We start from the raw sequence: 115,343 nt of genomic DNA, 5'->3' as shown, positions 1-115,343 counted from the left end.
AATTAATGCAGTGAATGAGTCATCTACATAAATAATTGCGCAATTATATTCTTCTGTAGTAGAAGGGAGATAATAAAACCTTTCGTTTATTTTCTTAATGCGATCAAGGCTACATGTATGATTGATTAAAGCGCTTTCCAAAAATTTTTGTATAGTCGGAAATGAAAATTCCATAATGTCCTCCTGTTATGTATAAAAATTTTGACAGTGATAAAAAAATAATACACCTATTTACTATAAATTTAAAATATTTTTACAAATAAAAATATTATTTATAAAAATTGTATATGTACAGAATTGGCACGTCAATTGCATAAAAAGAAAGTGAGAGGGCTAGGAAAGGAGGAGTATATTGTGAGGCACTGCGACGTTTTAATTATAGGTGGTGGAATAATAGGGTGTTCTATCGCTTATTACACTTCAAAATACGGAAGAGACGTAACAATCATTGAAAAAGGGGAATTTGTCAGCGGGACGTCTTCACGGTGTGATGGGAATATTTTGGCCATTGATAAAGACCCAGGATTTGATAGTCAAATGTCTTTAGTAAGTCAAAAATTAGTAACTGATTTAAGTGAAGAATTAGAGCATTCATTTGAATATAGGGCACCAGGAAGTATTCTCGTATGTGAGTCAGACGAAGAGATGGAAGCTGCGCAGCAATGGGTAAATCGGCAAAAAGAAGCTGGATTACCGTTTCGAATGCTTGATAGGCAAGATATAAGGGAAGAGTCGCCTTTTTTTGCTGAGGATTTATTAGGCGGTTTAGAATGTGCGACGGATTCAACTGTGAATCCATATCTCCTTGCTTTCTCGCTTCTGTCAGAGGCACAAAAGTTTGGCGCAAAAGCTTTTAAGCAGACGGAAGTAAAGAGTATGGAAATAGAGACGGATGGTTCATTTGTTGTAGAAACTACGAATGGAACTTTTACAGCACAACAAGTTGTAAATGCAGCCGGTGTGTGGGCTCCTAAGATTGGTCAGATGTTAAATATAAATATACCAATTGAACCGAGAAAAGGGCATATTATTGTAGCTTCAAGGCAACAACACGTAGGATGCCGTAAAGTAATGGAATTCGGTTATTTAATTTCTAAATTTGGCGGAAAACGAAAAGTAGATGCTTTAACTGAAAAATACGGGGTTGCGCTCGTATTTGAGCCTACTGAAAGTCAAAATTTCTTAATTGGTAGTAGTCGTGAATTTGTAGGATTTCATACGAGGATAAATAATGAAGTCATTAAATGTATCGCAAATAGAGCAATTCGCTTTTATCCGAAAATGGCAGATATGATGGTAATTCGTTCTTACGCTGGTTTACGTCCGTGGACAGAAGATCATTTACCGATTATTTCACGAGTGGAACATATTCCGAATTATTTCATTGCCGCTGGACATGAAGGTGATGGGATTAGTCTTGCAGCAGTTACTGGAAAAGTAATTGAAGAGTTATTAAATGAAAAAGAGACAATTATTCCTATTGAACCACTTCGTTTGAGTCGTTTTACAGAAAGGGTGTTAAACAGATGAGGTCACAAAGAGTCTTTACGACGATTGATACACACACAGGTGGGAATCCAACGAGGACATTAATTAGTGGACTTCCAAAGTTGATTGGAGAGACGATGGCAGAGAAGATGTTACATATGAAAAAGGAGTATGATTGGATTCGAAAATTGTTAATGAATGAACCGCGTGGTCATGATGTAATGTCAGGAGCATTATTAACAGACCCGTGTCATCCTGAGGCTGATATAGGTGTTATATACATAGAGACAGGTGGATATTTACCGATGTGTGGTCACGATACAATCGGTGTATGTACAGCGTTAGTTGAATCAGGTTTAATTCCGGTAGTTGAACCGATTACTTCTTTAAAACTAGATACACCGGCTGGCTTAGTTGAAGTAGATATTGCTGTTCAAGATGGAAAAGCAAAAGAAGTATCTTTCTGTAACATACCAGCTTTTTTATTGAAAAATATTACTGTACAAGTGAAAGACATTGGGACTATAGAGGCTGATATTGCGTATGGAGGGAATTTTTATGCCATTATTGATGCGAAATCAGTAGATCTAGAATTAGTACCAGAAAATGCATCTACAATCATCGATAAGGCGATTCATATAAGAAACACAATTAATGAGAAGTTTGAAATCACTCATCCAGAGTATTCGTTTATAAGAGGATTAACACATGTTGAATTTTATACAGATCCTACTCATGAATGTGCGCATGTGAAAAATACAGTTGTTGTACCACCAGGCGGAATAGATCGATCTCCATGCGGTACAGGAACATCTGCGAAGCTAGCTGTATTATACGCTCAGAAAGAAATCGAAATTGGTGAAGAGTTCATTCATGAGAGTATCGTTGGTTCTTTATTTAAAGGATATGTCATGAATACGACACATGTTGAAAATATTGAAGCTGTCATAACGAAAATTACGGGATCAGCTTGGCTTATGGGTATGCATAGATTTTTTTACAATGAAATGGATCCACTTAAAGAAGGATTTTTGCTAATTCCGCCGATGGAACATGAAACGGAGGATATAAAATGAACATTCAAAAAATGTATACAGCAGTAGACGTACATGTAAATGGCGAGGCATTTCGTGTAATGAAAGACGTACCGTGCAAATACTACTACAGTTTGGAGCAATTAAATGAACAATTTTCAGGTGAATTAGCAGAAGAGATGAAGCTTTTATTAAATGAACCACGTGGTTTTATCGGTTTGAATGGGTGTATTGTCGTTCCATCTATCCATAATGAAGTGGATGCAGCTGTATTATTTTTTAATCATGAAGGTTCGATTCCGCTTCATTATGGGGGCATTGTTGCGGTAATAACGATGTTACTCGAAAGTGGGTATTTAAAAAAGAGAGAGTCCAATCAATACAAAATTGAAACGTTATCTGGAATATTTTTAGTTCATGCGTATGTAGAGAATGATGAAGTTATATCTGTTTCGTTTGAAAGCAAACTTTGCTATTTGATTGAGGAAAATTTACAGGTTGGTAATGTAAGTTATTCTCTCATACAAGCAGATAAAGTATATGCAGTTGTAGAAAAAGGTGCGTATTCGCCAGAAATTCGTGTTGAAAACATTTCTGAATTGAAAAGATGGGGAGAAGCTACACTGCAGGCTATACAAAAACAGTCGCTAATAAAAAGGCTTATTTTAGTAGATCCTTCGCAAAAAGAAAAGAACCATATAAAGTCGATTACATTTCATGAAGATAACTTTATCGTACGTTCGCCAGGTTTTGTTTCTACTATCGTTTCCTATGTTCATGCATTATTTAAAAATGATTATATGGCGGATAAACCTTTTAAAAATGAAAGTATATTTAATAGTTTTATAACTGTGGAAAAAGTGAAGAAGGAGGAACTAGGATACATTTTCCGTTTTGAAAGTAGAGGATTTATTACAGGGATGCAGACGTTTCTATTAGACCCTACGGATCCGTTTCCGGCAGGATTCTTATTAAAATAAAATGTGATAGGGAGAGATAAATATGCAAAAAATTAAAGGGGCATTTCCAGTATTAATAACACCGATGGATGAATTTCAGGAAATTAATTGGGATGGGGTAAAACAAAATGTAAATTACTTTATCGAACAAAAGGTTGCAGGTATTATCATTAATGGAAGTACAGGAGAGTTTGTAAGTTTATCAAAAGAAGAGCGATTTAAAATGGTAGAAACTGTGTTGAAAGAAATTGATGGCCGTATTCCAGTCATTGTTGGAACTGCAGCAGAGACCACAAAAGAAACAATTGAATATACGAAACATGCAGAAGCGCACGGAGCGGATTGTGCATTAATTATAAACTCTTACTATTGTAAACCGAAGGAAGAGGAGATTTATTTTCATTTTAAAGAAATCTCAAACTCTGTAAATATACCAATTATGCTATACAATAACCCATTTACTTCTGGTGTCGATATGAGTACAGAGCTAATGCTCCGTATTGGAAAAGAGTGTGAAAATGTTACACATATTAAAGAATCTAGCGGAGATATTCGAAAAGCAAGAGATTTAGTAAGACAAAGTGAAGGGGCTTTCCAAGTCTTCTGTGGTTCTGAAGATTTAGTTATGGAATCATATTTAGTTGGTGCCTCGGGATGGGTTTCAGTAGCAGGAAATATCGTTCCCGGTCTCGTTACAAAAATGTATGAGCATTTTCAAAATGGTGAATTAGAAAAGGCGTGGGAAATAAACGATGCTATTTTACCACTTTGCGAGTTTCTTGAAGGATCAGGGAAATATGTTCAAATCGTTAAACGTTCTATGGAATTACATGGGCAAGCCGGAGGACCTTCTCGCTATCCAAGACTAGGGTTAACTGCTGACGAAGATCAAAAGCTTCAAATGATTTTATCAAATATTGCAGCTCATGCAGCTGTTTAAATAAGGAGGAGAACATAATGTTAAAGACAAATATTGAGCTGAAACCAAAAGTGGAAGCGTTCTTAAATGAAGAAATTAAAATGTTTATTAATGGCGAATTTGTTTCTGCTATTGGCGGAAAGACGTTTGAAACGTATAATCCGGCTACAGAAGATGTTCTAGCTGTCGTATGTGAAGCGCAAGAAGAGGATATTGATGCTGCAGTAAAAGCGGCAAGATCTGCATTTGAATCTGGTCCGTGGGCAGAAATGACTACTGCTGAAAGAGCGCATCTTATTTATAAATTAGCAGATTTAATTGAAGAACATAGAGAAGAATTAGCGCAACTAGAAGCTTTAGATAATGGAAAGCCATATCAAGTAGCACTTGATGATGATATTTCAGCGACTGTAGAAAATTATCGTTATTACGCAGGATGGGCTACAAAAATTATTGGGCAAACCATACCAATTTCAAAAGATTACTTAAATTACACGAGACATGAACCTGTGGGTGTTGTAGGTCAGATTATTCCGTGGAATTTTCCGCTCGTTATGTCTTCTTGGAAAATGGGAGCTGCACTGGCGACAGGTTGTACGATCGTATTAAAGCCAGCAGAGCAAACGCCTTTATCTTTACTGTATACAGCGAAACTCTTTAAAGAGGCTGGATTTCCAAACGGTGTTGTAAACTTTGTACCAGGATTTGGTCCTGAAGCAGGGACGGCAATTGTAAATCACCATGACATTGATAAAGTTGCTTTTACAGGATCTACTGTTACTGGAAAGTATATTATGCGTCAGTCTGCAGAAATGATTAAGCATGTAACGTTAGAGCTTGGCGGAAAATCACCAAATATCATTTTAGAAGATGCGGACTTGGAAGAAGCAATTAATGGTGCATTCCAAGGTATTATGTATAATCACGGTCAAAATTGTAGCGCAGGATCACGTGTGTTTGTTCATCGTAAACATTATGAAACTGTAGTAGATGCACTTGTGAAAATGGCGAACAACGTAAAACTTGGAGCAGGTATGGATAAAGAAACGGAAATGGGTCCACTCGTATCTAAGAAACAACAAGAGCGTGTGTTACATTACATTGAGCAAGGGAAGAAAGAAGGTGCTACAGTTGCGGCTGGTGGTGAACGTGCGCTTGAAAAAGGTTATTTCGTTAAGCCAACTGTATTCACAGGCGTTACAGACGATATGACAATCGTTAAGGAAGAAATATTTGGACCAGTTGTTGTTGTACTTCCATTTGATTCGACAGAAGAAGTAATTGAACGAGCGAACAACTCATCCTATGGCCTTGCTGCGGGTGTATGGACGCAAAATATCAAAACGGGTCATCAAGTGGCAAATAAATTAAAAGCAGGAACAGTATGGATTAATGATTATAACTTAGAAAATGCAGCTGTACCATTTGGTGGATACAAACAATCTGGTATTGGTCGCGAGTTAGGTTCATATGCGCTTGATAATTATACAGAAGTGAAAAGTGTTTGGGTAAATATAAAATAATAGGACGTTTTACTGAAAATAATTGAGGGATGAAATAATGAAAGATGCGGACAACTAGAAAGTTTGATAATAGTTGTCCGTTTTTTATATACAAAATTGCTTTTCCAAAGAATGATAAGGGGGATTTGGATGGAGAATTTAGTAGAATGGTTAGTAGGGCAAGTGTGGAGTATCGGTTTAGTTGTTTTTGCATTAGGGGCAGGCGTATATTTCACGATTGCAACACGCTTTTTGCAAATTCGTTATTTTAAAGAGATGATTAAACTATTATTTGAAGGAAAGAGTTCAGAGACAGGAATATCATCTTTTCAGGCATTTTGTTTAGCCTTATCGGGAAGAGTTGGAATTGGTAATATTGCAGGGGTAGCGACAGCTATCGCTTTCGGCGGGCCTGGAGCTGTATTTTGGATGTGGGTCATGGCTTTGTTAGGGGCAGCGAGTGCGTTTGTAGAATCAACATTATCTCAAGTATACAAAAGTAAAGTAGGGAATGAATATCGCGGCGGTACTCCATATTTTATTGAGAAAGGTTTAAAAATGAAATGGTTTGCAGTCATTGTAGCGGTAGTTGTAACACTTTCGTATGGCGTGTTATTACCAGGTATTCAATCTAGTAGTATCGCAGTTGGATTCGAAAACTCTAATGGTATTAGCAAATATATAACTGGTATATTTTTAGTCGTGTTACTAGCAGCAATTATTTTTGGTGGTGTAAAGAGAATTGCCGGTGTTTCTCAAATGCTTGTGCCATTTATGGCAATTGGTTATGTAATTGTTACATGTATCATATTAATTGCGAATGTAACGGAGATTCCAAGTATGTTTGCTTTAATTTTCTCTAGTGCATTTGGTGTAAATGAAATGTTTGGTGGAATTGTTGGTGCAGCTATTGCATGGGGCGTAAAACGCGCTGTATTTTCAAACGTTGCTGGTGTCGGAGAAGCGACGTATAGTTCGGCGGCTGCTGAAGTATCGCATCCTGCAAAACAAGGATTAGTTCAAGCATTTTCCGTATATATCGATACAATTGTCGTATGTACAGCGACAGCTCTTATGATTTTAATAACAGGTATGTATAATGTTATACCTGAAGGGAAAACCGCTATTGTACAAAATATAGGAAATGTGGAAGCTGGTCCAATTTATACACAACAAGCAGTTGAAACTGTGATAACAGGGTTTGGTCCAATATTTATTTCAATTGCGATTTTCTTTTTTGCATTTACAACGTTACTCGCTTATTACTATATCGCTGAAACGACACTTACTTATTTAGATCGTCAACTGAAGTATGGCTGGTTAAAACCAGTTTTAAAATTTGGATTTTTAATTATGGTTTACATCGGTAGTGTTGAATCAGCGTCGCTTTTATGGAATCTTGGAGATTTAGGAATTGGTAGTATGGCATGGTTAAACTTAATCGCAATCTTACTTTTAAGTAAAACCGCATTAATAGTGTTAAAAGATTATGAAACGCAGAAAAAAGAAGGGAAAGATCCAGTATTTAATCCTAAAAATGTGGGGATTGAAGGATTAACATTTTGGGAAGAAAGAAGTAAAGAGGTTGAAAGAAAACGTTCTAGAGAAAAAGTTATTGTAGATGATAATTTAAAATTATAACTTAAATTAACTGAAAATTCTTAATTCTAAAGAAGGTATATTGCCTCCATTTCATCACATACTACAATAAGTATGGATAATATGACTGGAGGGAATAAGATGGAACATGAGCAACATAGTTCGATAAATGATATTCTACATCATTATAAAGAAGGTATAGGTAGTTTTACAAATCAAATTCCTGAAATCGCTGAGACATATAATGCGTTCACGCAAGCTTGTTTTCAAGAGGGTGCTTTAACAAAAAGAGAAAAGCAACTTATTGCATTAGGAATTAGTTTAGCAACGCAAGATGAGTATTGTACAATTTATCATACAAAAGGTTGTCTTGATCAAGGATGTTCGGATAAAGAGATTCTGGAAGCATGTGGTGTTTCAGCAGCATTTGCTGGCGGAGCTGCGATGAGTCAAGCGGTAACTTTAGTGCAAGAGTGTTTAACAGAACTGAAAAATCAAAAGCATTGAATAAAAAAACGTTTTAAACTTTATGTTTAAAACGTTTTTTATGTGAAATTAAATTTGAGTATAAAAATTATCTAGGATGGGTTCAATTTATGGTTATACAATAATGGGAGAATTTTAAATTTAGTAGGAATGAGAAATAACAACTATTTAATCTTAAGGTTTTGTAAAAAGCTTCAATTGCTTCATATAGTCAATGGCTTTTGTTTTATTTTTCTGTTTAGAAACATAATGTGCCTCATTAAAATCTCTATAGTAACTGTTAACTACTTCTTCAGAAAGAGCACCGTCAGAGATAGCTCTTTTAACCGCGCAGTTTGGTTCATTTGTATGTGAACAGTTAGAAAATTTACATCTCATAGAAATCTCTTTTATATCTTCATATCCAAAATCAAAATTCATCTCAAGGTTTATCAAGTCAAATCCTATTTTACTAATAAGAAATCCCTCCACTTTTGAAAGAGTTTTTTAGAAACATACATACAAATTTTATCGTTTTCAATTTGTATGCAATTTAATATTCTATATCTTCATAAATAGATTTTTCTACATCAGGAAGAACTGTGTATATACTCTTACCGATTAAAGATTCTAATTCTTTCTTAATCGCATAAAACCCTTTCCAATGTAAAGATGTATGAGATGTTGTACCATGACGCAAACCAACAGAAATTAATCTTCTTTCCAGCGTAGTAAAGCCATCCGCATCAGCAAGAGCGTCACAAAGAGTAATTACTTTATTGTATAAATCGTAGTTACAATGTTCATTTAATATTTCAACTAACCGGCTTCTCATATGGTCAGGAACGAGACTCCACTCCGCTGCGATATTTATATGTTCATTTTTGCATGGGAATGAGTGTGTCACACAAATAACAGCGTTTCCTGTATACCCTAAATCATTCATATACATATAACCATCATAGGAATGAATAACCGATTTGGTAAAACCTTTGTATCTTCCGATATCATGCAAAAGGGCAGCATTATATGCTATGTCAGCATCTAGCTTGTACCCTTTTTTTATAAGTTCTATAATTATGTTTTCAGTTGCATGAGCAACATGTAGTGAATGTTCAAACCAAGGGCCCGGGTTTTGTTCATATGCCCATTCGAGTAATTCTTTTGCGTACGTTCTATCTAATATATATTTCATATCGTTATCCTTTCACAAAAAATCATATCTTTCTATAAATTCATCTTATTATTTCATTATTCCTTCTTTAAAAATTGTTACAATGAAACAAAAGGGGGAAAAGTAATGCGAAATTTAGTAATTGAAGAAATTAAGCAACTAGAAAATGATATGGAAGAACTTTCGAAACTTTTAAAAATGGTTGTAAATGATGGGGCATCAATTGGTTTTTTGCCTCCACTGGAACAAAAAGACGCAACAAAGTATTGGCGAACAGTATTAGCGCCAGAAGTGATATTGTATGTGGCTAAAATAAACAACGAAGTAGCAGGGAGTATTCAATTACAATTAGTTACTAAGCCTAACGGAATTCATAGAGCCGAGATTTGCAAATTAATGACTCATCCAAACTTTAGACGTAACGGTATTGGACGATCGCTTATGCAAAAAGCAGAGGAACGAGCAAAGCAAGAAAACAGGTCTCTTTTAGTATTAGATACTAGAGAAGGAGATCCTTCCAATAAATTGTATAAATCACTAGACTACCAAGAAGTTGGAACAATACCAGGGTATGCAATTTCTCCGAATGGAAAGTTAGATGCTACGGTTATTTATTATAAAAACATTTAAGGTATAATCAAACGGGGAGAGTGCTTAATTATTAGTAAGTGAATAATAAACGACTATTTTTAACACAGTCTATATTTTTCTGGCGGTGTTAAAATAGTTAATTATAATCTAATTAACGCACTAAATGAATTTGAGAAAGTTTTTAGAGGGTTCTTTTAGTAATGATTCTCGTCTTATAATAAATGTAGAGAAGATGACTAGCCAACTATAGTTATTTTCGCTTTATTATCGGAAGGGGATGAAAGTATGAAAAAGAATAGTTTACAAAAGATGAAGAAAGTTATTTTAAGTGGTGGAGTATTACTTACGGGATTATTAACATTTGGATTTTCAGAAAAGGCTTCAGCTCATGGATATGTAGAATCACCAGCGAGCCGATCTTATTTATGTAAGCAAGGGGTAAATGTAAATTGTGGACCGATTCAATATGAACCACAAAGCGTAGAAGGGATAGGTGGATTTCCGCAACTAGGACCTTCTGATGGACAAATTGCAGGGGCTGGTCATTTTCCCGCTTTAGATGTTCAAACTGTAGATAGGTGGAAGAAAGTTACGTTAAATGGCGGGACGAATACATTCAAGTGGAAACTAACGGCTCCTCATAGTACAAAAGAGTGGAAATATTATATTACGAAAAAAGGTTGGAATCCAAATAAACCTTTAACGCGATCAGATTTAGATTTAGTGCCATTCTATGTGAAAAATGACGGTGGAGCTAGACCAGGGACAACAGTAACGCACGAAGCAAATGTACCAACTGACCGTAGTGGATACCATCTTATTTTAGCTGTTTGGGAAATTGCAGACACTGGAAATGCGTTTTATCAAGTTATAGATGTAAACCTTTTGAATAATGGCTTATCCTCAAATTTCGCTTTTAACAATGTAGTGCAAGCTCCTACACTATTTTAATTGAAACATACATTTCGATCATCTAATTCATTTTAGATGATTTTTTTTATGAAAATGATGAAAAATATAGAAGAAAGTGCAATTATTTATAAAAAAATATGCTTTAAATATTGTCATATTTGCTTCTTTAAGATATCCTTTTCATGAAGAGGTGGAAAACATGGAAAAAGTACTAGTTTTCGGGCATAAAAACCCAGATACAGATGCAATTTGTTCTGCAATTGCTTATGCAGAATTGAAAAAAGAATTAGGAATGAATGCTGAGCCTGTACGTTTAGGCGAAATCAGCGGTGAAACTCAATTTGCGTTAGACTATTTTAAAGTAGAAGGACCGCGTTTTGTTGAGACAGTAGCAAGCGAAGTGGACAACGTTATTTTAGTTGACCATAACGAGCGTCAACAAAGTGCTAACGATATCGAATCAGTTCGTGTGTTAGAAGTTATTGACCATCACCGTATTGCTAACTTTGAAACAAGCGATCCTATATACTATCGTTGTGAGCCAGTTGGCTGTACAGCTACAATCTTAAACAAAATGTACAAAGAAAATGGCGTAACAATTCGTAAAGAAGTTGCAGGTTTAATGTTATCTGCAATCATTTCAGATTCTTTACTATTCAAATCTCCAACTTGCACAGAACAAGACGTAGCAGCTGCTCGTGAATTAGCGCAAATCGCTGGTGTAGATGCAGATAACTACGGCTTAGAAATGTTAAAAGCTGGTGCTGACTTAAGCGGAAAAACAATGGAGCAATTAATCTCTCTTGACGCTAAAGAATTCCAAATGGGTAATGCGAAAGTTGAAATCGCACAAGTAAACGCTGTTGATACAAACGACGTTCTTGTACACCAAGCGGAACTTGAAAAAGTAATCTCTGCAGTAGTAGAAGAAAAAGGTTTAGACCTATTCTTATTCGTTGTAACTGATATCTTAACTAATGATTCTGTCGGTCTTGCGATCGGTAAAGCAGCAAACGTTGTTGAGAAAGCATACAACGTATCACTAGAAAACAACACAGCTACTTTAAAAGGTGTTGTATCTCGTAAAAAACAAATCGTACCAGTATTAACAGAAGCATTCCAAGCTTAATCGTATTGCGTACAGATGAACAGTAAGGACAAGTAGTCAGATTGGCTACTTGTCCTTTTTTATCTCTAAAAAACAGAAAATTAAAAACGGGAGGATTGTGTATGTTTAATGATTTGGAGAGTAAATTACAGTCACTTTTAGAACGAAATATTACGTCGGTTTCAGAATTAGAGAGCTGGCTCTCGGAGGAGCTACGTTTAAACGCTGAAATACAGAAGTTGCGTTTGACTTTTTAGAAGAAAGGATATAAAGTACTGCAAGGGTCATTCTAAATTTGATTAACGAATTAAAATAAGGATAGCGTTAGCTATCCTTATAATCGTTTATTCGTAAGATTTTTTCTTGTTTATATAAAATGTAATTATGGCAGTAATGAAGAAAATAGGTATCGCATACACTTGCCCAACAAATAACTTCCAGCCGACATAATTATAGCCTTCAGATGCTGGGATGATAACGGAAATAACGCAAACAATAAAATAGACTAATAGTGCAGGGATAATATTTTTCATTTTTATGGACCTCCTTCCTAATTTAATTAATAAATTATAATATTGCAATTTAGTTATAATAATTTGAAGAAAAAAATGCAAAAATTTTTATGGTATTATAATATTTGCAATGAGAGTGATCCATAGTACATATATGGTAAAATGTGTAATTTAAACTTTTCAGAATTATTATATAGTATTTTGAGAGAAAAATGTACAAAATAACGAATTTTATTTACCAAAGTAAAGGGAGTAGAAATATATATGAAAAGGATATGTATAATTCCATGTGGAAAAAAGAAAATTTGGGATAAACATTCAGACTACGGACCGATGGAAGCAAAAGATGTGTATATTAGTCCGTTCGGAAAAGCATGTCAGGCGTACGCAACTATGTTTTTCGAAAACTGGGTTATATTATCGGCGAAACATGGATTTTTAAGACCAAATGATATTGTATTAGAAAACTATGATCTTGCATTTGATTCAAAAAGTGATGAGGTAATAAATATAGAGCAATTACAAAAACAGATGGTAGATAAAAGTTTATTACAGTTTGACGAAATCGTCTTACTAGCAGGGAAGAAGCATAAAAAAGTAGTGACAAAGTTATATCCAGAAGAAATGATTACATATCCGCTAGAGGGGTGTAAAGGGATTGGATATATGTTGCAGAGGTTGAAAGAAGCTGTGAAGGAAGGGGAGGAAATATAGGTGTAGTTTCAGTGATTTTAAACTCTATTTATTTAGGGAGCTGAAAAGTAAAATAGAGTTTTTAGGCATCGCCGAAAGGGTGATGTTTTTTTTGTTCGTGTCGTCATTCATGTAAAAGTAATTTAGAGAATAAATCATTCGATTTATGAAGCGATAGCTTTTTTATATCGAGAACAAATTGCTTCACTTCTAGAAAATGTAGGACATATGGGTACAGTTAAGATTGTAAGTGGGAATAGCAATAAGACAAGTTTTGAATAGGATATTAAGAAAGGAGATGTTGATAAATAATGGCCAGATATAGTTTGCACGGAGGACACAATAGTATTGTTCAAGGTGCTAATTTTGGGAATCGGAAAGAACACGTTTTAGATAGGCAAGTTAAAGATGCTGTGGCGACTAAGTTAAGATCCCTAGGACACACGGTTTATGACGATACGGACGAGGTAGGGGCAACTCAATCACAAAATTTAAATAATATCATTCGGAATAGCAATTCCCATGCTGTGGATTTAGTTATTTCTTTTCATCTTAATGCAAGTGATGGAAATGGACAGGGTGTTGAGGTTTTGTATTATGATCAGAAAGATTTGGCGGCTAAAATCTCAGCTCAACTAGCAAAAGATATTGGATGGCGTGATCGAGGTGCGAAACAGCGTACAGATTTAGCGGTATTAAATGGGACGAAAGCACCTGCTATTCTTATAGAATTAGGATTTATTGACAATGAATCTGATATGGCAAAATGGAATGTTGATAAAATCGCTAATTCTGTTGTATTTGCTCTTACAGGACAAACTGGAGGAGGTGCAGCGGATTTGCTCAAAGTAAAAACTGGTGGTGTAGCATTTAGTAATTTACAAGCTTTGGCTCAAGCTATGGTTGATGCGGGTATTGATGGACAAATTGTCGTTCAAAAAGATGGCATTGGTTATGCTATAACGAATGGCTATCCGTCCGGGAATATCGATAAATTTACAGCTTGGTTAGATGCACGTAAATGGTACTATGAGTACGTGAGATAAAACGAAAATTGGTTTGATTAAAAACTAAAAATTGTCTTATTTTTAGTTAACAAGTATATTAAGTAACTATAAAAATATGGACAATGTATATGTAAATTAGTACACAAAACCACCTGTCAGAAAGGTGGTTTTATTTATCAAGCTATTTGCGGGAAGTAAAATTCTCACCTCAAAATTCGGATGAAGCTAAGAAATTAAGTGGGAATTTCACTGCTCGTAGCCTCCTACTAATTATAGTTTCACTTTATATAGTTTAGAGCTTTGTAAATCTTTACTTGTTAAACCTGTAATAATATTTTGTTTTCTCAATACATAAGCCGAATTTTAAATTATTACCCAATAATATACTACCTCTCATACTATTTATTAGTTGATAATAGCAAAAAAACAAGCTTTGAATATAATAATGAAAAAGGAGATGTTAAATAATGGGTTATATTGTGGATATTTCGAAATGGAATGGCGACATTAACTGGGATATCGCAGCACCACAATTGGATTTCGTAATTGCACGTGTGCAAGATGGTTCAAACTATGTAGATCCTTTATATAAAAATTATGTACAAGCAATGAAAGCACGGAATATTCCGTTTGGTAATTATGCGTTCTGTCGTTTCGTTTCAGTAGAGGATGCACGGATAGAAGCAAGAGACTTTTGGAACCGTGGTGATAAAAATGCAACAGTTTGGGTAGCTGACGTAGAAGTAAGAACAATGAACGATATGAGAGCGGGTGCACAAGCTTTTATTGATGAATTACGCAGATTAGGAGCTAAGAAGGCTGGTTTATATATTGCTCATCATATGTATGCTCCATTTGGAATGGCAAATTTCAATTCTGATTTTGTATGGATTCCTCGTTATGGTGGTAACAAACCGGCGTATTCATGTGATATTTGGCAATACACAGAAACAGGGAATGTGGCTGGTATCGGCAAGTGTGATTTAAATAAGCTGATTGGAAATAAGCCGTTAGCTTGGTTTACAAATCCAATTGTTGAGCCGATAAAAAAACAAGAAGGGGTTGGAATTATAGTGAATAAATATAACAAAGTAGTTACTTATGAATTTGGTATAAATTTAGTTCCTGACATGATTCAAATGATGGATAAGCTTGGATATACTTCTAAAATAATATCTCGTGGAGATAACCAAGGGCTTGTGTATTTCGAAACAGATTATCGTCAAGGGAACGAACTGGACAAAGCAACTGCTTGGTTAGATACGAAAGGAATTAAATATTTTTATACAAAAGAGTAGTTTGCTAAATAAAAAGCCGTCATGTGACGGTTTTTTATTTTTATGTAATCTTTTAACTCTACTTATAATATGGAGAAAATAGACTAATAAACAAGCCTTTGTATACTTTTAAACATAGAATATGATGAATTCTATTAAGGAGGAAGCAAATTCATGGGGAATACTTGTCATTGTGGGCATTCCCGAAATTGTAATACATTTTGGGATAATTTAATGTTTGGGAGATGTAGATGTAAACGCAATGATTTTCACGAATGTTGTTGCAAAGAGAAACCGAAATGTGAGTGTGAAAAATGTCATTGTAAAACAAAACCGAAATGCCATTGTATTCATGAAGAGGAAGGGTATTAATAATAAAAAAGAGTACGATACGTACTCTTTTTTTGGGTGATTATATTCCATCTTGAACAGATTTCTTTACAATTACCCATGTGTCTTTCTTTTTAACCGTTATAGCTACATTAGTTCCATTAGATTCCTTATAAAAGATATATCCATTGTTTGAGTTTACATATGTTACTGGTTCGCCTATGCAATCTCGCGAGCAGGATTTGTTGACCAGTTCAATTAGGGATAGTTCACTTGGATCGGTTTTGCTTGCTTCTATAACAGCATCAAGGCTTGTTTTTCGATAACCTTGCAAGTTTATATGAAAAAGCTGCTCTATTTCTCCTGTAATGCTAGTGTTCATTACTTCTACTGAATTCTTTTTTTCTTGAAGAAAGCCGTTTTCATAAAGTAATTTTGTATAGCCAATCCATGCTATTAACACTAGCATGAAAAACATACCTGTCATTTTAAGTATTCGAAGTCGTTTGCTTATAATTGTTTCTGAGTATTTCATTGACTCTAATCCTCCAATGTTTTTAATTTAAAATATGCTTGGATACATACTTTTAGAAGAGGATGAAAGTTAATGAGTTTTCAATAAAAAAGAAAACATCCAGAGTTAGATGCTTTCTTTTTTTTGTATTTTTGGCTATCTGTTCGTTACTTGTTTCATAAGTGGTCTTATTTCTTTAACTGGTGGTTTCTTATCATAGGCATCAACGTAAGAAAAGTAGTAGTTTAAGTTTCTTAGAAGACCTTTTCCTATTTTTGCACTTAAGAAAGGAAATACTTGTCCGGTATAATCATCGAGAGATTTACAGTAATATTTTTCATCTAAATATATACTGTATTTACATGTTAGTTCTACTAAAGGATTCCCTTCATCATCAAATACTTCTTTAGAATCAATAATATCTATTAGTGCAAATTTTTCATTTAAGTAAACTTTCTTTTTTTTCTCGTGTTTATTTGTAAGTATAAAAACGAGACCAATTGCGTTAATCAAACTATTTCCTCCTATAAAAAACGGATATTAATAAAATATATCGATATAAGCTAAATGTAAAGAGGAGAGGTGAAATATCATAGAGAGAAAACTAAATAAGCCGATTTATGTTTGGAAATCGACTTATTTTTATCAAGTATTACTTAGTAGTAATACCTACTCTGATTAAAGTTTCACTTTATTGAAATACTTGCGGGAATTGTTTTACGATTGCGTTTGTTATCATGTCGGCCATTTCCAATGCTTCTTTTTCAATTTTATCGTAAAGTTTTACTCCTGCTTCATAATCTTTATTTAGGAAGGCAAGTGCTTCTGCTTTCGTTAGTGCTAAATGTTCATAAAACATTTTTCTAAATTCTTCTTTATCTATATATGGGTTGATACTGTTAAGAAATTCAATAATTTCATCACCATTAGCGTACCATTTTTTCTCTATAGCGGCCGCTGCATTTTGATTACCAGCTTTTGCGGCTTTAACAAGATCCGCTGCAATTACTAAGTGATCTTTAATTAATGCACTATATTTTTTCACTGCATCCTCACCGTAAAATGGTTCAAGTGATAGTCCCATATGTGTTGCGTTTTGTAGAAGTCGTCCAACAGTAACGTTAACATCTGGTAAATTAAAGACTATACTTATAATAGCCAATCTCGTCCAAGCGACGTGTTGTTCCCATAAAGAACGCATATACCCTTTTAAAAAATTCTCATTTTTACTAATTCGGTAGTTCCGTACGGATAAATCATAGTTTACATAAGGGTTATGGTAGGGGGAGTAATACGATTGCCAATAAGAATACATAAATAGTAACACTCCTTTGAACATGTATAACTCAAAGTATGATGAAGATTTATTTTTAGTTACGTGTCCTAGATTATTTTTAGGGAATTTGAAATGGAGAAATTAGGTGAATGATGTTGTGGTATATACGAATAAATTGAATATAAAGTAAAAGAGGGTCTGCAAGGGAAGTTGCAGACCCTCAAAAGGGTATTGCCGAGATGTCGGACTCGACTACGTAATGTTATCATAAAATTCTTTTGAAAAAACCTGGTAAATGTGTCCAAATGAAATTAGGACCTTCATACAGTCAAAGGGACCTGCTTCCCGCGGCAGGCCCCAATAACTAGATAATGTCGATGAGCAAAAAACTCATCTGGAGTACTTTTATAGTAACAAGTAAAATGTCTTTTGTGTATTGAGAAAGAAAAATTGCATAATTATATGTGAACAATTTAACTCCCAACAATTCATGATAATCATGAATTGTTGGGAGTTAAATATGGTTATAAAATGGAGAAAAGACTTGGAAGTGAGATCGAGGTACACAGAAGTATGTAATCATGAAAAAGACCTGCTAATATAAGCAGGTCAACTTAAGGGGTTTATCCAACAGATTATTATATATGGTAACAACTGAATTGGAGTAAGTCTATACATTTAATATTGAGAAAAATTTTGTGAATGATATATTTTTTGCGCATATATTAACGTCTAAAAAGTTGAGAAAGAAAATTAAAAAGCTTTTTATAAGAGAATAATGGCTGATACTTATAGTATGATTCATATTTCCACGCATCATTATTAGAGAATTGGAGTTTTTGTGTTTTCGTTTTCGCCGTGATGGAACTCATATTACGATGCTTCATATAGTAACCTCCTGAATTTATATGTATACGATTAGTAGTATTCAAGAAAGGGAAATAAAATGAACGTTTAAATTGAAACTCTCTCTTCTTGTGTACTGGATTTATATTATAAATGTTGTAAAACATATAAAATAATGATGCTAGTTAGTATTAAATAGGTGGAGAAACATAGAATAATGAAAAAACAATAAGCATCTAATCATCCCTTTCAAGTCGCATAAGTGATTGATATAATAGAAGTAGATGAAAGATAAAGAAAAGCAGGTGACTCTTTTTTGTTTACTAAAGCACAAGAACTTTTAGCGTCCTACTTTGGTTATTCTTCGTTTCGAAGAGGACAAGATGAAACAATTAAAAACGTATTAGATGGGAAAGATACGGTTTGTATTATGCCAACGGGTGGCGGTAAGTCGATTTGTTATCAAATTCCGGCATTAGTATTTGAAGGAACGACGTTGGTTATATCACCTTTAATATCACTTATGAAGGATCAAGTAGATACATTGGTACAGAATGGCATTTCAGCTACATATATTAATAGTTCTATTTCTATTGCTGAAGCAAATCAGCGAATTCAATTAGCGAAACAAGGACATTACAAATTACTTTATGTCGCGCCTGAGCGTCTTGATTCGATGGAGTTTGTTGACCAACTTATCGATATGAAAATCCCTATGATTGCGATTGATGAAGCACACTGTATTTCACAGTGGGGACATGATTTCCGTCCAAGTTATTTACATATACATCGCATATTAGATTATCTTCCAGAAAAGCCGCTTGTATTAGCATTAACAGCAACAGCAACACCGCAAGTACGTGATGATATTTGTAATACACTTGAAATTAATCAAGAAAATACAATTATGACAACGTTTGAGCGTGAGAACTTATCGTTTTCTGTTATTAAAGGGCAAGATCGAAATGCATATTTGGCGGATTATATTCGTCAAAATCAAAAGGAATCTGGGATTATATATGCAGCTACTAGAAAAGTAGTCGATCAGTTATATGAAGATTTAATGAAGGCAGGAGTTTCTGTATCAAAATATCACGCTGGTATGAGTGATATTGATCGAAATGAGCAACAAGAACTCTTTTTACGAGATGAAGTAAGTGTAATGGTAGCAACATCTGCATTCGGGATGGGTATTGATAAATCGAATATTCGTTACGTAATTCATTATCAGCTTCCAAAAAATATGGAAAGTTACTATCAAGAAGCAGGACGTGCTGGTCGTGACGGATTAGATAGTACATGTATATTGTTATATTCTTCTCAAGATGTACAAGTACAGCGTTTTTTAATTGATCAATCAACTGGAGAATCACGTTTTTCAAATGAACTTGAAAAATTGCAAAATATGACCGATTACTGTCATACAGAACAATGTTTACAATCATTCATTTTGCAATACTTTGGAGAAGAACCGAAAGAAGATTGTGGACGCTGTGGTAATTGTACAGACAATCGCGAGAGCATCGATGTGACAAGGGAATCACAAATGGTTTTATCATGCATGATTAGAACGAACCAACGCTTTGGAAAGCAAATGATAGCGCAAGTATTAACTGGGTCGAAGAATAAGAAAGTTATTGAATTTAATTTTCATACTTTACCAACGTATGGGCTTTTATCGAACCGTAGTGTAAAAGAGGTCAGTGAGTTTATCGAGTTTTTAATTTCAGACGAGTTAATTGCAGTTGAACATGGCACTTATCCGACGTTAAAAGTAACTGAAAAAGGGAAAGAAGTATTACTTGGTAAAGAGAATGTTTTACGAAAAGAACGAGTAGAGACAAGACAAATTGTTCAAGACCATCCTTTATTTGAAGTGCTTCGTGAAGTACGTAAAGAAATTGCACAAGGAGAAGGTGTACCTCCGTTCGTTATTTTCTCTGACCAAACATTAAAAGATATGTGTGTGAAAATGCCGCAAAGTGATTCCGAATTGTTGACGGTAAAAGGTATCGGAGAACACAAACTTGTGAAATATGGTTCGCACTTCTTACAAGCAGTTCAGCATTTTATTGAGGAAAATCCAAATTATGCTGAAACAATTAAGACAGAAGTAGTTTCAGAGCGTAAAAAGTCAGGAAAAGCGTCCGCAAATTCTCATTTAGAAACGTATGAAATGTATAAACAAGGTATTGATTTGAATGAGATTGCAAAAGAACGTAACTTATCAAGACAAACAATCGAAAACCATTTAATTCGCTGCTATGAGGATGGAATGGAAGTAGATTGGCAAAGCTTTGTTCCAGCAGAGTATGAGTCTCTTATTGAAACTGCCGTTCAAAATGCAGATGGTGGTCTGAAATCTATTAAAGAACAGCTTCCGAATGAAGTGAGTTACTTTATGATTCGTGCTTATTTACAAATAAGAAAGTAGAGGCATATAAAGGGGATAAGAATTTATGTATCATGTTTTCGTTTATGGCACGTTAAGAAGAGGACAAACGAATGCTCATTATATGCTAGGTGCAACATGCATCGCAGACAGAGCTTGGACATATGGCAAATTATTTGATACGAACGAAGGATATCCGGCCATGACTTATTCGATTGAAGAACAGGTGTATGGAGAAGTTTATGTAGTAAATGATGAGATATTGTGTAAGTTAGATGAACTAGAAGAATATAGAGGCAATGCGGAGACTGATTTATATGATCGAATCACGCAAACAGTATATGTTGCTGATGGGGAAATTGAGGCATATGTGTATATCGCTCAGGATAAAAAGATGTTAAAGAAAGTGATAGACTCTGGTGACTGGCTTATGTATCAAAAAATATAATAAGGTAGTTTTAAAAATTGGAAAGCAGATAATGACGAATTCATTATCTGCTTTTTATTGTGTGAATAATTGTCGTTCTCTTTTTATTCTTATAGTTCTTAGTACGGTTCCAATTCCGAGAAATAAAACAGTAGCAGCGACCCCGCTAGTAGGATTTAACCAAAAATCACTACTGTTTGTAAGAGTAATAATCCCTGTTATTGTAACTAAAACAGTAGGAACAGCATCCTCGATCGCATGCATGATAACACATGGCCAGACGGATTTTGTAAGTCTATATATTTCAACATACATAATTGACCAACAAACCATAAGGATACAGCCAGATAGAAGCATATTTAATCTTGAGATAGATTCAAAATATTCATTTGAAGAGCCTCCTTTACTTTTATTTATCCTACTATTTATGGGCAGTAAAACGCCCATTGATTAAAGTCTTTAATTTTTACAATGTTTTTTAATAGATAAATTAAATAGGAGACAAATAGAAAGAAGTATCTTTTACATGCATCACTATACTATATGTGTATGTGTGTGATTTAGATGTTGCATATTCTTTTTAAATTAGAAAGATGAAAAGTAAGTTTTTTCGGAAAATTCAAATGGAAACTATTGACTTTATGATTGGATTTTTAATACAATGATACTTCGACTGAAAAATTAGAACGGACAGGAGGGAATCGTCGAAATGAGCAACATATTTGAAGATGAGTTACAAAAAATGAAGGATACTTTACATACGATGGATGAGCAATTGGATAGGCTTGAAAAAATCCCGGTTTATTATGGAGAAGATTTTAAAGAGCAAATTCTTGAAAGTATGAGGGAGTCTAATAGACAAAACTTACGTATTGGTGTGCAAGAGCCGTACTTTGGAAGGTTAGATTTTCAGGAAGATGGAAAAGAAGAAGTTATGCCGATTTATATCGGAAAAGTAGGGGTTTCGGATATGGACACGATGAAGCCAATCATTATTGATTGGCGAGCGCCTGTCGCAAGTATGTTTTATTCATTTACCGGTGGAGAAGAATTAGCATTTTATCAATCACCAGATGGGTTAGTAGAAGGTGATGTGTATTTAAAACGAAACATTTCCATTCGAAAAAGAGAACTTGAACGTGTTGTTGATACATATGTAAAAGGAAATGAAGATGTATCACATGCCGATGATTTTCTTCTATATCGATTAGGTGAGAATAAAGATAATAAGCTAAAGGATATTGTTTCAACGATTCAATCGGAACAAAATGATATTATTCGAGCGGAAAGAAATTTACCATTACTTATTCAAGGGGTTGCAGGGAGTGGAAAGACAACAATTGCTTTACATCGCCTTGCTTTTTTAATTTATGAATATCGTGAACAACTAGAAGCAGAAAGAATGATCGTATTTGCACCGAATAGTCTGTTTTTAGACTATATTTCGAGTGTACTTCCTGAATTAGGTGTAGGGAATATTAGTCAAACAACGTTTCCAGATTGGGCATTACGTACGTTAGATGATTCAGTGAAACTAAAGCAGACAGAAAAAAAATTGAAAGAAGCATTTTCAATTAATCGTGATGAAAAGAAGGTAATGCTAGGTAAATTAAAGGGTACGTTGGAATTTAAGACGTTTATTGAAGAGAGAATGATCCAATTTGAAAATGAGTTAGTTCCGACAAAAGATTTTGAGGCGTGGGATAGAGCGATTATTCCAGTAGAAGATATTAAAAAATGGATGCAAGTTGAATATAAACATTATTCTTTACAGAAAAGAAGAGAACGATTAGTAGGACGAATGAAGCGCTGGATTGAAATTGAACTTAAAAAATTCGGGGAAACAAACGAGAAAAAATTACTTAAAAAAGAAGCGACTAAGAGACTGAACGCATATATGAAGTTTTGGCCGAAAATGAGTGCTCTTTCACTGTATAGTTCAATAGTAAAAAGTAAAGAAATACTTGAGGTATTACCTGAAGAACTTGTTAAAGAAACAGAAAAGAGTTGTCGTAAAAAAGAAGTGTGTGTAGAAGATTTACCAGCTTTAATATACATACATCATCGTATAACAGGGATCGAAATCGGGCAGAAGTTTCATCACGTTGTTATTGATGAAGCGCAAGATTTTTCGCCTTTCCAAGTTTATGTATTAAAAGAAATTACATTAGGTAATTCTTTCACTATATTAGGTGATTTATCGCAAGCGATTTATGATTACCAAGGAATTGAAGATTGGAATGCTTTTAAGGAAGTATTCCAAGAAACCGGTTATTATGAATTGACAAGAAGTTATCGTTCTACAAAAGAAATTATTGAATTTGCAAATGAAATAATTAAAAATGCAGAAATCCCAGTAGGACTCGCAACACCAGTCTTCCGCAGTGGAGAAGATGTGAAAGTAATTCATGCAGAAAATCAATTTACTGAAATTGTGAAGACGGTAAAACATTTGCAAAATGCAGATGTGAAAACAATTGCGGTAATCGGAAGAACAGAAGATGAATGCCGTGGTATATATGTGAAATTAACAAATGCAGGATTAACGGTAAACGTAATTGAAGCAAACCAAAGTAAATATGAAGGTGGTATATCAGTAGTACCTGTCTATTTAGCGAAAGGTTTAGAATTTGATGCGGTGCTTTTAATTGATGTGGATGAAGAACATTACAAAAACACAAAACATGATGCAAAGTTACTATATGTCGGATGTACGAGATCACTTCATGACTTATGGATTTTCCATAGTGGGGAAGCGTCACCTTTAATTAAAGGATTAAAATAAAGTAAAACTATAATTAGTGGGGAGTTTTACTGCAAGCTAATGTGGGATAAATATAAAAAGAGGATTTTCTAGTACTGTATGAAGATCCTCTTTTTTATATTGAAATAGTAGACGAATTAATGACTTGAGCTGTTGTTTAAATGATATACGATGCTTTTTTCTAATTCCTTAGTTTGTTCTTTTTCCCATATACGAACAGCATCTACTGGAATTTGGGTATGTTTTAACCAATCTAGAATAAGGTGTAGTTGTTCTTGTATTTGCCCAATGTTTTGCTCCTTTATGTTCTTATTCTGAATTCTATCAATTAATTGCAGCATATAGGGAAGTTTTTCTATACATTCGCTTAAATTTCCGCAATAATCTGAAGGGAATTCATGTGTACCAAATTCTAAAGTATTGATGTAATTAGAAACTAGGTATATCATGGCTTCTTGTTCGGTATCACCACCTAATTCAATCGCTTTTCGAAGGGATTTTTCTAAATCGTCTTCTTTATTGCTAGAGTCCATATAAATTCCTATCCATCTAAAAGGTCTTGAATCAAATGGGGTGTTTTCTGTCCATCTATATAGAATGTCAATTAGAAAACTATTTAGTGAGAAAGTTAAGATCCCATCTTTTTCGTTTAATGCATCTAAAATAGTAAACAGCGAAATGGCAAACTCTTCTTGATCTTTGGATTCCCATTTCTTTGCATCTGTAATAAATGTCTCTAAATGTTTAAAAGCTAATTTTCGAAGTCCCGCTTCGCGATGCTGACAGTAACAAATAAAATCATGCCAATGCTCAGTTGTATTCATATGTATAATAATAGTTTGTAATGCAGTGAGAGGTTTATCCATTATAAGTCCCCAATCTATTAAGCACGTGTTGAAAATTTAGTGTTATTATATCATTACATAAATTAAAGTGGGAAGAATTTAAGGTGGATTTTATTGGTCACGGGATCCAATCGATTGGTAATGTAGCGGTTCTAACAGGACTCATTATTGACTTTGAAGATGAAACGTAAAAAAGTTATTATATTTATCTGAATATTAAGGGGATACAAGGATTTTATTTATTTAATTTTTAGAAAAAATAGACTATAACATTAATAAATGGTATGATTTTCTTGTTATTGGAATTAAAAAGAAAATATTTGAAGAAAAAGGATAGGGTTGGTTTTAATGGGGGATTCTGATCACAAAGAAACAAAGGCAATATTAAAGTTATGGTTTATTTATATACCACTTGCATTTGGAGAGTTTGTCTTTTCGAATATCATAGATTATTTAAAAAAATAAAGATTTTGCATTTGAAAAACAATTAACCTAATTTAATTGTTTTTTTTCTCTAATAAACCAAACAAAAATAAAGATTTTGAACAAGATGAAGTTTATGAAGGAAATAACGTTGATTAGGTGCTGAAAACGGTGTGAAATCAACAGTGCCTAAAGAATAAAACAGGAATCATTCAACCATGATAATTTTCCGTTTTATTAGCTTCCTATAGTGAGATGTTATGTTCACATCATATGTATACGATAGTTGTCACTTAATATAGCATTACTGCAACTTCAAAATTAGTAGTTAAGGTTGCTATCTTTTAGAGTGTTATATATATAACTTAGCTAAAAAAGTACAAATCATATAATTTGCGCTTTTCATTATCCGTTTTTCGGTAAAAAATATAGTTTTTGTCACATTAATACTGTACGATACATAGTATAAAACACATACTGTATGACATATAGTAATGGAAATGAGGTGAGTAAATGGATACTTTATTAAACTCGTTAATTACTGAGTTAAGAAGAGGGACATTAACGTTAGCCGTTTTAAGTCAATTAAGAACGCCGCAGTACGGATATTCACTTGTCCAGTTATTGGAGCAATCAGGGATTACAATTGATCAAAGTACTTTATATCCGCTACTTCGCCGATTAGAAAAACAGGAATTAGTGACGAGTAGTTGGGATAAAACGGAGAGTAGACCTCGTAAGTATTATGTTTTAAGTGATTATGGATTAGAAATATTTTTGCAGTTGAAAAAAGAATGGATAAAGGATTCGAAAGAACTTTATAACTTATTAAAGGAGGAAGAGAATGAATTTAATTGATCTCTATATCCAAGAGGTTGCGAAGAGATTACCTGAAAAAAATCGTGAAGATATTACACTTGAACTAAGGTCAACTATAGAGGATATGTTACCTGAAGATTATAGTGAGGAGGATGTAAAGAGCGTTCTCAAAAAATTGGGGAGTCCGGTTTCATTGGCTAATGGTTATTTGGATAGACCGATGCATTTAATTGGACCACGTTATTTTGATGTATATACAACGTTGTTAAAAATGATTATACCAATCGCAGCTGTCATTGCACTCATATCAATGGTTGCAGAAAATTTTATAGGCTATAGTGGTGATCAAGCGGTATTAAATGTTATTTTGCAATTGATAGGTAAAGGCATTGGGGAAATTTTTGAAGTGGGCCTCCATGTATTTTTCTGGTTGACACTTGTGTTTGTTATTTTAGAAAGAACAGATAAAGACAAAGGTATCGAGCCGTTGACGACAAGTTTAAAAAAATGGACACCAGATGATTTGAAAAACATCTCGTATATCCTAAAGAAAAAAGCAATCTCGAAGTTTGAAGTTTTTGCAGGTTTAATGTGGACAGCAGTTTGGGCTACACTTTACTTTTATGCGAATCATCTTGTTGGCGTATATAACGGTACGGCAAATGGACTGAAGTTTGTTTCGCCAACTTTTAATCAAGATGTTTTATTGCAGTACTGGCCAATCGTTATAATTATGATCGTTTTTGAAATATGTATATCCCTTTATAAATTGGTGCAGGGACAATGGACTCAAAGATTGGCGATTGGGAATGCTATTCTTCAAATAGCTGGGACGATAGTATTCATTGTAATTGTAGTAAATCCACATGTATTTAACGCAGGGTTTATTACGTATTTGGCAAATGCATTTACTATTTCCCCAGAGGGATTTAAAACGTGGCTCATTGGGGGAGGAATTTTCTTCTACACATTATCTGCTGCAATAAATATATTTGATGGTTTCCGAAAAGCTAGTATTCGTATGTAGATAAAAATCGGAAATTTCGATAAAATAAAACTATTAAAAAGATAGTGAAATAAGATGAACATGATGAAAGGAAGAAAACAATGATAAGGGAAGCAACGAAAAGAGATTTAGCATACATTTTAGATATTTATAACGATGCGATACTTTATACAACAGCTGTATATGCGTATAAACCTGTAACCCTTGAAAATAGAATAGATTGGTATGAACAAAAAAAGGCTGAAGGGTATCCAATTTTCGTATGTGAATTAGATAATAAAGTAGTAGGATTTGCGACATTCGGCCCATTTAGAGCGTGGCCTGCTTATAAATATTCAGTTGAACATTCTGTGTATGTAGATAAGGCATATAGAAAAAATGGCATTTGGTCTTCATTAATGAAAGAATTAATCAAAATTGCAAAGGAAAGAGAGTATATGACCTTAATTGCTGGAATTGATGCAGAGAATGAGAAAAGTATTGCCTTGCATCAAAAATATGGATTTGTTCATGCAGGAACAATAAAACAAGCTGGTTATAAGTTTAATAAATGGCTAGATTTAGCTTTTTATCAGCTGGAACTTAACGGTCCTGAAAATCCTATAGAAGAATAAATATTTTTCGGTAGCAAGAAAAAATTCATGCTACCTTTTTCTTATTTAAATAGCTGATATGGGCTGCCGAAAAGTTTTTTTATATTCGATATTGAATTTATTGGTATAATAGGAATGTTTAACGAATTTCCGCTTCTTTATGTGATGGGGGGAAAAGATTTACCGAATCGACGTGAAAATAAAGAGGTAGATGAAGCTTTTGCAGCAGTTTTAAAGTACATATACAAAGAATATAGTGAAAGCATGCTAGGAGTGAGCGATTGAAAAGAAACTTAAAGACTTCAACAATCATTATTTTAATTTTAACGATTATTGCTCTTGAAGTTGGAATCGCACTATATGATCACAATTTGTCATTAGATACAATTTACTTTGCAGCGATCCTTATTTGTATTGTATTGCTTTTTGGCACACGTGTTTCTGAAGAGAAAGAAAGTACATCGAAACGAGGACGAAGAAAAATAGCTGTTATATTTTGGCCATCTATTTTATTGTCTATCGCTTGTTTTGCAGTTATAAGTTACATAAGGGTAGGCTATGTCTCTGTACCAGGGATAATTGGCTTTTCATGCTTTGTTACATATGGTGGATTCGTTTTGATTAGTATTTTAAAGGGGAAAAACAAAATGTAGCTTACTAAGTTGAAAGGAAGCAATGTATATGAAACATATAGAGAACGGTACACGTATTGAAGGAGAATACATTAAAAATAAAGTTATTCAATATAATATGTCCATCTTAACAGATGAAGTAAAACAGCCGATGGAAGAAGTAAGCCTCGTAGTAAAAAATGAAGAAGGAAAAATATTTGGTGGTGTAACAGGTACGATGTATTTTTATCATCTTCATATCGACTTTTTATGGGTTGATAAATCAGTTCGTCATGACGGTTATGGTAGCCAACTTTTACATAAAATTGAAGAAATTGCGAAGGAAAAAGAGTGCAGATTAATATTGCTAGATTCATTTAGTTTTCAAGCGCCAGAATTTTATAAAAAGCACGGTTACAGGGAGTATGGTGTCGTTGAAGATCATCCGAAAGGTCATAGTCAGCACTTTTTTGAAAAGAGATTATAATAGTATTATGTATACTGGTTGATGGGAGAAAGCATATGTACACGTATAAATTGCAACAAGAACAACCAATCTGTGCAGAAAAAATAAAGAAGCTTTATGATTCTGTCGGTTGGTGGCCAGAAAGAAAAGAAGTCGATATTGAAAAAATGTTAAAGAATAGTATAGGCATTGGAGTATGGGAAGAAAATGAATTAGTTGGATTTGCTAGAGTCGTTTCTGATGGTGTTTTTCGAGCATACATTGAAGATGTTGTCGTACATGAGAGTGTAAGAAATAAAGGTATTGGAGAGAAAATGCTTACAATATTACTTCGAGAAATATCTCATATTGATATTGTTAGTCTATTTTGCGGTGAGAAGCTAATAAAGTTTTACGGTGAGCAGCAATTTCAAGCAACGAAGCAAATTGTGATGCATCGTAATCAAACAGGGAAAGAATAAGAGGTGCCAATTAAAATGAATGCAACAAGAGCGTACTGTTTATCGAAAAGAAAAGCGACAGAAGATTCTCCAGATGGCTGGAGTGCAACATGTATGAGGCTTAATAATAAAATATTTGCGATAGTAAATCATGAAGAAGGTGAAAAGGCTGCGATTACATTGAAGTGTGATCCAGAAGTCGCATTAAGAATAAGAGAAGATTATCCAGAAACAATTATTCCAGGGTATCATATGAATAAAAAACATTGGAATACCGTTTATATTCATAAGGGTATAGAGCAGGAGCAAATTAATAAAATGATTGATTGGTCGTATGATTTAGTACTACAATCATTTTCAAAGAAAAAGCAGCAGGAGTTAATGGATTAATATGTATTAGGAGTGTGTGTAATGAAAGATTCGATTAAAGATACGTATGATAAATTAGCGAGTACATATAAAGAAAATCTAGATTTCGCAAATCCATATAACAGTTATTATGAAAGACCGGCGATGATGGAGCTTATTCCAAAGGAACTAGAAGGAAAAAAGATATTAGATGCTGGATGTGCAGCTGGATGGTATACTTCTCAATTCATAGGAAGAGGAGCAAATGTTACAGCAATTGATGTAAGTCCTGAAATGGTAAAAGCAGCAAAAGAAAATATAGGAGAAGAAGCGACGTTCCTTTGTCATGATCTGCAAGAAACATTGCCATTTGAAGATAATACGTATGATGTGATTGTAAGTTCATTAACTCTTCATTATATAGAAAATTGGAATCAAGTATTTCAAGAATTTCGTCGTGTATTGAAGCCAGGTGGAGAACTTATTTATTCTATTCATCATCCTTTTATGGATTTCACAAAGTTTCCATGTGAAAATTATTTTGAAAAACAGTTATTAATAGATACTTGGGTTAAACCGAATATTACTATTGAAGTCAAGTTTTTTAGAAGATCATTACAAGACATACTAAATGAAACTACAAATTATTTTGTATTAGAAGAGATAGTGGAACCGAAGGCAATTGAAAAAATGAAAGAAGTAAGCGAAAAATCATATCATTATTTAAATATGAATCCACATTTTCTTATCATAAAAGCAATCAATAAATAGCTAGTAAAATAACTTTGTTTTACTAGCTATTTACAGTTTTACATTACATATTAGGAGACTTTAAAATGAATACGAAACGAAATAGAGTAGTATATGCACTATTTACTATAGTTGTTATTATTTTAGGTCTTAGCTCAAGAAAGTTTGCTTTTGCACTACCACATCTATTAAATGATTATTTAGGTGATGCATTATGGGCATTAATGATTTTCACTGGCTTTGGATTTTTGTTTCCTAAAACAGAGACGAAGAAGTTGGCTTTTACTAGTTTAATGTTTTGCTACGGGATTGAAGCGAGCCAATTGTATCATGCGGAATGGATAGATAGCATTCGTGCAACGACTTTGGGCGGACTCGTGTTGGGATACGGTTTTTTGTGGAGTGATGTAGTGGCTTATACAATTGGTGTTGGAGTGGGAATACTGTGTGAGGTTATTTTTCGGAAGAAATAAGAATTGTAAAAGGGGTATTTGTAAATGGAACAAGCAATGGAAATTGCAAAGCTTTGGTTTCGAAATGAACATGTCACAGCTACTGTAATGCAACCAAAAGTAGCGAAGGTTTTATGCAAGAATAAAGAGTACATTTTAAAGAGAACGGGATCGATAAAGCAACTTCTAGTTGAATTCGATGTTTTGAAGCAACTGTATGAAAAGGGAATTAAAGTACAGAAAGTAGTAAAGACAGAAAATGATGAACAATATGTATTATATAAAGAAAAATATTATTGCTTATATGAGTATGTTGCCGGAAGTGTTTTAGAAATAAAAGATACGAATAAGCTGGAAAGGCTAGCAAGTACAATTGGAAAAGAAATAGCTAATCTGCACAAAGCATTACATTCGGTGAATAGTGACCATGAGTTAATAAAAAGAGATTTATATAAGATAGTATTTGAATGGGCTATACCGATTTTAGAAAAGAACGAGCATGCTCATCGAGAGGTAATTCAAAAGATGGAGCGAATGCACACAGCTTTCAAGGAAACGGTCCATCCATTACCGAGACAAATTATTCATCGTGATATGCATCTATCAAATGTAATCTTTAAAGATGATAAACTGGAAGGGTTTATAGATTTCGAGATTTTAGAAAATAATGTAAAAATATTTGATTTATGTTATTGCTGTACAAGTGTATTAAGCGAGCTATTTAGTGATGAAAGATTAAGAGAAAAATGGTTACATATCGTTAGCAAAGTCTTTGAAGGTTATTATAAACAAAATGATTTAACGAAAGAAGAACTAAAAGCTATTTGGTATGTTATGCTTTCAATTCAAATTATCTTTATTGCTTATTTTGTCCAGTTACCAGATTTATTAAAGTTAAATGAAGAAATGTTCTTCTGGATTTTTGCTAAGAAGGAAGATATTGAAGAAATTATAGAAGGTATCGTAAAGGTATGAAAAAAATAATATTAATTGGTTCTGGCGGTTCAGGAAAATCCACATTAGCAAGGCAGTTAGGAAATAAATTAAATATTAAGGTGCATCATCTTGATGCATTATTTTGGAAACCGAATTGGGAAGGTGTTCCGAGAGAAGAACAAATAGCAGTTCAAAATAACTTAATTAAAGATGAGAAGTGGATTATTGATGGGAATTATGGCGGGACGATGGGTATCAGACTGAATGCAGCTGATACAATTATCTTCCTTGATATGCATAGAACAATTTGTATTTATCGTGCTTTTAAAAGAATTGTAAAATACCGGAATAAAACAAGACCAGATATGGGCGCGGGATGTGAAGAAAGATTTGATTTGCAATTCTTTAAATGGATATGGGAATATCCTAATACTAAACGACCTACAATTTTAAAAGGGTTAGAGCAATTGTCCGAAGAGAAAAAGGTTATTGTTTTAAAATCTCCAAATGAGGTTCGGAAATTTTTAGAGCACATATAATAATAGAATGTGACACAACAATTCTTTTTGGATCTTACCGATTAGTTTAATTAAACTAATCGTTTTTTATTATGAAAAATTTAACGCTTTTTGAAAATTGTATTTTGTAATGAGTATATGACTATAAGTTCATATAAAATGAACGTTTGGAGGAATAGAAAATGACTAATGATTTAATTCAAACAATCGATTCATTAATGGTAAATATTCCAGTTGGAGAGGTAGTATTAAGAGATGATCGAATAAAAAAAGAATGGATAGTGCAAATTCAACCATTTTTTCTTGCAAAGTATGCTGTAACAATGGAACTATATGATGCTATTACAAATAGTACATTAAATAATTTTGATAAAAATCATAAACCAGTTGTCAATATTTCATGGAACGATGCCATTGCGTTTTGTAATGTACTTTCAAAAAAAGTGGGATTAAAAGAATATTATTCTATTAGTGATGATAGTCAAATTGTGAAATGTAATTTAGATTCAAATGGCTACCGATTACCATCTGAGGCAGAGTGGCAATATGCATGTAAAGCAAGTACAACCGGATATACATACGGGAAACTCCATGATATAGCGTGGTATAATGAAAATTCAAATGGAGAGATTCATGAAGTTGGCCAAAAAGAACCGAATGCATGGGGGCTTTATGATATGCTAGGGAACGTTTGGGAATGGTGTTATGATTTGTATGATGAAACAGTGTACGGATCATACCGCATTTTTCGTGGTGGTAGTTGGGCTGAAACAGCGAGAGGATGCGGCGCTACTTGTCGTCGTCGAAGCCATCCTACATTTCATATAGATGATCTCGGTTTTAGACTTGCTAGGTCAATTTAGTAGGAACATGTTACGAACAGCTAGGAAAAGAGTATGGAGAGAATCCGTACTCTTGCCAACATAGAAACGATTTAACGTAAGGAGTGTTTATTATGGCGCGTGTTTTATTTATTAACGCTGGATCAGAAGGACATATAAATCCAACTTTACAAGTTGTAGAAGAATTGATTTCTCGTGGTGAAGAGGTCGTTTATTTTTCAATAGAAGCTTTCAGGGAGCGGATTGAGAAGACAGGTGCTACTGTACGAACGATTGATGATCAAAAATTTATAAAAGCGTTTCTATCTGAAGGCAGAAATTATTTGCAGGAGAGAATAAATGGCCTTCTACATACAGCGGATATTGTCATACCTAGCGTTCTAGAACAAATTGAAGGTGAACATTTTGATTACATAATTCATGATTCTATGTTTGGCTGTGGCCATTTAATTGCTCAAATCCTTAAACTTCCAGCCATAAATTCATGCACATCTTTTGCGCAGGATGAAAAATCCTTTGAGCAAATGTTAGGTCATCTATCAAAAAATATCTCAGTAGAAATTTATGATAAAATACAGAATGATTTTCAAAACTTAACGAAGGGAATTGCTGAAAAATATGGTGTTGAAATAAAATCATCGTATGAAGTTTTCTGTAATCCTGCACCCCTTACTATTGTATATACAATTAAGGAGTTCCAGCCTTTTGGTGATACGTTTGATGAAACATATAAATTTGTAGGACCATCTATCTCTGCACAAATGAAAAACAGAGACGTTGATTTTACTTCAATTGAAGAAAAAAGTCCGATTTATATTTCATTAGGTACTGTTTTTAATGAAGCGATTGACTTTTATAAACTGTGTATGAAGGCCTTTGAGAATAGTGAGCATACAATTGTTATGTCTATTGGTAGTAAAACAAAAATAAGTGATCTAGGCGAAATTCCTAAAAACTTCATTGTGAAAAACTATGTACCCCAAACTGAGCTGCTTACATATACGAAACTATTTATTACACACGGCGGGATGAACAGTGCGCATGAAGGACTGTATAACGGGATTCCGCTCGTTGTAATACCGCAAAGTGCAGATCAGCCAGTAGTCGCAAAGCAAGTGGAGAGTCTTGGAGCAGGAATAAAATTACAAATGCAAGGATTAACTGCGGATCAACTAAGTGAAAGTGTAGAAATGGTATTAAATAATCCGTCATTTAAAGAAGTCGCTTTGAATTTGAAGAAATCTTTCCAAAAATCAGGTGGATATAAGGAAGCTGTTGATGAAATTTTTATATTTGTAGGTCAGTGAAAAAATGAAATTATACATTAGAAAAGCATCTAAATAGGATGCTTTTTATTTAACTTTATAATTCTTATTTTTAATATTTAGTATGGTTAAAACTAAGGCACTGAGAGATATAAGTATAAGAATAAAAGTTAACTAGTTAAATGTATTGTCAATTATGAAGTAAAGATGATAGATAAATATATTCAAATTTTATTTTAAAATGTTAGGACTTAGTTTTACATGTTAGTAATAATTTCACTGTTTCTGCACAACTTCTGCACATACTCAGGTAATTTCTATGTCATGATATATTCATAAAGTGAAATATTTCACAAGAAAAATATAATTTCACTGCGGTGTATGCATAATTAACACATACATCGGTACAAGTTTGTCTCTTGTTATTCTTTTACATCAAAGCCCACATTCCACTACAAAGTATAACAAGAAGGAGACATGAACATGAATAATCGATTTTTAAAACAACTACAAAATATGAAAATGAACAAAAAAAGTTTAGGAGCTGTAGCATTAACAGCTGGAATTATTAGTACGACACTTATTCCTCAAAATGCTTATGCGCACGGTTTTGTTGAAAAGCCTGGTAGCCGATCTGCTTTATGTAGTCCAACTTATGGTGCGCTAAATGTAAACTGTGGAAGTGTTATGTATGAACCACAAAGTTTAGAAGCTCCAAAAGGGTTCCCACAAGGTGGTCCAGTAGATGGACAAATTGCTTCAGCAGGCGGAAAATTTGGTGGTATTTTAGATCAACAAACAGCAAATCGTTGGTTTAAAAATACAATCACTGGTGGGGAAAATACATTTACTTGGAAGTATACTGCGCCTCACTTAACGAGTAAGTGGCATTACTATATTACTAAAAAAGGATGGAATCCAAATAAAGCGCTAACAAGAGCGGATTTTGAACCAATTGGAACAGTACAACATGATGGTTCTGCAGCTTCAAATAATTTAACTCATAAAATCAATGTACCTACTGATCGTAGTGGATATCATGTGATTTTAGCAGTATGGGATGTAGCTGATACAGCAAATGCATTCTATAATGTAATTGATGTTAATCTTATTAATGATGTGAAACCAGACATAGAAGCGCCAAGTATTCCAAATGGACTTCAGACGCAAAAAGTAACAGCGAATAGTGTAGAACTAACATGGAACGCTTCTACGGATAATGTAGGGGTAAAAGGATATCAAATCTTCCGTAACGGAGAGATGATTGATACAGTACTAGGCACTCATTTTATTGATAAGAAATTACAACCAAGTACAGAATACTCTTATACTGTAAAAGCAATTGACGCAGCTGGAAATGTATCGAAAGAAAGTGCAGCGCTTACAGTAAAAACGACAGTTGAGACTCCTGATACAGAAGCACCAACACAACCAAAAGGATTACATAGTATGGGAACGACAGCGTCAAGTGTGGATTTAATGTGGAGTCCATCTGACGATAATATTGGTGTAGACCATTATGATATTTATAGAGAAACAGAAGGGGCAATGAAAAAGATTGCAACATCCAATACAACTTCTTATTTGGATAAAAATCTGCTCGCTAATACTACTTATAAATATGTAGTGAAAGCTGTTGATGTAGCTGGAAATGAATCCGTACAGAGTGATATATTCACAATTACTACAAAAACTGAAAACGCTTCATATGAAGCGTGGGATGCAAAAAAAGCATATAAAAAGGGAGATAGAGTTCTGCACGAAGGAAAAGTATATGAAGCAGTCCAGAGTTATCAAGGAAATGGTGATCCAAACTGGATTTATGCATTATCATTATGGAAAACAGTGTAAGCTTTACTTAGGTATGAACTAAGAGATGATGGGCTTTGATGCAAAAGGGAATCTTGAGAATTCACTTTTCTATTAATAAAAAAAGGTAGTGTATGAATACATAAGATTCATACACTACCTTTTTATTATGATAATACTTTCGTCATAAGTATATGTGGAATGCCATCTTCCATAAATATATCAGAAGAAGTTTGATAACCTAGTTTTGTATAAAATCCTTCAGCTTGTGTTTGACCGTGTAGTTTCACTTTTGTAACTTGTTTGTTACGAGCAAGTTCTTCTAACGTTTGAATGATGACTTTACCTAATCCGTATGTACGATAATCTTTTAAAATACAAATACGTTCTAATTTTCCGACACCATCAACAAATCGTATACGCCCTGTGCCTACAGGAAGCTCATGATAATAAACTAAAATATGTTTACATTGCTCTCCGATTTCATCGAATGTATCAAATTCATCTGCAAGAGGGACACCTTGTTCTTTTACAAATACTTCTTTTCGAATATGAAAGGCAGTTTCTAAATCAGCAAGTTCTGTTATAAGTTTGGATTGCAAAATGTTCAGTCCTTTCTAATGTAATCAGCTTGTGTTTTCATAGTATATCATAATAAAGCGCTATAAAGAGAAGAACATACTAAAAAGCCAACTTTAAAAAGTTAGCTTTTATTACAATTCCTTTATCCCATTTTTAGCGCCGATAATTACTTTACTCGTCATACTTATAAATAACCCTGTTTCAACTACACCAGTAATCATTTTTAATTGAGTGTGTAAATGGGCAGGATTAGAAATATGATTAGGGAATATACAATCGATAATCATGTTATTGTTATCGGTTATATAGGTTTCATTGTTTTTCAAACGTAATGTTGTTTGACATCCTAAAGACTGAATTTTATTTTCGGTTTGTTTCCATGAAAAAGGGATGATTTCAATAGGTAATGGAAAAGTACCTAAATGTGTTACAAGTTTCGATTCATCAGCAATGATAATTAGTTTTTTAGAGGAAGAGGCAACGATTTTTTCACGAAGTAATGCACCGCCACCGCCTTTTATAAGTTGTAAATTTGAATCAATTTCATCCGCTCCATCAATTGTAAGATCAAGACTTTGTACGTCGTTTAACGAAATTAGGGGGATATTTAGTTGCTGTGCTAATGCTTCAGTTTCCTTTGATGTTGGTACAGCTTGAAATGATAATCCTTCTTTTACACGCTCACCTAATTTTTGTATTGTCCAATATACAGTAGAACCTGTACCAAGCCCAATTTTCATGCCATCGTTTACAAAGTTAGCAGCATATTCGCCAGCGAGCTGTTTTAAATTCATCGCTTTACTCCGCCGGACGTGGCCCAGCATCAAGACCTGAATTTTCAACTGTAAGTACCGGACGAACGACTATATCTTTATGTACACGCATTTGACAAGATAATCGTAAATGATCTTCAATTCCTTTTTCCGTCATTGCATGTTTCTCATTCGTACTCGCTTCACAGAAATCACCTGCTAGTATTTCTACTCTACAAGTTGTGCAACGTGCATTCCCGCCGCAACGATGAAGAATGTTGACACCGCTATCTTCAATTGCTAATACTAACTTTGTTCCTTCTTTCACATCAAAAGTTCCCGCACCTTCAATTGTTAATTTTGGCAAATTTGTTCCTCCTCACGTAAAATTGTACATAACATATTTATGACCGCGAATTATTGAACATAAACATTATTTTTTTATATCCCCGTAACTTTTTTTAATGTTGAATCGTTTATTAAGTAAGCGCTGAAAAGGAGTGGTTATTTTGTGCACAAAAGTAACTCATGTTTTAAAGAACCATATCGATATGAATCATTCAAATATAAACTTTTTAATTGAACAATATGGAGAGTTAAAAAGATACTGTACTTTTTTAACGAAAAACAAATGGGATGGGGAAGATCTCGCCCAAGAAACAGTGTGTAAAGTGCTTCAAAAATATAGAAATAAAGATATTTGTATGACACTCGTCTATAAAATAGCAAGAAATCGTTGGTTAGATCAGATGAAGTCTAAGTCTGTTCATGAAAAAATAAGAGAACAAATCACTTTTGAAGAACCACATGAGAACATTGCAGATTTGCATGAAATGGTAGGGAAAGTATTGTCTTCATTAAATGTACAGCAATCCGCAATTTTATTATTAAAAGATGTTTTTCAATATAGTATCGCTGATATTGCTAAAGTGTGTTTTGTATCAGAAGGTGCAGTAAAGGCTTCTTTATTTCGAAGTAGAAATAGGCTGAAAACTGTAAGTGAAGAAGGGATTGAGATAGTCGAATTCACAGAGGATATTGAAGTTGTTGTAACATCTATTCGTGAGGAAAGACCAGAATTGTTAACGAAACTTCTTCCGACAATAGATTTTACTAAGTTACCATCTAAACAGCCAGTGTTATTATTTAATGTGAAAAACCCTTCTTCCTACAGTTGTATGCTTTGCGCAGCATAACAAGTATTGGAGGAATTTAAAATGAATACAATTCCATATGTAGTAGAACAAACAAAATTAGGAGAACGTTCCTATGATATATATTCAAGGTTATTAAAAGACCGCATTATTATTATCGGCTCAGAAATTAACGATCAAGTAGCGAGTAGTGTCGTAGCGCAATTATTATTTTTAGAAGCAGAAGATGCAGAAAAAGATATATATTTATACATCAATAGCCCAGGAGGTTCAACGACAGCAGGTTTTGCAATATTAGATACGATGAATTTAATTAAACCAGATGTGCAAACGCTATGCATGGGCTTTGCGGCATCATTCGGTGCATTGTTATTATTATCAGGAGCAAAAGGAAAACGGTTTGCGCTCCCTAACAGTGAAATTATGATTCATCAGCCGCTTGGTGGTGCACAAGGGCAAGCAACAGAAATTGAAATAACTGCGAAAAGAATATTAAAGTTAAAGCATGATATTAATAAAATGATTGCAGAAAAAACAGGCCAACCGATTGAAAGAGTAGCACATGATACAGAAAGAGATTATTTTATGACTGCAGAAGAAGCGAAGGCATATGGGATTGTAGATGACGTTGTTACGAAAAAATAAGATGAAAAAGGCTAGAGGATATATTAATTCTCTAGCCTTTTTATTAATCCTTTACCCATTCATCAACTAATGCTTGATTTTTTTTAATCCATTTTCGCGCAGCCTCTTCAGGATCTTTTGTTTTATTTAACATGACCATTAACGTACCGAGCTGTTCATCGTTCATTTTCCATTTATCAAAGTATTTTATAACATCTGGGTGATCTTTTTCGAAACCTTTACGAACGGAGTAATAAATGTCATCTTTTTCACCATATACTTTCTTAGGGTCTTTTAAATATTTTAAGTCAAATTCTGAAAAACCCCAATGCGGATTCCAAAGCGTAACAGCGATTGGTTTCTTTTTTGTATATGCTTTCTTTAGTTCACTCATCATCGCAGCTTCAGAAGATTGGACAAGTTTTAGTTTTATATCATATTCTTTCATTGCTTTATTCGTTAAATTCATAAGACTACTACCGGGTTCGATACCGACAATTTTATTATCTAGTTCATCTTTATGAGCATTTAAATCTTCGATACTGTTTATGTTTTTCATATAAGAAGGGACGACTAAACCTAGTCCAGTACCTTCGTACCATTTTGATTTTAAGACAATATCATCTTTATAACGATCGTTTAGCGGTTTATCTGTAACTGGTAGCCATACTTCTAAATTCGCATCAACATCGCCACGAGCGACACCAGTCCAAATTGCGGCTTTTTCTAAATACATGAGCTCAACTTTGTAGCCTTTTTCTTCTAATAAAACTTTCCACATGTTTGCAGTTGCAATATTTTCTTTCCAACTTGTTACACCAAGTTTAATTTTTCCTTTCGAATTTGCATTTGTTGCATTACATGAAGTGAAAATCATAGTAATAAATAATGCAAGGCATATAAACCAAATTTTCTTTCGCATCGAAAACCTCCTAAGTAACGTTTGCCTTATAAAATAAATGTATAAGTAAGCATTCTTATTATGAACGGAAACGAGAATTTTAAAGAAATCTTATGAATGTCATTTTTATGTAATATTTCTTTGTAAAATCGCAACACTATGTGAATAGATGGGTAGAAAAGGAGTAGTGACATGGATAATACAAAGGTGCGTGTTGAAAACGTAACAAAAGTATTCGGGAAACATCCGCAAAGAGCCCTTTCCTTATTAAAAGAAGGAAAAAGTAAATCGGAAATTTTAAAAGAGACAGGAATGAACGTTGGGGTGAAAAAAGCAACGTTTGAAGTTTACTCTGGAGAGATTTTCGTTATTATGGGTTTGTCTGGTAGCGGGAAATCTACGCTAGTTCGTATGTTAAATCAATTGATTAAACCAACTGCAGGTCATATATACATAGATGGTGAAGACATCGCAACGATGGGAAAAGAAGAGTTACGGAGAGTAAGAAGAACGAAAATGAGTATGGTATTTCAGAAATTCGCTCTATTTCCGCATCGTACAGTTATACAAAATGTTGCATATGGTTTAGAAATACAAGGAGTTCCGGTTGAAGAGCGAGAGAAAAAAGCGTTAGAATCGCTACAGTTAGTAGGACTCGATCATCATAAAGATAATTATCCAAGTCAACTTAGTGGTGGTATGCAGCAGCGCGTTGGAATCGCAAGGGCACTAACGAATAATCCAGATGTATTACTAATGGACGAGTCATTTAGTGCATTAGATCCACTTATTCGAAAAGAAATGCAAGATGAATTGTTAGAGTTACAAGATAAAATGGAAAAAACGATTATATTTATTACGCATGATTTAGATGAAGCGCTTCGAATTGGAGATCGTATCGCATTAATGAAAGATGGAGAAATCGTCCAAATTGGAACGCCAGAAGAAATTATGATGAGCCCCGCAAATGAATTTGTAGAAAAGTTTGTTGCGGACGTGAATTTAGGAAAAGTAATTACGGCTGAGTCTATTTTAAAACGACCAGAAACTTTATTGATTGATCGTGGACCTCGTGTGGCCCTTCAAATTATGAGGAATGCAGGCGTCTCAACTGTATATGTTGTAAACAAAAAGTATGAGTTTTTAGGTATATTAACTGCGGATGATGCGAGTAAAGCAGTACAAAAACAGTGGCCGATTGCTGATTTATTACTTAATGATATTCCGCATGTGTATTTGGATACTTTACTGGAAGAGACATATGCAAAAATGGCAGAGATGAAATATCCGTTACCAGTAATCGATGAGAAGAAAAGGCTAAGAGGAATTATTAAACGTGAAAGTGTCATTCAAGCTCTTGCAGGAAACATTGAGGAAGAGGTGAAAGACGATGAATAGTATACCACGTATTCCATTAGGGGAATGGGTCGACTCATTTGTTGCAAGTTTATATGAGCACTTTGAAGGCTTATTCCGAGGATTCTCTTATATTATTGGTGGATTCGTTGATTTACTCACTAATTTTTTAACAATAATACCTGCCATATTGATGATTATTATCTTGTGTTTCTTCATTTGGTACACAACGAGGAAATTATCTTTAGTCATTTTTACGCTTATTGGATTATTATTCATTTTGAATATTAACTACTGGGCACAAACGATGCAAACATTAGCACTCGTACTTACGTCTGTTATTATTTCAATTATTGTCGGAATTCCAATTGGTATATTAGCATCTCAAAATGAGCGGTTCTCAAAATTTTTAAAGCCAACATTAGATTTTATGCAAACAATGCCGGCATTCGTATACCTCATTCCAGCGATTACATTTTTCGGAGTTGGTGTAGTACCTGGAATTATTGCATCGGTAATCTTTGCAATGCCACCGACAATTCGTTTTACTGACTTAGGGATTAGACAAGTTCCAGAAGATTTAATTGAAGCAGCGAATGCGTTTGGATCCACAGCATCACAAAAACTATTTAAAGTACAATTACCACTTGCAACCGGAACGATTATGGCTGGTGTGAACCAAAGCATTATGCTTTCGTTATCGATGGTTGTAACAGCATCACTTGTAGGAGCTCCAGGGCTTGGAGTTGATGTATATCGCTCTGTAACACAAGTTAATATCGGAATGGGATTTGAAGCTGGATTAGCTATCGTAGTAATCGCAATTATATTAGATCGAATTACACAAGGGTTCCATACGAAAAGAAAATAATGACCAAAAAACACACTTTTATAATACAAAGTGTGTTTTTTATTGCATCTAGATTACATATGAACGATAACAGAACCTCCAGCTGGTGCACAAACTTGGTGTTGTTGTTGTTCCATTGATTTGATGAATTGATTATTTTCCTCGATTAATGAGATTAATTTAGTTAATTGACTTTCAAGACTTGCGATATGCTGCATCATATATTGTGAATCATGATGCAATGTATTCCTTGCGGGATGGGGGGAATAAACATACTGTTGATTTATATTTTGATTCCAATGAGGATACATTTGAATTGTTCCTCCTTCAATAAATTACGAAGCTTTCTTATAGTAAATGCCTATGTATAATTAATAGTTACTTGAAAATTTTTCAATATAAAAGGAGTATGTACAGAAAATGGAAAATATTATATGTGAAGTTAAAGTACATTTTTTTGAAATGTTCAAGTGAGATAGTGAATATATTAATACATTCAAGTAAGCGTATGTTGTTTAGCGAGAAATGATGGGAGGAGATGCAATTTTGGCTAAAAATAAAAAAAGAAATGATGCTTTGGCAATAGGTATTGGTATAGGAGTTGTAATCGGTGTATTCCAAGGTTATTTTACAAATAATTTAGTAATCGGAATTGTGATTGGGATCGTAATTGGGATTGTGTTTTTGAAGAAATAATGAGGTTTAAATTCATTTCAAAAATTGCTGTATCAAAAGAGTGAATCTTCGGAATATAAATCCTTTTTTTCCTTTTTTTATGATATTATATATGAAAAGGATGGTGATGAATATGTCAACGAACGATCAAGTAAAACTAAACTGTTTTATTTGTGAAAAGCATAAAGGAAATATTATAGTTCCAGGTGGAGCTATTTACGAAGATGAACTCGTTTACGTTGGACATGTCCACTGGGATAGTGAAGAAACATACTTGGGTTATGTAATGATAGATATAAAAAGGCATGTACCTGGCCTCGCTGAACTAACAGATGAAGAAGCGAAAGCGTTCGGACTTATAACAAGTAGAGTAAGTAAAGCGCTAAAAGAAAGCGAAGGTGCAGAGCATATTTACACTTTTGTTTCAGGGAATGGTGTACCACATATGCATATGCATATCATACCGCGTTATGCAAATACACCAAAAGAGTTTTGGTCACCAACCGAGATAGCGAAATGGACTGGCGCACCATATGGTGACGCAGCGAAAATCAAAAAACTATGCGAAAGAATACGAGAGTATATGGTGAGTGAATATGCATACAACAAATAATAGACAACATTCATGGGTTGGAAGTAGAGAAATGTGTTTAGACGAAATTTCGGTAAAGCAATATGGTGATATCGTGCTCGGTGCATATGGTGGGAATATTAGTGCCAGAGCAAAAAAGAACGAAGATGGTGCGTTAGTTTGGTCAAATGGTGATTGGGAATTTGCAGCTATATTAGATGGACATAACAGTGCAGAAAGTGTTGATTTAGTAGTAAACACAATCGAAAAAGAATATGAAAATATAAAAGTAATTTTGAATGAACCAATTAATACAGTGTTTCAATCTATTGAAAATCATATACTGACAATTTTTCAGTCATCTTCATTTAAGGAAAAGTGCAAAAAAATTAAAGGTGAAACAGCTTGCTTACTATGTGTAAGGAAAGAAAATTATATATGGTGGCTTTCTATCGGTGATTGTTTAGTGTATGTATTTCATGAAGAGTTACATAAGTTAGGGCAATATGCATTAAATCAACGTCATTTTTACCAATGGATTGGGAATGTAAACACATTCGATTTACCTGTTCCTTGTTATTCATCAGGTATTCGTGAATTACGTACTGGAAAGAACCGAATTGTAATAGTGACAGATGGAGTATTAGAATGCGGGGAACGCCGATATGAAACACCTGTAAATTTGTATAATGCTATGAATAGAAATGATAAAACACTTAAAGAAAATATTCACAATGTTTTAGAACACGTGCATCATCAGTTGGGACGTGATAGTGCGACAATTATTAGTTGGGACGTAGAAAATAAAAGGAATGCTACGTATCCGAGTGATCAGCCGGAGAAAAGGTAAAGGAGGAAACATCACTGTTTTGGGTTAAAGGAATTTTATTAATAGTATGGATTATATCCTTAGTTGTTTTTGAAAAAGTAGTGAGGAAAAAACTAAATATACCGAAACAAACAGACTGGAATAGTAAATATGTAAACAACTTTCATAAATGGGGCACTAGGGCTCTTATTATTTCTTATATAATTGTTACGATGATATGTGCTACTTTAAATCCCGTTTATATTAGTAATTTACCCATTTTATTTTTAATAACTTTATACTGCCTTCAATCATTTATGGAGTGGAAATTTGATAAAGAATCGAGGGAATATGTCATTTCTTTAGGAGCGGTTCCGCTATTAGTAATAACAGGAATTATGCTTAATCTTTTCTTTTATACCTAGTGGATTTAATTATATGTGGAATGAATGGGGAGACAAAATGAAAAATCCTAAATTACGTGCTGAAGCAATGATTTTAAATGAAGATCATTCTAAAGTACTTGTACAATGCGATGAAAATGAATCATTTTATCGTTTTCCAGGTGGCTCTATTGAATTTGGTGAAACGTCAAAAGAAGCAATAATTCGAGAGTTAATAGAAGAGTACGATTTGAAAGTTGATGTTCAAGAGTTAGCAATTGTAAATGAACACATTTTTGAGTGGGACAACGAAAAAGGTCATCATTGTACATTGATACATTGGGGGACTGTTGAAAAAATCATTACAAATGAAATAAGGCATAAAGAGCATGAGGATATTATATTAATTTGGAAAAGTCTAGAGGAATTACAGGAGAAGCTGACATATCCTGAAGGCATCATAAGTTATTTAGAAGGGGATAACCGTAATATAGTCCAATTTATTTCAAGTAATTAAATGAAATAATAGGAGGGGTGAAAATGGGAGCTTCTACTTTTTGGATTATAACTATTGTTTTTTGTATAGCTATCTATTTTCTTGATAAGTTTTTAAGAAAAAAATTGAATATGCCCAAGGGTGGTTTTTGGGGATATAAGAAACATGTAAATAGTTTACATAAAAAATTGGAAATAGGACTACTTTTTATTTATTTAATAACTAGTTTTATGTTTATCTTTAAATTTGAAAGTATTAATATTGCTTATGTCATTTTTACTTATTTAGATGGGACGTTAATCTTAAGAGCATTGATGGAATGGAAGTATGATAGAGAGTCGAAAGAATATATATTTTCGGTAATTGGGGTATTCACGTTTATTTTTATGACTTCGATACTATTTTACTTCTTTCCACCTGCTGTATAATAAAAATTTGATAGTACAAATAATGAAATAACTAATAAACAAGAAACCATTTACTACTAAATGGTTTCTTGTTTATTTAAACATTTATTTTAGTTAATATAGATGTAATGAAATTAGTTTTATCCTCTGCATACTTATGTTTATCAGTAGGATTAGCTTGTGAAAGTTGAATTTTTAACTGTTCATACTGCATGCGTGCAGTTTTATTGTCTATTAAGTAATCACGAAATTGTAATTGTTCTATTAAATATGTATTCCCTTGTTCATACATATGAATTTGATGAGTTCTTGGTTCACCTTTATTAAAATAGTATCTTTCGGGTAATACTTCTTTTCTATATTTATAGTTTAGTAGTTCTAACTTTTTAATACAATGTATACCGTCCGTATAATTTTCTAATTCAATTGCTATATCAATAATGGGCTTTGCACTTAAATATGGAATAGAAGTACTACCAATATGGTGTATCGCTAAAATATGTTCGCCAATTTGTTCCTCAATGAGTTGTTTCTCTTTCATAAACTCAATTTCCCATTCTTCAGTCCACGGCACTAAAAACACTTTCCCATACGGTAAACCTAACATTTAATTAGCATCCCTTTCAAAATAGTTTTCAAAAAGTTGATTACATCTTCTTAAAGCTTCTCAAAACAAGGTATTCCCACAATTTCCAAGGAAGAATCTTCTTCGCAAAAATCATAAATTTCACACCTTTACCGATTGGATATCGTAAATTTGTACGCTTAGATTCAGCAATTTCAACAATTTTATTAGCAACATCTATCGGATTACCAAATGTATTACTACCGCTATTAATATGTTTTTGTATTTTATCCATATACTCTTTGTAAGGAGATGTTGTATCAGATTGGTTTTCAGCTAGTTGTTTCCCAACCTCCCATATGTTTGTGTTATAAGAACCTGGTTCAATTAAAGCAACATCTATTCCGAAAGGTTTTACTTCTAAGCGAAGCGATTCACTCCAGCCTTCTAATGCATATTTTGAAGATACATAAGGAGATAAACCAGGGAATCCAACTTGACCGCTAATGCTGCTTATATTAATGATTTTTCCACTTCTTTGTTTTCTCATATACGGTAAGACAAGCTGGGTAATTGATATAGCTCCAAATAGGTTTGTTTCAAATTGTTTACGGTATTCCTCTACTGGAATTTCTTCTACAAAGCCGCCATTTGCATATCCTGCATTATTAACAAGAAGGTCTACTTTTTGTATTTCTTTTAAAAATAATTGGAAGTTATGTATAGAATTTTGATCGGTTACATCTAATTGTTGAACTTTTATATTTTGCTGTAAGTTAAGTTGAGTAACTTGAGATATTAAGCGCACTTGTTTTTCAAGGTTTCGCATTGTAGCGATAACTAAATAATTTTTTTTTGCGAGTTCGAGTGTAGTTAATAGTCCAAATCCACTTGAGGCTCCTGTAATTATTGCGATTTTTTTATTCATTTTTCGCCAGCTTTCTTTTTCTTTTATCATAACGAGTTATGATAAGAAAATCTATTATTCTTACATTCAGTATGAAATCAATTTGTATGCAAAAAAGGGGATTATAGGGAATGAGCGTATATAGAGTAGTGTATATTAATATGATAATGAAATGAGGGAAGAAAAATGGTCCATGTGAAAGATGTATTAGCAGATCAGTTATTAGCAAATGCGAATGATCCCAGTTGGTATATGCCATTTTCAGATGCAGTTAAGGATTTATCTGAGAGGGAAGCTTTCTGGAAACCGAATGAAGAGTGTAATAGTATAGCCGAAATCGTACAACATTTACTGTATTGGAACTCTACGTGGCAAACTAGGTATAAAGAATCACATGTTAATGCAGTACCCGCTATAGGAGATAATAATAAAAGTTTTATGCTTTCAGATAATCAAACTTTCGATGAATTACGGGAAAAACTACTAGAAAAACTGCTACAATGGCAAACTCTCATAAATGAAGAAAAGGTTGAAAGTGATGTAGTGGGATTTCCTGTTTCTGCAAAATGGTGGGAAGTGTTAGCGAATGTAACAACTCATAATGCATATCATATTGGGCAAATTATTTACATCCGAAAATTACAGCAGAGCTTTGATAATGAATAAGATAATAGTTCTCAAATTAGGTGAACAAAAGTGGACAAAACGAGACAAATGTCTCATTTTGTCCACTTTTTATTATGAAAGAAAAGCGAAAACCTATTAAAGCAAGGATTAGAATTTGGCACGGTACTTGCAATATAAAAGACGAACAAGAAAATAGGAGGGCTGGACATGTTAAAAACAACTGAAAGTAAAGGGAATGAAATTACGAAAGAACAAGCTCGTTGGATGTACGAAAAAATGTTAGAGATTCGTAAGTTTGAAGATAAGGTGCATGAATTGTTCGCGCAAGGCGTTTTGCCTGGTTTCGTTCATTTATACGCAGGTGAAGAAGCAGTAGCAGTTGGTGTATGTGCCCACTTAACGGATAGTGACAGTATTACAAGTACACATAGAGGTCATGGACATTGTATCGCAAAAGGTTGTGATTTAAATGGTATGATGGCTGAACTTTTCGGGAAAGCGACAGGATTATGTAAAGGTAAAGGCGGTTCCATGCATATTGCCGATTTAGATAAAGGAATGCTTGGTGCGAATGGCATTGTAGGCGGGGGTTTCCCACTTGCTTGCGGTTCAGCATTAACAGCTAAATATAAAGGAACAAAAGATGTAAGTGTTTGCTTCTTCGGTGACGGAGCAAATAATGAAGGAACATTCCATGAAGGGGTTAATTTAGCGGCGATTTGGAAGTTACCAGTTATTTTTATTGCAGAAAATAACGGTTACGGTGAAGCAACTACATTTGAATATGCTTCAAGTTGTGATTCTATCGCTGATCGCGCAAAAGCTTATAATATTCCAGGTGTTCAAGTAGATGGAAAAGATCTTCTAGCTGTATATAAAGCTGCTGCAGAAGCAGTGGAACGTGCGCGTAATGGGGATGGTCCAACAATTATTGAATGTATGACATATCGTAATTATGGTCATTTCGAAGGTGAAGCGCAAACATATAAAACATCAGAAGAAAAAGAAGAACATTTAAATGAAAAAGATGCAATTGTGAATTTCCGTAAGCATTTAATTCATGAAGGTTTATTAACGGAATCTGAACTTGTTGATATGGAAAAAGCAGTAGATGATGCAGTACAAAGATCCATTGAATTTAGTGAAAATAGTCCATACCCAGACGATGAAGAATTATTAAAAGATGTATACGTTTCTTACAAATAAGAGGAGGGTGAAAAATTATGACTAGAACAGTAAGTATGTCAACTGCAATTAATGAAGCGATGAAAATCTCAATGCGTCGTGATGAAAATGTAATTTTAATAGGTGAAGATGTTGCAGGCGGTGCACAAGTTGATCATTTGCAAGATGATGAAGCATGGGGCGGTGTTCTTGGTGTTACGAAAGGACTTGTACAAGAGTTTGGCCGAAATCGTATATTGGATACACCAATTTCTGAAGCGGGTTATATGGGAGCCGCGATGGCAGCTGCTGCAACTGGGTTACGTCCGATAGCTGAGTTAATGTTTAATGATTTTATCGGTAGTTGTCTTGACCAAGTATTAAACCAAGGTGCGAAATTCCGTTATATGTTTGGAGGTAAAGCAAAAGTACCTGTTACAGTACGTACGATGCATGGCGCTGGTTTTAGTGCAGCAGCTCAGCATTCACAAAGTTTGTACGCATTATTTACGAGCATACCAGGTATTAAAGTTGTTGTTCCTTCCACGCCGTATGATGCAAAAGGCTTATTATTAGCAGCAATTGAAGATGATGACCCAGTAATCTTCTTTGAAGATAAAACACTTTACAACATGAAAGGTGAAGTGCCAGAAGGATACTATACAATTCCATTAGGGAAAGCCGATATGAAACGTGAAGGTTCTGATGTAACAATCGTCGCAATTGGAAAACAAGTTCATACGGCGCTTGCAGCTGCTGAGCAATTATCGAAAAAGGGGCTTGAAGTAGAAGTAATCGATCCACGATCTTTATCACCACTTGATGAAGATACGATTTTAGCATCTGTTGAAAAAACAAATCGTCTTATCGTCATTGACGAAGCAAACCCAAGATGTAGTATCGCAACAGATATCGCGGCAATTGTAGCGGATAAAGGATTTGATTTGCTAGATGCACCTATTAAACGAATTACAGCACCACATACACCTGTTCCGTTTTCGCCACCACTTGAAAAGTTGTATTTGCCAACGCCAGAAAAAGTAATTGAAACTATATCAGAAATGATCGGAGACCAATCTTTATTACATGTGTAATGAAACGATGAGAAGGGAGAGAGCAGTATGGCTGTAGAAGTTGTAATGCCAAAGTTAGGTATGGCGATGAAAGAAGGTATTATTACGAACTGGAATATTAAAGCAGGCGATAATGTAGCAAAAGGAGAACTAATTGCTAGTATTAATTCAGAAAAAATTGAAACGGAAATTGAAGCGCCAGCTGATGGTACGGTGCTTGATATAGCTGTAAGTGAAGATGAAGGGGTGCAGCCTGGTACTGTAATTTGCTACATCGGTAAACCGAATGAAAAAGTAGAAATGCAGGAAAGCACACATGTGGTAGAAGAAAAAACATTTAATATAGAAGTACAAAATGTACAAAATCAAGAACCAAATGGGAAAGAAGTAGCCAAGCAAAGAATTAAAATTTCACCTGTAGCGAAGAAAATTACAAAGTCTGAAAATTTGGATATCAAGGTATTAGTTGGTACAGGTCCTGGCGGAAGGATTACAAAGGCAGATGTATTAAAAGCACTTGAGGTAAGAGGAATCGTTCCGGAAATATCTGAACAAGAAGAAAGTAACGTGATTCCTGTTACTGGTTTGCGTAAAGCGATCGCAAATCGTATGCACGCAAGCTTACAAAATAGCGCACAATTAACGTTAACGATGAAAGTAGATGTAACAGATTTAGTTGCTTTACATAAAGAAATAGCGAAAGTTGTACAAAAAAGATATGATAATAAATTAACCATTACGGATTTCGTCTCGCGTGCTGCTGTATTAGCACTTGGAGAGCATAAAGAAATGAACAGCGCTTATATAGATGATGCAATTCATCAATTTGAACATGTGCATTTAGGCATGGCAGTCGCATTAGAAAAAGGGTTAATCGTTCCAGCTATTCGCTTTGCAAATAATTTATCTTTAGTAGAATTGTCTAAAGAGATTAAGAATGTGGCACAAAAGGCGCGAGCAGGTAGATTAAGTAGTGATGATATGCACGGAACGACATTTACAATTAGTAATTTAGGTAGCTTTGGTATTGAATATTTCACACCTGTATTAAATACACCTGAGACTGGCATTTTAGGTATTGGCGCAATTGAACATGTTCCTGTATATAAAGGGAAAAAATTAAAAAAAGGTAGTATGTTACCTTTAAGTTTAACATTCGATCATCGTGTACTAGACGGTGCACCAGCAGCTGCATTTTTACGCACAATTAAACATTATTTAGAAGAACCTATAACAATTCTTTTATAAAGAGAAGGTGAGAGAATGAGTAAACTAGTTGTAATTGGAGGCGGACCAGCTGGATATGTAGCGGCAATTACCGCGGCTCAAAATGGCAAAAGTGTCACTCTTATTGATGAAGCTGAACTTGGCGGAACGTGTTTAAATGTTGGTTGTATGCCTACGAAATCACTATTAGAAAGTGCTGAAATACATGACATTGTGAGAAAAGCGAATGATTATGGAGTTACGCTTAATACAGGAAGTATATCAATTGATTGGAATCAAATACAGGCGAGAAAATCACAAATCGTAATGCAACTCGTCCAAGGAATACAATATTTAATGAAGAAAAATAAAATTAAAGTTGTAAAAGGAAAAGCGAAATTCGAAACGGATCATCGTGTGCGAGTTGTACAAGGAAATAAAGAAGAAGTAGTTGATGGAGAGAGTTTTATTATCGCATCTGGTTCCGAACCTACAGAATTACCATTCGCTCCGTTCGATGGAAAATGGATTTTAAATAGTAGCCATGCCATGTCTCTTGAGAGTGTACCATCTTCATTGTTAATCGTTGGCGGTGGTGTAATAGGATGTGAGTTTGCAAGTATTTATAGTAGACTTGGCACAAAAGTATCGATAGTTGAAATGGCACCGCAATTACTACCTGGTGAAGATGAAGATATCGCGAATATTTTAAGAGAGAAATTAGAAAAAGATGGTGTGAAAATTTTTACGGGAGCAGTTTTAAAAGGATTAAATAACTATAAGAAGCAAGCTTCATTTGAGTACGAGGGAATTACTCACGAAGTAACTCCAGAATTTGTTCTTGTTTCTGTAGGAAGAAAACCACGAGTGCAACAATTAGGATTAGAAAAGGCAGGGGTTCAGTTTTCAAATAAAGGGATTTCTGTGAATGAACATATGCAAACGAACGTATCGCATATTTACGCAGCTGGTGATGTAATCGGTGGAATTCAGCTTGCTCACGTTGCCTTCCATGAAGGAACGACAGCAGCATTACACGCAAGCGGAGAAGACGTGAAAGTAAATTATCACGCTGTGCCCCGTTGTATATACACAGCTCCAGAAATAGCTAGTGTAGGGTTAAGTGAAAAAGGTGCAAGAGAACAATATGGTGATATTCTCATCGGAGAATTTCCTTTTACAGCGAACGGAAAAGCTCTTATTTTAGGAGAACAAGTAGGTAAAGTAAAAGTCATTGTAGAACCTAAATACCAAGAAATTGTAGGGATTTCTATTATCGGTCCTTATGCAACTGAACTTATTGGTCAAGGAACCGTAATGATTCATACAGAAGTTACCGCTGATATAATGAGAGATTATATTGCAGCACATCCAACTTTATCTGAGGCGATTCATGAAGCGTTAATGCAAGCAGTAGGACATGCTGTACATGCTTAAATAGAAATATGATAAACCACTATTCTCTAAATGAAAGAGAGAATAGTGGTTTGAATTTTTATAGAAGAAATTAAATATCTTATTACTATTTAATTTCAATCGCTGAAGTAATATCGTTCCAATCAGCAGCTAAATTAGCAGTTTTACCGTACCAATCAGCATGTTTAAATAAAACGCCTTTTCCATATCCTTGTGTTGAAGTGTGCTCCCAAAGTGTAGTTGAATAACTTGCAGAAGGTGACGCTGTACTTACAGAAGAAATTCTGTCATTCCAGCTAGATGGTAAGTTTTTAAAGCCGCTACTCCAGTAAATATATTGTCCACCTTTATCTTTATGTTCATAAAAATCAGTACTACCAGCACCGCTACCTAAAGGATTAATTTTATTTTTAATTGCTTTTTTATCCTTTTCAATATACGCATCTAATGTTTCACGGCTAGTAAAACCATAAGCTAGCCAATCTCCATTTTCATTTTGCTCTGGTAATACCATAGTAATTTGGATATCTTTCTTATCCTGCTCACTTAATTTTGCAAATGAATTAACATTTTGTTCATCCACTTTTAAATAATCAAATGACTTAATTGTGTTACTTTTTTCTTCAGCACTTACCGCACCTAGTCCTCCAGTTAGTGCAAAACCCGCTACTAATGTCCCTGCTACTAATTTCTTCAACATATAACCATCCCTTTTTGTTTGAATTTTTGTACAGGTGAATCTTGTACAGCTAAAATGTATTCTAATTTTATACTTTTGTAAATATTCTGAAGTTTTAGAAATAATAGGCGGAATATTTACAGTTTTACATTTTTTCTTTAGAAAGAATGGTTATTGGAATGATATAATAAGTGGATATATTGTTTTTACTGGATGTAAAGATGTTTTAGGAGAGGTGTCATTGAAATATTTTACAAGAGATTGGTATAAAGAAATGCAAGTTTTAGAATTTGTAAGTTTTATAGATTCTATAAAAGAATGGTCGGAAATGGATATAGAAAGTTTAAAGGAGGAAATTGAGAAAAGGAAAATAGATTTATTAAAGTTCCTTCCTGAATCGATATACTCAATTATACAAAACATCACAACTAATTCAGAATACCCATCAGGTGAACTGAAAAAACGTATGCGAAAGTGGTCAACAGATTATGAGAAAAGAGTGGCACAATTAGATCAATCATACGTAGAATATTTTAATTCCATTGAGAAAAAACTTCCGTCAAATGTCGTTCAGTTACACAAGACATCATTACACGACAGTGTAATTAAAGTAGTAAAGAGAAAGTCAGAAGATACTTTGTCTATCGTATTAGATTGCAGTGGTACTTTTAGTGAATTTGATAAATTTGAAGTAACCTTTATAGGAGTAGCAAAGTGTTCTATGCCGGAAAACTTTGAAAATGCTTGGTGGTTATATCATGAAATAGCTCTTACTGAAGATGGTTTTGAACTAGGTGTTTTATTCGACTGTCCATTTAGAGAAGTGACGATTTGTGCGACAGATGTATTACTTGTGAAGAAATAATTTTTTATGGAGCATTACAAACGTTTGACATAATAAAAAAATAAAGTTATTGTAGATACATGAAGTCTACAATAGGGGCTGTACTATGAAATATTCTAAAGCTACAAATTATGCTCTTCATACAATGCTTTTTCTGGCAAAGGCTACACCAAATAAGTTAGTTAGTGTTCACCAATTAGCAGAAATGCAAAATGTTTCACCAACGTACTTGTCTAAAATACTAACTAAGTTGACGAAGGAAGGGATGATACATTCATCATCTGGTCCAAAGGGCGGTTACTCGCTTAGTAAGAATTGGGAAGATATTTCATTTTTAGATATTATACATGCAATTGAAGGTAAAACATCATTGTTTGAATGTTGTTTACATGACAAACCTGGATGTTTAATTAATGAAGTAATGCTTGCAGCAGAAGAGAAAATGGAAGAAGAGTTACGAAATCAAAAAATCGTAGATCTTGCGAAAAAAATAAAAGTGGATTTTTAATCTGCTTTTATTTTTAAATTAATTAAGGATAAAAAGACTCTTTGATATCTTTAATTGTGGTTAGAAAATGATATGAAGAAGGAGAGAAGATGATGACTAAATTTTGGAATGATCGATATAAATCAGATGAATATTTTTACGGGGAAGAACCTAATACATTTATTAAAGAACAAGCATTTCGTTTAGCAAATCACAATAAAGTAATAGCTTTCGCGGAGGGAGAAGGTAGAAATGCTGTATTTCTAGCAAGACAAGGGAACGAAGTAACAGCTATTGATTATTCGGAAGATGGATTAGAGAAGACAAAAAAATTGGCAGAGAAGCATAACGTAAACGTGCATACAAAAAAAGTAGATTTATTAGCTGATAGTTTGCCAGAAAATGAATATGATGCAGCAATTATGGTATTTGGACATTTTCATGATGATTATAAAAAAATGATATTAGGTAAAATGATACAAACGATAAAGCCTGGTGGTTTAATTATGTTTGAAGTTTACTCAAAAAAACAAATAAACTATGGTACTGGTGGACCAAAAGATGTTGATATGCTGTATAATCCAATTGATATCCTTACTTGGTGTGAAGAGCATAAGGTAATTCATTTCTTTAATGGCGAACAAGAGCGAATTGAAGGGAAAGGGCACACTGGTTTAGCTGATGTTATTCAAGTTGTTATTAGAAAATTATTATAAGTGTTAATGAAAGTTAAATATATGAATGTAAAAGACCAGTCATGTAAGACTGGTCTTTCTATTTAGATACTAAATTATCAAGCTTCCAATATGTATCTGTTAACGGCGCTGCTTTGCTATCTATGTATAAATACATATTATTTAAATCTTTTGGTGAAGTTTTCAGTTCAAACACAATGTCAGTAGTTAAAGAGAATTCGTGTGGAACATTTTTATAGTGCTCGTCATCTATCGGATGAGCTTCACCTTCATATTTCTGACCAGTTTTTTCATCTTGTATGAAATATTTTATTTCCGAAAGATCAATAGTTTGTCCATCGTCCCGAACATTATTAATCATAACACGAGTAGTAAGGCGCCGCTCTTTGTCTATTTTTTCAAACTTTGCATTTTCAACTGTCGCTCTATAGTATTCGTTTTTAACTATTTCTCCATAGTGCATTGCATTCTTTTCGAGAGCGCTCTTTTCTTGTTTTGATGTAGTATTGCTATTACATCCTGTCAATATTCCAGTAAATAATAATGCTGTACATGTCGTTTTGATTAATGATTTCATAGTAATCCCTTTCTGTGTTAAAAAGTAAAATATAGGAATAATTTCACATCAATAGGAAGGTGAATGGAAGTGTTTTTGCGTAATATACAGATATATATTTATTTATTTGGTTGTCAAGTTAACAGGATAGAAAGAGGGAGAAGACTGTATAAAACGGAATAAATAAGAATTGAAAATATTGTAAAATGGAAGAGGCATGCATATAATTAAAATAAAGTTTAAGTTTCTGAATCTTCAATAACGGTGGTGATAACATGTTTACTGAAGAGCGTCGAGAGAAAATTTTAGAACTACTTAATACAGATGGAAGAGTAATCGCAAAGGATCTTGCGGAAAGATTTGATATGTCTATTGATTCTATAAGAAGAGATTTGTCTATTATGGAAAAGGATGGTTTATTAAAAAGAACGCACGGAGGTGCAATTGAACTTACGCGAGTGAGAAATTTAGCCGCGGAACCAGCTAAACGTTATAGTGATAGCTCAATATATGAGGACACAATTGCAAGAGTTGCGGTATCTTATATACAAGAAGGTGATTCAATTTTTATTGGTGGGGCTTCCGTTCATAATGCGATGCTGAAATATTTACCAGAAGTATCATTTACGGTTATTACGAATTCTATAGAAATAGCTGGTTATCTACGAGAATATAAGAATATTGATACGTATTTAATTGGCGGAAAAGTAAAACCTTTAGGGAATATTACTGATACACTTGCCTCTGAATTGATAAGTAGATTTTCTATTGATCTTTATTTCTCTACAGGTGGAGGCATTTCATTACAAGGTATTAGTACTGCAACACCTGAAGTTGCTTATTTTAGTAAAAGAGTAAGTGAAATTGCTAGAAGAAATATTTGTTTAGTTCCGCATAATAAACTTGGAATAGATTGTTTTATAAGAGGAGAGTCTCTAAAAGAAATTGACATTATTATAACTGACGAAGAGGCTAGTAAAGAAACTGTTCAGGACTTTGAGAAACAAGGTAAACAAGTTGTAATAGCGCCATTATATTCATTTGAAAGGAGTTTGACATGATTGTAAAAGAGCAAGAGTTTTATATAAATGGATTAACTTATACAATTCGTTCTGCAGCTGAGAAAGATGCTGAGCAGTTATCGAAAATTAGAGTTCAGATTGATGGAGAAACTGAAAATATGGATAGAGATGCTGGAGAGGGATTTATAGATGACCTAGGGTTTCAAAAAATAATAAAAACAGATAGTGAAGAAACGAAGAATCTCTTTTTAGTTGCAGAAGTGCACAATCGAATTGTTGGATTTTCAAGATGTGAAGGATCAAATTTTAAGAGATTATCTCATAAAGTGGAGTTTGGCGTTTGCATTTTAAAAGAGTTTTGGGGATATAGAATGGGGAAGAGCCTATTACAACAATCTATTAAATGGGCTGACGAAAATGCAGTGAATAAAATATCTTTACAAGTATTAGAGACAAACGAGAAAGCTATTCATCTTTATAAAAAATTAGGTTTTGAAGTAGAAGGCATTTTGAAAAATGACAAAAGACTATCGGATGGAAAGTATTATAATACGGTAGTGATGGGAAGATTTACCAATACTTTTCGTGAAAGAGGTGAAGAAGTATGTTTTACAGAAGGAAGTACTATGTAGTGAAAAATGAATTTATAGAAGTATTTAATGATCATTTCAATAATACGAACTTACCTAATCAATTAAAGCATGGTTCTAGGCTAATAGGACGCTGGATGAAAGATAATAAGAATGGTACGTCTGAAGTATTTGCCATATGGGAATATGATAGTTATGAACAGTATAATGAAATAGAATCGAAAATTAGAAGTGACGAGAGGCATATTAAAGGAATACATGAATGGTATGAAAACTATGGCGGGAAAGAATATGTTTTACAGGAGTACATAGTAGAGATAAAAAATGAAGAGTTAGTATGTACTGTAAAGTAACAGAGGGGTGAGGGATAATAGAAATTAAAACAAAATTATATTTTAGTTTAGCATCCGCTATTTTATTTGCAATAGCCGTGATTGTTTTCTTTATAAATGGTAATCCACAAAAGTGGTTTTGGTTATGTATTTTCTTTGCATCCATTATACAAAATATAGTGCTACTAAAAAAGAATAAAGAAGTGCATTAGGATATTCAAATTATTAACATATTTGTGTCGTATTGCTAGTTGTATTGAAAACGCTTTTATTCAGTTTTATAATAAAAGTATGTTTTATAAATCTCCAAAACAATTAAAAGGGAGATGATACAATGTTAGCTTCACCGTTTTACTTACATACATGGAAAAAGTTTGTTAATGAAGGTGTTCTTGATTCAAATCGCATAAATCAAAGAATTTCAGAATCGTGGCATCGATGTAAACAGGCTAATGTTAATCCTCATATGAATAAAGGTCAGAAAGTTTTGTCTTCTAATATTTTTCGAGAACAAAAGAAAAAGAGTGAAATTTTCCTTGATATAGCATTACCCCAAATACAAAATATGAGAAAAACCATTGATGAACTACAAATGATGGCATTATTAATCGATCCAGATGGTTATGTCCTATCCTTAAGTGGAAATAAACAAACGTTAAAGCGAGCGAAACATATTAATTTTATTGAAGGTGTAAAATGGACGGAAGCAGCTGTGGGGACAAACGCAATAGGAACAGCGCTAGAAATTGAAGAAGCTATTATGATAAGTGGTACTGAACATTACTCCGTGGTATCTCATAGCTGGAGTTGTGCGGCTGCTCCTATTCATAACGATGACGGGAAATTAATTGGTATTCTAGATTTCTCCTGTCCAATTGAATTTTCGCATCCATATATGCTCGGTATGGTAACTTCAATTGCACATGCGATTGAACGTGAATGTAGCATAAGAGTTCATCAAAATGAATTACACTTAATCCATCGTTTTTTAGATGTCATTGATAGTGATGAACAAGTAGTTATTTGTAATCATCGTGATGTTATCGTTTCTGCGAGTAAGAGCGTTCGGGAACGAGTAACTAATTGGTCAAGAATGAAACTTGAAGATTTAGTGCACCATGGATTGGAAACTAAATTAGAGATACCGGTATATAGTAATGAAAGAATGATCGGGAAATGTATGTATTTAAAGGAAAACAAACAAATGAATACATATTCTGCTTTCACATTTATAAAAGGAATTACTTTTCCAGGGGTTACCGGGACAAGTAAAGCATTTCAACACACACTAGAAGAAATTAAGCTTGTTTCACCGACTGATGCTAGTGTGTATGTATGTGGTGAGACAGGAGTAGGAAAGGAATATGTCGCGAGAGCGATTCATGAAAATAGTCCAAGAAAAGACGAACCCTTTATAGCTGTTAACTGCGGTTCTTTGCCTAAAGAATTAATGGAAAGTGAATTGTTTGGTTATGCTGAAGGTGCGTTTACAGGTGCGCGACGTCAAGGATATAAAGGGAAATTTGAACAAGCGAATGGAGGAACACTGTTTTTAGATGAAATTGGCGAAGTACCACCAGAGATGCAAGTAGCCTTATTGCGTGTTTTACAAGAACGCACAATAACTCCAATAGGAAGTTCAAAAGAGGTACCAGTAAATATTCGTATTATTACTGCCACACATAAAGATTTACTACGGTTAGTAGAAGAAGGGAAATTCCGTCAAGATTTATATTATCGTTTGCACGTTTATCCGTTATATGTTCCATCGTTAATAGAAAGAAAAGAGGATATCCCATATTTTATACAACACTTTTGCGAACGGAAGAATTGGAATGTTGTATTTCCAAAGAGTATATACAATCAATTTTTACAACATACATGGCCCGGAAATATTCGGGAACTAGTAAATGTATTAGAACGTATTTACATTTTGTCGCAAGGACGGGAAATATGCGAAAAGCAAGTCGCTTTTTTGATACAAACAATGACGGGAAATCAACAACAACTTGAGTTACAAGTTGAAAATAAAACAGAACATACATTGAATTTTCGCGAAAAAATACAGCGTGATAGCATGATTGAAGCGTTAGAAAAGACGAACGGAAATGTTTCGTTAGCCGCAAAACTGTTAAATGTTCCTCGAAGTACATTTTATAAACGAATGCAGAAATATAAGCTATAAAGTAGATTTTTGTAATCTACTTTTTCTTTGTGGGCTCATGTTCTGTCGGAATGTGCGCTTACCGGGGAAATAATAGAATTGTTAGAAAATAATTCCCGGAAGGGGGACTTATGTGAAGTATATTGAAATTGGCTTCGGAAATAGGTGGTTCGTTCGAACAGAAACCGAAAATAAAGATGGAACTGAATTTGAAGAACGAGGAATTATAAAACCTATTTATTTTGAGTCACTATATGTACGAATGTGGTTTCGGAAAACGTGTTTAATTTTTGATACGAAAGAAGGATTTAAAAAGATTAAGAAGAAGAGGATTGAATATAAATTTATAGTTGGAATTGTAAGTAGACTGAATAAAGAAAAAGTGTGCTAACATACATAGTTATATTGGCCAGGAAATTCTATTGACTTATATCAAACTCATAAAAAGTAATTTTACTAAATATAAATTGTTAATAAAACCACTAAGGAAACTTAGTGGCTTCTTTTTTTATAGGAAGGATTTTCATATGAATAGGATCTTAACGATTGTACTTGCAATTATTGTAATGGGGTATTCCATTTATAGTTGGAATGATGTTTCGGAACAGAGTATGCTAATTTTACAAACGCTTATAGGGATTATGTTAGTTAGTTTAGGAGTGCAAAATTTAAAAAATAACGAAAAAGAAAATAGAAGTATAGGGATTGCTTTACTACTCGTGGCTTTGTTTTTAATTGTTGTATCTTTAATAAAATATTTTGTATGAATAAGTTTTTAAATTAATAAAAAATGATTATTTATTGAATCCCCCTCACAATAAAAAGTTAAAATTCTACTTGTATTTCACTATATAAAATATGGCATAATGATTTAGTTAAATAGAAATGGATAGGGTATTTGAGAGGGGCAGTATAATGAGTTTTGCAATTGAAATAGTAATAAAAGCACCAATGGATATTGTATGTGACTATATAATAGAAGATGAAAAAATAAAAGAATGGAATACGTTTATAATAGAAAATCGCTATCCTTCAAATATGGATAAAGAGAATCCACGTGTAGGAGATAAATATATTACTGTTCAAAAAGTCGGTAAGAAAATATTCGAGGCTGAAGTAGAAATCCTTGAATACGATGCACCGCATATTATTTCACTTGGTAGTGAAATGAAGCAAGGATATTCAGCAATGACTTATATGTTAGAAGAAGATGAGGAAGGTACAGCACTAACATTAATTTCAGAATATGAACCTAGTAATTTTTATTATAAAATGATGTATAAGTTAACAGGCTGGATATCACGAGGTTTAACTATGGAACAAATGGAGCGTCTAGCAGAATGTGTAGAAGCTGCTTATCATAAAGAAGATTAATATTAAAAATATATTAAGGTAAAAGCGTTACTCAATCTCATGAGTAACGCTTTTACTGTTTGAAGATTTTTCATTGAAAATCTCAATAGCTCTTTCATATATTTCTTTATCAACACAAAATCTTTCTGTTATCCAATAATTAAGTTCAGAAGATGTAATGATTTGTTCTCTTTTCTTACCTTGGAAATATTGTTTTAAAACATTATCATTTATAGAAGTCGGAATGCCATCGATATAACCGAAAATCTGAATTTTCTTTAATACAGGAGATGTACGCCAATCGTTAGACCTTGAAATAAGTTCTTTCATATTTGATAAGTGTATTGGTTCTATGTGTAAGGTTTTTGTGGGACCTGGATTTCTAGTAATTTCAATCTTATTATTTGAGACTTCATAAGTGAAAGTTTCTCTTACATTACTTACTTGAAATGATTCATAAAGTGGGTAAGCTTGGAATAAAGGTGCACAGTAACCAACATCAACATAATAAGGTTGGTCTAAGTTAACCCGTAAGCATAAATGTCCGGGGTCCATATACATATATTGAACATCAAAACCAAGATTTGATAATAACCAATGGAATCCAATCGAGTGAGTCCAACAAGTACCGCCCAGACCTTTTGTTGTAATACGGTTTATGTATGTCTCAATGGAAGGAAAATAATTACCTGTTTCATTCCCCTTTTCCCAGTCAATTATTTTAGTAAGGGTTTCCCATTTTATTTTTTCTTGATGAGCTTTAATAAGCTCATTTAAAAACTTTAAGTTAGTAGGCTGTTTTGTCGTACCTAAAAATGATAGAAAGCTATTTACTAGTTGTACTTGGGTCATTTTCTTATCCTTTCTATATAGAAATTGTTATTGGTATTATTATAGAATATATGTCAGAAAATACAGTTATTCATTAATGGAGTGGGAGAGAATTATATGTCGATGTCGCTATATTATAAAAAAATCCGGGAGCAATTAGGACATGAACTAATATTCATGCCAAGTGTAGCTGCAGTTATTAAAAACGAGCAGGGAGAAATCTTATTTCAATATCCTGGCGGAGAATACTGGAGTTTGCCAGCTGGAGCAATTGAGCCTGGAGAAACTCCAGAAGAAGCGGTAGTTCGTGAAGTGTGGGAAGAAACGGGTTTGAAAGTGCAAGTAAAAAAACAAAAAGGGGTATTTGGAGGGGAAAGGTTCCGTCATATATATCCGAATGGCGATCAAGTAGAATATATTGTTGTTGTGTTTGAATGTGAAATTACTAGTGGAAAACTGAAATCGATAGATGGTGAATCTTTAAAACTACAATATTTCTCATTTTCTGAAAAGCCTACTTTAGCGCTACCATACCCAGTTAATATATTTTTATAGATGTAAAATAACACACCTTCCTTATTGAAGGTGTGCTATTTATATAACCCGGTCGTATACATCTCCGTTAACGTATACACAATTTCCTCTAAGTTAATCTTTTTGTCATTTTGCGTAATAGTCCAAAGAAACGATTCATTCATCGAGAACCAACCGCGTGCTACAATCTCTTTATTTAAATTAGGTTGTGCTAATCCACTTTCTTGAGAGTAAGTAATATCCTGTTTAATGCTTGTTATAAAACGTTCCCGAATCTCATCCCATTTTTGCCGTATTTCTCTTGATAATCCTATCGCTTCCTCTACAACTTGCAAAATAGCGCGTTCTTCATTTGCTAATTGCAGGAATGCTCTAACTTGATTTTGGATCATTATACGTGCTTCCTCTTTTGTTTGTGGAGAAAAAGAGCGTTCAGCGATATTATAAAAACGATTCATAACATCTTCCATTAAACTAATTAGGAGATCATCTTTGTTTTTGAAGTATACATATGCTGTTCCGTAACCAGTTTCTGCATGTTTAATAATTTGTGTAATTGTCGTTTTTTGAAATCCATTATTTATAAAAATAGTGTAACCAGAGTGTAATAGTTTCTTCTTCGTTTCTAAGGAGCGGTGTTTTCTTGATGAAAGAGTAGAGTTTTTCAAAGAATCACCTCTTTATACTGAAATATCTGAAAATATAACTGTATTGTAAAAGAAGTTCATATATAAAGTCAACTGACATAATATCATTGACGTTGTATCAATTAAGGTGATATATTTCAATTAGTTAGAATAAAAAGAAAATTAAGAGAAGGTGACACCATGTATAAAGAACCATTTCAACCAACTTATGAGTATGCGCTTGAATGTGATAAACATGATGAACTGAAAGATTTTCAAACTGAATTCTATAAAAAAGAAGGTACTATATATTTAGATGGAAACTCATTAGGGCTACTTTCAAAAAGAGCAGAGAAATCATTACTTACGTTGCTAGATTCGTGGAAAGAGTATGGCATTGACGGCTGGACAGAAGGTGAGCACCCGTGGTTTTTCCTTTCAGAGAAATTAGGTAAACTTACAGCCCCTCTTATTGGTGCTTTACCGGAAGAAACTATTGTAACCGGTTCTACAACTACAAATATACACCAAGTTATTGCGACGTTTTACGAACCAAAAGGAATACGTACAAAAATACTTGCGGATGAATTAACTTTCCCATCAGATATTTATGCACTTCAAAGTCAAATTCGTTTAAAAGGATTAGATCCAGAGGAGCATTTAGTAAGAGTGAAAAGCCGAGATGGTAGAACACTTTCTGAAGAAGATATTATCCATGCGATGGAAGATGATATCGCTTTAATTTTATTACCTTCTGTTTTATATAGAAGTGGTCAAATTCTTGATATGAAACGTTTAACAACGGAAGCTCATAAACGCGGCATTCACATTGGATTTGATTTATGCCATTCAATAGGATCTATTCCGCATCATTTCAAAGATTGGGATGTCGATTTTGCTGTTTGGTGCAATTATAAATATTTAAATGCAGGACCGGGTAGTGTTGCAGGCCTTTATGTAAATAGTAAACATTTTAATAGACTGCCAGGATTGTCTGGATGGTTTAGTTCTAGAAAAGATAAACAGTTTGATATGGAGCATACATTAACAGCTGCTGATCATGCAGGTGCTTATCAAATTGGTACACCGCACGTATTAAGTACAGCACCATTAATTGGTTCACTTGAAATTTTCAAAGATGCTGGTATTGAACGTTTACGTGAGAAATCTTTACATATTACGAGATACATGCTGAATTTAATTGGACATGAATTAAAAGATTTCGAATTTACAATTGGAAATCCATTAGAGGATGAAAAACGAGGCGGGCACATTTATTTAGAGCATGCAGAAGCAGCACGTATATGTAAAGCACTAAAAGCAAATGGAGTAATCCCAGATTTTAGAGCGCCAAATGGGGTGAGACTTGCGCCGGTCGCTTTATATAACACATACGAAGAAGTGTGGAAATCTGTACAAATATTAAAGAAAATTATGAAAAATGAAGAGTATAAGCAGTTTGAAAATAAGCGAGAGGTTGTGGCATAAATATGAAAACATCAGAGTGGATTGATATTTCACAACCGCTAAATAATAATATTGCAACGTGGCCAGGAGACACACCGTTCTCGTATGAAGTTTCATGGTCAAAAGAAGAAAGTGGCTCAGTAAATGTCGGAAAGTTAACGATGAGTATTCATACAGGCACTCATATTGATGCACCATTTCATTTTGATAATGATGGAAAGAAAGTATTGGATTTAGATGTTCAAGTTTATGTTGGCCCAGCACGGATTATTGACGTTTCTAATCTTGAAAGCATCGGGAAAAAGGAATTAGAAAGCTTTCATTTAGAAGGTGTAGAACGATTATTATTACGTACATCTTCACATGGAAAAGCTGAAGAATTTCCAGAGGTGATCCCTCATTTACGTGCAGACATAGCGTCGTTTCTTTCAGAGAAAGGTATTCGTTTAATCGGAGTAGATGTACCATCAGTTGATCCGCTAGATGATAAAGAATTAGCAGCGCATCATCAATTATTTAAACATGGAATTCATATTTTAGAAAATGTCGTACTAGATCATGTAGCAGACGGTGATTATGAACTTATTGCATTACCACTTGCATTAACTGATGCAGATGGAAGTCCAGTTCGAGCCGTTATTAGACCAATATAAGTAGAATCATATAAAAGGGGCGTTTGGCTAATATGAAAGAAAATGAAAAAGTAATTATGGAAAAAGGGATTCATACGGATTTTAAAGAGAATATGACGTATGGGGAGTATTTACAATTAGATAGTTTACTATCTTCTCAAAAAAGATTATCGGACCATCATGATGAAATGTTATTTATCGTTATTCACCAAGCAAGTGAGCTTTGGATGAAGCTCATTTTACATGAGCTAAATGCGGCGATTGAATCTATTAAACAAGATAAATTACAACCAGCTTTTAAAATGTTAGCACGTGTATCAAAAATTCAGTCTCAAATTATTCAATCTTGGGATATTCTTGCGACATTAACACCATCAGAATATATTGAGTTTCGTGATTCACTCGGTCAAGCTTCAGGTTTTCAATCGTATCAATATCGTATGATTGAGTATGCACTTGGCTATAAAACGCCACACGCATTAAAAATTTATGAAAAGGATCCAGAATTACATGCACGACTTCATAAAGCGCTACATGCACCAAGTCTATATGATGTCGCGATTCAAGCATTAGTAAAAGAAGGATTCCCTATTCATAAAGATGTGTTAAACCGTGATATTACGCAGCCTTATGAAGAAGATGCAACAGTAGAAGCAGCATGGTTGGAAGTGTATGCGGATGTGAAAAAATATTGGAATTTATATCAGCTTGCTGAAAAATTGATTGATATTGAAGACTGGCTACAACAATGGCGTTTCCGTCATATGAAAACAGTAGAAAGAATTATTGGACATAAAATGGGTACAGGTGGATCCTCCGGTGTTTCTTATTTAAAGCGAGTACTTGATCAACAATTCTTCCCGGAGCTTTGGAATGTTCGTACAAAATTATAAAAATAAACCTGTCAGTTCATTATGGCTGACAGGTTTATTTTTATTTGAGCACAATTATGTTTAAAATGAAGGAACAAGATATAATAAATGGAGTAACTATTTAAATGGAGGTAAAGTTTTTGGATTTCAAGCAACTAGAAAATAAATTCGAAAAGAAAAAAGTGAATACATTTCTTGTTTATCAAAAAGGGGAATTAACAACTGAGTATTATAAAACACCCGAATGTGCAAATAATTTATATAAAATAAATTCGATTACAAAAAGTATCGTATCTTTATTAATTGGTATTGCAATTGATAAGGGCTATATAAATGATATACATACATCAATTACAGAGTGGATTGAAAATGTACCTGGGGAAAAACATGATTTAACGCTATATCACTTATTAACAATGACTACTGGTGAGGACTGGAAAGAGTTTGGGAATGGAGTAGTATTCCCAAATGACTTTGTAGAATCAGAGAACTGGGTACAGTACATATTAGAGAAGCCAATAATTGAAGAACCTGCTACAAAAATGAATTATAATTCAGGTTCTTCTCATTTACTGAGCTATATTATTCAAGAAGCTACTGGAATGTCGACAGAGCGGTTTGCAAAGAAATATTTATTTGATCCATTAAAAATTAACGAATACGAGTGGCAACAAGATCCGCAGGGTATATATGTAGGTGGCTTCGGTATGAAAATGAAATCTACCGATTTATTAAAATTAGGAAAATTATGTTTGCAAAATGGATATTGGAATGAAAAAGAAATTGTATCAGCGAAATGGTTAGAAGAGTCAAGTAGGGCGCAATTTGAAACATATGAACATGTGGGCGCATATGGATATCACTGGTGGGTATTACATAACGAAAGATTTCACATACCGTATTGTATATATTTCGCTATGGGATACGGCGGACAATACATCGTTATCATTCCTCAATTAGAAGTAGTAGCTATTATAAGTAGTCATATGCCAAAACGTGGGCTCGTTCCGTTAAAATTATTTATTGAGCATGTACAGGGAAATTCTAATTATATATAAGAAAAGGAGGGAATGTATGAAAGATGAAAAAATTTTATCTTTATTTAGACTATGTTTAAGCCTTCTAGCATTTAGTACAATCATTACGCAATTTATAATACGGGCACAAGTGAAACCGTTCAACCCAGTTAACTTTTTTAGTTTCTTCACTATCGAAAGTAACATTTTAGTTGCATGTATTCTCCTTTTAAGTAGTATCGGAACAGCTACATTTGGTCGCTCAGAACAGTTTGGTATACTTCGTGGTGCAGCAACGGTATACATACTTACGACTGGACTCATTTATTTTTTATTATTAAGAGGGTTAGAAGAATCACTTCAAACGGCAATACCATGGGTAAATACTGTGCTACATTATATCATGCCGATTACAATGCTTTTAGATTGGATTTTAAATCCACCTATTAAGAAAATCACTTGGAAACAAGCTGCAAGTTGGCTTTTATTTCCATTTTTTTACGTTGTATATAGCTTAATACGTGGTCCAATCGTGAATTGGTATCCATATCCGTTTTTAGATCCGAGAATAGGTGGATATGGTAAAGTACTTTTATACAGTATAGGGATAGCAGTTGTAATTGGTGCTATTTGTATATTGGTAAGATTTTTAGGGAATCGAAACTTTAGAAAAGAATTTTAGAAATGCAAGAACCCCCACTGTGTCTGTTTTTAACAGTGGGGGTTTCACTTTATCCAGCTATTTGTCGGGCTGCCCGTAAAAGTCCGATTGGTGAGGGCTGATGATCAGTGGGAGATGAACAAAACCCCCACTGATTAAAGTTTCACTTTATCTACTCGTCTTCTGAAACGACAGCTTTATAAATTTCTCCGTCTTCGTTTCAAATTCTACATCAACAAAAACACCGTATTCTTTTCCGTTCTCACGTAACCACAATTTAAATTTTTCAACAGTTATTTGAACTGTTTTTGGTTTTCTACCTATATGAAGATAGTCAATAATTTCTGCTTTTGGGTATTGTTCTTTCGTCTTTTCTACGGCAAGTTTACCCCATTTGGCATACGGTGGCTGCGCATGAACAATTGATGAGCCTGTATATATATTTGAACATGTTGTTAGGAACAGAATGACGAGTGCGATGTGTTTTAAAGATTTCTTCATGATGAACTCCTTTTATCCTTTTTTTATATTGTTTACATATTTTTTCAACGATATTAGTTTGGATTTTTTTGTCTTCTTTACATAAAAGCGAGGCTTTTACAAAACATAACCAAGAAATCATTTCCGTAATTAAGGAGGGAAAATTATGCGCCAAAAAGCTATTTTTAAAATAGCAGTTTTACTTGCGTTCATAGGACTGTCTTTAATGGTCAGTAGTATACAACTAAAGAATGTAGAAGCTTTTTCTAATCAAGTTATTCAAAGAGGAGCATCTGGCGAAGATGTCATTGAACTGCAATCTCGTTTGAAATATAACGGGTTTTATACGGGAAAAGTGGATGGTGTTTTCGGATGGGGTACATATTGGGCACTTCGGAATTTTCAAGAGAAATTCGGATTACCCGTTGATGGTTTAGCTGGAGCTAAAACGAAGCAAATGCTCGTGAAGGCAACGAAGTATGACAAGTCAACTGCTAATAAAGGGACGACAACAAATAAAGGAAATAGCGGCGGAACTGCACAAGAGAATAAACCACCTCAAAATAAAGGGACAAATGTTCCGAACGGTTATTCTCAAAATGATATTCAGCTTATGGCAAACGCAGTATACGGAGAATCACGTGGTGAACCGTATTTAGGACAAGTTGCAGTAGCTGCTGTTATTTTGAACCGTGTTACAAGTGCATCATTCCCAAATACTGTTTCAGGTGTAATCTTTGAACCTAGAGCATTTACAGCGGTAGCCGATGGACAAATATATTTAACACCAAATGAAACAGCAAAAAAAGCAGTTTTAGATGCGATTAACGGATGGGATCCAACAGGAAATGCTTTATATTATTTCAATCCAGATACTGCGACTAGTAAATGGATTTGGACTCGTCCACAAATTAAAAAAATCGGTAAACATATTTTCTGTAAATAGAGCGGAGGTGGGACAATGTTACGAGGTATTATCATTGTATTATTAACAGTCGGTGTAGTAGGAACAGGCTATTGGGGCTATAAAGAGCACCAAGAGAAAAATGCAGTTTTAATTCGAGCGGAAAATAGCTATCAACGTGCATTCCATGATTTAGCATACGAAGTCGATTTATTACACGATAAAATTGGCACAACACTTGCGATGAATTCACGATCATCTTTATCACCTGCATTAGCGGATGTATGGCGTTTAACATCTGAAGCTCGCTCAGATGTAGGACAACTACCTTTAACATTAATGCCATTTAATAAAACGGAAGAATTTTTAGCGAATATCGGTGATTTCAGTTACCGTGCAGCCATTCGTGATTTAGAAAAAGAGCCGTTAAATGAGCAAGAATATAAAACGCTACAAACTTTATATTCAAATGCAGGAAATATACAAGATGAACTAAGAAAAGTACAACATCTTGTTTTGAAAAATAATTTACGCTGGATGGATGTAGAAATGGCACTTGCATCAAATCGCGATCCAGCAGATAACACAATTATTGATGGATTGAAAACTGTAGAGAAAAACGTAACATCATATTCTTCTACAAACTTCGGACCGACCTTTACAAGTGCGCAAAAAAATAAAAAAGGTGGATTTGAAGCGGAAGGAAAGGCAATTTCTAAAGATGAAGCGGCGAAAATTGCCAAATCGTTTTTGAATTTAAAAGGAAATGAAAAAGTAGATGTTGAGAAAAGCGGAAAAGGTGCGAAAGAATCCTTCTATAGTGTGAAAATTAAAGATGAAGCAACGAACAATGAGTTCTATATGGATATTACCGGAAAAGGCGGATATCCAATTTGGGTTATGAATAACCGCGAAATTAAAGAACAGAAAGTTAGTTTAAACGATGCAGGTAGTAAAGGTTTGAAATTTTTAAAGGACCATAAGTTTAATAATATGGAGCTTTATGATAGCTCTCAATATGATAATGTTGGTGTATTTACGTATGTAGTAAATGAAAATGGAGTACGAATTTATCCAGAAGCAATCCAAATGAAAATTGCTTTAGATGATGGTTCTATCGTTGGGTTCTCCGCAAAAGAATACTTAGCGTCACATCAAAAGCGAACAGTTCCATCGGCAAAGCTAACTGCAACAGAAGCAAGAAAGAAAATCAATCCGGATGTAAAAGTTATGGAAGAACGTAAAGCTTTAGTAGTCAATGATTTGCATAATGAAGTACTTTGCTATGAATTTGTAGGCACTTTAGGAAAAGATACGTACCAAATATTCATTAATGCTAATAGCGGGGCCGAGGAAAAGGTAAAGAAAATGCAAGCTGTTGAAAAAATTTATGATTAAACCTTAATAGTGAAGTGGTGAAAATAATGAAAACTCTAATATATATATTGATGCTTTGCTTCGTTATAACTGGATGCAGTATTGGAAAAAAAGACAATCCAAACGAAAAGCCGGAACAAAAAAATGTTTCAATGAAAAATGTTAATTATACGAATAAATCAAATAAGCCAAATGAAAAAGCAGCAGATCATTTAGCATCTTTAGCAGCAAGTGTGCCAGGTGTGAATGATGCAACAGCGGTCGTTGTTGGAAAATATGCTATTGTAGGTATTGATGTAAAAGCAAAACTTGATCGAACTCGAGTTGAATCAATTAAATATTCTGTTGCAGAAAGTTTAAAAAATGACCCTGACGGTGCTAATGCAGTCGTTGTAGCAGATGTTGATACGTATGAACGCCTCAAACAAATCGGAAAGCAAATTAAAAAAGGAAAAACAGGTGAAGGTATACTAGATGAATTAGCGGCTATTGTGGGACGAGTAATGCCACAAGTTCCAAATGATATGATTGAAAATCGAGAAACGAATCCAATTAAAGATAATGATAAACAATTACCAAAAGATGAAGAACAAGAGTTAAGAAAAGAACAGGATGATCAATCAAATAATCATTTGAATAAATGAAATTAGCCTCGTACTTAATTGTGCGAGGTTTTTAAGTATAATATTAAATATTCAGTTTATTTTTAAGGGAATATATGGTTTAATTATGATGGGAGGGACAACTGTTATGATGAAAAAAAGCGCATGTATATTGTTTAGTTTATGCTTAGGTTTCAGTATGACAGCGTGTGAAAAGAGAAAAGAAGTGAAAAATCAAACAGCAACTTCTTCTACTGTGATGGAAAGGCAACAGAAAGAGTCTATCAATATAAATCATTTCTCGAGTATAAATGAAGGAATGACTTATACAGAAGTGAAAGATTTAATTGGTTTTGAAGGAGATTTACTTATAGAAGAAGGGGTAGAGCATTCTACACAAATTAAACAAATTTTTGCTTGGAAAGGGAACGATCCAAATTCATTTGTTGAAATTACCTTTTTAGATGGAAGAGTGCATTCAAAAGCACAGCAAGGTATAAGTTAATAAGCTAAAAAATGGGAGAGTTTAGCATGAACATACACACAGGGGAAATTCAATTAGCTCCGTATAAGGAGAAATATAAAGAAGTTATACAAACATTTACTTTACCAAGTGAACAAGTTCAGTTTACATCAGATCCAAGCGCATTACTGGAGAAAGCAAAAAGTGATCATACAAAAAATGTGATTGTTATTTTAGATCGCAATGGGGTACCGGTGGGTCTTTTCGCATTGGAAACGGGAGATAGAGTAAAGGAGTTCACAGATAATGAGGGTGCTTTACTTTTAACTTCATTTTCTATAAATCACAATAGACAAGGGAAGGGATATGCTAAAAAATCACTGTCACTATTACAAGAGTTTGTAAAACGTTATTTTCCAATAAAAAATGAAGTTGTACTTGCTGTGAATGAAAGAAATATTCCTGCACAAAATTTATATGCAAAAGTTGGTTTCCAAGATAAAGGTTTTAGAAGAATGGGGCCAATTGGCCAACAAATAATAATGCATTTACCTATAATGAAATAGAAAACTTACTCTTGAATATTCAAGTAGTAGGTTTTTTTATTTTAACAATATATAATATATGTATATAAAATGAAACAGGAATGAAGGATATAAAAAATGAATCAAGATAGAAAATGGAATATCGTTGGAGGAAGAGTGATTAAAACTGGGATTGCAGTTTTTCTTACAGTGTTAGTTTGTGATTTTTTTAACATCCCAACTTGGAGTTATAAAAATGATTTAAAAGATTATAAACCAAATCATTATCATCACCATTTTTCAAGTGAATCTATTATTTTATTTGAGGTATTATCTATTCATGATATGTTAGAAGAATTAAAACAAATATCCGAGAAATATGAGTGGGAAAACCGATTCAATTGATAAGTTCATTTTACTGTGGGGGGGATAATATGACACTTTATATTGCATTACTAAGAGGAATCAATGTCGGTGGCCATAAAGTAATCAAAATGGCTGATTTAAAACGAGTGTTTGAATCAATAGGGTTAAAACAAGTGAAAACATATATACAAAGTGGTAATATTGTGTTCGAATCTGAGGAAGGTATAAACTTTCTAAAGGACCGAATACAATCTGAAATAAAAAAAGAATTTGATTTCGATGTTCCAGTCATGCTAAGAACACATGATGAATTTATAAATATTATTAAACAATGTCCATATGAAGTTCATTCATTGTTAGAAGGAGAAAGTGTTCATATTGCTTTTTTAGCTAATGTACTTTCTGAAGAAGAGAGTAGTCAATTGCTTACATTTAAAAGTGAACTTGAAGATTGCTATATAGATGAGAAGGTCGTTTATTTATTTTTCAAAAATAGCATTCGAAATTCTAAATTAATGAACCAGTTTCAGAAGTCACATACACCAGCTACAGTTAGGAATTGGCGGACTGTGAATAAATTAAAAGCAATTGTAGAGAGTATGTAAATATAAAAAGATGAGGTTTTCTACATGTAGAAAACCTCATCTTTTTACTTATATTGTTTTGCAACTATGAGTTCGACAATAGGATAAATAAAGAATGAAGAGCAAATTGCGATGAACAGAGGGAGGTTTTTTACTCCATCTAAATTAGCCCCCATAGAAAATCCTTCGGAGAAGATTAATAAAAGGAACATTACAACTACAAGTACAAAATACGCAATTTTAAAGCTTTTATATGTAATTTGTTGTCCCATCTCATCTTGACTTTCTTCTGACACACCGTGGGGATCTCCCCAAGTAATGTGATTAATTAAATTACTAAGTATTAACGAAATAGCAAAAATCGTACCACCTAAAATAGAACCTTCAGTTATGTATTTATATGTGCCATGTACTAGTATTGCAATTAATGCTAAAACAATGATTATAAAAATAGTTTTTTTAGTATTCAATAAATAATTGCCCCCTCGATTGTAAAAAACTTTTTACAAATATAAGTATAAAATTGGAAAATCATCATGTCAAATACTTTTTACACGAAATATGTAAGTATGCAATATTTTGGTTTTATGATAATCAAAAAATTACAATACATTTGAATGTAAAAGAATGGGCTCGCATATATTTGGAAGGGATGTCAGATTAATTTAGGGGGTAGTTATGTCTATACTTTTAAAAGCTGGTGCAGATGCAGGAAACAACGGTTTGAAGTTAATGGTGAAAGGGCAAGACCCTATTTTTATTCCGAGTATTTATTCTTTATATATAGGTGAGCCTACAGGACTCTTAGATGAGGTAGATGTTTCATTATCTGAATTAGAAAACCACATTGATGTGACTATAAGTTCGCCATCGTTAATGCTAAATAATGTACGATACATCGTTGGAGAAAAAGTTATTCAAGATCAATTAAAAGGTACTGAGGTAGAGAAGAAATCGAATAAGTCAACGGATGAGTTAATGGTTATTACAATACTATCAGGTTTGGCGGTAAGCGCTATGCGTCAAAGTCCAACTTCTAGCCATATTAATATTCGTTATGATTTATCTGTCGCTCTTCCTATGCAGCTTATTACACAAGAAATAGCTGCTGAAAATGCAAAACGTTATATGGGAAATCATAAGGTTATTTTCCATTATCCGAACGGACGCGATGTGACAATTAATGTTTCAATTGAGTATTGTAAATGCCTGCCTGAGGGCGCTTCTGGTACGTGGGGCATTGTATACGATGAAGAAGGAAATGTTGTGAAACATAAAATAGAATGTGAGCAAAATCAAGTTTCTGAAATTGATTTTGTAGATAAAACTCTACTCTCTTTTGATATTGGTGCAGGGACGACAGAAGAAGTCGTTTCATTAGGGGTGAATTTCCGTCCGCAACTAAGTAAAGGTTTATCTTATGGTGTAAAAGAGACGTTACTACAAATCATTACGAGATGGAACCGGAAGTATCCAACTAAAACGATTGATAGTATTACAGAATTCAATCAAATTTATTTAAATGATAAGCATCCGAGAAATACCTTATTAGTTGAGGAATCACAGCCAGCGCTATTAGGTTTAGCAGCACGTGTTGCAACAGATATTATAAATAAAATTGATGATATGAAAGACGATCCATACGTGTTTATTTATGGCGGGGGTGCAGTAATTATTAAAAACAGTTTAAAAATGATTTTAAAGCAAAAAGGACGACTCAAAAATGTAATCTTTGTAGATAATCCGTTATTTACAAATGCACGAGGATTATTAGTCTATACTTGTTCGCCAAAATATAGAGAGCATAAGCAAAAAGAGTTAGGATTTACAAACTTAACGATAAGTTAGTTGGTGGAAGTATGCGATCTAGGCGATATAAACGTGGTGATCGAGTAAAAATCAATATTCATAAATCGGTATCACCTGAAATGCTTGCGTGGCTGAATAAACAATCAAATCCAACTAATTTCTTCTTTTTTGCTGCGCAGCAACTATTTAAACAAGTTGGAGATATTGACGTTTCAAAAGCTTTACCAAGCAGCCATGTTTTCTCATTATATGTGGAGCCTTCATCCTTATTAAAAGTCGAAGTAAACCCTTTTAAAAACATGACACTAGACACAAATACATCCACCGAAAATGCAAAAAAAAAATTATGGGAATCTGTTGATCAATTAGATTGTCCATTTTTTTAAACATAGAAAAATATACAAAGTCCCCATCACTATACATACGAATACAGTGATGGGTTTTTGTTTGTAACTAGAAGGGGGCACAATTTGTGCCCCCTTCCATTAGTTATTTATCTAAATTTTAGATGTATGTTTAGAAACAGCGTTAATTATGCTTTCCCAGTCATCTGGATGGTTTTCATGGCCTGCCCCTTTAAGGGTTAATAGTACTGAGTTTGGAATTTCATCAATTAGTGCGAGGCCATGTTCAAATGGTAGTGCTGTATCGTCTGTTCCGTGAATAACTAATGTAGGTGCTTGTATGGATTGAAGTACACCTTCATATGCATCATCACCTTGAAGTAAAGCGTGATTAAACATACTTAATAAATTGTTTGCGCGTTCTATTTCTTGTTTTACTTGTTTATAAACTCTATTTTCATCAAATATTCGTTCTGATCCACATAATAGACGAGATCCTGAAACTAAATACTCTGCCACATCATTTTTATTTGCCCAATCTATACTTGTGCCATTTACATGATGTGTTAAAATCCTTTCATCCATTGGAGGTAAATCGCGAGTATTGTCATCAGATCCTATTACACTAGTCGCTAGTAAAGTCAGCGTCAAAATTCTTTCGGGATGTTTTACAGCAGCAATTTGAGCAATCATACCACCTAATGACATACCAAATAGGTGAGCTTTATTAATATGATAAGCATCTAGTACTCCAATTGCATCTTCAGCCATATCTGTTACTGTATAATTGGAAGTTCTAGGTTCATATGTAACAGAGCGTCCAACATCGCGATTATCAAAGCGAATAACAAATTTTCCTGTGTTCGCCAACTGTTCACAAAATTCTTCATCCCAATATATCATTGAACAAGTAGCTCCCATAATTAATAAAATAGCGGGATCATTAGAGTTACCGAAGCTTTCTGTACATATATCAATACCGTTTATTTTAAATATCTTTTCACTCATAAAGTTAGCCCCATTTCTTTTGAATTTAATTAATAATACAGTTTTGAATAATTCTAAGATGTGTGTAAGATTCTTTTTGAAATTCATCCCGCTATTTGCCGGGCAGTAAGAGCCCGATTGGTGAGGAATGATTAAAGTTTCACTTTATAATACTTTTTGCATAATTACCCCCAAAAATAAGTATATGGTAATTCAAGGCAAAAAATTTTGAGAAATAATTGTATGTTATTAAAATAAACAGCAAGGAGGAGAGAAAATGAAAGCAATCGTTATTGATCGATATGGCAGTGTTGAAGAATTAAAAGAAAGACAAGTTTTAAAACCGGTTGTTAAGAATAACGAAAAAGCTCAACAATAGATAATATCCCATACTATACATTTTCATTTGCGGGTATTATTTATTGTTGGCTAATGTGATATTGCTTCTAACAAATACTTTTTCGTATTGTATCATGTAATTTCTCTAATCCAATTTCCATATCTTTCTCGTTTAACATTGAATAGCTAATTCTTAATTGGTTATCATTTGTTTCGTAGTTTAATAGACAAGCTGTTCCTGGTAAAAAAGAGACATCTACTTCATTTGCTTTTTGTAATAAGGTAAAGGGATCTATCGAATCAGGTAGTGTCACCCATAAATTAAAACCTCCATTTGGTATTTCAAAGTGTAGTTCTTTTAATGGCGATAATATATCAATTGTTAAATCACGTCTCATTTGTAAAGCTGTACGTAATTTTTCTAAATGGTTTTTCATACGTTCTGCACGTAAAAACGGTAGAAGTGCCTTTTGTGTTAATAAAGGACTACCGATATCCATTGAACCTTTTACTGCATATAGCCATTCAAAAATAGGACCATCGGCAATAAGTGCTGCAATACGCAGTCCTGGTGCTAACGTTTTACTAAATCCTTTTATATATATTACGTGGCCATCCTTATCAAAACTTTTGATTGGGGGCGGGATTATAGCATCCTCAAAATATATTTCTCCGAAAGAATCATCTTCAATAATAAAAAATTGATATAGCTCCGATAGTTCTATAAGTTCCATTCTTCGTTCTTTACTCATTACTGTACCTGTCGGATTCTGGAAGGTGGGATTCGTATACAATAAAACGGGATTTTTACTTTGACAAATATCATCAATTAAGTCGGAGCGAACTCCATGATTATCAAGAGAAACGGGAATGATTTGAACACCTTTATTGATGAAAATATCAAGCGCAGCACTGTAACATGGACTTTCTACCAATACAATATCTCCAGGTTTTAATAATGTTTGAGCAATTAAATCAATTCCTTGTTGTGCGCCGCTTGTAATTAATAATTGAGATGGGTCTGTCACTAATTTCTGGTGTTCATGTAAGTAATTTGCTATTTCAACTCGCAATTCATAATCGCCTTGAACTGGCCCATAAGTTGCTAACAACATCGGATTTTTATCCAGCAATTTATGCATTTCATCTGCCAAAAATGGATTTGGTAACAGACGAGGATACAGAATTGCTTGTGAAAAATTATAATATTTACGGTGCTTATTCATTGCATATTGAGAACGCATAACATTAATCGTTTTCGTTTGTTGCCATTTATACGGAATTGGTTTGAAATCTTTCTTTACCCGTTTATATATGTAAGCACCTTTTCCTTGTTCGATGCGTATATACCCTTTCGTTTCTAACTGTTTATACGCTTTACGAACTGTTAATACATTGATTTGTAAATCTGTGGCCATACAACGTAAAGAAGGAAGAGATTCACCATGTGAAAGCATACCACTTTGTATTCTGTCAACAATTTGCATATATATTTGCTTGTAATACGGTATGTTTGTTTCTTTACGCAATACAATTTTCATAGGTTCACCTATTTTTCTTTTTAACTTAATTAAAGCGAAAAATATATAGGGAATCAACTACAACTTGAAGTAACTGTTATATGTACCGATACACTGTTATACACCATAGCCTCTATACTCATTCTAAGAGTAAAAAGGAGGAAGCAAAATGGTCATTTTTAATTACATTTTAGTATGTATTATTTTCGGGACAACATTTTTAACGATAAAAATTGGAATTGAAGCAGGGGCGCCACCGTTGTTTTCAGCAGGAATTCGCTTCTTTTTAGCGGGCATAATCCTTATGATTATTTTTAAATTAAAGCGAAAAGAAATTATGCCACATATATTTTCAAAACGCATTATGTATGCTGGATTTTGTTTAACATTTATGACATTCGCAAGTTTATATTGGTCAGAACAATATATTTCTTCGGGATTAGCTGCTGTTCTTTCTGCTACGGGGCCAATGATGATTTTATTAATACAAGCAAAGAGGAATAGGGAGAAATTACAAAAGGAACAACTCGTTGCTTTAGTTATTGCACTAATAGGTGTTATATTTGTTTCTTTACCAGGAATGCATCAACAAGTAAGTTTCATATGGAGTATTGCTTGTATTGTTTTAGTTATAGGGGAGTTATTTTACGGAATAGGCTCTATTCGTTCGAAAGAAATACTGTCAGATTTATCAAATGTATCACCATTTCTTATTAACGGTATTCAAATGTTTTATGGAGGGATTTTACTACTAATCGCATCTATTATTGTAGAACAACCAAATGTAACCGTATTAACTTCATGGAGTGTGCAATGGCCTATTTTATATCTCATATTTATCGGATCGATTGGTGGACACGGATTATATTACTGGCTCTTATCAAAAACAAATCCAGTATTTCCATCGACATGGTTATATGTATCACCATTAATTGCAATAATTGTGGGATATATCATTTTAGGAGAACCTTTAAATCCTACAATGGGAATGGGGGCTTGTCTTATATTGATTGGTGTATTTTTGGCCAATCGTTCAACACTACGGACTTATTTCAAAAAAGGGCGGTTATTAGAGAAGGAGATGTAGTTTAATAAAGCAATAGCCCTGTATATTACAGGACTGATAAAATCAAAAACACAGTTGGAAAAATAACCAACTGTGTTTTTGATAATTAATTCACTTTTTTAATAAAGCCTTTATAATGACGTTTTACAAGCTGGCTTTCTAACGTCTTCATAGTTTCTAGTGCTACACCGACAATGATAAGTAAGCTTGTACCACCAATTTGAGCAGAAGGTGGTAACGTAGCAATTTTCGTGAATACGAGCGGTAATATAGAAATAGCACCTAAGAAAATTGCACCGATAAATGTTAGACGGTATAGAATTTTAGTTACATATTGTTCAGTTGCTTTACCAGGACGAATACCAGGAACATATCCATTTTGCTTTTTCAAATTCTCAGCCATTTGTTCAGGATTTACTTGAATAAATGCGTAGAAGTATGTGAAAGCAACGATAAGACCGACATAAAGTGTCATTCCAATTGGATGTGCGAAATCAAGATTTGCAACTAACCATTTTGATACGCTTGAATCAGGGAAGAGCTGCGCAATTGTACGCGGCGTCATTAAAAATGCAGAAGCAAAGATAACTGGTATAACACCAGCACTATTTACTTTAAGCGGTAAATGAGTGTTTTTTGCTCCTTGATATTGATTGTTTCCTGAAACAGCTTTTGCATATTGGATCGTTATTTTACGTACAGCTTGTTGAATGTAAATAACACCAACAACTATCGCTAAAATTACCAGTCCAATTAAAACAATTTTTATTATGTGCATAAATAGCTGATCGCCAGCATTTTGGAATTGTTGTAAATAAATTTGATTTGCAACATTTGGAATCGCAGCAACAAGACCTGCGAAGATAATCATCGAAATACCATTACCAACTCCGTTAGCGGTAATTTGTTCGCCTAACCAAAGTAAAAATGCAGTACCTGCAGTTAAAACTGTCGCAATAAATAAGTATGTAGTCCAGCTTTGATCTGTTATTAATTGTCCACCTGCTATATTATTAAAGCCATAAGACATTCCGATGGCCTGTATGAATGCGAGAATGATTGTAAAGTATCGAGTGAATTGAGCTGATTTCTTACGGCCCATTTCTCCTTGCTTTGCCCATTCCGAAAATTTAGGTATAACATCCATTTGTAGTAACTGTACTATGATGGAAGCTGTAATATATGGTGTAATACCTACAGCAAAGATTGAGAAGTGTTGCAATGCTCCTCCGCCAAATACGTTTAACATACCTAGAACGTTAGCTTGATCTTGTACTTTTAATACCTCTGCGTTAGTATGAGGAACTGGAATAAACGTGCCAATTCGAAAAACGATTAACATCGCTAGTGTAAAAAGGATTTTCCTTCTTATCTCAGCTACTCTCATGAAATTTGAAATCGTACGAAACATTATGTCGCCTCCTATATTTTTATCAGTAAAAAACTGATTATTATACCCTATGAAGTAACCACAAACCTCCTTCCGCACTAAACTCATTTGACAAATGGATTTTCATACACTTTGTAGTTTTCACGGATATAAAAATATAAGGTGTTATATAAGCGACCTATACACTTCACGTAATCATTCAATACCCATAATATATCGAATAAATTAACAAATGTACATACATACGCATTAAAAATGAATAAATAGGGTCATTTTTTACATTTATTTAATGATAAATTGATAGGACATTATACTGGTAAATGCGCTTCGTATATTCCTTTAATCAATTAAAATCCTCCACCTTTTAAAAAGAATGTAAAATCAAATAAAAGTATGAAAGTACATACTACTTTAGTAGTAATAGTAATCAATTATATTTCAATTCAAATTCATCTCCCGCTGATTAAAGTTTCACTTTATATGATTAGAGAATTCTTTTTATTTAAGAAGGAATAAATGTTAAAGAAAGCTAATTAAACAGTGTACATATTTATAGGGGAGAAGATATAAATGAAAGTTGTTATAAAAAAATTACCACCATTAGAAGTAGCGTATATAAGACGAACTGGTAGCTACTTTGAACCGCAAGATCACTGGGGAAAGTTACTGAATTGGTCAATTGAAAATAAACTGTATCCACCAGAGCAATCATTTATCGGAATATCATTGGATAATCCTGAACTTGTTGCAAGTCATAAGTGCCGGCATGATGCATGTATTACGATTCCTGAAAACTTCGATAAAGAAAAGTATCATACTGTGCAATTTAAAAGATTAGATGGAGGTACATATGGTCTATTCCAGTTCTATGATGAACCTCATAAATTAAGTGAAGCGTATCAATACATGTATGCAGAGTGGCTACCAAATAGTGAGTATGATGCAGATTATGATAGAGATAATTTAGAGTTTTGCTTAAATAATGTTGCTGAAGATCTAGAAGGAAAGTTAAAGGTTGATTTATTTGTGCCAATTAAAAATATATATAAAACAAATAACTTCATTTGTGGTTTTAAAATGAAATTGGAATAGTAGTGAAAGAAAATCTTTTTTCGAAGATAATATTTCTAGCGTAGAAATTTAAGTATGTAGGCTGCAATGAAAGGAGAATCCACATGGATACAATTGTAAATGACAAGTTTTATGAAACGAGAAATCAATTAGTTGAGGAAATTACTTTGTTGAGTAATGCTCAATTTAATAGGAAACCAGATAAGGATAAATGGAGTATTGCACAAGTTTGTCATCATTTAGTTTTATTAGATGAGAGAGTGATAACAGTTATTTCGTCAGGATTAAAAAAGTTAGATAGTACCCAAAATGAGCGTAAAGAAATTCACACTATTTTATTAGATAGAACGAAAAAGTTTATAGCTCCAGAAATGATTGAACCAAGTATAGAACCATTTGAAGTGCAGCAAATGCTCAATATGCTAAGCAAATCAAGAAAAGAATTGATGCGTTTCCTGAGTACAATAGAAGATGAGTCTGTATTAGCGAAAAAATCAGTGATGCATCCAGCTCTTGGAGAATTGCCCCTTGATCAGTGGATAGAACTGATCTATTTGCATGAACAGCGTCATATGTTACAAATCAAAGAGATAAAATTGCTTTGTGAAATTGAAAAGTAAAAATTATTCCCTATTTATTATCGATACGTATTATAAACAGGGAAAACGGTTGATTCTTATTGATTCAGAAGAAACCAAAAATAGAATGAAATTAGTTGAAAGTAACCAATAAGCTTAAGAAAATATGAAACTATCCGATTTTCTGTATAAGTGTAACCCCCGTCTTAAATGAAGAGCGGGGTTATTTTTTTGAAAGTGTTTTTATTTAGAAGGAGATAAATCAGTAACGAAATTCAAAAAATTAATCATCATAACATATTGTATATGCCCGTTTTAATAAATTGAAATGATGATTTTTATGATGATAAATGATATGTCCTTATTTTGAAAGTACACTTCACACTCTTAAGAAAGGGGTATTCTGTCAGGAAATGATAAAATACAATTCTGTTAGAGGATGTATGCAATTTATTCTCTTTATTTTTGCAACAGAACCACCTTCAAAATTATCTTTTGTAGTTGAAGTTTCCTGAATAATAAGTTACATTTTTAAAGTTCAAGCAACTTTATGAAATTACAAAAAGGGGAGAAATATTATTATTATGCAAAAAATGAAATGGAAGAACTTTGTATGTTACTTTGTAATTCTATTACTGCTTGGAACAGCAGTAATAGTCAAACCACCTATCTCTAAGGCTGAGGAATCTGAAGTTAATATCACATTGTTAGGTACTGCAGATATTCATGGTAGATTTATGCCTTGGGATTATGCGCTTGATGGAGCAAATATGAGTGGAAGTTTGACACAGCTTTATACGGTTATAAAGAAGGTCCGTCAAGAAAATCCAAATACCATATTAGTAGATGCCGGGGATACAATTCAAGGAAACTCAGTAGAATTATTCAACGATAAGCCACAATCGCCAATGATGGTAGCGATGAATACAATGGGATATGACGCCTGGGCATTTGGAAATCATGAATTCAACTTTGGATTAGATACATTGAAAAAAGTTAGTGAGCAATATAAGGGGAAAACGTTAGCAGGAAATATTTATAAGGAAAATGGAGAGCGCTTTCTTCCTGCATATACAATTGTAGAAAAAGGTGGAATTAAAGTTGGGATTATTGGTATGAATACACCAATGATTAGTGATTTTGAAAAAGGGACAGATCACTTAAATGGTTTAGTGGTGAAAAATCCGGTAGAAGAGACGAAAAAGGCAATTAAGGAATTAGAAGGTAAAGTAGATGTAATGGTAGGAGTTATGCATATGGGATTAGAAAATGAGAATGGTATCCCTGGTACTGGTGTTCAAGATATTGCAAATGCTTGTCCGGAACTAAGCGCTATTTTTGCGGCTCACATGCATAAACTTGTAAAAAAAGAAGTTGTAAATGGCGTAATTATTACAGAACCAGATAAATATGGAACACATATTTCACGTATTGACCTTACTTTTACAAAGCAAGATGGGAAGTTGGCTTTAAAAAATAAAACTGCTACCGCTATACCTGTAAAAAATGCTGATGGAACAACGATATTATCTGATCCTACACTTGAAGAAACATTAACACCTTTTCACGAATATGCGAGAGGAGATGCAAATGTTGTAGTGGCTCAATTAAAGGGTAGAAATCTTGTTCCTGAAAATGAAATAAAGGGTATTCCAAGTGTTCAGATTCAAGAAACACCTTTATCAGATTTCTTTCATGAAGTCATGCTCTACTACAGTAAAGCAGATGTAGTAGCCCATCAAATTGATAATGATTATGCCCGTTTAGATATAGGTCCTATTAAGAAAAAAGATATTGCGTACAATTACCAATATGCCTTGGGAGAAATTACAGTATATAAGATTTCTGGAAAAGATTTAAAAGACTATATGGAATGGGCAGCAGGATATTTTAACTCATCTCGTGCCGGAGATGTAACCGTTAGCTTTGATAAAACCCGCCGTGCCTCTAAATACAGTACGAACGATTTCTTTGGAGGCGTAAAATACGAAATTGACTTAACAAAACCATATGGAAGTAGAATTACAAATTTACGCTCTATTCGTACAAACAAACCAATCAAAATGAGCGATGCTATGACGCTGGGAATGAATGCATATAGAATGGAGGCTCTTCAGGCAAAAGGAGGAGCTTTAGAGGGGCGTAAGTTTGAACAAATTTGGTCATCTAAACAAGAGAATGCATTTGGAGAAACAGGTGGGACCATTCGTAACCTTGCTATTACATATTTAAAAGAGGTAAAGAACGGTGTATACACGCCAAAAGTTATGCGTAATTGGAAAATTACTGGTGTAGATTTACATTCTTCAGAGCATAAGGCGGTAGTTGATCTTGTGAATAAAGGGATTTTAGAAATTCCAAAAACAGAAGACGGAAAATACACAAATATAGCATCTATAAATACGAAAGACTCAATTTCAAAAGAAGAGATTATATTACTCTCACAAAAAGCAAATATTAATCCAAATCAGTTTAATCATGTAAAGACAAAAGGTGAATTTTACAAAAAACTTAGTAGGATTACTAAAAAAATATAAATTATAAAATTTCTTATAGTAATTGTTATTTTAATAGCATGAAACCCACTCTTAAAATAGTTAAGAGTGGGTTTTTATGTTGTTATTTAGATATAAGTATACTTTTATTAGAATGAATATAGATAATTAATAACTAACCAATTGGATGAGCGTCTTAGGGAGCTCTTTTTTATTGAAATTAATGCATTTATATGAGTTGTTCTTTAATTGTAGCATCATCCTTAATTTATGTAATTTTGCATAATGTTACATAAATTGTGTATTTTCTCTTTTTTTAGACATTAATAGACAGTATACTTTGTACAAGCTTTCTATTTCAAAAATTATACGAGGTGAAATAATGAAAAACAAAAAGACATTAACTAAGGTAGCATTAACAACAGGATTAGCTTTAACAGCTGTGGCACCATATGGGGTAGGTCATGCAGAGGAAACAGATCAACTACAAGTTCAAATTCAGGAGGAATCGTTCCGTTCGGGTGAACTTACACAGCCGTCACAAAAGGCACCAGAAAATGTAGTAAAGGATGCACTTAAGGAGAAAACAGAACAAGCTCTGTCCCAAAAACAAGTCAATGGAGAAGCAGGAGTAGATTATAAAGTCCTTCAAAAACGTGGTTCGTATGATGGAACTACACTTGTGCGTATGCAGCAAACATACGAAGGAAAAGAAGTATATGGACATCAATTAACTGCACACGTAGATAATAAGGGTGTTATTAAAAGTGTTTCAGGCGATAGCGCGCAAAATTTAAAACAAGAAGAATTGAAAAAAACTATTAATCTATCAAAAGATGAAGCAAAACAATATATTTATACGAAATACGGGAACGATATCAAGTTTATTTCTGAGCCAGAAGTTAAAGAGGTTATTTTTGTTGATGAAAATAATGGACAAGCTAGCAATGCATACCAAGTTACCTTCGAAGCTGCAACACCAAACTATGTTTCTGGTACTTATTTAGTAAATGCACAAAATGGTGATATGTTAAAAAATATGGTAAAAGAATCTAACTTAAAAGCAAGTGAAAAACTAGTTGGAGCCTTAAAGAAAAGTAAACAAAGCAGCCTTACATCATTAACGGGAACAGGAAAAGATGATTTAGGTATTAATCGTTCATTTGGTATCTCTAAACAAAGTAATGGCAAATATGCTCTTGCTGATTATACAAGAGGGCAAGGCATTGAAACATATGATGTGAATTACAGAGATATTACTAAAGAAGAAAGCTATTATCCTGGTACATTAGCGACAAGTACTTCGGCAACATTTAACGATCCAAAAGCAGTAAGTGCTCATTACTTAGCAACAAAAGTATTTGATTTTTATAAAGATAAATACAAGCGTAATAGCTTTGATAATAAGGGACAAAAGGTAGTTTCAGTTGTACACGCTTGGGATTCTGAAGAGACGAATGATCCGAAAAATTGGCAGAATGCATTAAGTGCTAATAATGGAAGTATGCTTGTATATGGCGATCCTATTGTTAAAGCATATGACGTAGCTGGACATGAATTTACACATGCTGTTACTTCTAGCGAATCTAATCTTGAATATTACGGGGAATCCGGTGCGATTAATGAGGCGCTATCTGATATTATGGGAACATCTATTGAGAAATACGTAAATAATGGAAACTTTAACTGGACAATGGGAGAACAAACGGGATCTGTTTTCCGTGATATGGAAAACCCAGCTTCTGTGCCATCTTCACTTGGAGTGCCTTATCCAGATGATTACAGTGAATTTAACGATTTTAATGGATGGGATCAAGGCGGTGTTCATTTTAATTCAAGTATTATTAATAAAGTTGCGTATCTGATTGCAAAAGGCGGAACTCATAACGGAGTAACTGTTAAAGGAATTGGTGAAGATAAAATGTTTGATATTTTCTATTATGCAAATACAGATGAGTTAAACATGACTTCTAATTTCAAAGAATTGAGATCAGCATGTATTCGAGTGGCAACTAATAAATATGGTGCGAATACAGCTGAAGTTCAAGCAGTTCAAAAAGCATTTGATGCAGCAAAAATTAAGTAATTTAGAAATATAGTTATCATTCATATATTAATACATTATGAAAAACAGCTAATGTCATTTTAAGGATATTAGCTGTTTTTTACGTAGCAATGTATTATTGAAAATAAACTGACTAAGCAATAATGAGGCACTTTACCTGTAAGAAGTTGTGACAAATAAATAAGGTTTAAAATATATAAAAACAGAAAATTAATAATATATTGACCTCTTGATAGAAAGTCTATAAAATGAAAGCGATAACAAACGATTGCTTTAAAATGATTTCCCTGATCTTTTAGCATTTACAAACATATGAAGGCATAAACAAATCTATTTTTTTAAGTACTAATGCAAACGTTTTCGTATTAAAAGGTCATTGAAATACATACGTAAAAATAGCCAATATGGAGGTGAAGTAAAAGAGATTTCTAGATTAATTTAAGCAGTGTTATGTAGTGAAAGCATAATAAATCGTTAGTAATATTTGAAGAAAGGGTGTATGTGGTGCAAATTATAAAAAGATTAATTAACAAAACAGTTTTATTACTTACTTTAATCGTTATGTTATCATCTGTTTTCTCCTTTCAGAGTGTGAAGGCAGTTTCAAATTCGAAAACAACTGAAATTATCATTCATTACAAAGAAAAGCTTGGAAATACAAAAGACTGGAATCTTTGGTTATGGGGAGAAAATGCAAATGGTACATCTTATGAATTTACTGGTGAAGATGAATTTGGAAAATACGCTAAGATAAAAACAGACGGTGACTATAATCGTGTAGGATTTATAGTTCGAACAAATGAATGGGAAAAAGATGGTGGGGATCGTTGGATTGAAAATATAAAGGACGGTCGTGCTGAAGTATGGATTCTTTCGGGTGATGAAAAAGTATATAATTCTAAGCCATCATCGGATCTCTCAATTCAAAAAGCAACTATTGATAGTTTCCATGAAATTACTGTAACGACTAATGTCCCGTTTCATATTAAGGAAAAGAAAATTGAAATTGAAGGCATTAAAATTAAGAATATTACTCCTTATGATATAAACAGTGGAGATATTACTAATAAGGTCAAAATAATTACGGAACAGAAAATTGATTTAAAACAAACATACAAAGTTAAAATAGAAAACTTAGCTGATACGAATACTGAAATTGGTAAAGTCATTCGTAGCGAAGAATTTGATAATTTATTTTATTATGGTGGTAACGATTTAGGAAATACATATACTCCGCAACATACAAAGTTTCGTTTATGGGCTCCTACTGCAAGCGAAGCGAAGTTAGTTACATATAAAAACTGGAACGATAAAATAGGTGCTGAAATAAACATGCAACAAGGTGAAAAGGGAACTTGGACAGCAGAACTAAAGGGGAACCAAAAAGGGCTCTTTTATACGTATAAGGTCAAAATTGGTGATAAGTGGACTGAAGCGGTTGATCCATATGTGCGTGCTGCTTCTGTAAATGGGGATAAAGGTGCAGTCGTTAATTTAGAAGAAACAAATCCGAAAAAATGGAAAGCAAACAAAAAGCCAAAATTTAAAAATCCGGAAGATGCTATTATTTATGAGTTACATGTACGCGATCTTTCCATTCAATCTGAAAGTGGTATTAAACAGAAAGGGAAGTATTTAGGTGTAACAGAAAAAGGAACAAAAGGGCCAGAAGGTGTAAAAACAGGACTTGATCATATAAAGGATCTTGGTGTTACTCACGTTCAGTTTTTACCGATATTTGATTATGCTTCTGTAAATGAAGAGACTTTAAATGAACCGCAATATAACTGGGGATATGATCCTAAAAATTTCAATGTTCCAGAAGGCTCCTATTCTACAAATCCTTATGAGCCGACTGTGCGAATAACTGAATTAAAGCAAATGGTTCAAACACTACATGATAATAATCTTCGAGTGGTGATGGATGTAGTATATAACCATATGTATAACGCTGCTGAATCTAATTTCCATAAGTTAGTTCCAGGTTATTATTATCGTTACAATGAAGATGGAACATTTGCAAATGGAACTGGAGTAGGAAATGATACTGCTTCAGAAAGAAAAATGATGAGGAAATTTATGATAGATTCCGTCACATATTGGGCAAAAGAATACAATTTAGATGGATTCCGTTTTGATTTAATGGGTATTCATGATTATGAAACGATGAATGAAATACGTAAAGCTGTTAATCAAATTGACCCTTCTATTATACTACACGGAGAAGGATGGGATTTAAATACACCTCTTGCAGCTGAGCTGAAAGCAAATCAAAAAAATGCAGAGAAAATGAAAGGGATTGCTCATTTTAACGATAATATACGTGATGGGTTAAAAGGTAGTGTATTTGAGGAAAAAGAAAATGGTTTTATAAATGGAAAGGAAAACATGGAAGATCGTATTAAAAAAGGTATTACGGCAGGTATTGACTACGATACAAATTCGTCTACCTATCAAGATCCAGAGCAGGTGCTAACTTATGTGGAAGCACATGACAATCATACATTATGGGATAAACTTGAGTTAACTAATCCAGGTGACAGCGATGAAGTGCGAACACAAATGCACAAATTGTCTTCTTCGATTTTATTAACATCACAAGGAATTCCATTTTTACATGCAGGGCAAGAGTTTATGCGGACGAAATACGGTGATCATAATAGTTACAAATCTCCAGACTCAATTAACCAGATGGATTGGCTGCGCCGTGCAACGTTTAATAATGAAGTAGATTATATGAAGGGTTTAATAGAATTACGCAAAAAGTACTCAGCTTTTCGAATGACATCTGCAGAGCAAATAAAAACACACGTATCATTTATTGATGCTCCAAAAAATACTGTAGCTTATATAATAGAGGGGAATAAACATGAATACTTTACAGTGGCTCACAATGCAAATAGAGAAGCTGTTGAAATAACACTTCCATCGAAAGGGCCTTGGAAAGTACTAGTAGATGGCAAGCAGGCGGGAAGTAAACTACTTTATGTTGTCCATGACAATAAAATTAAAGTTCCTGCATTAAGTTCATTTGTCTTAAAAACAGAGAAACCGATTAAATAAAAGCGAAGAATGTGGAAATAAATACTGCATTGAGCAAATTTAACAAGGATTGCAAATGAAAAAAGCGAAGTGAAGATTATTCTCACTTCGCTTTTAAAGTTAATGTAATATAATTTCACATACTGTAATTATATTACAATTTAATAAAAGAAATAAGCAATAGATTATTTCTTTTATGACAGTAGGAGGAGAAGATATCTTTGAGTTTATTTATAAAATTACCTGAAATACATTCGTAATTCATATAATGTTTATTATATATTCGAACATATAACGAACTAGATGTTCGAGTTGTATTAACTCCTACAAATCGTTTAAAAATAACAAAGGCGTAAAAAGTATATGGAATTAAAATAGAGAAAAGACACCATTCAAGGTGTCTTTTCTCTATTTTGAATATGAAATGTAAGTAACTCGATTGTATGTAATAGTATGTGATATTTTCACACTAACTGATTAAGAAAAATTTAAAACTCTTTTCTTAATCTATTTGTAATAAATTACATCATAAAATTTTATCGATATAATAAATAAAACTTTCTCAACATTATTTGATTTAATAACTATATTCAACCGCTCTCCAATCCATTACAATAATTTCACATTGGAAATACATGAATATTCTCAATGTTACAAATGGTTTATACCTTATAGGATTACTATGGGAAAGGATGTGAAATATCCAAAAAGAAATCATTTTTTATGATGAAATAAAAAATTTTAATGAAGAAAAAGTTATTTCATTATTTTCAAGTTTCGTTAAAGTGCATGTATTTATAATCACTATGAGACAAGGAGCAGAATCCGAAAAAATTTTTGTAAATTAGAAAATTGCATTTCAAAAATAAGTTAAATGTTTATGGAGGGTTATATGAGCGAGAAAATTTATTACTGGTCTCCGATTAAGCATTGGGAGAAGTTGCATAATGAAGTTTTGATAGGGGAAATGAGATTTACAGGTATTCTGTCTGAGTGGTTTCCAGATTTTTATTTTATGGCTCAAAAAGGTGTGAAAATTAGTGAACTAGTAGAGCGCTTTTCGTTAGGAAATGTAGAAGAGACACAAAAAAACATAGAGCTCATGATAAAAAATCGTGTGTTAGTAAGTAATATATTACACCCAAGAGAAGTATTTTCTTCACAAGAAAAGATTTTTTCAAATCCATATAGCAACCAGATTCGCTTTTCTAAAGAAAAGTTAGATAAGTATATGAGTAAACAATTAAATCGCACGCACGTTGCTGCACGGTCGACCGAAATTCAACTTGAAACAACAAATGAGCTACCTACTATAATCAAGGAACGTAGGTCTTGTCGTCAATTTGATATGGAAAAACATATTAGTTTTTCGGAATTTTCCCGATTCTTATCAACTCTAAAACAGGTTAGGGAAGAAAAAATATACTATCATTACGCAAGTGCAGGCGGGCTCTATCCCATTGATATCTTTGTTTATGTAAAACCAAAACGTATAGAGGATATGAAAGCTGGATTTTATTATTATAACCCATCAAAAAATAGTCTTGTGATTGTAAACAACATTGATCAAGTAATCAAAAGTGATCATGAGTTAATTAATCAGGATTTATTTACTCAATCTGCCTTCTCAGTTTATTTGGTTTATAATGCGAACGCTTCCATCCCGAAATACGGTTCAGATGGATATTTATTTGCTTGTATTGAGTCAGGCATTATCACTGCTACCTTAAATATGGTTGCTGAGACATTAAATTTAGGGGTTTGTTCAGTCGGTCATATGAAATTTGAAGATATTCAGCAATTTTTATGTTTGGATAATCATCAAGTGTTTCTTCATGGGCTTGAAGTTGGCTTGAAAATTAACGAGTAGAAGAAATGAATATTAGGGGGATAAAGATAAAAATGCACATTAAAGATCGAAGTTCGATTCATGAAAATAAAGAAGTAGAAGCGTTTTGGAAGGAGCAATTATCTTCCGAGATTCTCGATTTTTCTGTATTTAAATTTAATAACGATTACCAACTAAATAAAGAAACACCTTGTGAATACGTTCAAGTCATAGTGAATGTAGAATTTAGTAAAAGTATACAAAAAATAAGTAAGTCTCAAGATTTATTATTATTTAGCTGGTTTCAAGCCGCTTTAAGGGTTTGTTTGGCACATTATACAGATCAAGAAAGAATTACTATTGGTATTCCTATAATTGAAAAGAATCTTGAACAAAGTGAGAATCTTAATAAGTTGATTCCTTTAGGAAGTGAAATCCAGCCGCATCACACCTTTAAACAATTAGTAAATGAGATTGAACAAACGACTTTATTCGGGTATGAAAATCAGGAGTATCCGCTCTCTGAATTATTAGTTAAACACAATTTAACTCCTTTTCAAATTGTAATCGGGATGGAAGGATTACATAATGAAAATTCGCTAGAAGAATACGCAGAGAATAATTTAGCCCTATGGATACGAAGAAAATGGAATGAAATACATAATGAATTTGAATTTCAAATTTCTTGCAAGTCCCGTTCATTCTCTTCTTTGCAACAGTTTGCCAATTCGTATTGTTATGTTTTAAAGCAAGTTTCACAAAATCCGAATTTGGCATTGAAAGATATTTGTATTATTGCAGAAGAAGAAAAAGAGTTGTTAGAAGGATTGAATACTTTTCAAACGGGCATAGACTTGTTTCAATCATTTCAAGATTTGTTTGAAGCGCAAGTATTAAAAACTCCAGATCAAATTGCTGTTGTTTGTAATGATCAATCTTTGACATATAGAGAATTGAATAAGAAAGCGAATCAATTGGCTTCTATTCTTCAAAGTAAAGGTGTTTCAAAAGAAAGTATTATTGGCGTTATGGTAGATCGGTCATTAGAAATGATTATTGGTATGATGGGGATTTTAAAAGCAGGAGCAGCGTATTTACCAATCGACCCTAACTACCCAACTGAACGAATTGAATATATGTTACAAGATAGTCAAGCAAAATATTTACTTAGTAAGCGAACAGAGGAAGTATTGCCACAATTTGCAGGTGAAGTACTGTATCTTGATAAAGAATATCTTTTTCAAGGTGAAGAAAGTAATTTAGTACGAGAACATAATCCTAATGATTTAGCTTATGTTATTTACACATCAGGATCGACAGGAAATCCAAAAGGGGTAATGATAGAACAAAAATCGCTAGTTCATTTTTTAAATGTAATGAGAGAAAAAGTAAAAGCTAATCAATCATTCTTGTTTCTTGCTAGTGTATCTTTTGATATTTCCTTGTTAGAAATATGTCTTCCTTTAACGCAAGGTTCAAAAGTAGTAATTGCTACAGAGGACCAGTTTGCAACAAAAGAATTGGCTCATTTGGTCAAAAAACATAAGGTGGATTTATGGGAATCAACGCCATCGCGAATGGAAGTGATTTTGAGTGATCCAGAAGGGGCGATTTTTCTAAAAGATTTAAAATCTATTTTATTAGCAGGAGAATCATTTTCCATTGATTTGGTTGAAAAAATTCGTTGTATCAGTGAAGCAACAATTTTAAATATTTATGGTCCCACAGAAACAACCATTTGCGCAACAGTAAAAGACTTGAGCACTTCCAAAGAAGTTACGATTGGCAAACCTAACCCGAATTATCATTCCTATATATTGAATAAGTATGGCCAATTAAAACCATTTGGAATTCCCGGTGAACTCTGCATTGCTGGCGTAGCGGTAGCACGAGGGTATCTTGGTAAAAATAAACTGACAGATGAAAAGTTTGTACCGAGTCCTTTTGCGGCAGGGGAAATGATGTATCATACAGGTGATCTCGTTCGTTGGTTGCCTAATGGAGAACTTGAATATTTAGGTAGAATGGATCATCAAGTGAAAATTCGGGGGTATCGGATTGAATTAAGAGAAATCGAAACTCAATTAAGGGAATATCCAGAAATAAACCAGGCTATCGTTGTTGATCAAGTGTATGGAAATAGGAAATTATTAGCTGCCTACTATGTATCGGATAACAAGGTGTCTTTTGATGAAATCAGAAAATATTTAAGTGATAAATTACCTGAGTTTATGATTCCTGAAAAAATGATTCAGGTAGAAGAGATTCCATTGAATCCAAATGGAAAAGTGGATAGAAAAAGATTGTTGGATATAACACAAACGGATTATGTATCAATTCCATACGTTGCTCCGCGCAATGAAATTGAACAAAAATTAGTGCGTGCATGGGAAAAAGTTATGGAGATCGAGGGAATCGGTATTCATGATAATTTTTTTGCATTAAAAGGAGAATCTATTAAAGCACTTCAGGTAATTAATTTATTAAGAAAAGACGGCTTAAAAATAAGTACAACAGATTTTTTTAAGCACCCCACAATCGCTCAACTGAGTTCTTGTGTAAAGCTAGAGCATAAAGAGGAAAACCTTGAAAGTAGACCAACTCATGTTAAAGATTTGTCTAAGCCATTTTCCTTAACAGAAGTTCAGACAGCGTATATGATAGGACGGAATTCACAGTTTGAATTAAGTGGTATTTCCCCTCAAACATATTTTGAATATGAAACAGCTTTGGATATCAATCGTCTTTCAAAAAGTTTTCAAAAGGTAATTCATCGTCATCCAATGTTGCGAGCTGTAATTTTACCAGAGGGAAAACAGCAAATATTACAAAGCGTTCCTGATTACGAGATTGAAATAGTGAGTCTCATAGATTTAGATGATAGGAATCAACATGCTCGCTTACAAGAAGAGCGTTCTCGAATGACTAACCATGTATTCCCTTTGGGGCAATGGCCTTTGTTTGAATTGAAAGCTTTTCTTTTAAAAGAAGACACGTATTTATTATGTTTTCGATACGATGCTTTATTAATGGACGGAGCAAGCATGAACATTGTTGGACAGGATTTGTTGCATTATTATTATAAACCAAATCAAAAATTAGAATCTTTATCTTTTGATTTTCAAGATTATATGTTTATCTATGATGAAATGGAACAAAGCGAAGAATATAAAACAGCAAAAGATTATTGGACAAGTAAGCTTCCTGACTTTCCGTTTGCACCTTCTTTGCTGTTAAAAAAGGATCCAGCAGAGATTGCTACTCCTAAATTCCAATCACTTACAAAAATCCTGGATAATAAAAAATGGACAAAGCTACGAAAGTTAGCACAAGAGAAAGAGGTAACGCCTTCCGCTCTACTTTGTACAATATATGGTGATGTGTTGGCATATTGGAGTAATCAACGTCGATTAGCAATTAACTTGACTGTATTTAACCGTTATCCTGTTCATGATGAAGTAGAACAGATTGTTGGAGATTTCACATCACTTATTTTATTGGATGTTGATGTAAAACCAGAGCAAACTTTCTTTACTAGAGTAAAAGAAACGCAAGCTACTTTATTAGATGGCCTTGAACATCGTCATTACGATGGAGTTAACTTTATTCGAGATTTTACTCGATATCATCAAATGACGCCAAAAGCAGTTATGCCAATCGTTTTCACCTCGATGTTAGCAGGTGCAGGTGCTTTCTCTTGGGAACAACTTGGTTCTCTTCGCTATATTCATGCTCGGACTCCACAAGTGTATTTGGATAATGTAGTAATTGAAAAAAATGGAGAGTTATTAATTAGCTGGAACTATGTTGAAGAGTTGTTTGATGTTGATGTAATAGAAGCAATGTTTTCCCAATTTGTTGACTTATTGGAACAATTGGTGAAACAAAGCGATATAACATCTTTGCAGATGAAAGAATCGGATCAAACTTTAATTAAGCAATACAATGAAACAACAGAAAAAATACCTTCAACTACTCTGTATCAATTATTTACAGACCAAGTAAAACGTACACCGGATGAAGTAGCAGTGGTATTTGAACAAGAATGGTTAACATACTCGGAACTTCATAAACGTTCTAATCAAATTGCCCACTTCTTAAAAGAGCAAGGTATTGGTCTAGGTGACAAAGTGGGTCTTTTAGCAAAAAGGCGAGTTGACACAATTGTTAATATGTTAGGTATTTTAAAATCAGGTGCCGCTTATGTTCCGATTGATCCCGATCATCCTTTAGATCGCCAAACATATATTTTAAAAAATAGCTCATGCAAGCTTTTATTAGAACCTAGTCTTTATGAAGAAAATCATTTGTCATTTTATACAACAGAAGATATGCCCGCTATTGCTGGTCCAGAAGATATTGCCTATATTATATATACTTCAGGAAGTACAGGAAAACCAAAAGGAGTAATTATTACTCACCAAGCGGTTACAAATACTATTCAAGACATAAATCAAAAATATGAGGTGAATGAAGATGATCGTATTATTGGTATCTCTTCCATGTGTTTTGACCTATCTGTATACGATATTTTCGGAGCTTTAAGCACAGGTGCAATGTTAGTAATGATTCGTGATCCGAGAGACATGCAAGAATTAATCCGCACTGTCGAACGTAGAGGGATTACAATTTGGAATACAGTGCCTGCAATCATGGATTTGGCATTGGAGCAAGTAGGTTCTCATTTTGAATATCCTTCTTTACGTTTAGTTTTACATAGTGGAGATTGGATTCCGCTTTCTTTACCAGAAAAAATAAAACGACATTTTCCGATTGCAGAAGTAGCCTCACTAGGAGGGGCAACAGAAGCATCGATTTGGTCAATTTATTATCCGGTCAAACAGGTGGAATCACATTGGAATAGTATTCCATACGGGATGCCCTTGGCAAACCAAACGTATTATGTGTTGAACTATGAAAAGAAAATGTGCCCTGTTGGTGTAATTGGAGATTTATATATCGGGGGAGTGGGCCTTGCTAAAGGATATTTAAATGATGAAAAGAAAACAAATGAAGCGTTTGTGTCACATCCTGATTTTGGTCTTATATATAAAACAGGGGATTGTGGAAAAATGCATTCTGAGGGATATATTGAATTTTTAGGCCGCCAAGATTACCAAGTGAAAATTCAGGGATATCGAGTAGAGTTAGAAGAAATCTCTCATTGTCTTCTAACTTATAAACAAGTCGAACATGCTGTCGTAATTGATCAAACAGATGAGAACGGAATAAAATTTTTAGTTGCATATGTGGTAACTGAGCAAAATATTAGTACAACAGAACTACGAAAGCATTTGCAAGATCACTTGCCAGATTATATGATTCCTTCTTATTTTGTTTATTTGGACCAATTACCCCTGACTCCAAACGGTAAATTAGATAGAAAAGCGCTCCCTACTCCGGAGAAACAAAAAAATGAAGTATTTATTGCCCCAAAAACTGAAATGGAAAAAATATTAACTAGTATTTGGCAAGAAGTACTCAAAATAGATCAAGTTGGAGTAAATGATCATTTCTTCGCCTTAGGTGGAGATTCGATAAAAGCGATTCAAGTGTCCGTCAGACTGTATCGACAAGGATTCGAGCTTGAACCAAAAAATATATTTTCATTTCCTATATTAAGGGACATGGTTCAATTTGTTAAAAAGCTAGACCAGTTTTCAAGTTCACAAACAAATGATGTAAACATAATGAACGATAATAAAGCTACATTACTAAATGTTAAAGATAAACAACTTAATCAACATACACTTAACAAAATACAAGAAAAAATGCCGGATATAAAAATAGAACGTATTTACCCGTTAGCACCTTTCCAGGAAGTTATTTATGAGCATGCTACGAATGAACCTGATACAAATGCATATTTTGAACAAACAATTTGGGCACTTGAGGGGGAGCTGGATATTAAACTCTTTATTCAGTGTTTCCAACAATTAGTTGATCGTCATGATGCTTTAAGAACAATAATTGTGCAAGATGAACAAGCAAAACCTTGGCAAGCTGTTCTATATGATGTTCAAATAAATTCAGAAATAAAAAACTTGATTGAGATGACGAAACAAGAACAGCAAGAATTCCTAAAACAGTGGATGAATGAAAATTTAAGTCGAGGATTTAAAAATGATGAACTTATGACACGTCTCTGTATATTCCAACTAGGTAATAACGAGCATAAAGTAATTTGGAGTTCCCATCATCTATTATGTGATGGTTGGAGCGTCAGCATTTTGATAGACGAATTATTCCAGCTCTACGAAACTACAAATGCCGGAACTACGGCGGGGTTACCCATGGTAAAACCTTTTGAAACATTTATAGATTGGACTTTGGCACAAGATCATGAGAAAGCACGTCATTTTTGGCGAGATTATTTATCAGGATACAATCAGAAAATTAGTATTCCTAAAAAGAAAGTCCCATCTAAAAGTGAAGGGTTAAACTTCACTTTTATGGATTTAACATTAGACAAGGATTTGACTGATCAGTTACAGACATTTGTAACTAAAAATAATATAACTATGAATACGGCATTACTAGCTGTATGGGGAATATTGCTTGGCAAATTCAACGGAACGAGAGAAGTAGTATTGCCTAACCTAGTATCAGTCAGACCCCCCGAAGTAGAAGGAATTGAAAATATGTTCGGTCTGTTCACAAATGTTTTGCCTATCCGATTAGCATGGACAGAAACGCAATCTTTTGTGGACTTCCTGCAAAAGGTACAACTAGAGACATTGAAATGTAATGAGTATGCATACTATTCATTTGTTGATATACAAAAGCAAAGTGAATTAAAAACTGAGTTGACTGACCATCTTTGGGTTTTTGAAAACTATCCAACTAATCCAGCAATCTTTTCTTCAAATGAAAACAGACATTTTGCTATCACGGATTACGAAGTTGTTGATGAGCCACATGTAAAGTATGGAATTATGTGCTTCCCTGAAGAAAGACTTACAATAAAGTTTGGATATGATCAAACGGTATATGAAACAGAGAAAATACAGGAAATATTAAATCACATCCAGGGGTTAATCAACACGATTCTTCAAAATCCAATACAAACAATTTGTGATTACAAATTATAAAAAATGAAAAGGCGAGCAAAAACTCGCCTTTTTAAATAGAATAGGAGTAAATCAAATGACAAAAAAATTACAGTTATCAGCCGAAGAAATGCGTCAGTTAGGATATCAAGCGGTTGACTTAATTGTTGATCATATGAATCATTTAAAAAGTAAACCAGTTTCAGAAACGATTGATAGTAATATTTTTAGAGACAAGCTAATTGAAACGATTCCGGAAAACGGATCTAATCCAAAAGAATTACTTCATTTTCTTAATAACAATGTGTTTAATCAAATTACTCATGTGGATCATCCTCATTTTATGGCTTTTGTGCCAGGTCCTAATAATTATGTTGGTGTATTAGCAGATTTTTTAGCAAGTGGGTTTAATGTATTTCCTACAGCTTGGATAGTAGGTGCAGGTGCCGAACAAATTGAATTAACGACAATTAACTGGTTAAAATCAATGCTAGGATTCCCTGATTCAGCTGAAGGATTATTTGTCAGTGGTGGTTCCATGGCTAATTTGACTGCACTTACTGTAGCGAGACAGGTCAAGCTGAATAATGACATAGAAAATGCGATTGTTTATTTTTCTAACCAAACTCATTTTTCTGTAGATCGAGCACTTAAAGTATTAGGTTTTAAACAGCATCAAATTTGCCGAATTGAGACAGATGAAGACTTAAAAATTTCAGTTAGTACTTTAAGAAAACAAATAAAAGAAGATCGATTAAAAGGGAAAAAACCATTCTGTGTTATTGCTAATGCAGGGACAACGAATTGCGGAGCGGTGGACTCCCTCGATGAATTGGCTGATGTATGTGGTGATGAAGATATATGGCTACACGTGGATGGGGCTTATGGGGCTGCAGCAATTCTCAGTGAAAAAGGAAGGGAGTTATTAAGTGGAATTCATCGTGCCGATTCTTTAACGTTAGACCCGCATAAATGGCTTTTTCAGCCTTATGATGTTGGTTGTGTACTTATTCGAAATAGCCAATATTTAAGTGAAACATTCCGTATGATCCCAGAGTATATTAAGGATACAGAAACTAATATAGAAGAAAAAGTGAATTTTGGGGAGCGTGGAATTGAACTTTCTCGTAGATTTAGAGCATTAAAGGTATGGCTTTCTTTTAAAGCATTCGGAGTTACAGCTTTTCGTGAGGCAATTGATCATGGCATTATGCTAGCTGAACAAGTTGAAGAGTTTTTAAGGAAAGAAAAAGATTGGGAAGTAGTAACACCTGCCCAATTAGGAATTGTTACTTTTCGTTATATTCCATGTGAGCTAACATCTACAGATACAATTCATGAAATAAACAAAAAATTGGTGGAAGAAATTAATCAAAGAGGATTTGCTATGCTAAGTACGACTAAATTAAAAGAAAAAGTAGTAATTCGACTTTGCTCTATCAACCCAAGAACAACAAAAGAAGAAATACTTCAAATCATGATGAACATAAAAGCATTAGCAGAGGAAATAAACACATCGCCTAAACATCTTATATCTGTTTCTCAACCTTGATATATTAGGCGGATTTTACATATTAATAGCCGATTCTTATTTAGAATCGGCTATTATATTTAAATGATAAATACATATATACTATTTATAAGTGTTTCTCTTGTAATGGGATTAAGCCTCAACCTTGGATACTCGTTTGAAACCAGTCTTTATTGCTTGTACTATTTCGTTCACAGCATAAATAGATACATCGGCATTTGGATTTAACCCTTCAAACCAGTGATAGGCATTTGGATATAAATGAAACTCCACATCAACACCAGCTTGTGCTAGTTTGCTTACATAGGTTAATGTTTCGCTGCGGAATGGATCTAATTGACCAACAAATGTGTAAGTATACGGTAAGTCACTATAATCCTCAGCTCGAGAAGGTGCTGCATAGGCAGGGATTTGATCCGTTCCATACATTTCTCCTAAATACATTTTCCAGCCGGCTTCATTTGCCTTTTGGTTCCAAACAAATCCCTCTTTAATTTCATTCGCTGAAGGTGTATCATTTCTGTCATCAATCATTGGATATAGTGGCATTTGTAAACAAATTGAAGGATATTTTCGATCTCGTGCTAATAATGATAATGCTGCTGTTAGTCCACCGCCAGCGCTTACTCCTGCAACCCCAATTCGATTCGAATCAATGTTTAATGACTTTGCATTATCAGCAATCCATTTTAAAGCTGAATAACAATCCTCAATTGGTGCTGGGTAAGGGTGTTCAGGTGCTAAGCGGTAGTCTACAGACACGACCACACAGCTAGCTTCTTTTGCAAACCTCATACAAGTATCATCGTTATCATCTATAGACCCTAAGATATAACCTCCACCATGTATCCATAATAAGACAGGTAAAGATTCATGATTTGATTTTGGACGATAAATTCGTAATGGTAACGGATTATCATCAGGCCCAACAATGACTTTATCTGTTAAAGAAAGAGAGTCATCAACAACGGTAGGTGGTCTCATTTGAGCTATTCCTTCTCTGATTGATTGCAAATTTTCTGGGCGTAAATCGAGATCCGGAAACATCTCTAACCCTTGTAATAATTCTGGATTTACTCTAGTTTTCATTTTAGCACCTCTATTTGTAATTGTTTTCAAATAAATGAAGTGTATTCTAAGTAGTTTAATTGTGAAAGAACACCACAATTAAATTGTAAATTGGATATGTTATAACGGTCAACAGAATATTCGGAAATTAAAACCTTTCTCAAGAAGGAGTTTCATGCAATCAATAATACAAGTAGTGGATTTAAGAGCAAAGAGGTTTAATGTCGTTGTAATTATGTACATTAGAAAAATTTCTTTTTGAGTCTAGAAAAGGATTAGATTCTTTTCTAGACTCATGAAGAATTATGAAAAGCAAAATTTTATAGATGGTTATCTTAAAAATAAACAAAGAGAGAAGAATTAACCAATGTTCTTCTCTCTTTTTCATATGTAATTAGGGTATCCATAACTGTAAATACGGATGGTATAGATTAATGGATGAATAATTTATTTTTAAATTAATAACGTAATACATAAAGATTTTTGTATGTAATATTGCATATACAGGGACCACTGGTGAAAATGCTGAGCAATGTTTTTCCATATGGTAAATTAGTTCCTTAGTTATTTATTTCATTTTCAATCGTGTAAGGCTTGGGGCTAAGATTTACAAAGGTGACTAGTAAAAAATATAACAATACAAGTATAAGATTTTGTACTTAGTAATCTCGCGATTTAAGGCATGACATTGGATAAGTGTGGGGAGTTCAATCGATTTTGAATAAAATCAATAGTATCAGTTGCAATTTTTTTACGTTTAAGAACGATCCCGGCATGCCCGCATGTATAAATATATCGTGGAGGTCTTTCCCAAGATTCCCACAAGTAGTCTGTATCCTCAGAATGCACATATAGATCATGCTTACCTGAAATTAATAAAATATTTTCTTTTTTTACTTTTGGCAATGCTTGACTCGGTTCAGTGATTTTCCAATAATCTATTAAATCATCATACGTAACACCATGATGTTCCAAGTCTTCTCTAATAAATTTACCTGGAGTTGTATTCCAAATCGAATAAGAAAGTCGATTTGCATAGAAAATGGATGCTAACACATCAATTTCTTCTTCAACAAGAGAGGTTAAGTTAGTAATAAATCCGCCTAAACTAATTCCTATTAGAATCAGGGGCCCCTTTTTATTTGCTTTAATCCATTTAATCAAAGCTCGTAAATCAGCTACCGCTTGTCTAGTTGCTTGTAATGTTCGTTCAATATTTGCACTTACCATATACTCTCCACTGAATAAGGATTGATCGGGTTTTCTTTCAAAATGATAGGGTAGAGTGAAATAATACATACTCCACTTCAGGCTGGTCATATGATCGTGGAATATTTTTTTCACACGTTCGTTAGAATCCATTCTCCAACCGTGGACAAAGATAACATGAGGTGCATTTTCATTTTTATGTAAGAATAATTCCCCAGTTACAGAGTCGTTGTGTGAATCACCGGATTGAATCGAACTTTTATAGTTGAATTGCCCAACCATGTATTCATTTTCCTGCTTTGAATGCTTAATGTCAAAATGAAAATGTGATGGTTTTACTTTATAAAAAGATTCTATGTTCTTTATATTTAATGAAGTGTTAGAAAGGGAAGTAAACTGAAACGCTACACTTCTTTTTTTGTGTAAATCATATAAGGCGTACCGATCAATGAGTTTTGAAAAAATCAAATTAACCTCCTCCAAAATACATATTGTTTAAAACATAGACAAAATTTATGTTTTAAATTAATTAGGAAATATTCTCTTTTCCTAATAGTAGGTGCTTGAATTATAAAAATAGGTGATAAATTTTCATATTATATTATAAAGCTTACAATAAATAATTTATACTAAAATTTAAGAAGTAAGTTAATATTATTATCCTTATAAAAGAATGTTAACTTGCTTCTTTTCTTATTAAAAGCTGTAATTTCTATGAAGAACAACTTACAATTCCCATATAGATATTCACAAATTGGTTCTCTATATTTATTGTATAGAAATTATACAATAAATATATTTTTTATGTTACATACATTAAATCAAGCTTAACCTCTCTTTTCTATAAGTCTCTTAAATTGACTAACTCCTTACCGAAATTCAAAAACGACTGTGTTTTTGAATTTGTGTTCTAGCTTTTCTGGAACAGGTAAATAACTACACATAAACTCCTTATATCTCTAGTTAAACTACCGATTAGCTCCATATAAACTCTAGATAACCTATATAGAATACAAGTTATCAAGGAGGTAAGAAAAATGAATTTTATGAAACGAGCAATTCTCAGTATGAAAAAAAGGATAGGAACATCATTAATTTTGATGGCAGTTTTTCTGATTGTTACAAATTTGGTTCTTTCAGGTTTCACAATCCAAAATGCATCAAAAAAAGCAGCGGATGCTGCAAGAAAAAAACTTGGTGCAGATGTTACTTTAGGTCTTGATTTCGACAAAATAGGTCAAAAAGCTAAGGAAACTGGAGAAATGCCAAATCCGCCGCAGCTCGATGCAAAAGAAACAGATCAATTAGCGAAGTCCAAGTATGTAAAAGATTATAATTACATAGCTAACACTTTCGGTATTTCTGATGGGCTTAAACTAGTAGGAGCTTCAGAAGGAGAAGAAGAAGGAAAAGGTAAAGTGGGAATGACGGCTGCGCGAGGCGGTTCAAGCTCTGGTACAGAAATAGATATGAATGCTTCTTTTATGATTGAGGGAGTTCGCAAGACTGCATTACAAGAAAGCTTTAAAAACGGAAAAAGTAAAATCATTGATGGAAAACCAATAACAGAGCAAATGAAAGATCAGAATGTAGCTTTAATGGAAAAACGATTAGCGGAATTAAACAATTTGAAAGTAGGAGACAAAGTTAAAGTACAATCAGGGGATAAGAAGGAAACTCTTGAGGTTGAAATTATCGGCATTTACGAAACAAATGAGCAAGCAATGGGTCAACAGGCTCCTCCTATTATGGATCCAGCTAATAAACTATATATGCCGCATTCAACTATGAAAAAATTAGAAGTAGACCAAGGTATAAGTAGTGGTCAAGTCGTGTATTTCTTGAATGATCCACAATATATTGATGCATTTAAAAAAGAAGCAAAAAAATCTAACATTGATTTTAATTATTATAAATTAGATGCGCATGATTCATTGTACAAGCAAATGATTGGTCCTATCGAAAATATCTCTTCGACTTCTCAAATGATTATTTATATTGTATCGATTGCAGGTGCGATCATTTTAGGATTAATCATTATGCTATCAATTAAAGGGCGTCGTAAAGAAATGGGAATTCTATTGTCTATTGGAGAGAAAAAGTGGAAACTGATGGCGCAATTCGTAGTAGAAGTAGTGTGTGTCGCTATTTTAGCATTTGGATTATCCATAACAACAGGAGCTAAAGTTTCTCAATATATCGGGGATAATTTACTTTCGAATGAAATTGCTACTGCAAGCGAAGAAACAGATACTTCGCAACATGGTACTGTAATGATGGCTGGACCCGGTGGTACTCTACAAAATCAAAAAGAAGATCCAATTGATAAAATTGATGTAAGTGTAACAGGAGAAGATGTAGGAAAAATGGGTGGAATTGGACTAGCTATTGCTATAATAGCAACGCTTCTTCCAGCATTATCTATTCTACGTTTAAACCCAAAACAAATTCTTTTAAAAGATGAATGAGGAGGCTCGATATGGAGACGATTTTACAGTTTAAAAATTTGGATTATTATTATGAAAGTAATGGGAAAAATGTAGCGATACTAGATAATGTTAACTTTTCTTTTCAAAAAGGACATTTCTACACGATTTTAGGGCCATCTGGATCTGGTAAAACCACAACTCTGAGCTTAGGTTGTGGACTGGATGTCCCTAAAAATGGTTATGTACTGTATAATGGCAAAGATATTAGAAAAATTGGTTTGGATCGATACCGTAATCAAAATGTATCTGTAATTTTCCAATCTTATAACTTAATTACCTATATGACCGCTCTTCAAAATGTCTTAACAGCAATGGAAATTACAGGTGTTAAAGTGCAAAATAAAACAGCAAGAGCATTAGAATTATTAGAGAGGGTAGGACTCTCAGAAGCTGAAGCGAAACGAAACGTCCTGCAACTAAGTGGCGGGCAACAACAGCGTGTAGCAATCGCTCGAGCACTATCTTGTAATGTTGATTTACTAATTGCAGATGAGCCGACAGGAAATCTCGACGAGGAAACCGCAATGGATATAATAGAACTGTTTCAAGAACTTGCACATAAAGAGAATAAATGCATTATTGTTGTGACGCACTCACAGGAGGTTGCTAAAAAATCAGATCGTGCAGTGTATTTAAGTAAGAAGAAGTTAGTCATAAATGAAATCTAATATAAACATCGTAGCTGTTTAATTCACATATTTTTCAAAAACTAGACCTTTCAAAAGCTTATATTTGATTTATAATAAAATCAAGCCATAATCAAAATGGTCTCCCTGTACTGAATGTTAAAATAGTTTGTCGTTCCCGTTTTAATAATATTTGAAAAAGAACTTGTAGAATATCCTACAAGTTCTTTTTATTATAATTGGTTACCTATATCATGGGATAATTACACATAGGGAAACGGGACATTACCTAGATGTATGATCTAAATGCTGTCCCGTTTCCCTATGTATCTGTATAGTTATTGCAGAATTAAACCTACAATCATAATTAAACTAAATACTATCATCCAACCAAACGCGCAATAGCCAAAAATTCTAATCCATTTAGGTAATTGATTCATGTTAATTTTATTTGTGGGAACTCCTTGCATAGAAAACATCATTTTTTGATCTCTATCTCTATTATTTTGTTGTTCATACATAATATCATCACCTTTCCAGAACTATTGTGTTTATAGTATATCAGCCTAAAGAAAATTATGTACAGAATAAGAGGGGATAACATATATATTATGTGGTGAATTTTATAAATAAAGACATTTAATTGCCATGGTTCTAAGCGCTAATCCGTTATAAATTCTGAAAAAGAGCCCTACATAAATAGGAATCTTTTTCTTCAAATATTAAGTTGCTGGATATACATCAGAACCAAGGTAACGTTCTTTTATAATTTGAAGATGATGAAGCTCATGACCAGCAATGATGTATGCTAATGCACGAACTGTAACTTCAGAATTATTTGCATTTCCTCTTTGTGACCAAGCTTCTTTATCTAAGCTTCTAAGTAAACACAGGGTAGATTGGCGAACAACAATTAAATTCTCAAGAAGATTTTGCATAGATTGCTTATCAAAAGCAGCTCTAAGAACATACATATCATCACTATAGCCTGGAAGTTCTGCTGTCTCGCCTCGAGCGATAGATAGCAATCGATACGCCATAATCCGTTCTGTATCTGCTATATGACCCATTACTTCTTTTATACTCCATTTAGTAGGAGCATACCGGAAAAGTCCCTCACTATCAGAAATTTCCTTTAATAAGAGATTCGTTTCCTTCATTTGTTGTTCTAGAATATGTATGATATTTCCGTCTGATACCAAGTTGGTATACGTTGCATAATAGGAGCTATATTCACTTACTTGTGGTCTTATTTGCATACGAATCATCCTTTATGTTTAATCTTTACATATAGCTTATCATAAAAGAATTCCAAATTAATCTGAAAAATGGAGGCAAATATGCATTTTTCATCCTCCTTTTTAGTTTCATAGATGAAATGCATCTCAAATAAGAGAATCTAATTTGCGCTATGCGGAATTTCGTTTTTTTGCTGTTATAGTAGAAGATAAATATGTAAATTGAATACAGTTTGTCACTACTTATGATAATCGCCATTTAAGAAGCAGCATTTGTCCATTAAGTGAAAAACCTGTTAATAAGTTTATATTTACTACAAAAACAAACAAACTCGTCCTATTTAAAGGAGAGTTTGTTTGTTTTTGTGTTTAGATAATGGAATGCTCATGCGAAATTGTACACTATGTTCCATATTTTTTATTGAATACTTTATATCTAGCGTTTCAAGAATTTGTTTAACAATATATAACCCCAAACCACTTCCTCCAGTATTTCGATTTCTTGATTTTTCAATTCGATAAAATGGTTTGAAAATTTGTTGTAAATCTTCGTCTTTAATATTGACACCTGTATTTATAATTTGCATTTCGATTTGACCTTGTTTCGAATCCTCACTTAACTTTATATAGACTTTTTCATTATGTGGTGAATACATAACCGCATTGTGAATAATATTTTTACATGCTTTTTCTAAAAGAGCACAATCTGTATAAATAGAAAGGTCAGAATCAATTTCTTTTATTATTTCGATGCTTTTTTGAGAAGCAAAAAATTCGAGATCTTTTGTGATTGTACCTATTAACTTTGAAGGATTAACTTCCTCTACTTTTAGTTTGAAGGTGTGTTGTTCTAATTTCGATACGCTTAAAATTTCACGAACTAATTGTTCCATACTTTCAATAATTTGATGATTTTTCTTTAAATATTGATCGCGATTTTGATAAGGGCCAATATTGTAAATCATCCCTTCTAAGTAGCCTTTCATTACAGTAAGAGGGGACTTTAATTCATGTGCTACAATCGCAAAAAACTCTCTGCGTTTTGTTTCTATTTCTCTTTCTTTTTCAATATCATTTTTTAATTGTTCATTTGCTTTTTTTAAATCAAACATAGCTTGTTGTAAGTTAATAGACATGTCATTCAAACTATTAGACAATTCTCCTAACTCATCTGTAGAGCGAACCTCAATTTTTTCGGAGAAATCTAAATTTGCCATCTTTTGTGCACCTTCATTAATATAAATAAGTGGCTTTGTAATAAACCTGGAATAAAAATAAGCACTCCCTATACCAATTACGAGTACAATGATACTAATATAGGGGAGAAAGCGGACTAAAACCTGTGAAGCTTCATCAATCGGTTGAAATGTAGCAAAGACTATAAGCGTTAAACTACCATCTTGGAATTGAATTGGTTTCGTAACGTTATATGAATTGCTAAGGGTACTTGCATTCTCGAATCGTGTTGCTTTAGTAACTACTGTTTTTTGCGTACCACTTTGAATAAAAGAAAACGAAGGAGAGTAAATAATTACTCCTTCTTTATTTTGAAGATAAAGCATCGCATTATTTTTTTTTGCGTATTCATCAAAAAGTGGTATCGCATCTTGAAACGTAAGATTTTTAGACTTATCAATGATTTCGTTTATCCCTGTTTGAAGTTGATCTGTTTTATATTGCTCATAAAATGTAGGGAGAAAGAAGTATAAAGTTAAATAAATCAATACTGCAAAGGATAACAAAATGAGAGATGTAGTCATAAAGAGTTTATAAGTGATTTGCTTCATTTTCATGAGTTTCACAATACTATTCATCAATTTTATAACCAATACCCTTTATTGTTTTAATATAAGGGATAGCTAATTTTTTGCGTAGGTTTTTAATATGTGTATCAATTATTCGTGTTTCTCCAAAATAATCGTAACCCCAAACTTTCTCTACGATATTTTCTCTTGTAAGTACTTTTCTCTCATTTTGAAATAGTAGTTGTAGAATTTCAAACTCTTTTGTCGTTAATATAATTTCAACATCATTTACATAGACTCTATATGCATCCACATCGATACGAACTTCTTTAAATATCAAATGATTATTTACATTTTTATCATAACTTCTTCTAAGTACAGCTTCGACTCGTCTAATCAAAACATGAAATGAAAAGGGTTTTGTTATATAATCATCGATCCCAAGATCGAATCCTTTCATTTGATCTTCTTCTTCTTCCAACGCAGTTAGCATAATAATTGGTACGTTTGACTGACTTCGAATCATTTTAGAAACTTCAAATCCATTAAGATTGGGCATCATGACATCTAGAAGAATTAAATCAAAGGATTGCTTATTAAATTGTGTCATACCCTCTAGTCCATCTGAAGCGACTACCACTGTATAATGCTGTGTCATTAAAAATTGTTTAATTAATTCCTGAATTTCTTGATCGTCCTCTACCACGAGGATATGATAGTTTTTCATAATATCACCTCTGGTAGTCATTATAGCCGTACAATCTGGAGTTTATGTGGAGATACAGTAGTAAACTTCATAGAACGCTTACTACCAAAAAGTATTATTAGCTTTATTACTTTTTTATGGAGAAATAATTGCTTAAAAAAACTTATTGTATGAATTGGTGTACGATTAATATTTACGAAAAACTAATGTATAATAATGTGAATTGTATGTAGTTTCTTAAAATTTGTGAAAATACACTTTTGCTTCTTTACCAAAAGAGGAAAAGGAATTTCAATATAGAAGAAACTACCGTAATACTAGAGTGTGTGCCAAGAACTTTGGATTTCTTTCATCTAGTTTCTATTTAATCGTTAATCACTACATAATAATGTTCTTGCTAAACCAAAAGTTTAAAGGTACAAACTTGGAGAGATTTATATAATGCTAGAAAGGTTGTGAAATGATTTGATGGGTTATAAAGCGATGCTGTTTGATTTAGATGATACATTACTTGATAGGGATAAAGCAGTAGAGGCATTATTTTTAATTGTTTTAGAAAAGTGTTATGAAAATGTAGATGGTGCGGCTAAAAGCAACATGTTACAGAAATTCAAAGAATACGATAAAAGAGAATATGGCATAAGTAATAAAACGACAGTTTTAGAATCATTGTTTGATGAATTCACGCCAAGGTATAGATTGCCACGCAATTACATCCAAGATTTTTGGAATAATAATTTCCCTAGATGTTTTTCAATAGACAAAAATACTATTCATTTCTTAAATCAAATAAAGAAGCACTGTAAAGTTGGAATTATAACAAATGGCTTAACTCAGAGGCAAAAAGCTAAAATATTTAACACGAATTTAAATAGGTATTTTGAAACAATCATTATTTCTGAAGAAGTAGGATTTAGTAAACCTGATAAACGTATATTCGAACTAGCATTAAATAAGCTAAATTTACAACCGGAACATACTTTATTTGTTGGGGATGACTTAGAAAAGGATATTGCTGGTCCTCAAAATGTAAATATAAAAGGGGTGTGGTTTAACCCTCAGAAAATCAATAATACTACCAAAATACAACCATATGCCGAGATTAACACTTTGGATAATTTGTTAAGTTATGTTACTCCACAATATTTTTATAACAAGTAAAAGTAATTCCGCATATATATATTAAATAATATAAAAAAGAGAAACTATCATTAATTTCATTGACCGTATTAGTAATAAAAAATATATACTTACAATAAAAAATAGAGGCGATTTTAATAGCTGTGGCTAATTTAATCTATGATTAATACGAAGTCTTGTAAAACAATTTTACTCATACTGTGTAAATTATAAAGGGGGAGGACTATGGAAATAAAGAAAGTAGTAATCGATGGAATCAATATTGCGCTCATTAGAAACGATAAGGTATTAATATCGGATGTTCAGTCTGCATTAGATACTATGGCAACAGTTCAATATGAGGTAGATGCGAAACATATTATTATCCATAAATCTTTAATAAGTGAAGATTTCTTTGATCTAAAAACACGGCTTGCGGGCGATATCCTTCAAAAGTTTATAAACTACAAGGTAAAGATTGCTATTGTTGGAGATTTCTCTATGTATACTAGTAAAAGCTTAAAGGATTTTATTTATGAATGTAATAAAGGGAATGACATTTTTTACTTAGCAACTGAACAACAAGCAATTAAAAAACTAAGTACATTAAAGTAATAATTATATCCTGCTAAATTCCCCCATTTCACTTAGTTCATAATTATATACGATATAGAAGAACTGATGTTTGTGGTAAACTAAGAGATGAATAAAGGGGGAGTTTTTTTGAACAATTTTAATAATATAATCCAAGATTTAAATAATATAGTTTACAAACCTAACAACTTAATGATTACGAATCTAAAAGAAGAAAAGCAAAACGCAGAATATGCCGGATGTTTATTCCACTTAAATAACAAAACCATTCGTTTTAGAAAATCAAAAGTTACACCTAATAAAATTGGTCAATTCGTTTCTTTTTGGGCGAAAGATGAAAATATGCGAAATAGAGCTTTCTCTTATGAAGCTGCTCCTGATTTATTAGTAATCACTTGTATTGCTGATAATAAACTAGGGCAATTTATTTTTCCTAAAGAGATTCTTCTTAAAGAAAAAATATTGAGAACACAAAGTCAAACAGGGAAAATGGCAATGAGAATTTATCCTGTTTGGGATACCACTGTTAGTAATCAAGCTAAAAAGAGCCAAGCATGGCAACTTCAATATTTTGTTGATTTAAGTGATAGTAATAGTTTGCCTATAGATAAACTATTAAATTTATATTCGTAGCTTTTGGTTTGCCACAAAAAGAAGTGATTACAAAAAACATGTGTAATGACACCTCCTATGTGAATCGTAATTTTTGTACCGGTACAGTTTAATGAAATGTACGTTGTTACAGTGCCCCTTAAAATTTACAATCAGCATATATTATTTAAACTTATAAATTTTTAAGGGGTGCTAAATATGACAAGTTTACAAGATCAGCTTTTCACAAGATTAAATCTTAAAAAACGTAATGAAGTAACGTTTGAAGAATTACCTACCATACTCTTTTCGTTTGCGCATACTATACCATTTGAGAATTTAGATGTTATAGCACGAAATACGAATCAAATCTCTCTGGAAAACTTACGAGAGAAAATTTTAACTAGTTCCCGTGGTGGACTTTGCTACGAATTAAATACTCTTTTTTACTATTTCTTAAGAGACTGTGGCTATGATGTACAACTGGCATTAGGTACGGTTTATAAAAACGATATAAATGCATGGGCACTTGAGGATGGCCATATAACAATTATTTTAACTTATGATAATGTACAGTATTTAATTGATGTAGGTATAGCTTCGTTAGTACCTCTTGTTCCTGTACCTTTTACTGGTAAGTCTGTCTCTTCAAAAAATGGTTCGTACCGGGTGAGACGAAAAGATACGAGTAAAGGAAATTATGTTTTAGAAAGAATAGATACTGATGGAGAATGGAAAGTTTGTCATGCTTTTTATAAACATAATATTGATGAGATAGTAGTAAACGATGTTCAAAGAAGAGTGATAGAAGATGAGAAGTCTATTTTTAATAAAGGACCAATTGCAGTAAAGTTGACGAACTCCGGTCATATTTCATTAACGAATACAAGTTTAACTGAAATTATTCATGGGGAAAAAACTAAGCTTGAAATTACAGAAGATCAATATAGAGAGTTTTTATATACTTTATTTTCTATTAAGTTATGAATAAACAAATAGCCGGTTCTTATTCAGAAGCGGCTATTTTTATTATTTTTGATGTAAATGGTTTTCTTCTAATACGTTTCGGAAACTGCGGTATAGTTAATGTTTTTAATGTTTCCTCAGCTTCTTCATATGTATGAAAAATTGGTTCTTTTCCATCATCCCCTTGTAAAACTAGCCCTTCATCCCGGATTACATATGGCATAAAACCACCCCATCTATTAAAGAATTCTGTTCTTTTGCAGCAGAATAACACGATTTAAAGTTTGATTTTCTTAATACATATAATACACTAGAACAGTACGAAAAAGTATGTACAATGAATTTTGAATGTAAAGGAAGATTATTATGTCAGTTATTGATAAATTGAAACTTAATAAGTATACAAATATGGTCGTTATTAACGAACCAAGTGATTATGACATTTTTACAGGTAAAGAAAATGGATTCTCAAAAGAACACGATGCTATCTTTATATTTGTAGAAACGCTTGATGAAATGGTGAAACAAACGAATTTTATTATTAGTAATGAAGAATTACTAATTGAAAAAGGTTACCTATTCTTCGCATATCCGAAAAAAGGTAATGCTCGTTATAGTACGTTTATTCACCGTGATGAGATGTTTCCGGCATTAAACGTTGGAGAAGATGGTTATGTGGGAGAAAGCGATATTAAATTTGCACGAATGGTAAGTATGGATGAAGTCTTTACTGTTGTAGGTTTAAAACGTGAAAAGAAAAAAATAACGAAAACATCTGCTATGAGTCAATGTGTTGCCGATTATGCAGATCGAATTAAAGATGTTGAAGCATTACTAGCTAATCATCCGAATGAACTTAAGTTTTATCAAAGTTTAACGCCTGGATACCAAAAAGATTGGGCACGTAATCTTTTTTCTGTGAAACAAGAAAAAACTCGTGAAAAACGTCTAGAGAAAATGATAGAAATCCTTTCACAAGGCTATAAAACAATTGAATTATTCCGTAAGAAGAAAAAAAAATGATTAAGGAAGTCACAATGCTGCAACAATTAATTGTGATGAGTACATTGAAAAAAGCATTCCTTCCATTATACTAAGGAATGTTCTTATATTTATATAATTAGCAAAAGAGAAAAGGTGTTTGAAATGAAATCGTATATTGTAGTTGGATCTGGAATTTTAGGAGCGTCTACTGCTTATCATCTTGCTAAGACAGGTGCGAATGTTACTATCGTGGATCGCCAACAATTAGGGCAAGCAACTGATGCAGGAGCAGGAATTGTATGTCCATGGTTATCACAGCGTCGTAATAAAGCATGGTATAAAATTGTTAAAGGCGGTGCACGTTACTATTCTTCGTTAATTCAGCAATTAGAAGAAGACGGTGAAACTGACACAGGATATAATCGTGTAGGTGCAATTAGTTTACATACTGACGAGAAAAAGTTAGATCAAATGGAAGAGCGAGCTTATAAACGACGTGAAGATGCCCCGGAGATTGGTGAAATCACTCGCTTATCAGCTGAAGAAACAAAAAAATTATTCCCAGCATTATCAGACGAATATAGTTCTGTTCATATTAGTGGTGCTGCACGAGTAAATGGGAGATTATTACGCAATGCATTAATAAGTGCTGCGAAAAAACATGGTGCAACTTTCATAAAAGGCGATGCTATATTAGTCCGTGAAGGAAATCATATTACGGGAGTTACAGTAAACGATGAAACAATTTTAGCAGAAAAGGTTATTGTAACTGCAGGCGCATGGGCGAATGAAATCTTGAAACCATTAGGAATTAATTTCTTAGTTACATTCCAAAAAGGACAAATTGTTCATCTGCAAATCGAGAATACAGCAACAGAAAATATGCCAGTTGTTATGCCACCGAACGATCAATATATTTTAACGTTTGACAATGGGCATGTCGTAATTGGTGCAACACATGAGAATGATACTGGTTTTGATCATCGTGTAACAGCAGGTGGTTTACATGAAGTATTCCATAAGGCATTAACAGTTGCGCCTGGCTTAGAAAATGCTACAATGCTTGAAACGAGAGTTGGATTCAGACCATTTACACCAGGATTCTTACCTGTTATCGGACCGCTACCTAACTTTGAAGGAATTCTCGTTGCGAATGGATTAGGGGCTTCGGGTTTAACAGCTGGTCCATATCTAGGAGCGGAACTTGCTAAACTAGCGCTCGGAAAAACGATTGAATTAGATTTAAATGATTATGATGTTGCTGGCGCAATTGAATAATATAGGGTACTGCTAACATTTAGGAAAAACCATGCTAAACAAATTCGACAAGAAATAATCAGTTTTTCCCCTGTTAAGAGTAAGCCTGTTTATGAAAAATAAAATTATTTAAAAATAGAGGGCCGACATTATAAACCTGCATTAATAATGTAGAATTGTGATGGCGGCTCTTTATTCATATTGATTTAAAACTTATTTTCGAGAGGAGGTTAAGTAATGAGGGCGTCATATCAAGTATTGATATTTCCTTATATAAAAACTGCCGATTCTATTCAATATGCCATTTTTAACCGAAGTGATTATGGTTATTGGCAAGGAATAGCTGGTGGCGGAGAAGACGGTGAGATTCCTATTGAATCAGCAAAACGGGAAGCGTTTGAAGAGGCTGGTATTACAAGAGAATGTCCATATATACAATTAGATTCTGTGTCTTCACTACCAGTAGAGGATGTAGTTGGAGGATTCCTTTGGGGAGAAGAGGTTTATGTAATAAAAGAATTTTCTTTTGGAGTTAAAGTCCCTACAA

General features: G+C 33.4%; 121 protein-coding genes and 4 pseudogenes (2 of these 125 cut by a window edge). 92 read left to right on the top strand and 33 right to left on the bottom strand.

Going from position 1 to position 115,343, the window contains the following annotated elements:
• Positions 1-174, bottom strand: the 5' portion of a protein-coding gene (locus ACTFRU_RS02365) for a sigma-54 interaction domain-containing protein (RefSeq protein WP_290101019.1). Its footprint begins 1,488 nt before the window's first position; 174 of the gene's 1,662 nt are visible here — the first part of the coding sequence; the start codon lies at positions 172-174; its stop codon lies off the left edge, out of view.
• Between the two features lie 180 nt (positions 175-354).
• On the opposite strand from ACTFRU_RS02365, the gene ACTFRU_RS02360 reads away from it, so the two are divergent.
• The 7 genes from ACTFRU_RS02360 (at position 355) to ACTFRU_RS02330 (ending at position 8,008) form a co-directional block, all read left to right on the top strand.
• Entirely contained in the window at positions 355-1,530 is a 1,176-nt protein-coding gene (locus tag ACTFRU_RS02360) for an NAD(P)/FAD-dependent oxidoreductase (protein WP_001215265.1), read from the top strand.
• Complete coding sequence (locus ACTFRU_RS02355) at positions 1,527-2,564, top strand: proline racemase family protein (RefSeq protein ID WP_001257540.1); 1,038 nt, start codon at positions 1,527-1,529, stop codon at positions 2,562-2,564. The genes ACTFRU_RS02360 and ACTFRU_RS02355 overlap by 4 nt, the downstream gene beginning before the upstream one ends.
• A complete protein-coding gene (locus ACTFRU_RS02350) occupies positions 2,561-3,502 on the top strand; it encodes a proline racemase family protein (RefSeq protein WP_001025560.1) in 942 nt (313 codons plus the stop codon). The genes ACTFRU_RS02355 and ACTFRU_RS02350 overlap by 4 nt, the downstream gene beginning before the upstream one ends.
• Positions 3,503-3,524: 22 nt before the next feature.
• Positions 3,525-4,421: a 4-hydroxy-tetrahydrodipicolinate synthase gene (gene dapA, locus ACTFRU_RS02345; protein ID WP_001169448.1), complete on the top strand. Its 897-nt coding sequence runs from the start codon at positions 3,525-3,527 to the stop codon at positions 4,419-4,421.
• Positions 4,422-4,438: 17 nt separating this feature from the next.
• The gene (locus tag ACTFRU_RS02340) at positions 4,439-5,923 is read left to right on the top strand and encodes an aldehyde dehydrogenase family protein (protein ID WP_088362608.1); all 1,485 of its coding nucleotides are present in this window, start codon (positions 4,439-4,441) and stop codon (positions 5,921-5,923) included.
• 129 nt (positions 5,924-6,052) lie between these two features.
• Positions 6,053-7,543: an alanine/glycine:cation symporter family protein gene (locus ACTFRU_RS02335; protein WP_088362607.1), complete on the top strand. Its 1,491-nt coding sequence runs from the start codon at positions 6,053-6,055 to the stop codon at positions 7,541-7,543.
• A 72-nt stretch (positions 7,544-7,615) separates the two neighbouring features.
• Entirely contained in the window at positions 7,616-8,008 is a 393-nt protein-coding gene (locus tag ACTFRU_RS02330) for a carboxymuconolactone decarboxylase family protein (protein WP_001999958.1), read from the top strand.
• A gap of 153 nt (positions 8,009-8,161) precedes the next feature.
• Here the strand turns inward: ACTFRU_RS02330 and ACTFRU_RS02325 are convergent, their stop codons facing one another.
• Positions 8,162-8,458: a hypothetical protein gene (locus ACTFRU_RS02325; protein ID WP_080120270.1), complete on the bottom strand. Its 297-nt coding sequence runs from the start codon at positions 8,456-8,458 to the stop codon at positions 8,162-8,164.
• A 61-nt stretch (positions 8,459-8,519) separates the two neighbouring features.
• Complete coding sequence (locus ACTFRU_RS02320; protein ID WP_006920616.1) at positions 8,520-9,161, bottom strand: HD domain-containing protein; 642 nt, start codon at positions 9,159-9,161, stop codon at positions 8,520-8,522.
• A 105-nt stretch (positions 9,162-9,266) separates the two neighbouring features.
• On the opposite strand from ACTFRU_RS02320, the gene ACTFRU_RS02315 reads away from it, so the two are divergent.
• From ACTFRU_RS02315 to ACTFRU_RS02300, 4 genes are all read left to right on the top strand, one after another.
• Positions 9,267-9,770, top strand: a complete 504-nt coding sequence (locus ACTFRU_RS02315) for a GNAT family N-acetyltransferase (RefSeq protein WP_016122672.1) — start codon at positions 9,267-9,269, stop codon at positions 9,768-9,770.
• Between the two features lie 246 nt (positions 9,771-10,016).
• Positions 10,017-10,682: a lytic polysaccharide monooxygenase gene (locus ACTFRU_RS02310; protein WP_000742279.1), complete on the top strand. Its 666-nt coding sequence runs from the start codon at positions 10,017-10,019 to the stop codon at positions 10,680-10,682.
• A 160-nt stretch (positions 10,683-10,842) separates the two neighbouring features.
• Positions 10,843-11,772, top strand: a complete 930-nt coding sequence (ppaC, locus tag ACTFRU_RS02305) for a manganese-dependent inorganic pyrophosphatase (protein ID WP_000416873.1) — start codon at positions 10,843-10,845, stop codon at positions 11,770-11,772.
• Between the two features lie 101 nt (positions 11,773-11,873).
• Entirely contained in the window at positions 11,874-12,008 is a 135-nt protein-coding gene (locus ACTFRU_RS02300) for a hypothetical protein (protein WP_000481362.1), read from the top strand.
• 87 nt (positions 12,009-12,095) lie between these two features.
• Here ACTFRU_RS02300 and ACTFRU_RS02295 read toward each other — a convergent pair whose 3' ends face one another.
• Entirely contained in the window at positions 12,096-12,284 is a 189-nt protein-coding gene (locus tag ACTFRU_RS02295; protein WP_000789485.1) for a DUF4017 family protein, read from the bottom strand.
• Positions 12,285-12,527: 243 nt separating this feature from the next.
• On the opposite strand from ACTFRU_RS02295, the gene ACTFRU_RS02290 reads away from it, so the two are divergent.
• The 4 genes from ACTFRU_RS02290 (at position 12,528) to ACTFRU_RS02275 (ending at position 15,652) form a co-directional block, all read left to right on the top strand.
• Entirely contained in the window at positions 12,528-12,977 is a 450-nt protein-coding gene (locus ACTFRU_RS02290; RefSeq protein ID WP_000820903.1) for a DUF6884 domain-containing protein, read from the top strand.
• Positions 12,978-13,267: 290 nt separating this feature from the next.
• On the top strand, positions 13,268-14,002 hold the full coding sequence (locus ACTFRU_RS02285) for an N-acetylmuramoyl-L-alanine amidase (protein WP_006920619.1): 735 nt from the start codon (positions 13,268-13,270) through the stop codon (positions 14,000-14,002).
• Positions 14,003-14,430: 428 nt separating this feature from the next.
• On the top strand, positions 14,431-15,261 hold the full coding sequence (locus ACTFRU_RS02280; protein WP_166695094.1) for a GH25 family lysozyme: 831 nt from the start codon (positions 14,431-14,433) through the stop codon (positions 15,259-15,261).
• A 217-nt stretch (positions 15,262-15,478) separates the two neighbouring features.
• Positions 15,479-15,652 carry a hypothetical protein gene (locus ACTFRU_RS02275; RefSeq protein WP_000503004.1) on the top strand — a complete coding sequence of 58 codons (174 nt, stop codon included), beginning with the start codon at positions 15,479-15,481 and terminating at the stop codon, positions 15,650-15,652.
• Here the strand turns inward: ACTFRU_RS02275 and ACTFRU_RS02270 are convergent, their stop codons facing one another.
• From ACTFRU_RS02270 to ACTFRU_RS02255, 4 genes are all read right to left on the bottom strand, one after another.
• Positions 15,653-16,105, bottom strand: coding sequence for a hypothetical protein (locus tag ACTFRU_RS02270; protein WP_000877572.1), 453 nt, complete (start codon positions 16,103-16,105; stop codon positions 15,653-15,655).
• Between the two features lie 135 nt (positions 16,106-16,240).
• Positions 16,241-16,597, bottom strand: coding sequence for a hypothetical protein (locus ACTFRU_RS02265; RefSeq protein WP_000606231.1), 357 nt, complete (start codon positions 16,595-16,597; stop codon positions 16,241-16,243).
• A 178-nt stretch (positions 16,598-16,775) separates the two neighbouring features.
• Complete coding sequence (locus ACTFRU_RS02260) at positions 16,776-17,399, bottom strand: hypothetical protein (protein WP_000287728.1); 624 nt, start codon at positions 17,397-17,399, stop codon at positions 16,776-16,778.
• A 686-nt stretch (positions 17,400-18,085) separates the two neighbouring features.
• The gene (locus ACTFRU_RS02255; protein WP_000682743.1) at positions 18,086-18,247 is read right to left on the bottom strand and encodes a hypothetical protein; all 162 of its coding nucleotides are present in this window, start codon (positions 18,245-18,247) and stop codon (positions 18,086-18,088) included.
• 275 nt (positions 18,248-18,522) lie between these two features.
• Here ACTFRU_RS02255 and recQ point away from each other — a divergent pair, with 275 nt between their 5' ends.
• The gene (gene recQ, locus ACTFRU_RS02250) at positions 18,523-20,640 is read left to right on the top strand and encodes a DNA helicase RecQ (RefSeq protein ID WP_048535476.1); all 2,118 of its coding nucleotides are present in this window, start codon (positions 18,523-18,525) and stop codon (positions 20,638-20,640) included.
• A gap of 25 nt (positions 20,641-20,665) precedes the next feature.
• Positions 20,666-21,046: a gamma-glutamylcyclotransferase family protein gene (locus ACTFRU_RS02245; RefSeq protein WP_000274907.1), complete on the top strand. Its 381-nt coding sequence runs from the start codon at positions 20,666-20,668 to the stop codon at positions 21,044-21,046.
• 54 nt (positions 21,047-21,100) lie between these two features.
• Here the strand turns inward: ACTFRU_RS02245 and ACTFRU_RS02240 are convergent.
• A pseudogene (locus tag ACTFRU_RS02240) lies at positions 21,101-21,415 on the bottom strand (CPBP family intramembrane glutamate endopeptidase); the annotation flags it as partial.
• A gap of 319 nt (positions 21,416-21,734) precedes the next feature.
• Between ACTFRU_RS02240 and ACTFRU_RS02235 the strand changes: the two are divergent.
• Complete coding sequence (locus ACTFRU_RS02235; RefSeq protein WP_440037439.1) at positions 21,735-23,810, top strand: HelD family protein; 2,076 nt, start codon at positions 21,735-21,737, stop codon at positions 23,808-23,810.
• A 116-nt stretch (positions 23,811-23,926) separates the two neighbouring features.
• Here the strand turns inward: ACTFRU_RS02235 and ACTFRU_RS02230 are convergent, their stop codons facing one another.
• On the bottom strand, positions 23,927-24,655 hold the full coding sequence (locus ACTFRU_RS02230; RefSeq protein WP_016122663.1) for a hypothetical protein: 729 nt from the start codon (positions 24,653-24,655) through the stop codon (positions 23,927-23,929).
• Positions 24,656-24,747: 92 nt separating this feature from the next.
• On the opposite strand from ACTFRU_RS02230, the pseudogene ACTFRU_RS02225 reads away from it, so the two are divergent.
• From ACTFRU_RS02225 to ACTFRU_RS02150, 16 genes and pseudogenes are all read left to right on the top strand, one after another.
• Positions 24,748-24,822, top strand: a pseudogene (locus tag ACTFRU_RS02225) (DUF6944 family repetitive protein); the annotation flags it as partial.
• Positions 24,823-25,570: 748 nt separating this feature from the next.
• On the top strand, positions 25,571-25,915 hold the full coding sequence (locus tag ACTFRU_RS02220; RefSeq protein ID WP_000380294.1) for a PadR family transcriptional regulator: 345 nt from the start codon (positions 25,571-25,573) through the stop codon (positions 25,913-25,915).
• Entirely contained in the window at positions 25,902-26,903 is a 1,002-nt protein-coding gene (locus ACTFRU_RS02215) for an HAAS signaling domain-containing protein (protein ID WP_440037438.1), read from the top strand. The genes ACTFRU_RS02220 and ACTFRU_RS02215 overlap by 14 nt, the downstream gene beginning before the upstream one ends.
• 80 nt (positions 26,904-26,983) lie before the next feature.
• Positions 26,984-27,496 carry an N-acetyltransferase family protein gene (locus ACTFRU_RS02210; protein WP_440037437.1) on the top strand — a complete coding sequence of 171 codons (513 nt, stop codon included), beginning with the start codon at positions 26,984-26,986 and terminating at the stop codon, positions 27,494-27,496.
• A 99-nt stretch (positions 27,497-27,595) separates the two neighbouring features.
• Positions 27,596-27,760, top strand: a pseudogene (locus ACTFRU_RS02205) (serine hydrolase); the annotation flags it as partial.
• Complete coding sequence (locus ACTFRU_RS02200) at positions 27,757-28,128, top strand: hypothetical protein (protein WP_000827993.1); 372 nt, start codon at positions 27,757-27,759, stop codon at positions 28,126-28,128. The pseudogene ACTFRU_RS02205 and the gene ACTFRU_RS02200, both read left to right, overlap by 4 nt.
• A 28-nt stretch (positions 28,129-28,156) precedes the next feature.
• On the top strand, positions 28,157-28,573 hold the full coding sequence (locus ACTFRU_RS02195) for a GNAT family N-acetyltransferase (RefSeq protein ID WP_000680416.1): 417 nt from the start codon (positions 28,157-28,159) through the stop codon (positions 28,571-28,573).
• A 35-nt stretch (positions 28,574-28,608) separates the two neighbouring features.
• Positions 28,609-29,013: a GNAT family N-acetyltransferase gene (locus tag ACTFRU_RS02190; protein ID WP_000288974.1), complete on the top strand. Its 405-nt coding sequence runs from the start codon at positions 28,609-28,611 to the stop codon at positions 29,011-29,013.
• A 15-nt stretch (positions 29,014-29,028) separates the two neighbouring features.
• Complete coding sequence (locus ACTFRU_RS02185; protein WP_000994622.1) at positions 29,029-29,382, top strand: MmcQ/YjbR family DNA-binding protein; 354 nt, start codon at positions 29,029-29,031, stop codon at positions 29,380-29,382.
• 21 nt (positions 29,383-29,403) lie between these two features.
• Positions 29,404-30,111 carry a class I SAM-dependent methyltransferase gene (locus ACTFRU_RS02180; protein WP_000655256.1) on the top strand — a complete coding sequence of 236 codons (708 nt, stop codon included), beginning with the start codon at positions 29,404-29,406 and terminating at the stop codon, positions 30,109-30,111.
• Between the two features lie 65 nt (positions 30,112-30,176).
• Entirely contained in the window at positions 30,177-30,563 is a 387-nt protein-coding gene (locus ACTFRU_RS02175; RefSeq protein WP_006918662.1) for a DUF2809 domain-containing protein, read from the top strand.
• Positions 30,564-30,587: 24 nt separating this feature from the next.
• Positions 30,588-31,517 (top strand): phosphotransferase enzyme family protein, encoded by a 930-nt coding sequence (locus tag ACTFRU_RS02170; RefSeq protein WP_440037436.1) that lies wholly within the window; start codon positions 30,588-30,590, stop codon positions 31,515-31,517.
• Complete coding sequence (locus ACTFRU_RS02165; protein ID WP_016122657.1) at positions 31,514-32,017, top strand: DNA topology modulation protein; 504 nt, start codon at positions 31,514-31,516, stop codon at positions 32,015-32,017. Before ACTFRU_RS02170 ends, ACTFRU_RS02165 begins: the two co-directional genes overlap by 4 nt.
• A gap of 161 nt (positions 32,018-32,178) precedes the next feature.
• Positions 32,179-32,859 (top strand): formylglycine-generating enzyme family protein, encoded by a 681-nt coding sequence (locus ACTFRU_RS02160; protein WP_139849340.1) that lies wholly within the window; start codon positions 32,179-32,181, stop codon positions 32,857-32,859.
• A gap of 92 nt (positions 32,860-32,951) precedes the next feature.
• Complete coding sequence (locus tag ACTFRU_RS02155; protein WP_440037435.1) at positions 32,952-34,145, top strand: macrolide family glycosyltransferase; 1,194 nt, start codon at positions 32,952-32,954, stop codon at positions 34,143-34,145.
• A 441-nt stretch (positions 34,146-34,586) separates the two neighbouring features.
• Positions 34,587-35,954 carry a lytic polysaccharide monooxygenase gene (locus ACTFRU_RS02150; protein ID WP_001065145.1) on the top strand — a complete coding sequence of 456 codons (1,368 nt, stop codon included), beginning with the start codon at positions 34,587-34,589 and terminating at the stop codon, positions 35,952-35,954.
• 125 nt (positions 35,955-36,079) lie between these two features.
• Here the strand turns inward: ACTFRU_RS02150 and ACTFRU_RS02145 are convergent, their stop codons facing one another.
• From ACTFRU_RS02145 to ACTFRU_RS02135, 3 genes are all read right to left on the bottom strand, one after another.
• Positions 36,080-36,514: a GNAT family N-acetyltransferase gene (locus tag ACTFRU_RS02145; protein ID WP_001190865.1), complete on the bottom strand. Its 435-nt coding sequence runs from the start codon at positions 36,512-36,514 to the stop codon at positions 36,080-36,082.
• A 111-nt stretch (positions 36,515-36,625) separates the two neighbouring features.
• Positions 36,626-37,288 (bottom strand): ribose 5-phosphate isomerase A, encoded by a 663-nt coding sequence (rpiA, locus tag ACTFRU_RS02140; protein ID WP_001049991.1) that lies wholly within the window; start codon positions 37,286-37,288, stop codon positions 36,626-36,628.
• A gap of 4 nt (positions 37,289-37,292) precedes the next feature.
• On the bottom strand, positions 37,293-37,613 hold the full coding sequence (locus tag ACTFRU_RS02135) for a 2Fe-2S iron-sulfur cluster-binding protein (protein WP_061113039.1): 321 nt from the start codon (positions 37,611-37,613) through the stop codon (positions 37,293-37,295).
• Between the two features lie 142 nt (positions 37,614-37,755).
• Between ACTFRU_RS02135 and ACTFRU_RS02130 the strand changes: the two genes are divergently transcribed.
• Positions 37,756-38,442 (top strand): RNA polymerase subunit sigma-70, encoded by a 687-nt coding sequence (locus ACTFRU_RS02130; protein WP_049108049.1) that lies wholly within the window; start codon positions 37,756-37,758, stop codon positions 38,440-38,442.
• 21 nt (positions 38,443-38,463) lie between these two features.
• Positions 38,464-39,045, top strand: a complete 582-nt coding sequence (gene clpP, locus ACTFRU_RS02125; protein ID WP_001092372.1) for an ATP-dependent Clp endopeptidase proteolytic subunit ClpP — start codon at positions 38,464-38,466, stop codon at positions 39,043-39,045.
• A 43-nt stretch (positions 39,046-39,088) separates the two neighbouring features.
• On the opposite strand, the gene ACTFRU_RS02120 is transcribed toward clpP, so the two are convergent.
• Positions 39,089-39,946: a glycine betaine ABC transporter substrate-binding protein gene (locus ACTFRU_RS02120; RefSeq protein ID WP_001227615.1), complete on the bottom strand. Its 858-nt coding sequence runs from the start codon at positions 39,944-39,946 to the stop codon at positions 39,089-39,091.
• 171 nt (positions 39,947-40,117) lie between these two features.
• Here ACTFRU_RS02120 and ACTFRU_RS02115 point away from each other — a divergent pair, with 171 nt between their 5' ends.
• Positions 40,118-41,323, top strand: a complete 1,206-nt coding sequence (locus ACTFRU_RS02115; RefSeq protein ID WP_000370606.1) for a quaternary amine ABC transporter ATP-binding protein — start codon at positions 40,118-40,120, stop codon at positions 41,321-41,323.
• Entirely contained in the window at positions 41,316-42,152 is an 837-nt protein-coding gene (locus ACTFRU_RS02110; protein ID WP_001084759.1) for an ABC transporter permease, read from the top strand. Before ACTFRU_RS02115 ends, ACTFRU_RS02110 begins: the two co-directional genes overlap by 8 nt.
• Positions 42,153-42,205: 53 nt before the next feature.
• Here ACTFRU_RS02110 and ACTFRU_RS02105 read toward each other — a convergent pair whose 3' ends face one another.
• Positions 42,206-42,442, bottom strand: a complete 237-nt coding sequence (locus ACTFRU_RS02105; RefSeq protein WP_025709465.1) for a hypothetical protein — start codon at positions 42,440-42,442, stop codon at positions 42,206-42,208.
• A 217-nt stretch (positions 42,443-42,659) separates the two neighbouring features.
• Between ACTFRU_RS02105 and ACTFRU_RS02100 the strand changes: the two genes are divergently transcribed.
• The 6 genes from ACTFRU_RS02100 to ACTFRU_RS02075 all read left to right on the top strand — a co-directional run bounded on the left by ACTFRU_RS02100 (position 42,660) and on the right by ACTFRU_RS02075 (position 45,492).
• Positions 42,660-42,827 carry a septum formation initiator gene (locus tag ACTFRU_RS02100; protein ID WP_440037434.1) on the top strand — a complete coding sequence of 56 codons (168 nt, stop codon included), beginning with the start codon at positions 42,660-42,662 and terminating at the stop codon, positions 42,825-42,827.
• A gap of 100 nt (positions 42,828-42,927) precedes the next feature.
• Positions 42,928-43,419 carry an HIT family protein gene (locus ACTFRU_RS02095; RefSeq protein WP_025709464.1) on the top strand — a complete coding sequence of 164 codons (492 nt, stop codon included), beginning with the start codon at positions 42,928-42,930 and terminating at the stop codon, positions 43,417-43,419.
• Positions 43,403-44,227, top strand: a complete 825-nt coding sequence (locus tag ACTFRU_RS02090; protein ID WP_290101015.1) for a PP2C family serine/threonine-protein phosphatase — start codon at positions 43,403-43,405, stop codon at positions 44,225-44,227. The genes ACTFRU_RS02095 and ACTFRU_RS02090 overlap by 17 nt, the downstream gene beginning before the upstream one ends.
• Positions 44,228-44,280: 53 nt before the next feature.
• Positions 44,281-44,610 (top strand): DUF4181 domain-containing protein, encoded by a 330-nt coding sequence (locus tag ACTFRU_RS02085; RefSeq protein ID WP_078214853.1) that lies wholly within the window; start codon positions 44,281-44,283, stop codon positions 44,608-44,610.
• A 37-nt stretch (positions 44,611-44,647) separates the two neighbouring features.
• Positions 44,648-45,085, top strand: coding sequence for an NUDIX domain-containing protein (locus ACTFRU_RS02080; protein ID WP_049108045.1), 438 nt, complete (start codon positions 44,648-44,650; stop codon positions 45,083-45,085).
• A 23-nt stretch (positions 45,086-45,108) separates the two neighbouring features.
• Positions 45,109-45,492, top strand: coding sequence for a DUF4181 domain-containing protein (locus ACTFRU_RS02075; RefSeq protein WP_088362158.1), 384 nt, complete (start codon positions 45,109-45,111; stop codon positions 45,490-45,492).
• Positions 45,493-45,568: 76 nt separating this feature from the next.
• On the opposite strand, the gene ACTFRU_RS02070 is transcribed toward ACTFRU_RS02075, so the two are convergent.
• Together ACTFRU_RS02070 and ACTFRU_RS02065 are read right to left on the bottom strand one after the other, a co-directional pair.
• Positions 45,569-46,078 (bottom strand): GrpB family protein, encoded by a 510-nt coding sequence (locus ACTFRU_RS02070; protein WP_000901214.1) that lies wholly within the window; start codon positions 46,076-46,078, stop codon positions 45,569-45,571.
• A 40-nt stretch (positions 46,079-46,118) separates the two neighbouring features.
• A complete protein-coding gene (locus ACTFRU_RS02065; protein ID WP_025709460.1) occupies positions 46,119-46,964 on the bottom strand; it encodes an oxidoreductase in 846 nt (281 codons plus the stop codon).
• A gap of 165 nt (positions 46,965-47,129) precedes the next feature.
• Between ACTFRU_RS02065 and ACTFRU_RS02060 the strand changes: the two genes are divergently transcribed.
• The 5 genes from ACTFRU_RS02060 to lpdA all read left to right on the top strand — a co-directional run bounded on the left by ACTFRU_RS02060 (position 47,130) and on the right by lpdA (position 52,450).
• Positions 47,130-47,609 carry a DinB family protein gene (locus ACTFRU_RS02060; protein WP_006924308.1) on the top strand — a complete coding sequence of 160 codons (480 nt, stop codon included), beginning with the start codon at positions 47,130-47,132 and terminating at the stop codon, positions 47,607-47,609.
• A gap of 168 nt (positions 47,610-47,777) precedes the next feature.
• Positions 47,778-48,776, top strand: a complete 999-nt coding sequence (gene acoA / locus ACTFRU_RS02055; protein WP_000921275.1) for an acetoin:2,6-dichlorophenolindophenol oxidoreductase subunit alpha — start codon at positions 47,778-47,780, stop codon at positions 48,774-48,776.
• Positions 48,777-48,793: 17 nt separating this feature from the next.
• The gene (gene acoB, locus ACTFRU_RS02050; protein ID WP_006924310.1) at positions 48,794-49,828 is read left to right on the top strand and encodes an acetoin:2,6-dichlorophenolindophenol oxidoreductase subunit beta; all 1,035 of its coding nucleotides are present in this window, start codon (positions 48,794-48,796) and stop codon (positions 49,826-49,828) included.
• Positions 49,829-49,855: 27 nt separating this feature from the next.
• Positions 49,856-51,055 carry a dihydrolipoamide acetyltransferase family protein gene (locus ACTFRU_RS02045; RefSeq protein WP_440037433.1) on the top strand — a complete coding sequence of 400 codons (1,200 nt, stop codon included), beginning with the start codon at positions 49,856-49,858 and terminating at the stop codon, positions 51,053-51,055.
• Positions 51,056-51,070: 15 nt separating this feature from the next.
• Positions 51,071-52,450, top strand: coding sequence for a dihydrolipoyl dehydrogenase (gene lpdA, locus ACTFRU_RS02040; protein ID WP_440037432.1), 1,380 nt, complete (start codon positions 51,071-51,073; stop codon positions 52,448-52,450).
• Positions 52,451-52,535: 85 nt separating this feature from the next.
• Here the strand turns inward: lpdA and ACTFRU_RS02035 are convergent, their stop codons facing one another.
• A complete protein-coding gene (locus tag ACTFRU_RS02035; RefSeq protein ID WP_000914443.1) occupies positions 52,536-53,129 on the bottom strand; it encodes a hypothetical protein in 594 nt (197 codons plus the stop codon).
• A 220-nt stretch (positions 53,130-53,349) separates the two neighbouring features.
• Here ACTFRU_RS02035 and ACTFRU_RS02030 point away from each other — a divergent pair, with 220 nt between their 5' ends.
• From ACTFRU_RS02030 to ACTFRU_RS02020, 3 genes are all read left to right on the top strand, one after another.
• Positions 53,350-53,973, top strand: coding sequence for a DUF4085 domain-containing protein (locus tag ACTFRU_RS02030; protein ID WP_048558523.1), 624 nt, complete (start codon positions 53,350-53,352; stop codon positions 53,971-53,973).
• Positions 53,974-54,058: 85 nt separating this feature from the next.
• On the top strand, positions 54,059-54,460 hold the full coding sequence (locus ACTFRU_RS02025; protein ID WP_000877650.1) for an Rrf2 family transcriptional regulator: 402 nt from the start codon (positions 54,059-54,061) through the stop codon (positions 54,458-54,460).
• An 89-nt stretch (positions 54,461-54,549) separates the two neighbouring features.
• The gene (locus ACTFRU_RS02020) at positions 54,550-55,155 is read left to right on the top strand and encodes a class I SAM-dependent methyltransferase (RefSeq protein WP_440037431.1); all 606 of its coding nucleotides are present in this window, start codon (positions 54,550-54,552) and stop codon (positions 55,153-55,155) included.
• 58 nt (positions 55,156-55,213) lie between these two features.
• Here the strand turns inward: ACTFRU_RS02020 and ACTFRU_RS02015 are convergent, their stop codons facing one another.
• The gene (locus ACTFRU_RS02015) at positions 55,214-55,711 is read right to left on the bottom strand and encodes a hypothetical protein (protein WP_000838468.1); all 498 of its coding nucleotides are present in this window, start codon (positions 55,709-55,711) and stop codon (positions 55,214-55,216) included.
• 254 nt (positions 55,712-55,965) lie between these two features.
• On the opposite strand from ACTFRU_RS02015, the gene ACTFRU_RS02010 reads away from it, so the two are divergent.
• From ACTFRU_RS02010 to ACTFRU_RS01980, 7 genes are all read left to right on the top strand, one after another.
• Positions 55,966-56,751, top strand: a complete 786-nt coding sequence (locus tag ACTFRU_RS02010) for a DeoR/GlpR family DNA-binding transcription regulator (RefSeq protein ID WP_440037430.1) — start codon at positions 55,966-55,968, stop codon at positions 56,749-56,751.
• Positions 56,748-57,344: an N-acetyltransferase family protein gene (locus ACTFRU_RS02005; protein ID WP_440037429.1), complete on the top strand. Its 597-nt coding sequence runs from the start codon at positions 56,748-56,750 to the stop codon at positions 57,342-57,344. Before ACTFRU_RS02010 ends, ACTFRU_RS02005 begins: the two co-directional genes overlap by 4 nt.
• Positions 57,317-57,655, top strand: a complete 339-nt coding sequence (locus ACTFRU_RS02000; RefSeq protein ID WP_440037428.1) for an NIPSNAP family protein — start codon at positions 57,317-57,319, stop codon at positions 57,653-57,655. The genes ACTFRU_RS02005 and ACTFRU_RS02000 overlap by 28 nt, the downstream gene beginning before the upstream one ends.
• A gap of 313 nt (positions 57,656-57,968) precedes the next feature.
• Positions 57,969-59,819 carry a sigma-54-dependent Fis family transcriptional regulator gene (locus ACTFRU_RS01995; RefSeq protein WP_242554506.1) on the top strand — a complete coding sequence of 617 codons (1,851 nt, stop codon included), beginning with the start codon at positions 57,969-57,971 and terminating at the stop codon, positions 59,817-59,819.
• 112 nt (positions 59,820-59,931) lie between these two features.
• Positions 59,932-60,189 (top strand): DUF3977 family protein, encoded by a 258-nt coding sequence (locus ACTFRU_RS01990; RefSeq protein WP_000873828.1) that lies wholly within the window; start codon positions 59,932-59,934, stop codon positions 60,187-60,189.
• A 136-nt stretch (positions 60,190-60,325) separates the two neighbouring features.
• Positions 60,326-60,565 (top strand): DUF3953 domain-containing protein, encoded by a 240-nt coding sequence (locus ACTFRU_RS01985; protein ID WP_001079916.1) that lies wholly within the window; start codon positions 60,326-60,328, stop codon positions 60,563-60,565.
• Between the two features lie 148 nt (positions 60,566-60,713).
• On the top strand, positions 60,714-61,172 hold the full coding sequence (locus ACTFRU_RS01980; RefSeq protein ID WP_000006415.1) for an SRPBCC family protein: 459 nt from the start codon (positions 60,714-60,716) through the stop codon (positions 61,170-61,172).
• Between the two features lie 27 nt (positions 61,173-61,199).
• Here the strand turns inward: ACTFRU_RS01980 and ACTFRU_RS01975 are convergent, their stop codons facing one another.
• Positions 61,200-62,003, bottom strand: coding sequence for an arylamine N-acetyltransferase (locus tag ACTFRU_RS01975; protein WP_326304325.1), 804 nt, complete (start codon positions 62,001-62,003; stop codon positions 61,200-61,202).
• 96 nt (positions 62,004-62,099) lie between these two features.
• Between ACTFRU_RS01975 and ACTFRU_RS01970 the strand changes: the two genes are divergently transcribed.
• Entirely contained in the window at positions 62,100-62,537 is a 438-nt protein-coding gene (locus ACTFRU_RS01970; protein WP_000062926.1) for an NUDIX hydrolase, read from the top strand.
• A 35-nt stretch (positions 62,538-62,572) separates the two neighbouring features.
• Here the strand turns inward: ACTFRU_RS01970 and ACTFRU_RS01965 are convergent, their stop codons facing one another.
• Positions 62,573-63,184: a TetR/AcrR family transcriptional regulator gene (locus ACTFRU_RS01965; RefSeq protein ID WP_000798542.1), complete on the bottom strand. Its 612-nt coding sequence runs from the start codon at positions 63,182-63,184 to the stop codon at positions 62,573-62,575.
• Positions 63,185-63,343: 159 nt separating this feature from the next.
• On the opposite strand from ACTFRU_RS01965, the gene kynU reads away from it, so the two are divergent.
• The 5 genes from kynU (at position 63,344) to ACTFRU_RS01940 (ending at position 67,811) form a co-directional block, all read left to right on the top strand.
• Positions 63,344-64,630, top strand: coding sequence for a kynureninase (gene kynU / locus ACTFRU_RS01960; RefSeq protein WP_000276298.1), 1,287 nt, complete (start codon positions 63,344-63,346; stop codon positions 64,628-64,630).
• 2 nt (positions 64,631-64,632) lie between these two features.
• Complete coding sequence (gene kynB, locus ACTFRU_RS01955; protein WP_000858074.1) at positions 64,633-65,262, top strand: arylformamidase; 630 nt, start codon at positions 64,633-64,635, stop codon at positions 65,260-65,262.
• 32 nt (positions 65,263-65,294) lie between these two features.
• A complete protein-coding gene (gene kynA / locus ACTFRU_RS01950) occupies positions 65,295-66,134 on the top strand; it encodes a tryptophan 2,3-dioxygenase (RefSeq protein ID WP_000661957.1) in 840 nt (279 codons plus the stop codon).
• 119 nt (positions 66,135-66,253) lie between these two features.
• Positions 66,254-67,171, top strand: a complete 918-nt coding sequence (locus ACTFRU_RS01945) for a serine hydrolase domain-containing protein (RefSeq protein WP_086388211.1) — start codon at positions 66,254-66,256, stop codon at positions 67,169-67,171.
• Between the two features lie 16 nt (positions 67,172-67,187).
• Positions 67,188-67,811 carry a Pr6Pr family membrane protein gene (locus ACTFRU_RS01940; RefSeq protein ID WP_000650958.1) on the top strand — a complete coding sequence of 208 codons (624 nt, stop codon included), beginning with the start codon at positions 67,188-67,190 and terminating at the stop codon, positions 67,809-67,811.
• Positions 67,812-67,958: 147 nt separating this feature from the next.
• On the opposite strand, the gene ACTFRU_RS01935 is transcribed toward ACTFRU_RS01940, so the two are convergent.
• Positions 67,959-68,291 (bottom strand): DUF3889 domain-containing protein, encoded by a 333-nt coding sequence (locus ACTFRU_RS01935; RefSeq protein WP_000749105.1) that lies wholly within the window; start codon positions 68,289-68,291, stop codon positions 67,959-67,961.
• Between the two features lie 145 nt (positions 68,292-68,436).
• Here ACTFRU_RS01935 and sleB point away from each other — a divergent pair, with 145 nt between their 5' ends.
• The 7 genes and pseudogenes from sleB (at position 68,437) to ACTFRU_RS01900 (ending at position 73,111) form a co-directional block, all read left to right on the top strand.
• Positions 68,437-69,216, top strand: a complete 780-nt coding sequence (sleB, locus tag ACTFRU_RS01930; RefSeq protein ID WP_001249053.1) for a spore cortex-lytic enzyme — start codon at positions 68,437-68,439, stop codon at positions 69,214-69,216.
• Positions 69,217-69,231: 15 nt separating this feature from the next.
• Entirely contained in the window at positions 69,232-70,572 is a 1,341-nt protein-coding gene (gene ypeB / locus ACTFRU_RS01925; protein WP_086388210.1) for a germination protein YpeB, read from the top strand.
• Positions 70,573-70,598: 26 nt separating this feature from the next.
• Positions 70,599-71,195, top strand: coding sequence for a YhcN/YlaJ family sporulation lipoprotein (locus tag ACTFRU_RS01920; protein ID WP_000854053.1), 597 nt, complete (start codon positions 70,599-70,601; stop codon positions 71,193-71,195).
• 106 nt (positions 71,196-71,301) lie between these two features.
• Positions 71,302-71,658 carry a hypothetical protein gene (locus tag ACTFRU_RS01915; protein ID WP_440037427.1) on the top strand — a complete coding sequence of 119 codons (357 nt, stop codon included), beginning with the start codon at positions 71,302-71,304 and terminating at the stop codon, positions 71,656-71,658.
• 11 nt (positions 71,659-71,669) lie between these two features.
• Positions 71,670-72,182 (top strand): GNAT family N-acetyltransferase, encoded by a 513-nt coding sequence (locus ACTFRU_RS01910; RefSeq protein ID WP_440037426.1) that lies wholly within the window; start codon positions 71,670-71,672, stop codon positions 72,180-72,182.
• A 96-nt stretch (positions 72,183-72,278) separates the two neighbouring features.
• Positions 72,279-72,350 (top strand): annotated as a pseudogene (locus tag ACTFRU_RS01905) (hypothetical protein); the annotation flags it as partial.
• Positions 72,351-72,574: 224 nt separating this feature from the next.
• A complete protein-coding gene (locus ACTFRU_RS01900) occupies positions 72,575-73,111 on the top strand; it encodes a DUF1697 domain-containing protein (RefSeq protein WP_016122631.1) in 537 nt (178 codons plus the stop codon).
• A gap of 44 nt (positions 73,112-73,155) precedes the next feature.
• Here ACTFRU_RS01900 and ACTFRU_RS01895 read toward each other — a convergent pair whose 3' ends face one another.
• Positions 73,156-73,560 (bottom strand): hypothetical protein, encoded by a 405-nt coding sequence (locus ACTFRU_RS01895; protein ID WP_001093141.1) that lies wholly within the window; start codon positions 73,558-73,560, stop codon positions 73,156-73,158.
• A 208-nt stretch (positions 73,561-73,768) separates the two neighbouring features.
• Between ACTFRU_RS01895 and ACTFRU_RS01890 the strand changes: the two genes are divergently transcribed.
• Together ACTFRU_RS01890 and ACTFRU_RS01885 are read left to right on the top strand one after the other, a co-directional pair.
• On the top strand, positions 73,769-74,938 hold the full coding sequence (locus ACTFRU_RS01890) for a ParM/StbA family protein (protein ID WP_000025622.1): 1,170 nt from the start codon (positions 73,769-73,771) through the stop codon (positions 74,936-74,938).
• An 11-nt stretch (positions 74,939-74,949) separates the two neighbouring features.
• Positions 74,950-75,285 (top strand): hypothetical protein, encoded by a 336-nt coding sequence (locus ACTFRU_RS01885; RefSeq protein ID WP_001257760.1) that lies wholly within the window; start codon positions 74,950-74,952, stop codon positions 75,283-75,285.
• A gap of 111 nt (positions 75,286-75,396) precedes the next feature.
• Here ACTFRU_RS01885 and ACTFRU_RS01880 read toward each other — a convergent pair whose 3' ends face one another.
• Positions 75,397-76,251: an alpha/beta fold hydrolase gene (locus ACTFRU_RS01880; RefSeq protein WP_001290788.1), complete on the bottom strand. Its 855-nt coding sequence runs from the start codon at positions 76,249-76,251 to the stop codon at positions 75,397-75,399.
• Positions 76,252-76,676: 425 nt separating this feature from the next.
• Positions 76,677-78,110 (bottom strand): MocR-like pyridoxine biosynthesis transcription factor PdxR, encoded by a 1,434-nt coding sequence (pdxR, locus tag ACTFRU_RS01875; RefSeq protein WP_006922681.1) that lies wholly within the window; start codon positions 78,108-78,110, stop codon positions 76,677-76,679.
• A gap of 148 nt (positions 78,111-78,258) precedes the next feature.
• Here pdxR and ACTFRU_RS01870 point away from each other — a divergent pair, with 148 nt between their 5' ends.
• Positions 78,259-79,176, top strand: a complete 918-nt coding sequence (locus ACTFRU_RS01870) for a DMT family transporter (protein WP_000234337.1) — start codon at positions 78,259-78,261, stop codon at positions 79,174-79,176.
• A gap of 85 nt (positions 79,177-79,261) precedes the next feature.
• On the opposite strand, the gene secY is transcribed toward ACTFRU_RS01870, so the two are convergent.
• The gene (gene secY, locus ACTFRU_RS01865; RefSeq protein ID WP_290102514.1) at positions 79,262-80,566 is read right to left on the bottom strand and encodes a preprotein translocase subunit SecY; all 1,305 of its coding nucleotides are present in this window, start codon (positions 80,564-80,566) and stop codon (positions 79,262-79,264) included.
• 549 nt (positions 80,567-81,115) lie between these two features.
• Between secY and ACTFRU_RS01860 the strand changes: the two genes are divergently transcribed.
• From ACTFRU_RS01860 to ACTFRU_RS01825, 8 genes are all read left to right on the top strand, one after another.
• Complete coding sequence (locus ACTFRU_RS01860) at positions 81,116-81,637, top strand: AraC family transcriptional regulator (RefSeq protein ID WP_166695082.1); 522 nt, start codon at positions 81,116-81,118, stop codon at positions 81,635-81,637.
• Positions 81,638-81,720: 83 nt separating this feature from the next.
• Complete coding sequence (locus tag ACTFRU_RS01855; RefSeq protein ID WP_025709449.1) at positions 81,721-82,236, top strand: DinB family protein; 516 nt, start codon at positions 81,721-81,723, stop codon at positions 82,234-82,236.
• A 542-nt stretch (positions 82,237-82,778) separates the two neighbouring features.
• The gene (locus tag ACTFRU_RS01850) at positions 82,779-84,731 is read left to right on the top strand and encodes a bifunctional metallophosphatase/5'-nucleotidase (protein WP_001171052.1); all 1,953 of its coding nucleotides are present in this window, start codon (positions 82,779-82,781) and stop codon (positions 84,729-84,731) included.
• A gap of 340 nt (positions 84,732-85,071) precedes the next feature.
• The gene (locus ACTFRU_RS01845; RefSeq protein ID WP_000791448.1) at positions 85,072-86,775 is read left to right on the top strand and encodes a M4 family metallopeptidase; all 1,704 of its coding nucleotides are present in this window, start codon (positions 85,072-85,074) and stop codon (positions 86,773-86,775) included.
• A gap of 483 nt (positions 86,776-87,258) precedes the next feature.
• Entirely contained in the window at positions 87,259-89,817 is a 2,559-nt protein-coding gene (gene pulA / locus ACTFRU_RS01840; protein WP_290102513.1) for a type I pullulanase, read from the top strand.
• A gap of 871 nt (positions 89,818-90,688) precedes the next feature.
• The gene (locus tag ACTFRU_RS01835; RefSeq protein ID WP_016122625.1) at positions 90,689-91,666 is read left to right on the top strand and encodes a SagB/ThcOx family dehydrogenase; all 978 of its coding nucleotides are present in this window, start codon (positions 90,689-90,691) and stop codon (positions 91,664-91,666) included.
• Between the two features lie 32 nt (positions 91,667-91,698).
• Complete coding sequence (locus ACTFRU_RS01830; RefSeq protein WP_440037425.1) at positions 91,699-98,715, top strand: amino acid adenylation domain-containing protein; 7,017 nt, start codon at positions 91,699-91,701, stop codon at positions 98,713-98,715.
• A gap of 55 nt (positions 98,716-98,770) precedes the next feature.
• Positions 98,771-100,225, top strand: coding sequence for a pyridoxal phosphate-dependent decarboxylase family protein (locus tag ACTFRU_RS01825; protein WP_000162820.1), 1,455 nt, complete (start codon positions 98,771-98,773; stop codon positions 100,223-100,225).
• 111 nt (positions 100,226-100,336) lie between these two features.
• On the opposite strand, the gene ACTFRU_RS01820 is transcribed toward ACTFRU_RS01825, so the two are convergent.
• Together ACTFRU_RS01820 and ACTFRU_RS01815 are read right to left on the bottom strand one after the other, a co-directional pair.
• Positions 100,337-101,293, bottom strand: a complete 957-nt coding sequence (locus ACTFRU_RS01820; protein ID WP_000857943.1) for an alpha/beta hydrolase — start codon at positions 101,291-101,293, stop codon at positions 100,337-100,339.
• Between the two features lie 654 nt (positions 101,294-101,947).
• Positions 101,948-102,949 (bottom strand): alpha/beta hydrolase, encoded by a 1,002-nt coding sequence (locus ACTFRU_RS01815; protein WP_086411705.1) that lies wholly within the window; start codon positions 102,947-102,949, stop codon positions 101,948-101,950.
• Positions 102,950-103,518: 569 nt separating this feature from the next.
• Between ACTFRU_RS01815 and ACTFRU_RS01810 the strand changes: the two genes are divergently transcribed.
• The gene (locus ACTFRU_RS01810; protein WP_049108024.1) at positions 103,519-104,949 is read left to right on the top strand and encodes an ABC transporter permease; all 1,431 of its coding nucleotides are present in this window, start codon (positions 103,519-103,521) and stop codon (positions 104,947-104,949) included.
• Positions 104,950-104,960: 11 nt separating this feature from the next.
• The gene (locus ACTFRU_RS01805) at positions 104,961-105,638 is read left to right on the top strand and encodes an ABC transporter ATP-binding protein (protein WP_000447851.1); all 678 of its coding nucleotides are present in this window, start codon (positions 104,961-104,963) and stop codon (positions 105,636-105,638) included.
• A gap of 296 nt (positions 105,639-105,934) precedes the next feature.
• Here the strand turns inward: ACTFRU_RS01805 and ACTFRU_RS01800 are convergent, their stop codons facing one another.
• From ACTFRU_RS01800 to ACTFRU_RS01785, 4 genes are all read right to left on the bottom strand, one after another.
• Positions 105,935-106,117, bottom strand: a complete 183-nt coding sequence (locus ACTFRU_RS01800; protein ID WP_000273238.1) for a hypothetical protein — start codon at positions 106,115-106,117, stop codon at positions 105,935-105,937.
• 201 nt (positions 106,118-106,318) lie between these two features.
• Positions 106,319-106,855 carry a DinB family protein gene (locus tag ACTFRU_RS01795; protein ID WP_440037424.1) on the bottom strand — a complete coding sequence of 179 codons (537 nt, stop codon included), beginning with the start codon at positions 106,853-106,855 and terminating at the stop codon, positions 106,319-106,321.
• A 320-nt stretch (positions 106,856-107,175) separates the two neighbouring features.
• Complete coding sequence (locus tag ACTFRU_RS01790; protein ID WP_001084895.1) at positions 107,176-108,648, bottom strand: sensor histidine kinase; 1,473 nt, start codon at positions 108,646-108,648, stop codon at positions 107,176-107,178.
• On the bottom strand, positions 108,641-109,306 hold the full coding sequence (locus tag ACTFRU_RS01785) for a response regulator transcription factor (RefSeq protein WP_000800727.1): 666 nt from the start codon (positions 109,304-109,306) through the stop codon (positions 108,641-108,643). Before ACTFRU_RS01785 ends, ACTFRU_RS01790 begins: the two co-directional genes overlap by 8 nt.
• Positions 109,307-109,753: 447 nt before the next feature.
• Between ACTFRU_RS01785 and ACTFRU_RS01780 the strand changes: the two genes are divergently transcribed.
• From ACTFRU_RS01780 to ACTFRU_RS01765, 4 genes are all read left to right on the top strand, one after another.
• Entirely contained in the window at positions 109,754-110,446 is a 693-nt protein-coding gene (locus ACTFRU_RS01780) for an HAD-IA family hydrolase (protein WP_440037545.1), read from the top strand.
• A 204-nt stretch (positions 110,447-110,650) separates the two neighbouring features.
• Entirely contained in the window at positions 110,651-111,019 is a 369-nt protein-coding gene (locus ACTFRU_RS01775) for a DUF4180 domain-containing protein (RefSeq protein ID WP_006929740.1), read from the top strand.
• An 87-nt stretch (positions 111,020-111,106) separates the two neighbouring features.
• The gene (locus tag ACTFRU_RS01770) at positions 111,107-111,631 is read left to right on the top strand and encodes a MepB family protein (protein ID WP_080353311.1); all 525 of its coding nucleotides are present in this window, start codon (positions 111,107-111,109) and stop codon (positions 111,629-111,631) included.
• A gap of 177 nt (positions 111,632-111,808) precedes the next feature.
• A complete protein-coding gene (locus tag ACTFRU_RS01765; protein ID WP_000202756.1) occupies positions 111,809-112,576 on the top strand; it encodes an arylamine N-acetyltransferase family protein in 768 nt (255 codons plus the stop codon).
• A 19-nt stretch (positions 112,577-112,595) separates the two neighbouring features.
• On the opposite strand, the gene ACTFRU_RS01760 is transcribed toward ACTFRU_RS01765, so the two are convergent.
• Positions 112,596-112,778: a hypothetical protein gene (locus ACTFRU_RS01760; protein WP_001147159.1), complete on the bottom strand. Its 183-nt coding sequence runs from the start codon at positions 112,776-112,778 to the stop codon at positions 112,596-112,598.
• A 143-nt stretch (positions 112,779-112,921) separates the two neighbouring features.
• On the opposite strand from ACTFRU_RS01760, the gene ACTFRU_RS01755 reads away from it, so the two are divergent.
• The 3 genes from ACTFRU_RS01755 to ACTFRU_RS01745 form a co-directional block, all read left to right on the top strand.
• Positions 112,922-113,578: a YdeI/OmpD-associated family protein gene (locus ACTFRU_RS01755; RefSeq protein ID WP_088363064.1), complete on the top strand. Its 657-nt coding sequence runs from the start codon at positions 112,922-112,924 to the stop codon at positions 113,576-113,578.
• 123 nt (positions 113,579-113,701) lie between these two features.
• A complete protein-coding gene (locus ACTFRU_RS01750; protein WP_000844396.1) occupies positions 113,702-114,817 on the top strand; it encodes an NAD(P)/FAD-dependent oxidoreductase in 1,116 nt (371 codons plus the stop codon).
• A gap of 216 nt (positions 114,818-115,033) precedes the next feature.
• A protein-coding gene (locus ACTFRU_RS01745) for an NUDIX hydrolase (protein WP_016122617.1) crosses the window boundary here: on the top strand, positions 115,034-115,343 show its 5' portion. The gene runs 131 nt beyond the window's last position; 310 of the gene's 441 nt are visible here — the first part of the coding sequence; its start codon is at positions 115,034-115,036; the stop codon falls past the right edge of the window.

Source organism: Bacillus cereus group sp. MYBK220-1 (assembly GCF_051916445.1).
Classification (GTDB): Bacteria; Bacillota; Bacilli; order Bacillales; family Bacillaceae_G; genus Bacillus_A; species Bacillus_A cereus.
The sequence above is the reverse complement of the archived record's forward strand: the minus strand, read 5'-3'. Positions and strand labels throughout refer to the sequence as shown.

Coding starts and splice junctions, on each gene's coding strand:
- ACTFRU_RS01855 (WP_025709449.1), top strand. CDS start 81,721: ATGGATACAATTGTAAATGACAAGTTTTATGAAACGAGAAATCAATTA.
- ACTFRU_RS01900 (WP_016122631.1), top strand. CDS start 72,575: ATGACACTTTATATTGCATTACTAAGAGGAATCAATGTCGGTGGCCAT.
- ACTFRU_RS02120 (WP_001227615.1), bottom strand. CDS start 39,946: ATGCGAAAGAAAATTTGGTTTATATGCCTTGCATTATTTATTACTATG.
- ACTFRU_RS02175 (WP_006918662.1), top strand. CDS start 30,177: ATGAATACGAAACGAAATAGAGTAGTATATGCACTATTTACTATAGTT.
- ACTFRU_RS02320 (WP_006920616.1), bottom strand. CDS start 9,161: ATGAAATATATATTAGATAGAACGTACGCAAAAGAATTACTCGAATGG.
- ACTFRU_RS02005 (WP_440037429.1), top strand. CDS start 56,748: ATGATTGTAAAAGAGCAAGAGTTTTATATAAATGGATTAACTTATACA.
- ACTFRU_RS01880 (WP_001290788.1), bottom strand. CDS start 76,251: ATGAGTGAAAAGATATTTAAAATAAACGGTATTGATATATGTACAGAA.
- ACTFRU_RS02210 (WP_440037437.1), top strand. CDS start 26,984: ATGATAAGGGAAGCAACGAAAAGAGATTTAGCATACATTTTAGATATT.
- ACTFRU_RS01860 (WP_166695082.1), top strand. CDS start 81,116: ATGAAAGTTGTTATAAAAAAATTACCACCATTAGAAGTAGCGTATATA.
- pdxR (WP_006922681.1), bottom strand. CDS start 78,110: ATGAAAATTGTATTGCGTAAAGAAACAAACATACCGTATTACAAGCAA.
- ACTFRU_RS01825 (WP_000162820.1), top strand. CDS start 98,771: ATGACAAAAAAATTACAGTTATCAGCCGAAGAAATGCGTCAGTTAGGA.
- ACTFRU_RS02300 (WP_000481362.1), top strand. CDS start 11,874: ATGTTTAATGATTTGGAGAGTAAATTACAGTCACTTTTAGAACGAAAT.
- ACTFRU_RS02165 (WP_016122657.1), top strand. CDS start 31,514: ATGAAAAAAATAATATTAATTGGTTCTGGCGGTTCAGGAAAATCCACA.
- ACTFRU_RS02095 (WP_025709464.1), top strand. CDS start 42,928: ATGGTGATGAATATGTCAACGAACGATCAAGTAAAACTAAACTGTTTT.
- ACTFRU_RS01755 (WP_088363064.1), top strand. CDS start 112,922: ATGTCAGTTATTGATAAATTGAAACTTAATAAGTATACAAATATGGTC.
- ACTFRU_RS01920 (WP_000854053.1), top strand. CDS start 70,599: ATGAAAACTCTAATATATATATTGATGCTTTGCTTCGTTATAACTGGA.
- ACTFRU_RS02115 (WP_000370606.1), top strand. CDS start 40,118: ATGGATAATACAAAGGTGCGTGTTGAAAACGTAACAAAAGTATTCGGG.
- acoB (WP_006924310.1), top strand. CDS start 48,794: ATGACTAGAACAGTAAGTATGTCAACTGCAATTAATGAAGCGATGAAA.
- ACTFRU_RS02060 (WP_006924308.1), top strand. CDS start 47,130: ATGGTCCATGTGAAAGATGTATTAGCAGATCAGTTATTAGCAAATGCG.
- ACTFRU_RS02065 (WP_025709460.1), bottom strand. CDS start 46,964: ATGAATAAAAAAATCGCAATAATTACAGGAGCCTCAAGTGGATTTGGA.
- clpP (WP_001092372.1), top strand. CDS start 38,464: ATGAATACAATTCCATATGTAGTAGAACAAACAAAATTAGGAGAACGT.
- ACTFRU_RS01800 (WP_000273238.1), bottom strand. CDS start 106,117: ATGTATGAACAACAAAATAATAGAGATAGAGATCAAAAAATGATGTTT.
- ACTFRU_RS02015 (WP_000838468.1), bottom strand. CDS start 55,711: ATGAAATCATTAATCAAAACGACATGTACAGCATTATTATTTACTGGA.
- ACTFRU_RS01785 (WP_000800727.1), bottom strand. CDS start 109,306: ATGAAAAACTATCATATCCTCGTGGTAGAGGACGATCAAGAAATTCAG.
- ACTFRU_RS02110 (WP_001084759.1), top strand. CDS start 41,316: ATGAATAGTATACCACGTATTCCATTAGGGGAATGGGTCGACTCATTT.
- ACTFRU_RS02310 (WP_000742279.1), top strand. CDS start 10,017: ATGAAAAAGAATAGTTTACAAAAGATGAAGAAAGTTATTTTAAGTGGT.
- ACTFRU_RS02105 (WP_025709465.1), bottom strand. CDS start 42,442: ATGTATCCTCATTGGAATCAAAATATAAATCAACAGTATGTTTATTCC.
- ACTFRU_RS02075 (WP_088362158.1), top strand. CDS start 45,109: ATGGGAGCTTCTACTTTTTGGATTATAACTATTGTTTTTTGTATAGCT.
- ACTFRU_RS02155 (WP_440037435.1), top strand. CDS start 32,952: ATGGCGCGTGTTTTATTTATTAACGCTGGATCAGAAGGACATATAAAT.
- ypeB (WP_086388210.1), top strand. CDS start 69,232: ATGTTACGAGGTATTATCATTGTATTATTAACAGTCGGTGTAGTAGGA.
- ACTFRU_RS02315 (WP_016122672.1), top strand. CDS start 9,267: ATGCGAAATTTAGTAATTGAAGAAATTAAGCAACTAGAAAATGATATG.
- ACTFRU_RS02330 (WP_001999958.1), top strand. CDS start 7,616: ATGGATAATATGACTGGAGGGAATAAGATGGAACATGAGCAACATAGT.
- ACTFRU_RS02230 (WP_016122663.1), bottom strand. CDS start 24,655: ATGGATAAACCTCTCACTGCATTACAAACTATTATTATACATATGAAT.
- ACTFRU_RS02150 (WP_001065145.1), top strand. CDS start 34,587: ATGAATAATCGATTTTTAAAACAACTACAAAATATGAAAATGAACAAA.
- ACTFRU_RS02280 (WP_166695094.1), top strand. CDS start 14,431: ATGGGTTATATTGTGGATATTTCGAAATGGAATGGCGACATTAACTGG.
- ACTFRU_RS02270 (WP_000877572.1), bottom strand. CDS start 16,105: ATGAAATACTCAGAAACAATTATAAGCAAACGACTTCGAATACTTAAA.
- ACTFRU_RS01995 (WP_242554506.1), top strand. CDS start 57,969: ATGTTAGCTTCACCGTTTTACTTACATACATGGAAAAAGTTTGTTAAT.
- ACTFRU_RS01970 (WP_000062926.1), top strand. CDS start 62,100: ATGTCGATGTCGCTATATTATAAAAAAATCCGGGAGCAATTAGGACAT.
- ACTFRU_RS01780 (WP_440037545.1), top strand. CDS start 109,754: ATGGGTTATAAAGCGATGCTGTTTGATTTAGATGATACATTACTTGAT.
- ACTFRU_RS01790 (WP_001084895.1), bottom strand. CDS start 108,648: ATGAATAGTATTGTGAAACTCATGAAAATGAAGCAAATCACTTATAAA.
- ACTFRU_RS02260 (WP_000287728.1), bottom strand. CDS start 17,399: ATGTATTCTTATTGGCAATCGTATTACTCCCCCTACCATAACCCTTAT.
- ACTFRU_RS01775 (WP_006929740.1), top strand. CDS start 110,651: ATGGAAATAAAGAAAGTAGTAATCGATGGAATCAATATTGCGCTCATT.
- ACTFRU_RS02010 (WP_440037430.1), top strand. CDS start 55,966: ATGTTTACTGAAGAGCGTCGAGAGAAAATTTTAGAACTACTTAATACA.
- ACTFRU_RS02245 (WP_000274907.1), top strand. CDS start 20,666: ATGTATCATGTTTTCGTTTATGGCACGTTAAGAAGAGGACAAACGAAT.
- ACTFRU_RS02160 (WP_139849340.1), top strand. CDS start 32,179: ATGACTAATGATTTAATTCAAACAATCGATTCATTAATGGTAAATATT.
- ACTFRU_RS02180 (WP_000655256.1), top strand. CDS start 29,404: ATGAAAGATTCGATTAAAGATACGTATGATAAATTAGCGAGTACATAT.
- ACTFRU_RS02340 (WP_088362608.1), top strand. CDS start 4,439: ATGTTAAAGACAAATATTGAGCTGAAACCAAAAGTGGAAGCGTTCTTA.
- ACTFRU_RS02090 (WP_290101015.1), top strand. CDS start 43,403: ATGCATACAACAAATAATAGACAACATTCATGGGTTGGAAGTAGAGAA.
- ACTFRU_RS02215 (WP_440037438.1), top strand. CDS start 25,902: ATGAATTTAATTGATCTCTATATCCAAGAGGTTGCGAAGAGATTACCT.
- ACTFRU_RS01750 (WP_000844396.1), top strand. CDS start 113,702: ATGAAATCGTATATTGTAGTTGGATCTGGAATTTTAGGAGCGTCTACT.
- dapA (WP_001169448.1), top strand. CDS start 3,525: ATGCAAAAAATTAAAGGGGCATTTCCAGTATTAATAACACCGATGGAT.
- ACTFRU_RS02235 (WP_440037439.1), top strand. CDS start 21,735: ATGAGCAACATATTTGAAGATGAGTTACAAAAAATGAAGGATACTTTA.
- acoA (WP_000921275.1), top strand. CDS start 47,778: ATGTTAAAAACAACTGAAAGTAAAGGGAATGAAATTACGAAAGAACAA.
- ACTFRU_RS02035 (WP_000914443.1), bottom strand. CDS start 53,129: ATGTTGAAGAAATTAGTAGCAGGGACATTAGTAGCGGGTTTTGCACTA.
- ACTFRU_RS02195 (WP_000680416.1), top strand. CDS start 28,157: ATGAAACATATAGAGAACGGTACACGTATTGAAGGAGAATACATTAAA.
- ACTFRU_RS01890 (WP_000025622.1), top strand. CDS start 73,769: ATGTCTATACTTTTAAAAGCTGGTGCAGATGCAGGAAACAACGGTTTG.
- kynB (WP_000858074.1), top strand. CDS start 64,633: ATGAAAACATCAGAGTGGATTGATATTTCACAACCGCTAAATAATAAT.
- ACTFRU_RS01915 (WP_440037427.1), top strand. CDS start 71,302: ATGATGAAAAAAAGCGCATGTATATTGTTTAGTTTATGCTTAGGTTTC.
- sleB (WP_001249053.1), top strand. CDS start 68,437: ATGCGCCAAAAAGCTATTTTTAAAATAGCAGTTTTACTTGCGTTCATA.
- ACTFRU_RS02100 (WP_440037434.1), top strand. CDS start 42,660: ATGGGAGGAGATGCAATTTTGGCTAAAAATAAAAAAAGAAATGATGCT.
- ACTFRU_RS01835 (WP_016122625.1), top strand. CDS start 90,689: ATGAGCGAGAAAATTTATTACTGGTCTCCGATTAAGCATTGGGAGAAG.
- ACTFRU_RS02000 (WP_440037428.1), top strand. CDS start 57,317: ATGTTTTACAGAAGGAAGTACTATGTAGTGAAAAATGAATTTATAGAA.
- ACTFRU_RS01810 (WP_049108024.1), top strand. CDS start 103,519: ATGAATTTTATGAAACGAGCAATTCTCAGTATGAAAAAAAGGATAGGA.
- ACTFRU_RS02020 (WP_440037431.1), top strand. CDS start 54,550: ATGATGACTAAATTTTGGAATGATCGATATAAATCAGATGAATATTTT.
- ACTFRU_RS01885 (WP_001257760.1), top strand. CDS start 74,950: ATGCGATCTAGGCGATATAAACGTGGTGATCGAGTAAAAATCAATATT.
- ACTFRU_RS02190 (WP_000288974.1), top strand. CDS start 28,609: ATGTACACGTATAAATTGCAACAAGAACAACCAATCTGTGCAGAAAAA.
- ACTFRU_RS01980 (WP_000006415.1), top strand. CDS start 60,714: ATGAGTTTTGCAATTGAAATAGTAATAAAAGCACCAATGGATATTGTA.
- ACTFRU_RS02290 (WP_000820903.1), top strand. CDS start 12,528: ATGAAAAGGATATGTATAATTCCATGTGGAAAAAAGAAAATTTGGGAT.
- ACTFRU_RS01910 (WP_440037426.1), top strand. CDS start 71,670: ATGGGAGAGTTTAGCATGAACATACACACAGGGGAAATTCAATTAGCT.
- ACTFRU_RS01985 (WP_001079916.1), top strand. CDS start 60,326: ATGAATAGGATCTTAACGATTGTACTTGCAATTATTGTAATGGGGTAT.
- lpdA (WP_440037432.1), top strand. CDS start 51,071: ATGAGTAAACTAGTTGTAATTGGAGGCGGACCAGCTGGATATGTAGCG.
- kynU (WP_000276298.1), top strand. CDS start 63,344: ATGTATAAAGAACCATTTCAACCAACTTATGAGTATGCGCTTGAATGT.
- ACTFRU_RS01845 (WP_000791448.1), top strand. CDS start 85,072: ATGAAAAACAAAAAGACATTAACTAAGGTAGCATTAACAACAGGATTA.
- ACTFRU_RS02070 (WP_000901214.1), bottom strand. CDS start 46,078: ATGTTAGGTTTACCGTATGGGAAAGTGTTTTTAGTGCCGTGGACTGAA.
- ACTFRU_RS01795 (WP_440037424.1), bottom strand. CDS start 106,855: ATGCAAATAAGACCACAAGTAAGTGAATATAGCTCCTATTATGCAACG.
- secY (WP_290102514.1), bottom strand. CDS start 80,566: ATGTTTCGTACGATTTCAAATTTCATGAGAGTAGCTGAGATAAGAAGG.
- ACTFRU_RS01830 (WP_440037425.1), top strand. CDS start 91,699: ATGCACATTAAAGATCGAAGTTCGATTCATGAAAATAAAGAAGTAGAA.
- ACTFRU_RS02335 (WP_088362607.1), top strand. CDS start 6,053: ATGGAGAATTTAGTAGAATGGTTAGTAGGGCAAGTGTGGAGTATCGGT.
- kynA (WP_000661957.1), top strand. CDS start 65,295: ATGAAAGAAAATGAAAAAGTAATTATGGAAAAAGGGATTCATACGGAT.
- ACTFRU_RS01770 (WP_080353311.1), top strand. CDS start 111,107: ATGAATAAAGGGGGAGTTTTTTTGAACAATTTTAATAATATAATCCAA.
- ACTFRU_RS02255 (WP_000682743.1), bottom strand. CDS start 18,247: ATGAAGCATCGTAATATGAGTTCCATCACGGCGAAAACGAAAACACAA.
- ACTFRU_RS01935 (WP_000749105.1), bottom strand. CDS start 68,291: ATGAAGAAATCTTTAAAACACATCGCACTCGTCATTCTGTTCCTAACA.
- ACTFRU_RS02080 (WP_049108045.1), top strand. CDS start 44,648: ATGAAAAATCCTAAATTACGTGCTGAAGCAATGATTTTAAATGAAGAT.
- ppaC (WP_000416873.1), top strand. CDS start 10,843: ATGGAAAAAGTACTAGTTTTCGGGCATAAAAACCCAGATACAGATGCA.
- ACTFRU_RS01805 (WP_000447851.1), top strand. CDS start 104,961: ATGGAGACGATTTTACAGTTTAAAAATTTGGATTATTATTATGAAAGT.
- ACTFRU_RS02295 (WP_000789485.1), bottom strand. CDS start 12,284: ATGAAAAATATTATCCCTGCACTATTAGTCTATTTTATTGTTTGCGTT.
- ACTFRU_RS01870 (WP_000234337.1), top strand. CDS start 78,259: ATGGTCATTTTTAATTACATTTTAGTATGTATTATTTTCGGGACAACA.
- rpiA (WP_001049991.1), bottom strand. CDS start 37,288: ATGAATTTAAAACAGCTCGCTGGCGAATATGCTGCTAACTTTGTAAAC.
- ACTFRU_RS01975 (WP_326304325.1), bottom strand. CDS start 62,003: ATGACCCAAGTACAACTAGTAAATAGCTTTCTATCATTTTTAGGTACG.
- ACTFRU_RS02185 (WP_000994622.1), top strand. CDS start 29,029: ATGAATGCAACAAGAGCGTACTGTTTATCGAAAAGAAAAGCGACAGAA.
- ACTFRU_RS02220 (WP_000380294.1), top strand. CDS start 25,571: ATGGATACTTTATTAAACTCGTTAATTACTGAGTTAAGAAGAGGGACA.
- ACTFRU_RS02285 (WP_006920619.1), top strand. CDS start 13,268: ATGGCCAGATATAGTTTGCACGGAGGACACAATAGTATTGTTCAAGGT.
- ACTFRU_RS01760 (WP_001147159.1), bottom strand. CDS start 112,778: ATGCCATATGTAATCCGGGATGAAGGGCTAGTTTTACAAGGGGATGAT.
- ACTFRU_RS02170 (WP_440037436.1), top strand. CDS start 30,588: ATGGAACAAGCAATGGAAATTGCAAAGCTTTGGTTTCGAAATGAACAT.
- ACTFRU_RS02025 (WP_000877650.1), top strand. CDS start 54,059: ATGAAATATTCTAAAGCTACAAATTATGCTCTTCATACAATGCTTTTT.
- ACTFRU_RS01765 (WP_000202756.1), top strand. CDS start 111,809: ATGACAAGTTTACAAGATCAGCTTTTCACAAGATTAAATCTTAAAAAA.
- ACTFRU_RS01850 (WP_001171052.1), top strand. CDS start 82,779: ATGCAAAAAATGAAATGGAAGAACTTTGTATGTTACTTTGTAATTCTA.
- ACTFRU_RS02355 (WP_001257540.1), top strand. CDS start 1,527: ATGAGGTCACAAAGAGTCTTTACGACGATTGATACACACACAGGTGGG.
- ACTFRU_RS02045 (WP_440037433.1), top strand. CDS start 49,856: ATGGCTGTAGAAGTTGTAATGCCAAAGTTAGGTATGGCGATGAAAGAA.
- ACTFRU_RS01940 (WP_000650958.1), top strand. CDS start 67,188: ATGAAAGATGAAAAAATTTTATCTTTATTTAGACTATGTTTAAGCCTT.
- ACTFRU_RS02350 (WP_001025560.1), top strand. CDS start 2,561: ATGAACATTCAAAAAATGTATACAGCAGTAGACGTACATGTAAATGGC.
- ACTFRU_RS01820 (WP_000857943.1), bottom strand. CDS start 101,293: ATGAAAACTAGAGTAAATCCAGAATTATTACAAGGGTTAGAGATGTTT.